This is a genomic window from Streptomyces sp. NPDC001714 (assembly GCF_042892755.1).
Lineage (GTDB): Bacteria > Actinomycetota > Actinomycetes > Streptomycetales > Streptomycetaceae > Streptomyces.
The window spans coordinates 385,028-497,824 of sequence record NZ_JBIAUL010000005.1; the positions used below are offsets into that span (position 1 = coordinate 385,028).

Annotated in this window: 104 protein-coding genes and 2 pseudogenes (1 of these 106 running past the window's edge); 64 read left to right on the top strand and 42 right to left on the bottom strand. The window is 72.2% G+C overall.

Annotation, left to right across the window (positions count from 1 at the left end; all coding sequences use genetic code 11):
- Positions 1-148: 148 nt before the first annotated feature.
- Positions 149-541, top strand: a complete 393-nt coding sequence (locus ACFY0P_RS15965; RefSeq protein ID WP_388912335.1) for a hypothetical protein — start codon at positions 149-151, stop codon at positions 539-541.
- A gap of 257 nt (positions 542-798) precedes the next feature.
- On the opposite strand, the gene ACFY0P_RS15970 is transcribed toward ACFY0P_RS15965, so the two are convergent.
- A complete protein-coding gene (locus ACFY0P_RS15970; protein ID WP_388912338.1) occupies positions 799-1,416 on the bottom strand; it encodes a hypothetical protein in 618 nt (205 codons plus the stop codon).
- Positions 1,417-1,518: 102 nt separating this feature from the next.
- Entirely contained in the window at positions 1,519-3,312 is a 1,794-nt protein-coding gene (locus ACFY0P_RS15975) for a glycoside hydrolase family 3 protein (protein ID WP_388912341.1), read from the bottom strand.
- 475 nt (positions 3,313-3,787) lie between these two features.
- Between ACFY0P_RS15975 and aroA the strand changes: the two genes are divergently transcribed.
- Positions 3,788-5,038, top strand: coding sequence for a 3-phosphoshikimate 1-carboxyvinyltransferase (gene aroA, locus ACFY0P_RS15980; RefSeq protein WP_388912344.1), 1,251 nt, complete (start codon positions 3,788-3,790; stop codon positions 5,036-5,038).
- 83 nt (positions 5,039-5,121) lie between these two features.
- Here aroA and ACFY0P_RS15985 read toward each other — a convergent pair whose 3' ends face one another.
- Both ACFY0P_RS15985 and ACFY0P_RS15990 read right to left on the bottom strand, forming a co-directional pair.
- The gene (locus ACFY0P_RS15985) at positions 5,122-5,922 is read right to left on the bottom strand and encodes a sugar phosphate isomerase/epimerase family protein (RefSeq protein ID WP_388912347.1); all 801 of its coding nucleotides are present in this window, start codon (positions 5,920-5,922) and stop codon (positions 5,122-5,124) included.
- Between the two features lie 17 nt (positions 5,923-5,939).
- Positions 5,940-6,875 carry a GNAT family N-acetyltransferase gene (locus tag ACFY0P_RS15990; protein ID WP_388912350.1) on the bottom strand — a complete coding sequence of 312 codons (936 nt, stop codon included), beginning with the start codon at positions 6,873-6,875 and terminating at the stop codon, positions 5,940-5,942.
- Between the two features lie 395 nt (positions 6,876-7,270).
- Here ACFY0P_RS15990 and ACFY0P_RS15995 point away from each other — a divergent pair, with 395 nt between their 5' ends.
- Positions 7,271-7,663 carry a hypothetical protein gene (locus tag ACFY0P_RS15995; RefSeq protein ID WP_388912353.1) on the top strand — a complete coding sequence of 131 codons (393 nt, stop codon included), beginning with the start codon at positions 7,271-7,273 and terminating at the stop codon, positions 7,661-7,663.
- A gap of 239 nt (positions 7,664-7,902) precedes the next feature.
- On the opposite strand, the gene ACFY0P_RS16000 is transcribed toward ACFY0P_RS15995, so the two are convergent.
- On the bottom strand, positions 7,903-8,949 hold the full coding sequence (locus ACFY0P_RS16000) for a LacI family DNA-binding transcriptional regulator (RefSeq protein ID WP_388912356.1): 1,047 nt from the start codon (positions 8,947-8,949) through the stop codon (positions 7,903-7,905).
- Positions 8,950-9,200: 251 nt separating this feature from the next.
- Between ACFY0P_RS16000 and ACFY0P_RS16005 the strand changes: the two genes are divergently transcribed.
- The 3 genes from ACFY0P_RS16005 (at position 9,201) to ACFY0P_RS16015 (ending at position 12,522) form a co-directional block, all read left to right on the top strand.
- On the top strand, positions 9,201-10,358 hold the full coding sequence (locus ACFY0P_RS16005) for a Gfo/Idh/MocA family protein (protein WP_388912359.1): 1,158 nt from the start codon (positions 9,201-9,203) through the stop codon (positions 10,356-10,358).
- Positions 10,359-10,597: 239 nt separating this feature from the next.
- Entirely contained in the window at positions 10,598-11,689 is a 1,092-nt protein-coding gene (locus tag ACFY0P_RS16010; RefSeq protein WP_388912821.1) for a dihydrodipicolinate synthase family protein, read from the top strand.
- Positions 11,690-11,721: 32 nt separating this feature from the next.
- Positions 11,722-12,522 (top strand): sugar phosphate isomerase/epimerase family protein, encoded by an 801-nt coding sequence (locus ACFY0P_RS16015; protein WP_388912823.1) that lies wholly within the window; start codon positions 11,722-11,724, stop codon positions 12,520-12,522.
- A 240-nt stretch (positions 12,523-12,762) separates the two neighbouring features.
- Here the strand turns inward: ACFY0P_RS16015 and ACFY0P_RS16020 are convergent, their stop codons facing one another.
- Complete coding sequence (locus ACFY0P_RS16020; RefSeq protein WP_388912362.1) at positions 12,763-13,023, bottom strand: DUF397 domain-containing protein; 261 nt, start codon at positions 13,021-13,023, stop codon at positions 12,763-12,765.
- A 212-nt stretch (positions 13,024-13,235) separates the two neighbouring features.
- Between ACFY0P_RS16020 and ACFY0P_RS16025 the strand changes: the two genes are divergently transcribed.
- The 4 genes from ACFY0P_RS16025 to ACFY0P_RS16040 all read left to right on the top strand — a co-directional run bounded on the left by ACFY0P_RS16025 (position 13,236) and on the right by ACFY0P_RS16040 (position 17,257).
- The gene (locus ACFY0P_RS16025) at positions 13,236-14,309 is read left to right on the top strand and encodes a MerR family transcriptional regulator (protein ID WP_388912365.1); all 1,074 of its coding nucleotides are present in this window, start codon (positions 13,236-13,238) and stop codon (positions 14,307-14,309) included.
- Positions 14,310-14,715: 406 nt separating this feature from the next.
- Positions 14,716-15,729: a helix-turn-helix domain-containing protein gene (locus tag ACFY0P_RS16030; RefSeq protein WP_388912368.1), complete on the top strand. Its 1,014-nt coding sequence runs from the start codon at positions 14,716-14,718 to the stop codon at positions 15,727-15,729.
- A 147-nt stretch (positions 15,730-15,876) separates the two neighbouring features.
- On the top strand, positions 15,877-16,293 hold the full coding sequence (locus ACFY0P_RS16035) for a hypothetical protein (protein ID WP_388912370.1): 417 nt from the start codon (positions 15,877-15,879) through the stop codon (positions 16,291-16,293).
- Positions 16,294-16,369: 76 nt separating this feature from the next.
- Entirely contained in the window at positions 16,370-17,257 is an 888-nt protein-coding gene (locus ACFY0P_RS16040; protein WP_388912373.1) for a hypothetical protein, read from the top strand.
- A gap of 13 nt (positions 17,258-17,270) precedes the next feature.
- Here ACFY0P_RS16040 and rbsD read toward each other — a convergent pair whose 3' ends face one another.
- The 5 genes from rbsD to ACFY0P_RS16065 form a co-directional block, all read right to left on the bottom strand.
- Positions 17,271-17,660 (bottom strand): D-ribose pyranase, encoded by a 390-nt coding sequence (gene rbsD, locus ACFY0P_RS16045; protein WP_388912376.1) that lies wholly within the window; start codon positions 17,658-17,660, stop codon positions 17,271-17,273.
- On the bottom strand, positions 17,657-18,559 hold the full coding sequence (locus tag ACFY0P_RS16050; RefSeq protein ID WP_388912379.1) for a ribokinase: 903 nt from the start codon (positions 18,557-18,559) through the stop codon (positions 17,657-17,659). The genes rbsD and ACFY0P_RS16050 overlap by 4 nt, the downstream gene beginning before the upstream one ends.
- A 73-nt stretch (positions 18,560-18,632) precedes the next feature.
- Positions 18,633-20,579 carry a substrate-binding domain-containing protein gene (locus ACFY0P_RS16055; protein WP_388912382.1) on the bottom strand — a complete coding sequence of 649 codons (1,947 nt, stop codon included), beginning with the start codon at positions 20,577-20,579 and terminating at the stop codon, positions 18,633-18,635.
- A complete protein-coding gene (locus tag ACFY0P_RS16060) occupies positions 20,569-22,092 on the bottom strand; it encodes a sugar ABC transporter ATP-binding protein (protein ID WP_388912385.1) in 1,524 nt (507 codons plus the stop codon). Before ACFY0P_RS16060 ends, ACFY0P_RS16055 begins: the two co-directional genes overlap by 11 nt.
- Positions 22,089-23,132, bottom strand: coding sequence for a LacI family DNA-binding transcriptional regulator (locus tag ACFY0P_RS16065; protein WP_388912388.1), 1,044 nt, complete (start codon positions 23,130-23,132; stop codon positions 22,089-22,091). The genes ACFY0P_RS16060 and ACFY0P_RS16065 overlap by 4 nt, the downstream gene beginning before the upstream one ends.
- A 169-nt stretch (positions 23,133-23,301) precedes the next feature.
- On the opposite strand from ACFY0P_RS16065, the gene ACFY0P_RS16070 reads away from it, so the two are divergent.
- Positions 23,302-23,496 carry a hypothetical protein gene (locus ACFY0P_RS16070; RefSeq protein ID WP_388912391.1) on the top strand — a complete coding sequence of 65 codons (195 nt, stop codon included), beginning with the start codon at positions 23,302-23,304 and terminating at the stop codon, positions 23,494-23,496.
- Here ACFY0P_RS16070 and ACFY0P_RS16075 read toward each other — a convergent pair whose 3' ends face one another.
- The 5 genes from ACFY0P_RS16075 to ACFY0P_RS16095 form a co-directional block, all read right to left on the bottom strand.
- A complete protein-coding gene (locus tag ACFY0P_RS16075) occupies positions 23,497-24,270 on the bottom strand; it encodes a DUF5995 family protein (protein ID WP_388912394.1) in 774 nt (257 codons plus the stop codon).
- Positions 24,271-24,407: 137 nt separating this feature from the next.
- A complete protein-coding gene (locus ACFY0P_RS16080) occupies positions 24,408-25,313 on the bottom strand; it encodes an MBL fold metallo-hydrolase (protein ID WP_388912397.1) in 906 nt (301 codons plus the stop codon).
- A gap of 130 nt (positions 25,314-25,443) precedes the next feature.
- Positions 25,444-26,226, bottom strand: a complete 783-nt coding sequence (locus ACFY0P_RS16085; RefSeq protein WP_388912400.1) for a VOC family protein — start codon at positions 26,224-26,226, stop codon at positions 25,444-25,446.
- An 86-nt stretch (positions 26,227-26,312) separates the two neighbouring features.
- Complete coding sequence (locus ACFY0P_RS16090) at positions 26,313-27,053, bottom strand: VOC family protein (RefSeq protein ID WP_388912403.1); 741 nt, start codon at positions 27,051-27,053, stop codon at positions 26,313-26,315.
- 139 nt (positions 27,054-27,192) lie between these two features.
- Positions 27,193-28,026, bottom strand: coding sequence for a helix-turn-helix transcriptional regulator (locus ACFY0P_RS16095; protein ID WP_388912405.1), 834 nt, complete (start codon positions 28,024-28,026; stop codon positions 27,193-27,195).
- Between the two features lie 102 nt (positions 28,027-28,128).
- On the opposite strand from ACFY0P_RS16095, the gene ACFY0P_RS16100 reads away from it, so the two are divergent.
- Positions 28,129-28,869 (top strand): SDR family oxidoreductase, encoded by a 741-nt coding sequence (locus ACFY0P_RS16100; RefSeq protein WP_388912407.1) that lies wholly within the window; start codon positions 28,129-28,131, stop codon positions 28,867-28,869.
- On the opposite strand, the gene ACFY0P_RS16105 is transcribed toward ACFY0P_RS16100, so the two are convergent.
- The 3 genes and pseudogenes from ACFY0P_RS16105 to ACFY0P_RS16115 form a co-directional block, all read right to left on the bottom strand.
- Entirely contained in the window at positions 28,863-29,186 is a 324-nt protein-coding gene (locus ACFY0P_RS16105; protein ID WP_388912826.1) for a hypothetical protein, read from the bottom strand. The genes ACFY0P_RS16100 and ACFY0P_RS16105 overlap by 7 nt on opposite strands.
- A gap of 52 nt (positions 29,187-29,238) precedes the next feature.
- Positions 29,239-29,661: pseudogene (locus tag ACFY0P_RS16110) on the bottom strand (ATP-binding protein).
- Positions 29,662-29,729: 68 nt separating this feature from the next.
- Positions 29,730-30,317 (bottom strand): DUF4328 domain-containing protein, encoded by a 588-nt coding sequence (locus ACFY0P_RS16115; RefSeq protein WP_388912409.1) that lies wholly within the window; start codon positions 30,315-30,317, stop codon positions 29,730-29,732.
- Positions 30,318-30,577: 260 nt separating this feature from the next.
- On the opposite strand from ACFY0P_RS16115, the gene ACFY0P_RS16120 reads away from it, so the two are divergent.
- A complete protein-coding gene (locus ACFY0P_RS16120) occupies positions 30,578-32,848 on the top strand; it encodes an ATP-dependent RecD-like DNA helicase (protein ID WP_388912411.1) in 2,271 nt (756 codons plus the stop codon).
- Positions 32,849-33,045: 197 nt separating this feature from the next.
- On the top strand, positions 33,046-34,335 hold the full coding sequence (locus tag ACFY0P_RS16125) for a citrate synthase (RefSeq protein ID WP_351690840.1): 1,290 nt from the start codon (positions 33,046-33,048) through the stop codon (positions 34,333-34,335).
- A gap of 555 nt (positions 34,336-34,890) precedes the next feature.
- Here the strand turns inward: ACFY0P_RS16125 and ACFY0P_RS16130 are convergent.
- The 4 genes from ACFY0P_RS16130 to ACFY0P_RS16145 all read right to left on the bottom strand — a co-directional run bounded on the left by ACFY0P_RS16130 (position 34,891) and on the right by ACFY0P_RS16145 (position 39,378).
- Positions 34,891-37,152 (bottom strand): heavy metal translocating P-type ATPase, encoded by a 2,262-nt coding sequence (locus tag ACFY0P_RS16130; RefSeq protein WP_388912415.1) that lies wholly within the window; start codon positions 37,150-37,152, stop codon positions 34,891-34,893.
- A 121-nt stretch (positions 37,153-37,273) separates the two neighbouring features.
- Positions 37,274-37,513, bottom strand: coding sequence for a heavy-metal-associated domain-containing protein (locus ACFY0P_RS16135; protein WP_388912418.1), 240 nt, complete (start codon positions 37,511-37,513; stop codon positions 37,274-37,276).
- Between the two features lie 73 nt (positions 37,514-37,586).
- The gene (locus ACFY0P_RS16140; RefSeq protein ID WP_388912421.1) at positions 37,587-38,537 is read right to left on the bottom strand and encodes a PrsW family intramembrane metalloprotease; all 951 of its coding nucleotides are present in this window, start codon (positions 38,535-38,537) and stop codon (positions 37,587-37,589) included.
- A gap of 178 nt (positions 38,538-38,715) precedes the next feature.
- Positions 38,716-39,378: a TetR/AcrR family transcriptional regulator gene (locus tag ACFY0P_RS16145; protein WP_388912424.1), complete on the bottom strand. Its 663-nt coding sequence runs from the start codon at positions 39,376-39,378 to the stop codon at positions 38,716-38,718.
- A 198-nt stretch (positions 39,379-39,576) separates the two neighbouring features.
- Between ACFY0P_RS16145 and ACFY0P_RS16150 the strand changes: the two genes are divergently transcribed.
- Both ACFY0P_RS16150 and ACFY0P_RS16155 read left to right on the top strand, forming a co-directional pair.
- Positions 39,577-41,820 carry an MMPL family transporter gene (locus tag ACFY0P_RS16150; protein WP_388912426.1) on the top strand — a complete coding sequence of 748 codons (2,244 nt, stop codon included), beginning with the start codon at positions 39,577-39,579 and terminating at the stop codon, positions 41,818-41,820.
- A 165-nt stretch (positions 41,821-41,985) separates the two neighbouring features.
- The gene (locus ACFY0P_RS16155) at positions 41,986-43,029 is read left to right on the top strand and encodes a zinc-dependent alcohol dehydrogenase family protein (protein WP_388912429.1); all 1,044 of its coding nucleotides are present in this window, start codon (positions 41,986-41,988) and stop codon (positions 43,027-43,029) included.
- Between the two features lie 51 nt (positions 43,030-43,080).
- On the opposite strand, the gene ACFY0P_RS16160 is transcribed toward ACFY0P_RS16155, so the two are convergent.
- Positions 43,081-43,281 carry an AlpA family transcriptional regulator gene (locus ACFY0P_RS16160; protein ID WP_089105276.1) on the bottom strand — a complete coding sequence of 67 codons (201 nt, stop codon included), beginning with the start codon at positions 43,279-43,281 and terminating at the stop codon, positions 43,081-43,083.
- A 447-nt stretch (positions 43,282-43,728) separates the two neighbouring features.
- Between ACFY0P_RS16160 and iolC the strand changes: the two genes are divergently transcribed.
- The 10 genes from iolC to ACFY0P_RS16210 all read left to right on the top strand — a co-directional run bounded on the left by iolC (position 43,729) and on the right by ACFY0P_RS16210 (position 58,955).
- Complete coding sequence (gene iolC, locus ACFY0P_RS16165; protein WP_388912433.1) at positions 43,729-44,703, top strand: 5-dehydro-2-deoxygluconokinase; 975 nt, start codon at positions 43,729-43,731, stop codon at positions 44,701-44,703.
- A 59-nt stretch (positions 44,704-44,762) separates the two neighbouring features.
- Positions 44,763-45,644, top strand: a complete 882-nt coding sequence (locus tag ACFY0P_RS16170) for a deoxyribose-phosphate aldolase (RefSeq protein WP_388912829.1) — start codon at positions 44,763-44,765, stop codon at positions 45,642-45,644.
- A 10-nt stretch (positions 45,645-45,654) separates the two neighbouring features.
- On the top strand, positions 45,655-46,470 hold the full coding sequence (gene iolB, locus ACFY0P_RS16175; RefSeq protein WP_388912436.1) for a 5-deoxy-glucuronate isomerase: 816 nt from the start codon (positions 45,655-45,657) through the stop codon (positions 46,468-46,470).
- Positions 46,467-48,338: a 3D-(3,5/4)-trihydroxycyclohexane-1,2-dione acylhydrolase (decyclizing) gene (gene iolD / locus ACFY0P_RS16180; RefSeq protein ID WP_388912439.1), complete on the top strand. Its 1,872-nt coding sequence runs from the start codon at positions 46,467-46,469 to the stop codon at positions 48,336-48,338. Before iolB ends, iolD begins: the two co-directional genes overlap by 4 nt.
- Before the next feature lie 14 nt (positions 48,339-48,352).
- Positions 48,353-49,855, top strand: a complete 1,503-nt coding sequence (gene mmsA, locus ACFY0P_RS16185; protein ID WP_388912442.1) for a CoA-acylating methylmalonate-semialdehyde dehydrogenase — start codon at positions 48,353-48,355, stop codon at positions 49,853-49,855.
- 330 nt (positions 49,856-50,185) lie between these two features.
- Positions 50,186-51,583 carry an APC family permease gene (locus tag ACFY0P_RS16190; protein ID WP_388912445.1) on the top strand — a complete coding sequence of 466 codons (1,398 nt, stop codon included), beginning with the start codon at positions 50,186-50,188 and terminating at the stop codon, positions 51,581-51,583.
- Positions 51,584-51,820: 237 nt separating this feature from the next.
- Positions 51,821-54,469 (top strand): CocE/NonD family hydrolase, encoded by a 2,649-nt coding sequence (locus ACFY0P_RS16195; RefSeq protein WP_388912448.1) that lies wholly within the window; start codon positions 51,821-51,823, stop codon positions 54,467-54,469.
- Positions 54,466-55,329 (top strand): ABC transporter permease, encoded by an 864-nt coding sequence (locus ACFY0P_RS16200; RefSeq protein ID WP_388912451.1) that lies wholly within the window; start codon positions 54,466-54,468, stop codon positions 55,327-55,329. Before ACFY0P_RS16195 ends, ACFY0P_RS16200 begins: the two co-directional genes overlap by 4 nt.
- 156 nt (positions 55,330-55,485) lie before the next feature.
- Entirely contained in the window at positions 55,486-56,985 is a 1,500-nt protein-coding gene (locus ACFY0P_RS16205; protein WP_388912454.1) for a von Willebrand factor type A domain-containing protein, read from the top strand.
- A 59-nt stretch (positions 56,986-57,044) separates the two neighbouring features.
- Positions 57,045-58,955: an AMP-dependent synthetase/ligase gene (locus ACFY0P_RS16210; protein ID WP_388912457.1), complete on the top strand. Its 1,911-nt coding sequence runs from the start codon at positions 57,045-57,047 to the stop codon at positions 58,953-58,955.
- Positions 58,956-59,013: 58 nt separating this feature from the next.
- On the opposite strand, the gene ACFY0P_RS16215 is transcribed toward ACFY0P_RS16210, so the two are convergent.
- Together ACFY0P_RS16215 and ACFY0P_RS16220 are read right to left on the bottom strand one after the other, a co-directional pair.
- Positions 59,014-59,424: a rodlin gene (locus tag ACFY0P_RS16215; RefSeq protein ID WP_388912460.1), complete on the bottom strand. Its 411-nt coding sequence runs from the start codon at positions 59,422-59,424 to the stop codon at positions 59,014-59,016.
- A gap of 167 nt (positions 59,425-59,591) precedes the next feature.
- Positions 59,592-60,005 carry a rodlin gene (locus tag ACFY0P_RS16220; protein ID WP_388912463.1) on the bottom strand — a complete coding sequence of 138 codons (414 nt, stop codon included), beginning with the start codon at positions 60,003-60,005 and terminating at the stop codon, positions 59,592-59,594.
- A gap of 267 nt (positions 60,006-60,272) precedes the next feature.
- Between ACFY0P_RS16220 and ACFY0P_RS16225 the strand changes: the two genes are divergently transcribed.
- The 3 genes from ACFY0P_RS16225 (at position 60,273) to ACFY0P_RS16235 (ending at position 62,053) form a co-directional block, all read left to right on the top strand.
- Complete coding sequence (locus tag ACFY0P_RS16225) at positions 60,273-60,689, top strand: rodlin (RefSeq protein ID WP_388912466.1); 417 nt, start codon at positions 60,273-60,275, stop codon at positions 60,687-60,689.
- Between the two features lie 268 nt (positions 60,690-60,957).
- Entirely contained in the window at positions 60,958-61,209 is a 252-nt protein-coding gene (locus ACFY0P_RS16230; protein WP_388912469.1) for a chaplin, read from the top strand.
- A 118-nt stretch (positions 61,210-61,327) separates the two neighbouring features.
- The gene (locus tag ACFY0P_RS16235; RefSeq protein WP_388912472.1) at positions 61,328-62,053 is read left to right on the top strand and encodes a chaplin; all 726 of its coding nucleotides are present in this window, start codon (positions 61,328-61,330) and stop codon (positions 62,051-62,053) included.
- Between the two features lie 44 nt (positions 62,054-62,097).
- On the opposite strand, the gene ACFY0P_RS16240 is transcribed toward ACFY0P_RS16235, so the two are convergent.
- A complete protein-coding gene (locus tag ACFY0P_RS16240) occupies positions 62,098-63,354 on the bottom strand; it encodes an NAD(P)-binding domain-containing protein (protein WP_388912475.1) in 1,257 nt (418 codons plus the stop codon).
- Positions 63,354-64,889 carry an ATP-grasp domain-containing protein gene (locus ACFY0P_RS16245; RefSeq protein WP_388912478.1) on the bottom strand — a complete coding sequence of 512 codons (1,536 nt, stop codon included), beginning with the start codon at positions 64,887-64,889 and terminating at the stop codon, positions 63,354-63,356. The genes ACFY0P_RS16240 and ACFY0P_RS16245 overlap by 1 nt, the downstream gene beginning before the upstream one ends.
- 161 nt (positions 64,890-65,050) lie before the next feature.
- Between ACFY0P_RS16245 and ACFY0P_RS16250 the strand changes: the two genes are divergently transcribed.
- On the top strand, positions 65,051-66,388 hold the full coding sequence (locus ACFY0P_RS16250; protein WP_388912481.1) for a glycoside hydrolase family 26 protein: 1,338 nt from the start codon (positions 65,051-65,053) through the stop codon (positions 66,386-66,388).
- A 23-nt stretch (positions 66,389-66,411) separates the two neighbouring features.
- Here ACFY0P_RS16250 and ACFY0P_RS16255 read toward each other — a convergent pair whose 3' ends face one another.
- From ACFY0P_RS16255 to ACFY0P_RS16295, 9 genes and pseudogenes are all read right to left on the bottom strand, one after another.
- Positions 66,412-67,530, bottom strand: a complete 1,119-nt coding sequence (locus tag ACFY0P_RS16255; protein ID WP_388912484.1) for a GNAT family N-acetyltransferase — start codon at positions 67,528-67,530, stop codon at positions 66,412-66,414.
- Entirely contained in the window at positions 67,527-68,168 is a 642-nt protein-coding gene (locus ACFY0P_RS16260) for a lipopolysaccharide biosynthesis protein (protein ID WP_388912487.1), read from the bottom strand. Before ACFY0P_RS16260 ends, ACFY0P_RS16255 begins: the two co-directional genes overlap by 4 nt.
- The gene (locus tag ACFY0P_RS16265; protein ID WP_388912490.1) at positions 68,165-69,304 is read right to left on the bottom strand and encodes a glycosyltransferase; all 1,140 of its coding nucleotides are present in this window, start codon (positions 69,302-69,304) and stop codon (positions 68,165-68,167) included. The genes ACFY0P_RS16260 and ACFY0P_RS16265 overlap by 4 nt, the downstream gene beginning before the upstream one ends.
- A 1-nt stretch (position 69,305) precedes the next feature.
- Positions 69,306-70,061, bottom strand: a complete 756-nt coding sequence (locus tag ACFY0P_RS16270; protein WP_388912492.1) for a polysaccharide deacetylase family protein — start codon at positions 70,059-70,061, stop codon at positions 69,306-69,308.
- Positions 70,045-71,757 carry a murein biosynthesis integral membrane protein MurJ gene (gene murJ / locus ACFY0P_RS16275; protein ID WP_388912495.1) on the bottom strand — a complete coding sequence of 571 codons (1,713 nt, stop codon included), beginning with the start codon at positions 71,755-71,757 and terminating at the stop codon, positions 70,045-70,047. The genes ACFY0P_RS16270 and murJ overlap by 17 nt, the downstream gene beginning before the upstream one ends.
- Positions 71,754-73,064: an O-antigen ligase family protein gene (locus ACFY0P_RS16280; RefSeq protein WP_388912498.1), complete on the bottom strand. Its 1,311-nt coding sequence runs from the start codon at positions 73,062-73,064 to the stop codon at positions 71,754-71,756. Before ACFY0P_RS16280 ends, murJ begins: the two co-directional genes overlap by 4 nt.
- Positions 73,065-73,067: 3 nt before the next feature.
- Positions 73,068-74,489 carry an exopolysaccharide biosynthesis polyprenyl glycosylphosphotransferase gene (locus ACFY0P_RS16285; RefSeq protein ID WP_388912501.1) on the bottom strand — a complete coding sequence of 474 codons (1,422 nt, stop codon included), beginning with the start codon at positions 74,487-74,489 and terminating at the stop codon, positions 73,068-73,070.
- Complete coding sequence (locus tag ACFY0P_RS16290; protein ID WP_388912504.1) at positions 74,486-75,664, bottom strand: glycosyltransferase; 1,179 nt, start codon at positions 75,662-75,664, stop codon at positions 74,486-74,488. Before ACFY0P_RS16290 ends, ACFY0P_RS16285 begins: the two co-directional genes overlap by 4 nt.
- A 58-nt stretch (positions 75,665-75,722) precedes the next feature.
- Positions 75,723-76,490, bottom strand: a pseudogene (locus tag ACFY0P_RS16295) (DUF3344 domain-containing protein); the annotation flags it as partial.
- 264 nt (positions 76,491-76,754) lie between these two features.
- Here ACFY0P_RS16295 and ACFY0P_RS16300 point away from each other — a divergent pair.
- The 7 genes from ACFY0P_RS16300 (at position 76,755) to ACFY0P_RS16330 (ending at position 80,926) form a co-directional block, all read left to right on the top strand.
- On the top strand, positions 76,755-76,994 hold the full coding sequence (locus ACFY0P_RS16300; protein ID WP_388912507.1) for a chaplin: 240 nt from the start codon (positions 76,755-76,757) through the stop codon (positions 76,992-76,994).
- A gap of 229 nt (positions 76,995-77,223) precedes the next feature.
- Positions 77,224-77,514 carry a hypothetical protein gene (locus tag ACFY0P_RS16305; RefSeq protein WP_388912832.1) on the top strand — a complete coding sequence of 97 codons (291 nt, stop codon included), beginning with the start codon at positions 77,224-77,226 and terminating at the stop codon, positions 77,512-77,514.
- A 156-nt stretch (positions 77,515-77,670) separates the two neighbouring features.
- Complete coding sequence (locus ACFY0P_RS16310) at positions 77,671-78,171, top strand: DUF5949 family protein (RefSeq protein ID WP_388912510.1); 501 nt, start codon at positions 77,671-77,673, stop codon at positions 78,169-78,171.
- Positions 78,171-78,755, top strand: coding sequence for a vitamin K epoxide reductase family protein (locus tag ACFY0P_RS16315; RefSeq protein ID WP_388912513.1), 585 nt, complete (start codon positions 78,171-78,173; stop codon positions 78,753-78,755). Before ACFY0P_RS16310 ends, ACFY0P_RS16315 begins: the two co-directional genes overlap by 1 nt.
- Positions 78,756-78,940: 185 nt before the next feature.
- Positions 78,941-79,456 (top strand): hypothetical protein, encoded by a 516-nt coding sequence (locus tag ACFY0P_RS16320; RefSeq protein WP_388912515.1) that lies wholly within the window; start codon positions 78,941-78,943, stop codon positions 79,454-79,456.
- A 125-nt stretch (positions 79,457-79,581) separates the two neighbouring features.
- The gene (locus ACFY0P_RS16325; RefSeq protein WP_388912518.1) at positions 79,582-80,076 is read left to right on the top strand and encodes a tyrosinase cofactor; all 495 of its coding nucleotides are present in this window, start codon (positions 79,582-79,584) and stop codon (positions 80,074-80,076) included.
- Positions 80,060-80,926: a tyrosinase family protein gene (locus ACFY0P_RS16330; protein ID WP_388912520.1), complete on the top strand. Its 867-nt coding sequence runs from the start codon at positions 80,060-80,062 to the stop codon at positions 80,924-80,926. Before ACFY0P_RS16325 ends, ACFY0P_RS16330 begins: the two co-directional genes overlap by 17 nt.
- A 63-nt stretch (positions 80,927-80,989) precedes the next feature.
- On the opposite strand, the gene ACFY0P_RS16335 is transcribed toward ACFY0P_RS16330, so the two are convergent.
- From ACFY0P_RS16335 to ACFY0P_RS16350, 4 genes are all read right to left on the bottom strand, one after another.
- Complete coding sequence (locus ACFY0P_RS16335; protein WP_388912523.1) at positions 80,990-81,274, bottom strand: chaplin; 285 nt, start codon at positions 81,272-81,274, stop codon at positions 80,990-80,992.
- 104 nt (positions 81,275-81,378) lie between these two features.
- On the bottom strand, positions 81,379-82,368 hold the full coding sequence (locus ACFY0P_RS16340; RefSeq protein ID WP_388912526.1) for a D-2-hydroxyacid dehydrogenase family protein: 990 nt from the start codon (positions 82,366-82,368) through the stop codon (positions 81,379-81,381).
- A 254-nt stretch (positions 82,369-82,622) separates the two neighbouring features.
- The gene (locus tag ACFY0P_RS16345; RefSeq protein WP_388912528.1) at positions 82,623-83,552 is read right to left on the bottom strand and encodes an NAD-dependent epimerase/dehydratase family protein; all 930 of its coding nucleotides are present in this window, start codon (positions 83,550-83,552) and stop codon (positions 82,623-82,625) included.
- A 27-nt stretch (positions 83,553-83,579) separates the two neighbouring features.
- Positions 83,580-84,536: a ScbA/BarX family gamma-butyrolactone biosynthesis protein gene (locus tag ACFY0P_RS16350; RefSeq protein WP_388912531.1), complete on the bottom strand. Its 957-nt coding sequence runs from the start codon at positions 84,534-84,536 to the stop codon at positions 83,580-83,582.
- Between the two features lie 465 nt (positions 84,537-85,001).
- On the opposite strand from ACFY0P_RS16350, the gene ACFY0P_RS16355 reads away from it, so the two are divergent.
- Together ACFY0P_RS16355 and ACFY0P_RS16360 are read left to right on the top strand one after the other, a co-directional pair.
- Positions 85,002-85,811, top strand: a complete 810-nt coding sequence (locus ACFY0P_RS16355; RefSeq protein WP_388912534.1) for a response regulator transcription factor — start codon at positions 85,002-85,004, stop codon at positions 85,809-85,811.
- 156 nt (positions 85,812-85,967) lie between these two features.
- Positions 85,968-86,576, top strand: coding sequence for a ScbR family autoregulator-binding transcription factor (locus ACFY0P_RS16360; protein ID WP_388912537.1), 609 nt, complete (start codon positions 85,968-85,970; stop codon positions 86,574-86,576).
- Positions 86,577-86,587: 11 nt separating this feature from the next.
- Here the strand turns inward: ACFY0P_RS16360 and ACFY0P_RS16365 are convergent, their stop codons facing one another.
- Positions 86,588-87,172: a TetR family transcriptional regulator gene (locus tag ACFY0P_RS16365; RefSeq protein ID WP_388912540.1), complete on the bottom strand. Its 585-nt coding sequence runs from the start codon at positions 87,170-87,172 to the stop codon at positions 86,588-86,590.
- Positions 87,173-87,571: 399 nt separating this feature from the next.
- On the opposite strand from ACFY0P_RS16365, the gene ACFY0P_RS16370 reads away from it, so the two are divergent.
- The 25 genes from ACFY0P_RS16370 to ACFY0P_RS16490 all read left to right on the top strand — a co-directional run.
- Entirely contained in the window at positions 87,572-88,201 is a 630-nt protein-coding gene (locus ACFY0P_RS16370; RefSeq protein WP_388912543.1) for an OvmZ protein, read from the top strand.
- Positions 88,198-88,413 carry a hypothetical protein gene (locus tag ACFY0P_RS16375; protein ID WP_388912546.1) on the top strand — a complete coding sequence of 72 codons (216 nt, stop codon included), beginning with the start codon at positions 88,198-88,200 and terminating at the stop codon, positions 88,411-88,413. The genes ACFY0P_RS16370 and ACFY0P_RS16375 overlap by 4 nt, the downstream gene beginning before the upstream one ends.
- 376 nt (positions 88,414-88,789) lie before the next feature.
- On the top strand, positions 88,790-89,161 hold the full coding sequence (locus ACFY0P_RS16380) for a dehydrogenase (RefSeq protein ID WP_256215980.1): 372 nt from the start codon (positions 88,790-88,792) through the stop codon (positions 89,159-89,161).
- Positions 89,158-90,171, top strand: coding sequence for an ester cyclase (locus ACFY0P_RS16385; RefSeq protein ID WP_388912549.1), 1,014 nt, complete (start codon positions 89,158-89,160; stop codon positions 90,169-90,171). The genes ACFY0P_RS16380 and ACFY0P_RS16385 overlap by 4 nt, the downstream gene beginning before the upstream one ends.
- A 101-nt stretch (positions 90,172-90,272) precedes the next feature.
- Positions 90,273-90,683: a nitroreductase family deazaflavin-dependent oxidoreductase gene (locus ACFY0P_RS16390; RefSeq protein ID WP_388912552.1), complete on the top strand. Its 411-nt coding sequence runs from the start codon at positions 90,273-90,275 to the stop codon at positions 90,681-90,683.
- On the top strand, positions 90,680-91,270 hold the full coding sequence (locus ACFY0P_RS16395; RefSeq protein WP_388912555.1) for an NADPH-dependent FMN reductase: 591 nt from the start codon (positions 90,680-90,682) through the stop codon (positions 91,268-91,270). The genes ACFY0P_RS16390 and ACFY0P_RS16395 overlap by 4 nt, the downstream gene beginning before the upstream one ends.
- A gap of 214 nt (positions 91,271-91,484) precedes the next feature.
- Entirely contained in the window at positions 91,485-92,789 is a 1,305-nt protein-coding gene (locus ACFY0P_RS16400; RefSeq protein ID WP_388912558.1) for a cation:proton antiporter, read from the top strand.
- Positions 92,790-92,945: 156 nt separating this feature from the next.
- Positions 92,946-93,605: a hemerythrin domain-containing protein gene (locus ACFY0P_RS16405; protein ID WP_388912561.1), complete on the top strand. Its 660-nt coding sequence runs from the start codon at positions 92,946-92,948 to the stop codon at positions 93,603-93,605.
- Positions 93,606-93,665: 60 nt separating this feature from the next.
- Positions 93,666-95,135, top strand: coding sequence for an MFS transporter (locus ACFY0P_RS16410; RefSeq protein ID WP_388912564.1), 1,470 nt, complete (start codon positions 93,666-93,668; stop codon positions 95,133-95,135).
- A gap of 144 nt (positions 95,136-95,279) precedes the next feature.
- The gene (locus tag ACFY0P_RS16415) at positions 95,280-96,200 is read left to right on the top strand and encodes a MarR family winged helix-turn-helix transcriptional regulator (RefSeq protein WP_388912567.1); all 921 of its coding nucleotides are present in this window, start codon (positions 95,280-95,282) and stop codon (positions 96,198-96,200) included.
- 160 nt (positions 96,201-96,360) lie between these two features.
- Positions 96,361-98,076 (top strand): NAD(P)/FAD-dependent oxidoreductase, encoded by a 1,716-nt coding sequence (locus ACFY0P_RS16420; RefSeq protein ID WP_388912570.1) that lies wholly within the window; start codon positions 96,361-96,363, stop codon positions 98,074-98,076.
- A gap of 31 nt (positions 98,077-98,107) precedes the next feature.
- Positions 98,108-98,677, top strand: a complete 570-nt coding sequence (locus ACFY0P_RS16425; RefSeq protein ID WP_351959125.1) for a flavin reductase family protein — start codon at positions 98,108-98,110, stop codon at positions 98,675-98,677.
- A gap of 1 nt (position 98,678) precedes the next feature.
- Positions 98,679-100,445, top strand: coding sequence for an acetyl/propionyl/methylcrotonyl-CoA carboxylase subunit alpha (locus tag ACFY0P_RS16430; RefSeq protein ID WP_388912572.1), 1,767 nt, complete (start codon positions 98,679-98,681; stop codon positions 100,443-100,445).
- 5 nt (positions 100,446-100,450) lie between these two features.
- Positions 100,451-101,389 carry a hypothetical protein gene (locus ACFY0P_RS16435; RefSeq protein ID WP_388912575.1) on the top strand — a complete coding sequence of 313 codons (939 nt, stop codon included), beginning with the start codon at positions 100,451-100,453 and terminating at the stop codon, positions 101,387-101,389.
- Positions 101,390-101,451: 62 nt separating this feature from the next.
- A complete protein-coding gene (locus tag ACFY0P_RS16440) occupies positions 101,452-102,918 on the top strand; it encodes an FAD-dependent monooxygenase (RefSeq protein WP_388912578.1) in 1,467 nt (488 codons plus the stop codon).
- Between the two features lie 171 nt (positions 102,919-103,089).
- Positions 103,090-103,419, top strand: coding sequence for a TcmI family type II polyketide cyclase (locus ACFY0P_RS16445; protein WP_388912581.1), 330 nt, complete (start codon positions 103,090-103,092; stop codon positions 103,417-103,419).
- Complete coding sequence (locus ACFY0P_RS16450; protein ID WP_388912584.1) at positions 103,416-104,690, top strand: beta-ketoacyl-[acyl-carrier-protein] synthase family protein; 1,275 nt, start codon at positions 103,416-103,418, stop codon at positions 104,688-104,690. The genes ACFY0P_RS16445 and ACFY0P_RS16450 overlap by 4 nt, the downstream gene beginning before the upstream one ends.
- Positions 104,687-105,895, top strand: coding sequence for a ketosynthase chain-length factor (locus ACFY0P_RS16455; RefSeq protein WP_388912587.1), 1,209 nt, complete (start codon positions 104,687-104,689; stop codon positions 105,893-105,895). The genes ACFY0P_RS16450 and ACFY0P_RS16455 overlap by 4 nt, the downstream gene beginning before the upstream one ends.
- A 431-nt stretch (positions 105,896-106,326) precedes the next feature.
- Positions 106,327-106,602 carry an acyl carrier protein gene (locus ACFY0P_RS16460; protein WP_388912590.1) on the top strand — a complete coding sequence of 92 codons (276 nt, stop codon included), beginning with the start codon at positions 106,327-106,329 and terminating at the stop codon, positions 106,600-106,602.
- A gap of 90 nt (positions 106,603-106,692) precedes the next feature.
- Positions 106,693-107,478 (top strand): 3-oxoacyl-ACP reductase FabG, encoded by a 786-nt coding sequence (fabG, locus tag ACFY0P_RS16465; RefSeq protein WP_388912593.1) that lies wholly within the window; start codon positions 106,693-106,695, stop codon positions 107,476-107,478.
- A gap of 29 nt (positions 107,479-107,507) precedes the next feature.
- The gene (locus ACFY0P_RS16470) at positions 107,508-108,446 is read left to right on the top strand and encodes an aromatase/cyclase (RefSeq protein ID WP_388912596.1); all 939 of its coding nucleotides are present in this window, start codon (positions 107,508-107,510) and stop codon (positions 108,444-108,446) included.
- A 3-nt stretch (positions 108,447-108,449) separates the two neighbouring features.
- The gene (locus tag ACFY0P_RS16475; protein ID WP_388912599.1) at positions 108,450-110,708 is read left to right on the top strand and encodes an SDR family oxidoreductase; all 2,259 of its coding nucleotides are present in this window, start codon (positions 108,450-108,452) and stop codon (positions 110,706-110,708) included.
- Between the two features lie 4 nt (positions 110,709-110,712).
- Positions 110,713-112,296, top strand: a complete 1,584-nt coding sequence (locus ACFY0P_RS16480; RefSeq protein WP_388912602.1) for an MFS transporter — start codon at positions 110,713-110,715, stop codon at positions 112,294-112,296.
- A gap of 2 nt (positions 112,297-112,298) precedes the next feature.
- Positions 112,299-112,754, top strand: a complete 456-nt coding sequence (locus ACFY0P_RS16485; protein ID WP_388912605.1) for an acyl carrier protein — start codon at positions 112,299-112,301, stop codon at positions 112,752-112,754.
- 8 nt (positions 112,755-112,762) lie between these two features.
- Positions 112,763-112,797, top strand: the 5' portion of a protein-coding gene (locus ACFY0P_RS16490) for a 4'-phosphopantetheinyl transferase family protein (RefSeq protein WP_388912608.1). 808 nt of this gene lie beyond the right edge of the window; the window shows 35 of its 843 coding nt (coding positions 1-35); its start codon is at positions 112,763-112,765; the stop codon falls past the right edge of the window.

Below are 112,797 nucleotides of genomic sequence, written 5' to 3' on the forward strand. Positions count from 1 at the left end.
CCCCGGGCCCCTGACGGCCCCCGCCCGGGGAACCCACCCCGCTGAGCTCGCCTCCCTGACGGCCGTGCAACCATCCGACATACGTCGGGCGTCCGTACATCAGTACGGTCATGGCTGGTGCACAGCTGCGGTACGGGAGGGGACGACTGTGGACAGTGGTGCGATACGCCGGCGGCTCGCGCTCGGTGTGGCCGTGCTGGCCGCCTCCGGGGCGCTCGCGCTGGTGGCACCGGCCGAGGCCCAGGCCGTGGCGGCCGCGAACTGTGCCGGACGCGAGGTGCGGACCCTGCCCTTCGCCACCGGCATCGTGCACGTCTACCGGCAGGGCGGCTACGTCTGCGCGATCACCCTGCCCAAGACCTCCGGCGGCAGGCGGATGATGTCCGTCAGCGTCCAGGCCCGCGGCAACCGCCCGGTCGTCGACAAGGGCAAGTACAGCCACCGCGCGGGCCCGGTCACGGTCCACGCGGGCCACCGCTGCGTGTGGGTGCGGGGCACGGTGGGGCGGAGCTCGGTGAGCTCCGGATGGATCCTCTGCTGAGGGTGCGGTCCCGGACCGCGCCTTCTGATGCAGACAGGCCGACAGGTACGGAGGGGGAGGATCCGCCGGTGCGGGTACGACGCGGGGTCCGCTGGGTTCTGTGGGGGCTGTGGGGTGCGTGTCTGGTGTTCTGCGTCTGGTTCTTCGCCGAGGTGATCGCGCTGTTCCGGCAGGCCGAGTCGTGGTGAGGGGAGCAGTGTCCCCGGGATGACCGCGACGCCCGCCGACTTCCTGGCACGTGCCCTGGACGCCCCGGTTCACAACCGCCGGGCACAGCCCACCGGGTGCTCCCCGCCCAGCTGGACGTACAGGGCGGTGGACGCCGGGCAGGCGTCCCGCGAGGTCACCGCGCGCACCACCCGGTACTGCGGCTTCCGTTTCCCCGAGCCGTCGCAGGCGGTCTCGCGGACCTGGCCGCGGCCCGAGCCGTAGACGCAGTCGCCGACGATGGTGCGCGGCCCGCCGCCTCCGCCCGGGTCGCCGGGGTGCGGCGGTTCCAGGTTGCGCATGCAGGCGTAGCCCTGCGGGATCGTTCCGTCGCCGTCCTCGTCGCCCCCCGTGCGCTGGGCGCCGATGTGCAGCACGAAGTCGGTGGTGGCCGGGCACGGCGGACCGTCGGCGACGGTGCCGTCGTACCGGGCGATCACCCGGGCGGCCGCCCGTTCACTGGTGCAGGGCACCTCGGTGAAGCCGGCGGTCCCGAACGAGCTGCACTCGTCGACCGCGAGGAACTGCGTGCCGTACCCCGACGGCGCCGGGCTCGCCGTCGACCGCGCGCTGCCCGCCGGCGCCTCGGACGACGACGTTCGGCAACCGGCCGGCAGCAGCACGACGGCCACCGCCACCAGAACCCCCGCACAACGTCTGCTCCGCATACCGACCCCCCTGCCAGCGTGGCCCGCGATCACGGTCCGCGTCAGCTGTACGGGAGGCTTTCCGCCCGTTGGGGGCGTTACGCCCGGTTCGATGGCGTACGTCTAGTACGTCAGCCCGTGGCCGATCGGATACAGCACCTGTGCCGGATCGTCCGCCCGCTGCACCGGCACCGGCAGAGCGCCCCGCGGTGCCACCGTGCCCGCGATCACCCGCGCTGCGGCCCGCAGTTCGACGTCGGTCCACGAGTAGGCCGCCAAGCAGGCCCGCACGGAGGGGAGTTGGGCGACATCGTACGGATTGCGCACCGCCACCGCCACCACCGGGCGGCCGGTCGCGACCAGCCGTTCCACCAGCTGCTGCTGCCCGCTGCCCGCCGTCACGTTGTACGTCCCCACGACCACCGCGTCCGCCTCCCGCGCCGCCGCGAGCGCCTTGTCGACGTCGGCGGCGGAGGGGTTGGTCCCCGTGGACAACGCGGTCGCCGTGAAGCCCAGTTCGGTGAGGGCGGCGGCGAGCACGCCGGTCGGCGGGCCCGTCGTACCGGACGGCGAGTCCGGGTCGGCGCCGACGACCAGCACCTTGCCGTGCGTGCGGCGGGACAGCGGGAGCAGGCCGCCCTCGTTGACCAGCAGGGTGGTGGTGCGTTCGGCGATGCGGTCGGCGGCGGCGAGGTGCTTCGCCGTGCCGACCACCCGGCCGGCGTCCTTCGCGTTGACGTACGGCCGGTCGAGCAGCCCCAGCCGGGACTTCAGCCGCAGGATCCGCAGGATCGACTGGTCCAGCCGGGACTCGGTCAGCTCGCCGTCCTGCACGGCCTTCAGGACGGCGTTCCAGGCGACGTCCAGGGTGGGCGGGTTGAGGAGCTGGTCGACTCCGGCCTTCAGGGCGAGCACCGGCACCCGGTCGTCGCCGTACTTCGTGCGGACCCCCTCCATGCCCAGGGAGTCGGTGACCACGACCCCGTCGTAGCCGAGTTCGTCGCGGAGGATGCCGGTGAGGACGGGGTGCGAGAGGGTGGCCGGGTCGCCGGAGCCGTCCAGGGCCGGGAACTGGATGTGCGCGGTCATGATCGAGTCGATGCCGGCCTCGATCGCCGCCCGGAACGGGACCGCGTCCAGCTTCTCCCACAGCTCCCGGCTGTGCGTGATCACCGGGAAGCCTGTGTGGCTGTCGACGGCGGTGTCGCCGTGCCCCGGGAAGTGCTTGGCGGTGGCCGCCACCCCCGCCTCCTGGTACCCCCGCACCTCGGCGGCGACCAGCGCCCCGACCGCGTCCGGGCCGGCCCCGAAGGACCGTACGCCGATGATCGGGTTGGCCGGGTTCACGTTCACGTCGGCGTCGGGGGAGTAGTCCTGCCGGACGCCCATCGCCCGCAGCTCCGCGCCGGAGATACGGCCGAGGGTGCGGGCGTCGGCCGTGGAACCGCCCGCCCCCATGGCCATGGCGCCCGGGAAGAGCGTGGCCGGCTTGCCGATCCGGCAGACGGCGCCGTGCTCCTGGTCGGTGGCGATGAGGACGGGGAGGCCGCGCGGCTGCTCCAGCGAGGCCCGCTGGATCCCGTTCGACAGCTCGGCGATCTGCCGCGGGTCCCGGGTGTTGTGCGTCCAGGTGAAGTAGATGATCCCGCCGACCCGGTACTTCCCGATCAGCTCGGCGGCGGTGCGGACGCCGATCTCCTTGAGATTGGCGTCGATGTCGGCCTGGTCGGGGTCGGTGGCCGAATGCCCGTAGACCCGCATCACGAACAGCTGCCCGACCTTCTCCTCGAGCGTCATCCGGGAGACGATCGCGGGGAGCCTCTTGTCGTCGGAGCCGAGGGCGTTCGCGCTGGTGCCGACGGCCAGTCCCGCGGTGACGCCCGCGGTCGCGGCGAGGACGGTGCGTCTGGAGGGCACGTGCGCTCCTTCCGGTGGAGAAACCGGTTGAAGGAAACTTCCGTGGGGTCACCACTATTCGGGAAGTTTCTTTCCGTCAAGGGAAAGCACGGTACCCGGAGAGGGGCCGCCATCGGCGCATTGGAGGGGGGCACGTCGATGGCGGCGGGCCGGCGGCCGTGGTGCGGCGGAGAGGGTAGGTCGGCGATCGTAGCCAGCAGCGAGGGCCGACACCGCACCACGGAGACTCTTCCGACAGCCTGCGCGTTGGACGGGCGGGGCGGGGGCCGGGTTCCCGAGTTCCCGAAGTCGGGAGCGGAGGGTCGCAAGCGACGTCAGTGAAGCGCCCCTGAAAGGGGCGCTGGGGGTACCCCCGGCCGAAGGCTGGGGGAGGAACTGCGCCAGCACCCCCCACCGGCCCGCGCGCATCGAACAACCTGTTCCACCTCATGGACAAACATCCCCGCACCCCCGGGAAACCAGAGATCATCGGCCCATGCCCCTCGTCGCGATCCCCGGTTCCAAGTCCGTCACCGCCCGCGCCCTCTTCCTCGCGGCCGCCGCCGACGGAGTCACCACCCTCGTGCGCCCCCTCCGCTCCGACGACACCGAGGGCTTCGCCGAGGGCCTGGCCCGGCTCGGCTACCGCGTCGGCCGTACCCCCGACACCTGGCAGGTGGACGGCCGCCCGCAGGGCCCCGCCCTGCCCGAGGCCGACGTCTACTGCCGGGACGGCGCCACCACCGCCCGCTTCCTGCCCACCCTCGCCGCCGCCGGCCACGGCAGCTACCGCTTCGACGCCTCCGAGCAGATGCGCCGCCGCCCCCTCGCCCCGCTCACCCGCGCCCTGCGCGACCTCGGTGTCGACCTGCGTCACGAGGCGGCCGAGGGCCACCACCCGCTGCGCATCGAGGCGGCCGGGGTCGAGGGCGGTGAGGTGACGCTCGACGCCGGGCAGTCCTCGCAGTACCTCACCGCCCTGCTCCTGCTCGGCCCGCTCACCCGCAAGGGCCTGCGGATCCGGGTGACGGACCTGGTGTCCGCGCCGTACGTGGAGATCACGATCGCGATGATGCGCTCGTTCGGGGTGGAGGTGGCGCGGGAGGGGGAGGTCTTCGTCGTCCCGTCCGGCGGCTACCGGGCCACCACATACGCGGTCGAGCCCGACGCCTCCACCGCGAGTTACTTCTTCGCCGCGGCGGCCGTGACGGGCCGTGAGGTCACCGTGCCGGGGCTCGGGCGGGGCGCCCTCCAGGGCGACCTGGGCTTCGTGGACGTACTGCGCCGGATGGGCGCGGACGTGGAGATCGGCGAGGACCGGACGACCGTGCGCGGCACCGGCACGCTCCACGGCCTCACCGTCGCCATGCGGGACATCTCCGACACCATGCCCACCCTCGCGGCCATCGCCCCCTTCGCGAGCGGTCCGGTCCGGATCGAGGACGTGGCCAACACCCGGGTGAAGGAGTGCGACCGGCTCGACGCCTGCGCGGAGAACCTGCGGCGGCTGGGCATCGACGTCGCCACGGGCGAGGACTGGATCGAGATCCGGCCCGGCACGCCCGCCCCGGCCGAGATCAAGACCTACGGCGACCACCGCGTCGTCATGTCCTTCGCGGTGACCGGCCTGCGCACGCCCGGGATCTCCTTCGACGACCCGGGGTGCGTGAAGAAGACGTTCCCCGGCTTCCACGAGGCGTTCGGGGAGCTGGCCGCGGGGTGGGGGATCCCGGTCGCCGGCGCGTGATCGCGGGGGTTGTGAACAACCGGTGACCGGCGTCGATTGAGTCCTGGCAACAGGACTCACTCCCGCTCGGTTTCCAGGAACGGTCAGGCCGACTCGTTGAGCAGCCGCGCCAGGTGGTCCCGGCCCGCCGCCAGCAGTCCGGGCAGCGGGGGCGCCGCCTCGTACCAGCGCTTCTCGTACTCCCAGCACAGCCAGCCGTCCCAGCCGTGCCGGGAGAGCACCTCCACGCACTCGGAGAGGGGGAGGATCCCGGCGCCGAGCGGGAGCGGGGTGGTGTCGTCGGCCGAGGCGATGTCCTTGACCTGGACGTAGCCGAGGTGCGGGGCGAGCGCCGCGTAGCTCTCGGCGGGCTGCTCGCCGCCCAGCCAGGTGTGCATGACGTCCCAGAGCGAGCCGACCATGCGGTGGCCGACCGGGCCGAGGACCCGGATCGCGGCGGCGCCGGTGCGGTGCGAGTCGTGGGTCTCCAGGAGGACCCGGACGCCGAGCGCGGAGGCGTCCTCGGCGACCGTGCCGAGCCGCCGGGCGGCGATCGCGTCGGACTCGGCGGCCGGCAGGTCCGGGTCGGCGCCCGGGAAGACGCGGACGTAGGAGGCGCCCAGGTCGTGGGCGAGCTGGAGGAGTCGGCGCGTCTCGTCGAGGACCGGGGCGTCATCGCCGGGGGCCGCGAGGCGCGCGTACCCGGCGACGCCCAGGACCTCCACGCCGGTCGCCTTGAACTCGGCGGCCACGTCGGACCGTGCGGCCGGGCCGAGGCCGGGATGTACGGGCTCCTCCGGGTGGGCGCGCAGTTCGACGCCGTGGTAGCCGTGGTCCGTGGCGAGCGCCAGCACGTCCGGCACCGGCAGACCGGGAACCCCGAGGGTGGAGAAGGCGAACTTCATGCTCACCAACCTACTTCTCACTCCCCGGTTCCGTGCAGGTCCAGTCGCCAGTCCTGGCCGACCAGGTCCTTGCCGAAGGAGCGGTGCGGTTTCTCGGCGGTGAGGACGAAGCCGTGCCGCTGGTAGATGCGGCGGGCGGCGGACAGCACGTCGTTGGTCCACAGGACCAGCTCCCGGTAGCCGACCCCGCGCGCGAAGTCGGTCACGGCGGTGACCAGCCGGTCGCCGATGCCGAGCCCGCGGGCCTCCGGTTCGACGAGCAGCAGCCGCAGCCGTGCGGTGCCGGGGGCGTCGTCCCGTACGCACATCACGCAGCCGACCGGCCGCCCGGCCCACTCGGCGATCCAGGTCCGCTCCAGGTGCGGGTCGTGGTCCTCGGCGTAGTCGGCGACGATCCGGGCGACGAGGCCCTCGTAGTCGGTGTTCCAGCCGTACTCGGCCGCGTACAGGGCGGCGTTGCGCTGCACGATCCAGCCCAGGTCGCCGGGGTGCGGCTCGCGCAGCACGACCTCGCCGGAGCCCTCGGGGGTGTGTCCGTCGCCGAGGATCGTGCGGATGGTGCGCATCGCCTCGGCGAGGCGGGCCCGCTCGCCCGGGTCGACGGCGCCCAGCAGCGAGCCGACCGATTCCCGGGCCCGTTCGTCCAGCAGTCCGGCGGCGGCCCGCCCGCCCGGGGTGAGGGACACGCGCCGCCGCCGCGGGTCCTTCTCCGAGGGCGCGCGCTCGATCAGCCCGGCCTCCTCGAACTTGTTGAGGATCCGGCTCAAGTACCCGGCGTCCAGCGCGAGATCGGACCGCAGGTCGGCCGCGTCGGTGTCGGCGGAGTGCGCGAGCTCGTACAGCACCCGGGCCTCGGTGAGGGTGTACGGGGCGTAGAGGTGGCGGCCGTAGTCGAGAGCGCCGATGAGGTTGGTGTAGAAGCGGTTGAAGGCACGGATGTCCTGGACGGTCATGGCTGGGACCCCGATGGTTGACTGAGTCAGAGATACCGTGCCTCCGAGGCTATCCCGCCACCCCGCCAGGCCGGAAGGCGTCGGCGTGAACGGCGGTTCCGCGGGCTTTACTTGTTCTTTTTGCCCGGCCCTGGTCCTGCTTTTGACTTCGCCGCGTCCGCGCCGTAGGTTTATACACGAACGTCACTAATGTCCGTTTCAACCAGGACGTGGCGTGGTCCGCCGGAGAGCCCGGACGGCCGCGGAGGAACCGGCATCGCGGGCGGCGGACGCGCCCAGGGCTGCGCGCAGGCCCTGGAGCGCACGCAGGGCGGCTCGCCTCCTGACACGGCGGCCGTCGTTACACAACCACACCCTCGGAGAGGGGCGAAACCATGCGCGCGCACACCACACGTATGAAGAGGGTCGCCATCGCTGCGATTTCGGCACCTGTCCTGGCGCTCGCCGCCGGAGCCGGGGTCGCCAGCGCGGCCACCCACGCGGCACCCGCCCACGTCGTCTCCTACCAGGACAACGGCGGTGGCGGCGGCGGTCACGGCGGCGGTGGCGGTGGCCACGGCGGCGGCGGTGGCGGCCATGGCGGCGGGGGTTACGGCGGCGGCGGTCACGGCGGCGGCGGCTACGGCGGCGGCGGCTACGGCGGCGGTGGCCACGGCGGCTACGGCGGCGGCTACGGCGGTCACGGCGGCTACGGCGGTGACTACGGCGGCTATGGCGGCTACGGCGGTCACGGTCACGGCGGCTACTGGGGCGATGACGACGACTACGGCTGGGGCGGCTGGGACTGAGCCAGTTCTCCGCGTCTGACGCTCCCCTGGCAACAAAGGACGGATCCGGGTGCCCGACTTTCGGGCACCCGGATCCGTGCGTCGGGGCGAGTGGTCTCCGGGGCATCTGAGCCGTGCCCCCGGGTGTCACACCCTGCGTGAAGCGCCCCAAAGGGGCGCGAGGAACTGCGCGACCAGCCACGACGGCGCCGCACCCGGCAGTCGCCGGACGCCACATCGCGGCCCTCCCGGCGGAGCGCTCAGCTGCGCGGCACCCCCGAGGACCCCCGCACCATCAGCTCCCCCCGGACCGTCGCGATCCCGCCCGGCGGCGGCTCCTCGCGGCCCATGGCGATGCGGCCGGCCCGCGCCCCCGCCTCCGCCAGCGGCAGCCGCACCGTGGTCAGCGACGGCACCGCGTCGATGCTGAACGGCAGGTCGTCGAAGCCGGCCACCGACACGTCCGCCGGGATCCGCAGCCCCGACTCCCGCAGCGCCGCGCACGCGCCCAGCGCCACGGAGTCGTTGGCCGCCACCACCGCGGTGAGCGTCGGGTCCCGGCGCAGCAGCTCCAGCGTCGCCTCGTACCCCGCCCGGCGGTCGTACCGCCCGTGCACGGTCCAGCGCGGGTCCTCCTCGATGCCCGCGTCGGCCAGCGCGGCCCGGTGGCCCTCCAGGCGGTGCCGGGTGGTCGTCCGCTCCTCGGGGCCCGCGATGTAGCCGAGGCGCCGGTGGCCGAGGCCGATGAGGTGCTCGGTCAGCTGCTTGCCGCCGCCGCGGTTGTCGAAGGTCAGCGCCACCGCGTCGGTGTCCGGCGCCGGCGGCCGCCCGCACAGCACCACCCGGGTCCCCGCGTCCGCCAGCTTGCGCAGCTTCGCCGCCACCGCCGCCGCGTGCGGCGCGTTCTCCATCGCCCCGCCGGTCAGGATCACCGCCGCCGCCCGCTGCCGCTGAAGCAGGGTCAGGTAGGTCAGCTCCCGCTCCGGCGACCCCCCGGTGTTGCAGGTCACCGCCAGCCGCTCGCCGCCCGCGCGCCCGCCCGGGCCGCCGATCTCGGCCTGGATCGCGCTCGCCATGATCCCGAAGAACGGGTCGGCGATGTCGTTGACCAGGATGCCGACCAGGTCGGAGGTGGCCGCCGCGAGCGCGCTCGCCGGTCCGTTGAGGACGTAGTCCAGCTCGTCCACCGCCCGCAGCACCCGCTCCCGCGTGGACGCCGCCACGGGGTAGTTGCCGTTCAGTACGCGCGACACCGTCGCGGGCGAGACCTGGGCGCGGGCCGCCACGTCCGCCAGGGTCACCGTCATCTCGTCGTCCTCCGGTCGCGCATCTCGTCGTACGTCGTCGTACGCAGCCTGATCGGCAGTCCGATCAACAGCTTGCTCATAGGAAGCCCCCTTGCCGTGCAGACCATAAGGCCATTCACTCCTGTCGTTCGCCCCCTCGAACAACTCGACCCCATCACGGTCTTGTACAGACCAGTGGTGAAAGGCTAGCTTCAGACCATATAGAAAGCGCTTGCTGCGTTGCTGAGACGCACGCGGACGAAGGGAAACACGTGAACCGCAAGACGGTGCGTATCGCCATGAACGGCGTCACCGGGCGCATGGGCTACCGCCAGCACCTCGTCCGCTCGATCCTCGCCCTGCGCGAGCAGGGCGGACTCGACCTCGGTGACGGCACGGCCCTGTGGCCGGAACCGGTCCTCGTCGGCCGCCGCGAGCACGCGCTCCGCGAGATCGCCGACCGCCACGGCCTGTCGGACGAGCACATCTCCACCGACCTGGAGGCCGTGCTCGCGGACCCCACCATCGACATCTACTTCGACTCCCAGGTCACCTCCGCCCGCGAGGAGGCCATCAAGCAGGCCATCGCGGCCGGGAAGCACATCTACACCGAGAAGCCGACGGCCACCGGCCTCGACGGTGCCCTGGAGCTGGCCCGGCTCGCGCACGCCAAGGGCGTCAAGTCCGGCGTCGTCCAGGACAAGATCTTCCTGCCCGGCCTGCTGAAGCTGAAGCGGCTCATCGACGGCGGCTTCTTCGGCCGGATCCTCTCGGTCCGCGGCGAGTTCGGCTACTGGGTCTTCGAGGGCGACTGGCAGGAGGCGCAGCGCCCGTCCTGGAACTACCGCGCGGAGGACGGCGGCGGCATCGTCGTCGACATGTTCCCGCACTGGGAGTACGTCCTGCACGAGCTGTTCGGCCGGGTGAAGTCCGTCCAGGCCCTCACCGCCACCCACATCCCGCAGCGCTGGGACGAGAACGGCAAGCCCTACGACGCGACGGCGGACGACGCCGCGTACGGCGTCTTCGAGCTCGACGGCGGCGCCGTCGCCCAGATCAACTCCTCCTGGACGGTGCGCGTCAACCGGGACGAACTGGTCGAGTTCCAGGTGGACGGCACCGAAGGCTCAGCGGTCGCCGGCCTGCGCAACTGCCGTGTCCAGCACCGCAGCGCGACCCCCAAGCCGGTCTGGAACCCGGACATCCCGGCCACCTACGCCTTCCGCGAGCAGTGGCAGGAGATCCCCGACAACACCGAGTTCGACAACGGCTTCAAGGCCCAGTGGGAGCTGTTCCTGCGGCACGTCTACGCCGACGCGCCCTACCACTGGGACCTGCTGGCCGGCGCGCGCGGTGTGCAGCTCGCCGAACTGGGCCTGAGGTCGTCGGCGGAGGGCCGCCGCATCGACGTACCGGAGATCGAGCTGTGACCATCCACCTCCCCTCCCCGGACGGGTCGTTGCGGGCCTACGAGCCCCGCACCGAGCCGCTCGCCGTCACCCCCGGCACCCACGAGACACCTGGTAACATTTCCGGCGTGCTGAGCGAGAGCCAAGCCAGCGCAGCAACTTCTTCACTTGCAGTTCCAAACCGGGCTGGTTCCAACCCGGCTGGTGCCGATCGTGTAAGACCTACTGGCCCGCAGGGCCACAGGCGACGTGAGCCAGGAATCTCCCTGCCTCCGGCTGGGAGAGGGTTCAACTCCCGTACGGTCTTCTCGGCCGCACACATTGTCGCCGACCCCTTTGCCGACACCAACCCCGACGCGCCCGCCGCCGTCGACTGGGGCGCCACCCTCGCCTTCCGCCGCCACCTGTGGTCGCACGGCCTGGGCGTCGCCGAGGCGATGGACACCGCCCAGCGCGGGATGGGCCTGGACTGGGCGGGCGCGGCCGAGCTGATCCGCCGCAGCGCCGCCGAGGCCCGTGCCGTCGGCGGCCGGATCGCCTGCGGTGTGGGCACGGACCAGATCACCGGCGGCACCCTCGCCGAGATCCGGGCCGCGTACGAGGAGCAGCTCGCGCTCGTCGAGGAGTCCGGCGCCCAGGCCATCCTGATGGCCTCCCGGGCGCTCGCGGCGACGGCGAAGGGCCCCGAGGACTACCTGGACGTCTACGGCCACCTGCTGCGCCAGGCCGCCGAGCCGGTGGTCCTGCACTGGCTCGGCCCGATGTTCGACCCGGCGCTGGAGGGCTACTGGGGCTCGTCCGACCTCGATGCGGCCACCGACACCTTCCTGGAGGTCATCGCCGCCCACCCCGACAAGGTCGACGGCATCAAGGTCTCCCTGCTGGACGCGCAGCGCGAGGTCGACCTGCGCCGCCGCCTGCCGCAGGGCGTCCGCTGCTACACCGGCGACGACTTCAACTACCCCGAGCTGATCGCGGGCGACGAGCAGGGCTTCAGCCACGCCCTGCTCGGCATCTTCGACCCGCTGGGGCCGCTGGCGGCCGAGGCGGTCCGAATCCTGGACACCGGGGACACGGCGGGCTTCCGCGGCCTCCTGGACCCCACCGTGGAGCTCTCCCGGCACCTCTTCCAGACCCCCACCCGGTTCTACAAGACGGGCGTGGTGTTCCTGGCCTGGCTGGCCGGCCACCAGTCCCACTTCACGATGGTCGGCGGCCTGCAGTCGGCCCGCTCGCTGCCGCACTTCGCGCGCGCCTACGAACTCGCCGACGGCCTGGGCCTGTTCCCGGACCCGAAGCTGGCCGAGGACCGTATGAAGACCCTCCTCGCCCTGTACGGAGTCAACCAGTGACCGGCGACCTGTCCCGCTTCTCCATCAACCAGATGACCGTCAGGCAGCTGTCGCTGCCCGAACTGGCCGACGCCTGCCTGGAACTGGGCGTGCCGGGCGTCGGCCTGTGGCGCGAGCCGGTGCAGTCGTACGGCGTCGACGCGGCCGCCAAGCTGGTCCGCGAGGCCGGTCTGACGGTCACCACCCTGTGCCGGGGCGGTTTCTTCACGGCGACCGACCCGGACGAGCGCGCGGCGGCCCTGGCCGACAACCGCCGCGCCGTCGAGGAGGCGGCGACCCTCGGCACCGAGGTGCTGGTCCTGGTCTCCGGCGGTCTCCCCGCGGGCTCCAAGGACCTGCACGGCGCCCGCGAACGCATCGCCGACGCCCTCGCCGAACTCGGCCCCTACGCCGAACAGCACGGCGTCCGCCTGGCGATCGAACCCCTCCACCCGATGTACGCCGCCGACCGCTGCGTGGTCTCCACCCTCACCCAGGCCCTGGACCTCGCGGAACGCTTCCCGGCCCACCAGGTCGGGGTCACGGTCGACACGTACCACATCTGGTGGGACGACCGGGCACCCGCGCAGATCGCCCGGGCCGGCGCGGGCGGACGCATCCACACCTTCCAGCTCGCCGACTGGACCACCCCGTTGCCGGAGGGCGTCCTCAACGGCCGCGGCCAGATCGGCGACGGCGCGATCGACATGCGCGAGTGGAAGGGCTACGTGGAGGCGGCCGGCTACACCGGACCCATCGAGGTCGAACTCTTCAACGACGCACTGTGGGCGAGGGACGGCCGCGAGGTGCTGGCGGAGACGGCCGGCCGGTTCCTGGAGCACACGGCGGACTGAGGGCCGGTGGCCTGCCTGCTTCCCGCGAGGACGGGCAGGCCACGCCCCTGAGAACTGCCGAGCAGTCCATCGAACTGTGGCGCCATGCGACTGACGAGGGTCGGCACGATCACGCGGCGCAGAGCACACGCGTTGCTTGGGACCGCCCTCTCGCCGACGTTCTGGTCGCCGTGTTCCACCAGTCCGGCCATCCGGCGGCCGATGCCGAACTGCGGACGGCGTTCCTGCACTTCCGGGGCGTCAGTCACCGATATGACCGTCCCGCACGGCCTCGACGAACGCGAACCAGCCGCCCGCCGAGAAGGCCAGCGCTGGGCCGCTGACGGCCTTGCTGTCGCGGACGGGCACGCCGACGTGGCCACGGGCTGCTTCGAGGCACTCGCCCTGGCTGCCGCCGCTGTAGCTGGACTTGTACCACCCGGTGAGGGTGGACGAGTCGGAGACGGTGTGCTCGCTACTGGACGTGTGCGTGTTCCTCCGCTGCCGCTCGGACGAGGGCAAGTGACTCCTGCTGCGACAACGCGTCGCTCAGCGCTAGAGCGCAGGCGGTCTGCGAGGCGCTCACCAGGGCCGGATCATCCATCAAGTTCCCAGTCAGGGACGTCAAGCGTGTCGCCGAGAGCAGGGGTGCGCGGTTGCCGCGCGGTGACTGACCTGGCCCGGTTGACCCTCGACCTTGTGGAGGGCCCAGAGTGCCGGATGTGGAGAACGACATGCGCAGCATCGGGGAGATGGCCCGCGACAGCGGCCTGGGCGTGAGCGCCCTGCGGTTCTACGACCGTGCCGGTGTGCTGGTCCCCGCCTGGGTGGATCCGGTGAGCGGCTACCGCTGGTACGAACCCGGGCAGCTGGAAGAGGCCCGGCTGCTGGCCCGCCTGCGCCGGGCCGGGATGCCGCTGGCGGACATCCGGCTGGTGCTGGCCGGCTGGTCCGGTCCGGACACCGACCTGGTCCGGAAGCTGCTCACGGCACACCTGCGTCGTCTGGAACAGGGGCTGTCCGATGCCCGCGCCGAGTTCTCCACGCTCCGAGCCCTACTCGATCACAGGGAGAACGTCATGACCTCGCTCCGTACCGCCTCCGTCCGCCTGTCCGTCGCCGCGCCGGAGCTGGCGGCCGCGCTGGACACGGTTCGCTTCGCGGCGAGCACCGACCCCGAGCTGCCGATGCTCGGCGGGGTTCTGTTCGACATCGAGGGCGGGAGCCTGCACGCCGTGGCCACCGACCGGTACCGGATGGCGGTCGCGCGGGCCGGTGTCGCCGGGCACGACGGGGGCCGGGCGCAGGTCATCGTGCCAACTCCGCTCGCCGATGCGATGCGGCCGCTGTTGGACGGCGAGGGAGCCGTGGGGCTCTCCGTCGACGGCGACCGGGTGACGCTGGAGGCCGGGGACCGGCAGGTGGCCGGCCGGCGCCTCGGCCACGACTTCCCCGACTACCGCCGTCTCCTGCCCCGGGCCGGCGGACGCCGGGCCGTCGTCGAGGTGGCGGCCTTCCGGCAGGCTCTGGAGACCGGTCCTGTCCGCTCGGGGGAGTCCGGGGCGCCCGATCTCAGCGTGCTCAAGGTGGAGGACGACGGCACGGTCACCCTCTGCGCCGATGCCGATGCCGACGGCGACCCGGACCGCGTCGCCGTCAACCGTGAGTTCCTGCTGGCCGCGTTGGCCGCCGGGGCCCGTGACCGACTGGTTCTGGAGCTCGGCGCGCCCACGGCGCCGATCGCGATCCGTCGGCCCGACGACGAGGGTGCCTTCTCGCTCCTGATGCCGGTCCGGCTGGAGAACTGACGGAACCCGTGTGAGGAGACTTCTTCACACAGCTCTTTTTTATGGGTCACCCGTCTTTGTGGCCGTCTTGGATTGTCATCAATTGACGCGTTCGGCTCGCGGCGGCTCCGAGCCCCCGGGCGCCGCCGGCCTCGGGCGGAAAAATCTTGGAACCCGCGTACAACCCTCCCCCCACCCCGCCGGTCCTACTCGGCATCAGGACTTTCGGAGGGGGATCCGGGGGGATCGCGGGGGTTCTGATACGGAGGGGGAAAGCCGAGGGGGTTCGGTCGACGGACCGGGCCCCCTCGAAACATGTCCGGGCATCTCCCGGCGACATCGCGGCCGGTTCCTGTGTTGCTCCCGGGTGCCGTGTGCTCCAGGCTGCTCCTGACCGGACTACTGTTCGACTCGGGGGGCGGTTCTCGTGCTGCGCATCCACTTCACGCCGCGGGATCTGACCCGCATCAAGGTCGCAAGCGCCCCCGACCCGCTCTGGGAGGTCGCCTGCAGTCTGCACCGGTTACAGACCTCGCGAGGCCGCTGGGCGTACGCCGACTGGTACCGCGAGACCCGGACCACGCTCGCCGGCACCCGCCTCGGCGCGGCCGTACGCCGGCTCCTGATCCCCGTGCTGCCCCGGGCCCGCTACCTGCCCGACTTCCTTACCCCGCAGGAGGCCGCCGACGGCCTGGACCGCGGGCTCGCGGCGGTCGTCGACACCCCGCCCGAGCGCGTCGCCCACGAGATCCGGCTGCTGGACCGGTCCAGCGGCGCCCCCGACTGGGCGTTCCGGCTGCTGGAACGCGAGGCCCGCGAGGACCTGACCGGACTTCTGCGGGCCTACCACGAAGCGGTCGTCGCGCCCCACGAGAGCCGCATCCTCGCCACCGTCGCCGCGGAGCGCGCCCTGCGCGGCCGGGACGCCCTCGCGGCCGGGGTGGACGGACTCCTCGCCGGCCTGTCACCCGCGATCCGCTGGCATCCTCCGGTCCTGCACGTCGACTACGTCGAGGACCGCGACCTGCACCTGGCCGGCCGCGGACTGCGCCTGGTCCCCTCCTACTTCTGCTGGCAGTCACCGGTCTCGATGGCCGACGACACCCTCCAGCCGCTGCTGGTCTACCCCGTGCACGCACTGCGCGCGCCCACCCCCGAACACCCGCCCGACGCCTCGCTCGCCGCACTGCTCGGCCGTACCCGGGCGGCCGCGCTGCGGTCCCTCGCACTCGGCGCGACCACCTCCGAACTGGCCAGGTTCCTGGGGGTGTCGGTGCCCACGGCCACCCACCACACCACCGTGCTGCGGGACGCCGGCCTGGTCGTCAGCCAGCGCCACCACAACACCGTGCTGCACACCCTCACCCCGCTGGGCGCCGCGATGCTCAGGGGCAATCCGCGTCACGCTCAGCAGTCCGGCCTCACCCCACGGGCCACGTGAGGGTTCGGAGCGTCGCCGGAGCGGCGAACTCCGCCGCCCGGCGAGGGACTTTAGAGCCCCGTCGAAAGACGTGGCCCGTGGGGCACGTGCTCTGCCAGCGTTTCGGGTGACCGAGCCACTCACACCCGATCACCACAAGGGGGACCCATGAGGAAGGCCATCGCCGCGGGCGCGTTCGCGCTCGTCTCCGCCGCCGGCTGTCTGGTGTTCGCGCCCGCCGCGTCCGCGGCCCCGGACGCCTGCGTGACCAACACGCTGACGACCGGAGCCTACGAAGGCGTCGGCGACACGGCGCGCAAGTCCTCGACCAGCAGCTGCAACGACCTCAACCTGACCTACTCCGACGACTCCACGTCCACGATCGGCGACTACTACGCCGGCCGCCTCTACCACACCTCCAGCAGCTCGTGGGTGACCTGCAACAAGGGTTACGTCTGGGCCCACGACGGCAGCCACAGCGTCACCGACTCCACCTACGCGCTGTGCACCGATGTGAACGACAACACGAAGTTCACGGTGGCGAGCAAGATCGACGGTGCCGACACCGTCCACATCACGCACTGACCCGGTTCAAGAGTTCCAGGGGCGCCGCGGACCCGACCGGTCCGCGGCACCCGTCTCCACCCGTAGGCAGGACCCCATGATCCGGATGCTCCGTTCGGCCCGCCCGGCCCTCGCCGCCGCCACCCTCGCCCTGCTCGCCACCACGGTCACCGCCTGCACGACCGGCCAGGCCGCGCAGCCCGACGCCGGCCCCCGTGCGGCCACCGTGACCCCGGCCCGGCTCGGCGACACCCTGCCGGCCGACCCGGTGCGCATGGTCCTGCCCGCGACCGGCGCGGAGACCCGCTGGACGCAGGGGCTGGACGTGTTCGTACAGCAGGTGCAGCGGGCCGCGGCCGCCTCCTGCGCCCGCGACCGCGGTTTCACCCTGCCCGCCCAGCCGCCGATCGCCTTCATCCGCTACTCCGAACTCCCCGACCTGGACTTCATCGCCCGCCACGGCACCAGCGAGAGCGCCACCGTGCCCGCCCCGTCGGCGAGCCCGGCCCCGGCCCGGACCGGAGCCGCGGCCGAGGTGCACACTTGCCTCGCCCAGGGGACAGCGGCCGCCGAGGCCCTGCGCGACCGCTACGCAGGGATCCAGGGGCAGTGGTTCGGCACGCTCACCTCGCTGCGCCGCGACCCCGCCACCCTCCGCGCCCTGCACACCCTGCCGGACTGCTTCGCCCGCTACGGCATCAAGGTCCAAGACGAGAACGCCTACTTCGCCCTCGCCGACCAGCTGATGCAGACCGCCGACGCGAGCGGACTTCGCGTGCAGGGACGCAGGCTGGGCCAGGCCTACGCCGCCTGCATGCGCCCCGTCGAGGCGGTGCGCGAACCCGACCGCGCCAAGCTGCGCGCCCGTTTCCTCGCGTCCCCCGGACACGCCGCTGCCGTCCGCGCGCTGCGTACCACACTCGTCCCGGCCCTGCGCGCCGCCGAGAAGCGGTACGGCGTGCCCCTGGTGTTCCCGGAGCCGTAGCGCCGTACCGGCCCTAGAAGAACACCCCGCACCGCAGCAGCACGTTCGCGTACGGCCGGGCCTCCCCGGTCCGTACGACCAGATGCGCCTGAGCCGACAGCTCCTTCAGCCGCTCGTGCGGGACCAGGGCCAGGTCGGGGAAGTGCCCGTCCAGCAGCGCGGCGGCGGCCGGATTGGCCGCGCGTATCTCGGCCGCCGCCGTCGCGCCCTCCACGACCAGTTCCGCCAGCAGCCCCTCCAGCACCTCCGCGAAGGACGGCACCCCGGCCCGGAAGGCCAGGTCCACCACCCGTGGCCCCTTCGGTATCGGCATCCCGGCGTCGCACACCAGCACCCCGTGCCCGTGCCCCAACTCAGCCAGCGCACCGGCGAGATGACGGTTGAGGATCCCCGCCCGCCTCACAGCGCGTCGACCTCCGCCGCCGTCGGGTACGACTCCTGCGCACCCCGCTTCGTCACCGCCGCCGCCCCGACCCGTGCCGCGTACGCCGCCGCCTCCGCGAGCGACGCGCCCGCCCCGAGCCGTACCGCGAGGGCCGCCGTGAACGCGTCCCCGGCACCCGTGGTGTCCACCGCGTCCACCTTCACGGACGGCACCGACCCGACGCCGTGCCCGTCGGCCACCAGCGCACCCTCCGCGCCGAGCGTCACGACCACCGACTTCGGGCCCTTGGCGAGCAGGAGCCGCGCCCAGTCGGCCGGTTCCTCGCTCACGCACGCCTCGCCGAGGATCACCCGCGCCTCGTGCTCGTTCACGATCAGCGGGTCGCAGGCCGCGAGGACCTCGCCCGGAAGGGGCCGCGGCGGGGACGGGTTGAGGACGAACCGGCTGCCGGGGGCGAGGTTCCGTACGACCTCCACGACCGTCTCCAGCGGGATCTCCAGCTGCGTGGAGACCGCCCGGGAGGCGTGGAAGAGGCTGACCGCGGCCCGCACGTCCGCCGGCGTGAGACGGCCGTTCGCGCCCGGCGACACCACGATGCTGTTGTCGCCGGAGGGATCCACGGTGATGAGGGCGACCCCGGTCGGCGCCCCGCCCACCAGCACGCCCACCGTGTCCACACCGGCCGCCCGCTGCGAGTCCAGCAGCAGCCTGCCGTGCGCGTCGTCGCCGACCCGGGCCAGCAGGGCGGTACGGGCACCGAGCCGGGCGGCCGCGACCGCCTGGTTGGCGCCCTTGCCGCCGGGGTGCGTGGCGAGATCGCCGCCGAGCACGGTCTCGCCCGCCTCCGGACGCCGCTCGACACCGATCACCAGGTCGGCGTTGGCCGATCCCACGACCAGGAGGTCGTAGTCGTACATCAGATGACTCCCTAAGCAAATGGGTCGAGGCGGCCGGGCCTCCATTCAAGCGCCCGGCCGCCTCCCTGGTGTCTCAGCCCGTGAAACCGGCCACGTTGTCCTTCGTGACCACCTTCACCGGGACCTTGATCGCCGCCGGGATCCTCTGGTCCTTGACGGCCTTGAGGGCGTTGTCCACGGCGATCTTCCCGAGCTGGCTGGGCTGCTGGGCCACCGACGCGTACAGCGTGCCGTTCCTGACCGCGGTCAGGCCGTCCGGGGTGCCGTCGAAGCCGACCACCGAGACCGACGAACCGGCCTTCGATCCCAGCGCCTTGATCGCGCCGAGGGCCATCTCGTCGTTGGCGGCGATGACGCCCTGGACGTCCGGGTGGGCCTGGAGCAGGTTCGACATCACGTCGAGGCCCTTGGTGCGGTCGAAGTCGGCGGGCTGCTGGGCCACCACCTGGATACCGGGGTAGGCCTTGAGGCCGTCGGCGAAGCCCTGCGCCCGTTCCCGGGCGGCGGAGGTACCGGCCTGGCCCTGCAGGATCACGATCTTGCCCTGGCCGCCGAGCTTCTCGGCGATCGTCTTCGCGGCCAGCTCGCCGCCGGCGACGTTGTCGGAGGCGACCAGCGTCGCCGTCGTGGCGTTGTTGACGCCGCGGTCGACGGCGATCACCGGGATGCCGGCCTTGCCGGCGGCCTTCACGGAGTTGCTCGCCGCGTCCGAGTCGACCGGGTTGACGATGATCGCGCCGAGCCCCGAACTGGTGAAGTTCTGCAGCTGGTTGGCCTGCTGCGAGGCGTCGTTCTGGGCGTCGGTGACGGTCAGGTCCACGCCCAGCTTCTTCGCCTCGGCCTGGGCACCGGCCCGGATCTGCACGAAGAAGGGGTTGTTGAGGGTGGACAGGGACAGGCCGATCTTCGTGCTGCCCGACGACGAGCCGGTGTGGAGCAGCGAGGTCGCCGCCACCAGGGCCACGGTGACGACCGCGGCCAGCGCGTACGTCCCGGCCTGCCTGCCCTTGTCGCCCCCGGTGCCGGCGGCGAGCGGGGTGGCCCCGGCCTTGCGGCGCACGGTGTCCAGGAGGACGGCCAGCGCGATGACGACGCCGATGACGACCTGCTGCCAGAACGCGGACACGTTGAGCAGGTTGAGGCCGTTGCGCAGCACCGCGAGGATCAGCGCGCCGATCAGCGTGCCGGACGCCTTGCCGGTGCCGCCGGCCAGCGAGGCGCCGCCGATCACGACGGCCGCGATGGCGTCCAGTTCGTAGCCGTTCGCGGCCTGCGGCTGCGCGGAGGAGAGCCGGGCGGCGAGCACGATGCCGGCGACGGCCGCGAACAGCCCCGAGAGCGCGTAGATGGCGAGCTTCTGCTTGTTCACCCGAAGTCCGGAGAGCCGGGCCGCCTCCTCGTTGCCGCCGATCGCGTACATCGAGCGCCCGATGTAGGTCCGGCCGAGGACGAAGGCCGCGATCAGCCCCATGAGGACCATGACCAGCACCGGCACCGGCAGCCAGCCGCCGAGGGTGTCGCCGAGGTGCGAGACCGAGTCGGGGAAGGCGATGGGGGAGCCCCCGGAGATCACCAGCGCCAGACCGCGTCCCACCGACAGCATCGCGAGCGTCGCGATGAACGGCGGCAGCTTGCCGTACGCGATGAGGAAGCCGTTGACGAGACCGGCCGCGACGCCGGTGGCGACGGCGAGGACGACGGCCAGGAACACCGGCACCCCGTGCGACGTGGCGCTCCACGCCAGCACGGTGGCCGACAGGGCCGCCACCGAGCCGACCGACAGGTCGATGCCCGCCGCGACGATCACGAACGTCGCGCCGAAGGCGAGGATGGCCGTCACGGCCGCCTGGACGCCGACGTTGAGCAGGTTGTCGGTGGTGAGGAAGTCCCCGGACAGCGCCGACATGGCGATGACGAGAACGATCAGCGCGGTGAGCGCGCCGTTGTCGAGGAGCAGCCGGCGCACGCCGGAGACGCCACCGGCGCCCGCGTTCCCGCTCTTGAGGGTGTCAGTGGCCACGTCCGGCCTCCTTGTCGGTTGTGGTGGGGGTGCTCACGGCGAGGGACATGACGGCGTCCTGGGTGGCCTCGCCGGCGGCCAGTTCGCCCGCGATCCGCCCCTGGGCCATCACCAGCACCCGGTCGCTCATCCCGAGGACCTCCGGCAGGTCGCTGGAGATCATCAGTACGGCGGCCCCGGCGGCCGTGAGTTCGTTGATCAGCTGGTAGATCTCGACCTTGGCGCCGACGTCGATGCCGCGCGTCGGCTCGTCGAGGATCAGCACCTTGGTGTCGGCGAGCAGCCACTTGCCGATGACGACCTTCTGCTGGTTGCCGCCGGAGAGCGTCCGCACGTGCTGACCGAGCCCGGCCATCCGCACGCCCAGCTGCCCGGCGATCCGCTCGGCGGCGACATGCTGCCCCTTGAGGTCGACGATCCCGGCCCGGGTCGCCTTCCGGAGTGTCACCAGCCCGAGGTTCTCCTCGACGGAGGCGTCGAGCACCAGCCCCTGCCCCTTGCGGTCCTCCGGCACGAGCCCGATCCCGGCGGCCATGGCGGCGTTGACGTCGTACCGCCGGAGCGCCGTACCGGAGACCTTCACGGCCCCCTTGTCGTACGGATCGGCCCCGAACACGGCCCGTACGACCTCCGTACGGCCGGCGCCCACCAGGCCCGCGATCCCCACGACCTCCCCGGCGCGCACCTCGAAGCTCACGTCGTGGAAGACCCCGTCCCGGGTCAGCCCCTGGACGGAGAGCAGGGCGGCCCCCGTCTCGGTGCGCTCGCGCGGGTACTGCTGCTCGATGGACCGCCCGACCATCAGCCGTACCAGGTCCTCCTGCGGGGTGGCGGCGGGCACCTGGCCCACGCTCTTCCCGTCGCGGATGACGGTGACCCGGTCCCCGAGAGCGGCGATCTCCTCCAGATGATGCGTGATGAAGACGATCCCGACCCCGTCGGCCCGCAACTGCCGCACGATCGCGAAGAGCTTCTCCACCTCCTCCGAGGTGAGCACGGCGGTCGGCTCGTCCATGATGAGGACGCGCGCGTCCAGGCTGAGCGCCTTGGCGATCTCGACCATCTGGAGGCGGGCGATCCCGAGTTCACGGACACGCGCGCGTGGCGACACGTTCACGCCGACCCGCTTCAGCAGGACCTCGGCGTCGGCCTCCATCCGCTTGCGGTCGATCATCCCGAAGCGGCGCGGCTGCCGGCCCAGGAAGATGTTCTCGGCGACCGTGAGGTCGGGTACGAGGTTGAACTCCTGGTAGATGGTGGCGATCCCGAGCCGCTCGGAGTCCTGCGCACCATGGATGCGCACCTCCTCGCCGCCGGCCAGGATCCGCCCCGCGTCGGGGGTGTAGGCGCCGGAGAGCATCTTGATGAGGGTGCTCTTGCCGGCGCCGTTCTCACCGAGGAGTACGTGCACCTCGCCCCGGCGCAGGTCGAAGTCGACGCCGTCGAGCGCGACCACGCCGGGGAAGGACTTCCGTATGCCCTCGATGCGCAGCAACTCGTCCGGGTTGCTCACGACGTGCTCCTTTGCACAGGGGTGGGGGACTTCGGGGGGTGGGGGTCGCCGCCCTCGCCGCACGAGCGGCGGACGACGAGCCGGGCGGGGAGGGTGACGGACTGCGGGGGCCGGCCCTCGATACGGTCGACCAGCGCGCGTACCGCGGCGCGGCCCAGTTCGCGGGTCGGCTGGGCGATGGCGGTGATGGGCGGGTCGGTGTGCACGAACCAGGGGATGTCGTCGAAGGCGGCCAGTGCTATGTCACATGGCACCCGCAGTCCCCGCGCCCGCACCGCGTCCAGCGCGCCCAGCGCCATCAGGTTGTCCGTGGCGAACACGACCTCGGGCGGCTCGGGCAGGTCGAGGAACCCCTCGGTGACCCGCCGCCCGCTCTCGGCCTGGAAGTCGCCCTGGCCCATGTAGGCGTCAGGGAGGGGGACGCCGTACTCGGCGAGGGCCTCCCGGAAGGCCCGCACACGTTCGCTGCCGGTGGTGGTGGCGGCAGGCCCCGCGATGATCGCGACCCGCCGGTGCCCCAGCCCGCACAGGTGCGCGACGAGGTCGCGGATCGCGCCCCGCCCGTCCGCCCGCACCACGGGCACGTCCACCCCCGGGATCCACCGGTCGACGAAGACCATGGGCGTCCCGGCCCGCGCCGCCTCCAGCATCAGCGGCGAGCCGCCGTCGGTGGGGGAGACGAGCAGCCCGTCGATCCGCCGGTCGAGCAGCGTCCGTACGTGGTGGTCCTGCAGCTCCGGCCGTTCGTCGGCGTTGCCGATGATGACGCTGTAGCCGAGGGCGCGGGCCGCCTCCTCGACCGAGCGGGCCAGCTCGGTGAAGTAGGGGTTCATCACGTCGCTGATGACCAGGCCGAGGGTGCGGGTCTGGTCGGTGCGCAGGGAGCGGGCGACGGCGTTCGGGCGGTAGCCCAGCGCGGCGACGGCCGCCAGCACCCGCGCACGGGCGTCGTCGCTGACCGACGGGTGGTCGTTCAGGACCCGCGACACCGTGGCGACGGAGACCCCCGCCTCGGCAGCGACGTCCTTGATGCTCGCCATCGTCGCTCCACCTCCTCGTGGAATCGATTACACGGTTTCGTGTACCGAGGATTGGAATCGATTACATGCCGGTCGGGCAAGGGCCCGGAGATGGCCGAAATCCAATCGTGACCGAGGGAGAAGCGGCCGGGCCTGGCTCACGCGCGGTCTGACCTGTGGAATTCCGGGTATGACCCGGACGGAGATACGCGACGGCGCGCTGTTGCTGTTCGTCGCCGTGCTGGAGGTGGCGATGATCGCGGGCGGCGGGCTCTCCACGGCCTGGGCGCTCGGCGTCGCCGTCCCCTACCTGGTGTTCCTGCTGGCCTGGGCCCACGGCCTCGTGCGCCGCCGGCGGCTCGGGGCCGCCGACGGCGAGGACTGATCACCGGGCGGCGGCTCCCTGCATGGCGCCGTCCAGGTGCGTGATCACGGCCGGTACGTCGTCGCTCTCGGTGTGCCGGATCAGCTCCAGGGCCGGTCGCACGATGCCGCCCGGTCGCGCTATCAGCCGGGCGAGCACGGTGGCCCGGGTGTCGAGCCGTTCGACGGTGGCGGCGCGCTCCTGTTCGTTCTGGCCGGCCAGCAGGACGGCGTTGTACCAGGCCTCCTCGCGGGACTGGCGGACGCTGAAGTCGAGGATCTGCTCGTCGGTGCGGCCGCCGACCTTGTCCAGCAGCGACAGGAGGGGCGACAGGGCGTCGACGGAGTCCTGCACCGCCAGCACCACCCGCGCGAGGATGTCGTTGATCAGCAGGAAGTCGCGCCGCAGGACGTGGATGTCCTCGCCCGGGACGGTCCGTGCGGCGGCGATCGCCAGGTCGAGGTTGATGTGCGCGTTCACGCCCAGGACCAGGTGCTGGACTATGACGGTGTCGGCGTCGTCCAGCAGCCCGAACGTCTCGCGCCAGCAGCGCGGCCCGCTCCGGTCCCGGCGCCAGGCGTCGTGCGCGTCGAAGTAGCGGTTGCCGAAGAGCGTGTCGAAACGGTCCATGCGGGGGCCGTCGTCGAACTGCCCGGCGTGGATGGCGGCGCGGATCTCGACGGTCACCTGCCGGTACAGCGCGGCGAAGTACCCGATCCGGTCACCGGTGCGCTCGGCCTCCCGCACGATCCCCGCAAGTCCGTCCACGACATCGTCGATGTTCTGTGCCGCCATGCCCAACTCCCCATCGCAGTGGCCTCGTTGCAGCCCTGTCCTACCATCGCGGGCCGCGGAACGGGACCGGAAGCGACGGGCGGGTGGTCGGGTCGTCGGGCCTTCGGGTCGTCGGGTCTTCGGGGCGAGCGGGAGACTCACCAGCGCACTGCGGCGAAGTCCACCGGGCGGGGCCGGAGTTCCCGGGTGCGGGCCGCCAAGTCGCGTAGCCGTGAGGTCATTTCCTCATGGGGGAGGTGACGGCGGTCGCCATGTCCCGGCAGCAGCCACTCGAAGCGCAGCCGGTCGGCGGTCCGGGTCAGGGAGGCGGCCAGTTCGCGGATGGAGTACCAGGTGACGCTGTCGGCCACCTCGATGTCCGCCGTCGTACGCGACCAGTAGAAGCTGTCGCCGCTGAAGCAGTACCGCTCGTCGGCCAGGTAGAGCACGCTGCCCCGGGTGTGCCCGGGGAAGGGGAGAGCGAGGACGCCGTCAGAGATCTCGGCCGGTTCGGTGCCGTGCAGCACCCGGTCGGCGTCCGGGGCGGCGTCGAGGTCGCCCTCGTGGATCCAGAGCCGGGCGCCGAAGCTGTCGGCGTAGCGGCGGCCGTGCGCGGCGTGGTCGCGGTGGGTGAGGAGTACGTCGGTGACGGGCCCCGGTGCCTCGTAGCGGGCGGCGAGGGCCGGGCTCCAGCGCGGGGTGTCGACCATCATCGACGTGCCGTCGGGGCGGCGCAGGAGGTAGGAGTTGGCGCCGGCGGTGTGGGGCGAGTTGTGCCCGCACAGCAGCACGGTGTCGGTGCCGGAACCGGTGTCGTCCAAGGGCATCGGGAACGGATCCCGGGCCGGGTCCAGTCGCCCGCCCGGTGGCCGGACGGACCGGGTGGGGCAGGCGTGCGCCGCTGCGTGCAACCGCGCCGCCTCCGCCGTGTCGCGCGGCTGGCGCAGGACGGCCGAGCGTCCCGCCACCTCCCCGACGAGCCCCGGGGCGAGCTGCCGCGCCACATCGCAGTTCGTGCAGCGCCCGTCCACCCGCCAGCCGTGCCCGACCTGTTCGGTTCCCATGCTCGGTCCCCTCCCGTTCCCGTACCGCCGGTCTCCTCAGGGGTATCCCGGGCGGTCCGGAAAGCGGAAGGGGGTCAGGGACTGGCGCCTGCGGCAGGGGGCTGCTCTGCCGGAGGTGTCTCGCGGTGGCTCACATCTCCTTCGGCTTGAACACCGCGAAGGTCGCGCCCTGCGGGTCGGCGACCACGGACATGCGGCCGGCCATCATCTCGAACGGCGGTGCGAACACCGTGCCGTTGCGCTTGACCAGGGCGTCCACGGTGGAGTCGACGTCGTCGACCGCGAAGTAGGTGAGCCAGTGCGGCGGGACGCCGGGGCGGTCGTCGCCGAGCTGGGCGGCGCCGCCGACGCCCCGGCCGCCGACGTTCAGCGACCAGTAGGTCCCGTCGGCGCCCTCCATCGGCTGGATCTCGATCCCGAAGGACTCGCCGTAGAAGCCGGTGGCGGCGGGTACGTCGCTGGTGTTCAGCTCGTTCCAGATCAGCGCGCCAGGCTCGTTGACGATCCCCGCGCCGTGGAAGTCGCCCGGCTGCCACACCCCGAACACCGCGCCCTGCGGGTCGGCGGCGATCAGCATCCGGCCGATGTCGCCGACGTCCATCACGGGGGCGATCAGCGTGCCGCCCGCGGAGACGATCGCGTCCTGGGTGGCCTGCGCGTCGGTGCTGGCCAGGTAGGTGGTCCAGACGGTCGGCGGCTCCGGCTGCCCCTCGGGTGCCATGGCCGAGCCGATGCCGGCCACCGGCTTGCCGTGCAGGGTGCAGACCGCGTACCCGCCGAAGTCGGCCCCGCCGACCTCGCCCTGCCAGCCGAACAGGTCACGGTAGAAGTCCAGCGCGGCCTGTTGGTCCTGCGCCATCAGATCAACCCAGCACGGGGTGCCGGTCGGGTACGGAGTGGTGATTTCGGGCATCTGCAGCTCTCCCTGCGCGCGAAAAAGTTCCCCGCCGCCCACCATCGCCGTATCGGCGATTTCCCGCCACCGGAACGGCCGGGGTTTTACGCTCGGCTCACCTGCGCACGGAGTCTCCGCACGCGGAACTCGTTGCCGTCGGGGTCGAGCATCAGGGCGTGGGCGCCGTCACCCTCGCCGCTGTCCGTGCGCATGGCGCCCAGCGAGACCAGGCGGCCGACCTCCGCCTCCCAGTCGGCACCGGCGGGAACCCTCAGCTCGAAGTACAGCCTGTTCGGACCCGCCTTCGGCGCCACCGGCGGACCACCCCACGTGATCTTCGTGCCGCCGTCGGGAGACTGGATCGCGGTCTCCTGGTCCTGGTCCCACACCAGCGGCCACCGCAGCGCCTCGCTCCAGAAGTAGCCGACCTCCTGCGTGCCGTCGCAGGCCAGCGCTCCGATGAAGCCGGTGCCGGCGAGGAACGCGTTGCCCGCCTCGATGACGCAGAACTCGTTGCCGTCCGGATCGGCGAGCACGACATGCCCCTCGTCCGGGAGCTGCCCCACGTCGATGTGTCTCCCGCCGAGCGCCAGCGCCCTCGCCACCGTCCGCCGTTGCTCCTCCGGGGAGGCGCTCGTCAGGTCGAAGTGCGCCCGGTTCTGCCCGGTCTTCGGCTCCTGGCCCGGCAGGAAGCGGATGCGGAATCCGGCGGCGTCAGGGGGCCGGATCGCCACGCCGTCGTCCGGACCGACGGCGGGCTCCCAGCCCAGGACCCCGGACCAGAACCGCGCCAGGTCCGACGGCCGGGTGGCGTTGAAGCAGATCGCGTACAGCTGACTGGTCATGCCCTGCGCATCTCCGATCCACCGAGTTCCACGCGGCCCCTCGCCTCACCCGCGGGCGCAGCCTAGGGCGGCCGCGCGTCGCCCGCATCCGGGTTTCTCGCCGAGTGGGCTCGGCGGTCGGCGGGGCGTGCCGGGGCTGCTACCCGGCGGTCTGGTTCGAGGTCGCGTGCAGCGAGCCCAGCAGGGCCAGGGCCTGGGCGCTGGGACTGCCCGGTTCGGCCTGGTAGACGACCAGTTGCTGGCCGGGAGCGTCGCGTACGTCGAAGGCCTGGTACGTGAGGGTCAGGGGGCCGACGTCGGGGTGGAGCAGGTGCTTGGTGTCCTGGGTCTTGCCGTGCACGGCGTGGGTGTCCCAGAGGTGGGCGAAGTCCGCGCTGTGCTCGGTGAGGGTGTGGACGAGAGCGCGCAGCCGCGGGTCGTCGGGGCCGAGACCGGCGGCCTGGCGCAGGTGGCCCACGGTGGTCCGCGCCGTGTCGCTCCACCGGGTGTAGAACTGCCGCCCCGCGGGGTCGAGGAAGACCATGCGAGCCAGGTTGTCCGCCTGCTCGAAGGGTGAGTGCAGGGCGTCGGCCAGGGCGTTGCCCGCCAGGACGTCCAGGGTCCGGTTGACGACGAACGCCGGGGCGCCGGGGTAGCCGTCCATCAGCCGGCGAAGGGCGGGGCTGACCCGGTCCGCGGGGTGGCTGAACCGATTGCCCGGCACCGTCCCGGCCAGCTGGTGCAGGTGCGTCCGGGCGTCGGGGGCCAGCCGCAGGGCGTGGCCGAGTGCGTCGACGACGGAGGCCGAGGGGTGGCGTTCGCGGCCCTGTTCCAGGCGGGTGTAGTAGTCCACGTTCACCCCGGCCAGCACCGCGACCTCCTCACGGCGCAGCCCAGCGACCCGGCGCACGCCGTGGCTCGCCATGCCGACGTCCTGCGGCCGCAGGGCCGCCCTGCGTGCGCGCAGGAACTCTCCCAGGTGGTTGTCGGTCATGCCGTCAGGCTAGGCCGCCGGTGCGGGGTGCTGCCTGGGTGTGCCGCACCCAGGCAGCACGCGCCCTGGCCGGCCGTCTTTGACCTGCGCAGACTCGGTGGCATGACAACGACAGACGCAGCCAAGGCCGTGGCGGTCACCGGAGCGAGCAGCGGGATCGGCGAGGCGACGGCCCGCCGGCTCGCCGCCGACGGCCACCGCCTGCTCCTCGGAGCGCGCCGCACCGACCGTCTCGAAACACTGGCCAAGGAGATCACCGCCGCGGGCGGCACCGCGGCCTTCCAGCGACTGGACGTCACGGACGCCGCCGACGTCCGGTCCTTCGTCTCCGCCGCCCGCGAGCGCTACGGCCGCCTGGACGTGGTCGTCAACAACGCCGGTGTCATGCCCCTCTCGCCGCTGGCGGCGCTGAGGACCGACGAGTGGGACCGGATGATCGACGTCAACCTGCGGGGCGTCCTGCACGGCATCGCCGCCGCCCTGCCCGTGATGCAGGCCCAGGGCGGCGGGCACTTCGTGAACGTCGCCTCCGTCGGGGCGTACGAGGTCTCACCCACCGCCGCGGTTTACTGCGCCACCAAGTTCGCAGTCCGCGCGATCTCCGAAGGCCTGCGACAGGAGTCCTCCGGTGACATCCGGGTCACCCTCGTCTCCCCGGGCGTGACCGAGTCCGAACTCGCCGACACGATCTCCGATCCCGCCGCCCGCGAGGCCATGAAGGCCTACCGTGCCGTGGCACTCCCGGCCTCCGCCATCGCGGACGCCATCGCCTACGCCGTCAACCAGCCCTCGCAGGTCGACGTCAACGAGATCGTGGTCCGTCCCGCCGCGAGCGCTCAGTAGTCCAGAGCGGTCCCGTCGACGAAGCGAAGCAGCACCGCGGCCTCCGCGCGGAGCCGCTCGGCCCGGTCGGCGTACGCGGGGGCGGTCAACTGCGCCGCCGCCTCCAGCCGTTCGGCAGCCTCCGCCCGTACGACACGCACCACATCGTGCTCGCTCAGCTCCCGCCGCGCCGCCTCGGTGGCACCGGCCCCGACGGGCGACGCCTCCAGGGCCAGGCCGCGCAGCTCCGTCTCGTCCACGGACACCGCCTCTGCGTTGTCCAGAGCCGCGAGCGTCGCGCGCAGGGCGCTCACCGCGGCCTTGTCACGGGCCCGCATCGCTTCGGGCAGTGCCTGACGCATACGGAGACGTATAGACATGCCGGTGACCCTATGCGGATCCGGGTGCCTGCGCCGCGGCCACCTCGCACCACACGTACTTCCCCCCGATTGCCGAACCTCGACAGCGGCTGCCGGCCCCACAGATCCGAACAGACCCGCACCAGCGCCGGCCCCCGCCCCTCCTCCACCACCCCGAGCCGCTCCAACGGCCCCGGCGGCTCGGGCGGTTCGGGGTCCGCATCCCCTGCCCCGATCCGCAGGGTGCCGGGCGGCGACCATCGGATACGGAGGGCGGCGGGGCCTTTCGTGTGCTGTACGGCGTTGGAGACCAGCTCGGTGGCGAGAGTTCGGCGACGTCGAGGAAGGGGGCCGGCCCGTGCGCCGTGAGAACCAGTCTCAGCGTGGGCCGCCCGACGGTGACGGCACGGAGGTCGTTGGGGATGGTGAGCGTGTACTCCCAGGCTTCGGGCATGCGTCATCAACTCCGGTGGTGGTGGCGTACCTTCCCGGCGGGAGCCTTCGCCGCGTTCGTTGCGGAGATCAAGTCTGCGGAGTCGCCGGGACGGTAGGCGCCGCGCCCTGCAGCGCCGTGACCCGCTCGATGACCAGCGCCGCCAGCACGGCCGCCGCGAGCATGAGGGCCTCCGTCAGCACGAGGCAGGGCAGCGAGCCGGGGGCCACCCGGCTTGCGGCCGTGAGCAGCAGCGCGTGTGCGACCCAGGCGCCCCACCACAGATTCACCAGCGTTGTCTCCCGCTGCCCCCAGGACGCGGAGCCGGCGCGCCCGATGTCGAGCACGACCCGGCGCGGGGCGAAGAGGTTGACCACCGGTATGAACCAGGCGCCGATCAGCCAGCCCCGGCTCGGGACCGCGGCCTCCGGGGACAGCGCCTGGGCGTTGCGCCGGGAGCGGGCGAGCCACACGAGGAACAGGACGGTCGCGAGCGTCATCAGATACACGAAGATCATGGAGATGAGGCCGGACCTGTTCAGGGACGCGGCCGTGTGGTGCAGGTTGTGGTCCCGGACGGCCACCCCGCGGAACATGTCCGCCACGGCCGCCGCAGCTATGAGTGCCTGCGCGGAGCGGGCGAGGAACCGGGGAGTCGTGCGGGCGGCGCTCGTCATCGTCTTCGGCCTGTCTCGGAGGGTCTGCGTCGCCGCGACGGACGCCGGGGCGGAGTGATCATAGGGCCCTGTCGAGTCCGGACGTCAGGAGGTCGGCGGCCGGAACGGAGCAGGCCGGTCGGGATCGGGGGGCGGAACCATGCCGGGGCACACCGCCCGGCATCATGACACGTGGCGCCGCCGGGGAGGTTGCACCCTCGCGACGCCCTGAAATCCACACCCCGTCCCCGGCTGTCAGTCCTCGCCAGTACCGTCGGACCATGGCTGACCAGGCGGGGACCCCCACAGGCGAACGACGGCTCGCCACCGTCGAAGGCGTGCTCGAACGCATCACGTACGCGAACGAGGAGAACGGGTACACGGTCGCCCGCGTCGACACGGGAAGAGGCGCCGGCGATCTGCTCACCGTCGTCGGCGCGCTGCTCGGCGCCCAGGTGGGGGAGTCGCTGCGGATGGAGGGCCGCTGGGGCTCGCACCCCCAGTACGGCAAGCAGTTCACCGTCGAGAACTACACGACCGTGCTGCCCGCCACCGTGCAGGGGATACGGCGTTATCTCGGCTCGGGGCTGGTCAAGGGCATCGGGCCGGTGTTCGCCGACCGGATCACCCAGCATTTCGGGGTGGACACCCTCCGGATCATCGAGGAGGAGCCGAAGCGGCTCGTCGAGGTGCCGGGACTGGGGCCGAAGCGGACGAAGAAGATCGCCGACGCCTGGGAGGAGCAGAAGGCGATCAAGGAGGTGATGCTCTTCCTCCAGACCGTCGAGGTGTCGACGTCTATCGCCGTACGGATCTACAAGAAGTACGGGGACGCGTCGATCTCCGTCGTGAAGAACCAGCCGTACCGGCTCGCCGCCGACGTCTGGGGCATCGGGTTCCTGACCGCCGACAAGATCGCCCAGTCGGTGGGGATTCCGCACGACAGCCCGGAGCGGGTCAAGGCCGGGCTGCAGTACGCGCTGTCCCAGTCCGCCGACCAGGGGCACTGCTACCTCCCCGAGGAGCGGCTCATCGCGGACGCCGTGAAACTCCTCCAGGTCGACACCGGCCTTGTCATCGAGTGCCTCGCCGAGCTGGCGGCGCCGGCCGAGGACGGGGAGGACCCGGGCGTCGTACGGGAGAAGCTCCCCGGCCCGGCCCCGGACGCCGAACCCGTCACCGCCGTCTACCTCGTCCCCTTCCACCGGGCCGAAGTCGCCCTCGCCTCCCAGCTGCTGCGCCTGCTGCGCACCGACGACGACCGGATGCCGTCGTTCCAGGACGTCGCGTGGGACAAGGCGCTCGCCTGGCTGAAGGACCGTACCGGCGTCGATCTCGCCCCCGAGCAGGAGGCCGCCGTCCGGCTGGCGCTGACGGAGAAGGTCGCGGTGCTGACCGGCGGGCCCGGCTGCGGCAAGTCGTTCACCGTCAGGTCGATCGTGGAGCTGGCGCGGGCGAAGAAGGCGAAGGTGGTGCTCGCCGCTCCCACCGGGCGGGCGGCCAAGCGGCTCGCCGAGCTGACCGGGGCCGAGGCGTCGACCGTGCACCGGCTCCTTGAGCTGAAGCCGGGTGGCGATGCGGCGTACGACCGGGACCGCCCGCTCGACGCCGACCTGGTGGTGGTGGACGAGGCCTCGATGCTCGATCTGCTCCTCGCCAACAAGCTGGTCAAAGCCGTGCCGCCCGGTGCGCATCTCCTCTTCGTCGGCGACGTCGACCAGCTGCCCAGTGTCGGGGCGGGGGAGGTGCTGCGGGACCTGCTCGCCGACGGCAGTCCGATCCCCGCCGTCCGGCTCACCCAGGTCTTCCGGCAGGCCCAGCAGTCGGGGGTGGTGACCAACGCGCACCGGATCAACGCGGGACAGCACCCCGTCACCGACGGCATGAAGGACTTCTTCCTCTTCGTGGAGGACGAGACGGAGGAGGCCGGCAAACTCGCCGTGGACGTCGCCGCCCGGCGTATTCCGGCCAAGTTCGGCCTCGATCCGCGGCGCGACGTACAGGTGCTTGCCCCCATGCACCGGGGACCGGCCGGCGCGGGCGTGCTCAACGGCCTGTTGCAGCAGGTGATCACCCCGGCCCGCCCCGAGCTGCCCGAAAAGCGGTTCGGCGGGCGGGTGTTCAGGGTCGGCGACAAGGTCACCCAGATCCGCAACAACTACGAGAAGGGCGAGAACGGCGTCTTCAACGGCACCGTGGGCGTGGTCACGTCGCTCGACCCGGTCGACCAGCGCCTCACGGTGCTGACGGACGAGGATGAAGAGGTGCCGTACGAATTCGACGAACTGGACGAACTGGCCCATGCCTATGCGGTGACCATTCACCGTTCACAGGGGAGTGAATATCCCGCGGTGGTGATCCCGGTCACCACCGGAGCCTGGATGATGCTCCAGCGGAACCTGCTCTACACGGCGGTCACCCGGGCCAGGAAGCTGGTCGTCCTCGTCGGTTCGCGCAAGGCGATCGGCCAGGCGGTGCGCACGGTCTCGGCAGGCCGGCGCTGTACGGCACTGGACTTCCGGCTCGCACGGAGCGACCTCCGGGAAAAATGATCGATCAAATGAGTCGTGAAGGTCACAGAGCTCTTCCAGATGGGGAAACAAGGGGGCAGGATGAGCAGGTTGGCGGCACTGAGTGCCGCCGATAGGCCCAACGGTCGACCCCGAGTGCACTCTCCTGAGCCAAATGGGGGATGGTAGAGACAGTCAGGGCACCTCGAAGATGAGGCACTACGTCGGTGAGGGAAGACGTGAGCGACAACTCTGTAGTACTGCGGTACGGCGACGGCGAGTACACCTACCCGGTGGTCGACAGCACCGTCGGCGACAAGGGCTTCGACATCGGGAAGCTCCGCGCCCAGACCGGTCTCGTGACCCTGGACAGCGGCTACGGCAACACCGCTGCCTATAAATCCGCCATCACCTACCTCGACGGTGAGGCGGGCATCCTCCGCTACCGCGGCTACCCGATCGAGCAGCTGGCGGAGCGCTCCACCTTCCTGGAGGTGGCCTACCTGCTGATCAACGGTGAGCTGCCGACCGTGGACGAGCTCACCACGTTCAAGAACGAGATCACGCGGCACACCCTGCTGCACGAGGACGTCAAGAACTTCTACCGGGGCTTCCCGCGTGACGCCCACCCGATGGCCATGCTGTCGTCGGTGGTCTCCGCGCTGTCCACCTTCTACCAGGACAGCCACAACCCGTTCGACGCGAAGCAGCGCGACCTCTCCACCATCCGCCTGCTCGCCAAGCTTCCGACGATCGCCGCGTACGCGTACAAGAAGTCGGTCGGCCACCCGTTCGTCTACCCGCGCAACGACCTCTCCTACGTGGAGAACTTCCTGCGCATGACGTTCTCGGTGCCGGCGCAGGACTACGAGCTGGACCCGGTCGTCGTCTCGGCCCTGGACAAGCTGCTGATCCTGCACGCGGACCACGAGCAGAACTGTTCGACGTCGACGGTCCGTCTGGTCGGCTCGTCGCAGGCGAACATGTTCGCGTCGATCTCCGCCGGTATCTCCGCGCTGTGGGGCCCGCTGCACGGTGGCGCCAACCAGTCCGTGCTGGAGATGCTGGAGGGCATCCAGGCCAACGGCGGCGACGTCGACTCCTTCATCCGCAAGGTGAAGAACAAGGAGGACGGCGTCCGCCTGATGGGCTTCGGCCACCGGGTCTACAAGTCCTTCGACCCGCGCGCCAAGATCATCAAGTCGGCCGCGCACGACGTCCTCTCCGCTCTCGGCAAGTCCGACGAGCTGCTGGACATCGCGCTGAAGCTGGAGGAGCACGCGCTCTCCGACGACTACTTCGTCTCGCGCAACCTCTACCCGAACGTGGACTTCTACACCGGCCTGATCTACCGCGCCATGGGCTTCCCGACCGAGATGTTCACGGTCCTGTTCGCCCTCGGCCGGCTGCCCGGCTGGATCGCCCAGTGGCAGGAAATGATCAAGGAGCCGGGCTCCCGCATCGGCCGCCCGCGCCAGATCTACACGGGCGTCGTCGAGCGTGACTTCGTGCCGGTCGAGGAGCGCTGAACGCGCTAGCGGCCATACGGGCATAGCAGAAGGCGCCCTGGAGCGCCGGTCCCCCCACGGGCCGGCGACCAGGGCGCCTTCCCGTGTCCCGGTGCGGATTCCCCCCACGGGATCCGGCCGGGCGCTCGGTACGGCAGCGCCTGAATCGCTGCTTTGAGCACAACGAGCAGAGCTCGCCGTACTGCATCCAGTGATGCGGTGCGATCTGCCGGGACCCGTACGACGCGGGAGGGCCGCTCAAAGCTTCCCGCCGTACGTGCCCCGGCAACGCATCTCTGAGGAAGTCCCCCAAGACATCCCCAGATGCCAGGTCAGCGCCCCCCAAGACGCTTCTCTGCCATCGCCAACTTAGACCTTCGAACCCCTTCGATGGTTACGTTCACATCACTGTGATCTGCGTCTCTTGCATCTGTCCGATAGATACGCAAGAGCCCCGATATGTTGATCGGAGCTCAAGCGTAAGGATGATGCGCGAGCCTTGTGAAGAGCTTATGTGAGGTGCGCGTTGGACTCTAGGGGGACTCTTACATCCACTGCCGCGAACCGCCGGTAACTTCAGCGGAAGGTGCGCAGCCGCAGGCTGTTGGTCACCACGAAGACCGACGAGAAGGCCATCGCGGCACCCGCGATCATCGGGTTGAGGAGTCCGGCGGCGGCCAGCGGGAGCGCGGCGACGTTGTAGCCGAAGGCCCACACGAGGTTGCCCTTGATGGTGGCGAGGGTCCGCCGGGACAGCCGGATCGCGTCCGCGGCCACCCGCAGATCCCCGCGCACCAGGGTCAGGTCGCCGGCCTCGATCGCCGCGTCCGTCCCGGTGCCCATCGCCAGACCGAGGTCCGCGGTGGCCAGCGCCGCCGCGTCGTTGACGCCGTCGCCGACCATGGCGACCGTCCGCCCCTCGCGCTGCAGCCGTCGTACGACCTCCACCTTGTCCTCGGGCAGCACCTCGGCGACGACCTCGGCGATCCCGACCGCCTGCGCGACCGACTCGGCCACCGCCCGGTTGTCCCCGGTCAGCAGCACCGGCGTCAGCCCGAGCGCGCGCAGCTCGCGGACCGCCTCGGCGCTGGTCTCCTTGACCGAATCGGCGACGGCGAGGACACCCCGGGCCTGCCCGTCCCATCCGGCGAGGACGGCCGTACGCCCCTCCTGCTCGGCCCGGGAACGGGCCAGGGCCAACTCCTCCGGCACCACGTCGAAGAGGCGCCCCACGGCCACCTCGCGGCCCTCCACGCGCCCTCGGACGCCCCGTCCGGGGACGTTCTCGAAGCGCTCGACCGCGGGCAGCGCCCCTGCTTGCTCGGCCGCCGCCGCGGCGATCGCCCTGGCGACCGGATGCTCGGAGGCGTGTTCGAGGGCACCCGCGAGCCGCAGCACCTCGTCCTTGTCGGCGCCCTCGGCGACGTCCACCCCCTGGAGACTCATCCGCCCGGTGGTCACCGTCCCGGTCTTGTCGAGGACGACCGTGTCGACCCGGCGCGTGGACTCCAGCACCTCAGGGCCCTTGATGAGGATGCCGAGCTGCGCACCGCGCCCGGTGCCGACCATCAGCGCGGTCGGCGTGGCCAGGCCCAGGGCGCACGGGCAGGCGATGATCAGGACCGCGACGGCGGCCGTGAACGCGGCGGCCGTGTCCCCGGTGACGCCCAGCCAGACCCCGAAGGTGCCGAGCGCGATCAGCATGACGACCGGGACGAAGACGGCGGAGATCCGGTCGGCGAGGCGCTGCACCTCGGCCTTGCCGTTCTGCGCGTCCTCCACCAGCCTCGCCATCCGCGCGAGCTGCGTGTCGGCGCCGACCCGGGTCGCCTCGACCACCAGCCGGCCGCCCGCGTTGACGGTCGCGCCCGTGACGGCGTCGCCGACGGTCACGTCCACCGGCACGGACTCGCCGGTCAGCATCGACGCGTCCACCGCGGACGCGCCTTCCACCACCGTCCCGTCGGTGGCGACCTTCTCCCCGGGCCGTACGACGAACCGGTCACCGACCGCCAGCGACGCCACCGGAACCCGTACCTCACGCCCGCCGCGCAGCACCGCCACGTCCCTGGCGCCCAGCTCCATCAGCGCCCGCAGGGCCGCTCCCGCGCGCCGCTTGGAGCGCGCCTCCAGGTACCGGCCGAGCAGGATCAGCGCGACGACCCCGGAGGCGACCTCCAGGTAGATCGTGGACGCGCTGTCCATCCGGGAGACGGTGAGCCGGAACTCGTCGTGCATGCCCGGCATGCCCGCGTCGCCGAAGAACAGTGCCCACAGCGACCAGCCGAACGCGGCCAGCGTGCCGACCGAGACCAGGGTGTCCATGGTGGCGGCGCCGTGCCGGGCGTTGGTCCAGGCGGCCCGGTGGAACTGCGCGCCGCCCCAGACGACCACCGGGGCGGCGAGCGTCAGCGACAGCCACTGCCAGTTGTCGAACTGCAGCGCCGGGACCATCGCGAGCAGCACGACCGGGGCGGCGAGCAGCGCGGAGACCAGGAGGCGGTGGCGCAGGGCGGCGAGTCCGGGATCCCGCTCGGCCTCGGCCTCCGGTTCCGGATCCGGCTCCGGGGGCGCGGGCTCCTCGGCGGTGTACCCGGTCTTCACCACCGTGGCGATCAGATCGGCGACCTGAACCCCCTGGGGGTATGTGACCTTCGCCTTCTCGGTCGCGTAGTTCACGGTGGCCGTGACGCCGTCCATGCGGTTGAGCTTCTTCTCGACCCGGGCGGCGCAGGAGGCGCAGGTCATGCCGCCGATGAGCAGCTCGACCTCGGCCGCGTCGGCGGGCGGCGGGGCTATGGGTGTCTGTGCGGTGCTGGTGGTGGTGCTGGTCGTCATGTCCGGACTCCAGACAACGGACCGGACCGTACGGAGCCAGTATCAGCTGGTCGGCACGGCCCGGCGGAGAGATACGTTTCCGTCGTACGTTTACTGCGCGTGGTGCCTGCCGTTCGGGCTCTCAGACGCGGCCGGCGAGCTCGAAGCCCGCCTCGTCGACGGCGGCGCGGACCGCCTCCTCGTCGAGCGGGGCGGCGGAGACGACCGTGACCTCGCCGCTGGCCGCGACGGCCGTCACCGAGCTGACACCGGCCAGCCCGGAGATCTCGGCGGAGACGGAACCCTCACAGTGTCCGCAGCTCATGCCGGTCACCTTGTAGACGGCGGTCACGGAGCCCGGGGTGTCGGTCTGGGCGGTCATGTCGTTCTCCTCGTCGAGGCGTGTGGGGCCGATGGGGCCCCCGAGGGAACCCCACTCTCATCACACTATACCCCTAGGGGGTATTTCTCCAAGAGGCGTCCCGGCGCGCCAGGGAGATCACCCAGACGACGCCGAGCAGCGACACGAGGACCAGCAGACCGACCGAGAACACCGCGAAAAGGTGCTCCTGTGCCGCGCTGGGGCCCGGGATGTACCCCTCGGCGAACAGCTGCCGGTCCACTCCGGTACCCGTCAGGCGCGCCACCAGCCAGATCGCGATGCCGTGCGTGGAGTCCCACAGGGCGTGCAGCAGGGCGACCCCGAGACAGGCGGCGACGACCGGGGCGGTGACGCGGAAGCGGCCGTTCGCGCGGCGGAAGGAGAGCAGGACGCCGCCGGCGATCGCCGTCCACAGGCCGTGCCCCAAGGGGACCGGTACCCCGCGCAGGATCTCCGTCTCGATCAGCGCGCGCAGATCGACGCCCTCGGTGGAGACGGCCGCGTCGAACGCGTACCCGGCGCTCTCCAGGGCCGCGAAGCCGAGGCCGACGGCGGCCCCGAGTACCAGTCCGGCCCGCATGCCCCGGATCCCGGGCAGCCGGCGCAGCACGAACACCAGCGCGCCGAGCTTCACCGCCTCCTCGATCAGGCCCACCCAGACGAACATCCCCCAGGAAGGGCGGACCAGATAGGACTCCATCAGGGAGGCGCCCAGCACCCCGAGCGTGCCGCCGGTCAGGAAGCAGCCGAGGATCGCGCTGACCCCGAGGTCACGGCCGTGCCGCTCGTACGCCCACAGCACGAAGACGACCGGGACGAGAAAGCTGCCGAGCAGGATCAGCGTCGGCAGCAGGGTGGTGTTCGTCGTCGCGTACGCGACCACCGCGGTCAGCACCCACAGGGCGAGCCCACCGCCGAGGTAGCGCTTCCACAGGCCGGCGCGGATGCGGGGGTACGGCGGTGGCGGCTGCTGTGGACCGGGGATACGGGCCTTCGGCCGGCCGGGCTGCGGAGAGTGGGTCACGGCGGGTCCCCCTTGTGCTCCTGCGGGTGCGGGTGGCGCTCGTCGGCTCGGGATTGCCGCGATTTACCCGCACTTTAGGCAGATGTGCCGTGTGTCGCAGTCTGGGGGGTTCGAGGGGGTGGTGGCGCGGTTCTGTGGTGCGCGATGTGTGGGGTGGTGTGCGGTGGTGCGGGGCGGGTCAAGGGGCGGGGCGGCCGAGACGGTCGCCGACCAGGGGTTCGAGGTAGCGGGTGAGTACGTCCTTGATCTCCTGGATGTACGCCTGGCGCTCGGCGCCCTGGTGGCCGAGCACCAGCTCCAGTCCCGCCTTGTAGATGCCGAGGCTGACATGTGCCGTGCGCGTGATGTGGGCCTGGTCGGCGTCCGGCGGGAGGAGCGAGGCGAGCAGGCCCTCGACGCGGCCGAGCAGGTTGGTGTGCAGGGCGTCGTGGGCCTCGGTGATCCCGCCGGGTACGTCGGGGCCGTGCATCAGCGCGAAGAACACCGGGTGCTCGGTGTTGAAGGCGGTGAGGCGGTCGACGGCGGCATCGACCGCGTCCGTCAGCGAGGTGGTGGGGTCGACCGGCGCGAGCGCCTCGCCGTAGGTGTCCCGCAGGTCGTGCATGAGCCGGTCGCCCAGCTCGATCGCGATCGCCTCCTTGTTCGGGAAGAACTGGTAGAGCGTGCCGGGGGAGACGCCGGCCTCGCGGGCGATGGCGTTGGTGCTGGCGGCCGTGTAGCCCGTGGTGCAGAAGACCGACGCGGCGGCTTCGAGCAGCTGCTGGATGCGCCGCTCGCCACGGGCCTGCCGGCGGCGCGGCTGCTCCTTGCCCGTGGTCGTGCCGTCGGGCTGCTCTGACATGTCGGGCTTGTCGGGCACGCGTTATCCCCAGCTCTTCGAACGCGATTGACAAACACGAGCGGTCGCTCGCATTCTGATGGAACGCGAGCGATGTCTCGTGTTTGCCAGTCTAGATGGCAATGGCCGACCCATGCTGCCGTGCGCACGAAGCGGACGCGTACCGGCAGGCAGTGGTCACGGTGAAGGGGACACCGCAGAATGACCGAAGTCAACAAGCCCTCGGAGGCCGGGAGCGGGGCCCGCCCAGGGGGCTGGACCCGGTTCGTGACCGCCCGCCCCCGGCTCTCCCTGCTGCTCGCCCTGGTGATCACCGCGCTCGCCGTGCTGGCCGGCAGCGGGGTCGCCGACCGTCTGGGCAGCGGCGGCTGGGAGGACCCGGCCGCCGAGTCGACATACGCGACGAAGGCGCTGGAGCGCGAGTTCCCGGACTCCCAGCCCAACCTGCTCCTGCTGGTGGACGCACGGGGCGGCTCGGTGGACACCCTGGCCGTGGCGGCGGAGGCGAAGGCCCTCACCGCACGCCTCTCCGGAGAGAAGGGAGTCATAGGTGTCGGCTCGTACTGGCAGACCAAGGCGCCGTCCCTGCGCGCCGAGGACGGCCACGAGGCCCTGATCGCGGCCCGCATCACCGGTGACGAGAAGGCGGCCGCCGACACCCTGGACCGCATCGCCCCGCACTACCGGGGCACGCACGGACCGGTGACGGTCGAGGTCGGCGGCATGGTGGCGGTCCGCAGCGACATGCAGACGATCATCAAGGAGGACCTGGCCCGCGCCGAGCTGATCGCCCTGCCCATCACCCTGGTCCTGCTGGTGATGGTCTTCGGCAGCGCGATCGCGGCCCTGCTCCCGCTGGGCATCGGCATCGTCGCCATCCTCGGCACCAACGCGGTCCTGCGCGGCATCACGTCCTTCACGGACGTCTCGGTCTTCGCGATGAACCTGACCACGGCCCTCGGCCTCGGCCTGGCCATCGACTACGCGCTCTTCATCGTCCGCCGCTTCCGCGAGGAACTGGCCACGGGCGCCGACCCGCTGACGGCGGTCGGCACCACACTGCGCACCGCGGGCCGCACCGTGCTGTTCTCGGCCCTGACGGTGGCCGTCTCCCTGGCGGCGATGCTCGTCTTCCCCCAGTACTTCCTCCGCTCGTTCGCCTACGCCGGCATAGCGGTGGTCCTGCTGGCCGCGGCGGCCGCCCTGATCCTGCTCCCGGCGGCGCTGATCCTGCTGGGCGACCGGGTCAACGCGCTGGACCTGCGGCGGCTGTTCCGCAGGGGCCGGGAAGCCCGGCCCTCCGGCGCCGAGGGCACGGCCTGGGCCCGCACCGCGACCCTGGTGATGCGCCGGGCCCCGCTCTTCGCCGTCGCCACCACGGCCTTCCTGATCGTCCTCGGACTGCCCTTCCTGGGCGTGAAGTTCGGCACCGCGGACGACCGCCAGCTCCCGGCCGGCGCCGAGTCCCACGTCGTCCAGCAGCACATCCGGGACGGCTTCCCGGGCAACCCCGGCGGTGACCTCGAGGTCCTGGCCGAGGGCGGGGCGACCCAGGCTCAGTACACGGCGTACAAGCAGCGGGTGGCGGCCCTGCCCGAGGTGGCCGGAGTGGCCGGACCCCTGGTCAAGGGCGACGCGGCGTACTTCACGGTGCAGCCGAAGGGCGAGTCGGTGGACGACGGAGCCCAGCGCCTGGTGGGCGAGCTGCGCGCGCTGCACACCCCCTTCGACACGAAGGTGACGGGCACGGCGGCGGTCCTGGTCGACTCCAAGCACGCCATCGCACAGCGCCTGCCCTGGGCGGCGGCGATCATCGCGATCGTCACCCTGCTGCTGGTCTTCCTCCTCACCGGCAGCGTCCTGATCCCCATACAGGCGGTCCTGCTCAACGCGCTCAGCCTCACGGCGATGTTCGGCGCGGTGGTCTGGGTCTTCCAGGACGGCCATCTCTCCGGCCTGCTGGGCTTCACCAGCCCCGGCTCGATCGAGACCACGCTCCCGGTCCTGATGTTCTGCGTGGCCTTCGGCCTCTCGATGGACTACGGGGTGTTCCTGCTCTCGCGCATCAAGGAGGAGTACGACAGGACCGGCGACCACGAGCGGGCGGTCCGCCTCGGCCTGCAGCGCACCGGAGGCCTGATCACCGCGGCGGCGATCATCCTGGCGGTGGTGATGGTGGCGATCGGCACGTCCCGGGTCACCAACACCAAGATGCTCGGCCTCGGCATCGCCCTGGCGGTCCTGATGGACGCGATGGTCGTCCGCAGCCTCCTGGTCCCGGCCATCATGCGCCTGACGGGAAAGGCCACCTGGTGGGCCCCGGCCCCCCTGCGCCGCTTCCACGACCGGTTCGGTCTGAGCGAGGGCGAGCAGCAGGCGCTCCCGCCGGACGCGCCCACATCGGACGCGCCCCGCTCGGAAGCGACCCCGGTCGGACGCGCCTGAGTCGGACGCGCCCCAAAGGGGCGCGGGGCTGTATCAATGTGCGGCTCCGCCGCGTGGGCGCGACCAGCCACGACGGCGCTGCAGACGGCAGACGGCAGGCGGCACATCGCGGCTCTTCCAGCGGAGCGTCTAGCCTTCGCGCAGCCCCCGAAAGGAGCACGCGCGATGCGAGCCGTCGTCTTCGACCACTACGCCACGCCCGCCGAGGTACGGGACGTCCCCGACCCCCACCCGGCCCCCCACGGAGTGGTCGTCCGCGTGGAGGCCACCGGCCTCTGCCGAAGCGACTGGCACGGCTGGACGGGCCACGACCCGGACATCACCCTCCCGCACGTCCCCGGCCACGAGCTGGCCGGGGTGGTCGAGGAGGTCGGCGCCGGGGTGACCGCCTGGCGCCCCGGCGACCGGGTCACCGTCCCCTTCGTCTGCGCCTGCGGGAGCTGCCCGTCCTGCGCGGCCGGCGACCAGCAGGTCTGCGAACGCCAGACGCAGCCCGGCTTCACGCACTGGGGCTCCTTCGCCCAGTACGTGGCCCTGGACCACGCCGACGTGAACCTGGTGGCGATCCCGGACGACATGTCGTACGCCACCGCCGCCTCCCTGGGCTGCCGCTTCGCCACCGCCTTCCGCGCGGTGGTGCAGCAGGGCAGGCTCGCGGCGGGGGAGTGGGTGTCGGTGTACGGCTGCGGGGGCGTGGGCCTGTCCGCGGTGATGATCGCGGCGGCGTCGGGGGCCCGGGTGGTGGCGGTCGACGTGGCGCCCCAAGCCCTGGACCTGGCAAGGAAGTTCGGCGCGGCCCACGGCGTGAACGCGACGGACGCCGAGGACCCGGCGGCGACGGTCCGCGCCCTGACCTCCGGCGGCGCCCACCTCTCCCTGGACGCCCTGGGGTCACCGGCCACCGCGGCCGCCTCGGTCAACTCCCTGCGCCGACGCGGCCGTCACGTCCAGGTGGGCCTGTTGCCGTCCCCGGACGGGAACACCCCCGTGCCGCTGGCCCGCGCGATCGCCCTGGAGCTGGAGCTCCTCGGCAGCCACGGCATGGCGGCCCACACCTACCCCGCCATGCTCGAACTGGTCCGCGCCGGCACCCTCCGCCCCGACCTCCTGGTCACCTCGACGATCACCCTGGACGCGGCCCCGGCAGCCCTGGCGGCGATGGACGGGGCACCGGCCGCGGGGGTGACCGTCATCGAGCCCTGGGCCTGACGCGTGCGCGCCCCGCCCGAGGGGGGCAGGCGGGGCATCCTGCGACCGGGCTCAGAAGTCTCTGCGCCCCCGGTTGCCTGGCCGGGAGGCGACCCAGGCGCGGACCGTGTCGGCGTACCAGTAGGGCTTGCCGCCCTCGACATGGTCGGGCGGGGGGAGCAGCCCGTGCTTGCGGTAGGAGCGGACGGTGTCCGGCTGCACCCGGATGTGCGCCGCGATCTCCTTGTAGGACCAGAGCCTTCGGTCGGTCATGAGATGCACCTCCCTGCGCGCACCGCGGGGGCGACCGGAGTCGGTCGTCGGGGGAGCCGGGCGCTGCGCTGGCGATCACAAAGCCTGTGCTCGGTGAACGACGGAGAGTGACCAAGGGCAAGCGGCTGTCGATCTGGTGTGACCGAGAACCCGCGTATGCGCGACATGTGTGACACGAGGGCGGAGTTTGTGACACAGCCGGGGCACAGAAGCACACCGGCTCATCGGCGGGGCGTGTTGACATACGTGAGGGCCGGCGCTTCTTCAGGGGCGCGGGGCACTGCGCGTCCAGCCGCACGCGGCGCGCGCCCGCCGCACTCGCCGATCCCGCCATCCCCGTAGGCGCCCTCACTCTCCATGCTCTCGTCAGAATGTCCGGACAAACCATTGACACGACCTGCTCTCCCGGACTACAAACCACGGGAGAGCCATGACGAAGGGAAGCCGATGGCGTACGACCTGATCACCATGGGGCGGATCGGGGTGGATCTCTATCCGCTCCAGACCGGAGTCCCGCTCGCCCAGGTGTCGTCCTTCGGCAAGTTCCTCGGCGGGTCGGCGACGAACGTGGCCGTGGCGGCCGCCCGCCTGGGCCGGAACACCGCCGTCATCACCCGCACCGGCGAGGACGCCTTCGGCGCCTACCTGCACGAGGCCCTCCAGGGTTTCGGCGTGGACGACCGCTGGGTCACCCCGGTGGCCGGCCTGAACACCCCGGTCACGTTCTGCGAGATCTTCCCGCCGGACGACTTCCCGCTGTACTTCTACCGCCAGCCCAAGGCCCCGGACCTGGAGATCGACGCCCACGAGCTGGACCTCGACGCCGTCCGTGCGGCCCGCATCTTCTGGATCACCGGCACCGGCCTGAGCGAGGAGCCCAGCCGCACGGCGACCCTCGCGGCCCTCGCCCACCGCGCCAAGGCGGGCACGACCGTCTTCGACCTCGACTGGCGCCCCATGTTCTGGAGCAGTGACATCAGCGGCAGCCGCCGCGGGCCGGAGGCGGCCCGCCCGTTCTACGCCGAGGCGCTCAAGCACGCCACCGTCGCCGTCGGCAACCTCGACGAGGTGGAGGTCGCGACCGGCGTGCGCGAGCCGAAGGCCGCCGCCCAGGCCCTCCTCGACGCCGGAGTCGAGATCGCCGTGGTCAAGCAGGGCCCCAAGGGCGTCCTCGCCGTCAGCCGCGACGGCGACTCCGCCGAGGTCCCGCCGCTGCCCGTCACCGTCCTGAACGGCCTCGGCGCCGGCGACGCCTTCGGCGGCTCCCTCTGCCACGGCCTCCTCGAAGGCTGGGACCTGGAGAAGATCATGCGGCACGCCAACGCGGCCGGTGCCATCGTGGCCTCCCGCCTGGAGTGTTCCTCCGCGATGCCGACCAGTGAAGAGATCGACGCCGCGCTCGCCGCCGGAGCGGTGCTGTGAGGGCCGGCCGCGTCACGGGCGCGCACCACGACGGCGGAGCCGGCGCCCCCGGCCGGCAGGTGAAGGTGGACATCTCCGCCCTCGTCCACACCCGCACCCACCACCCCGAGGCGATCGCCGAGGCGGCCGCGAGAAGGGCCCGCCGTCCGCTCCTCAACGAGGACGGCAAGCTGATGATCGTCGCCGCCGACCACCCGGCCCGCGGCGCCCTCGGCGTGGGCGGCGACAAGCTCGCCATGGCCAACCGGGCCGAACTGCTGGAGCGGCTCTGCCTGGCGCTGTCCCGGCCCGGCGTCGACGGTGTCCTCGCCACCGCCGACATCCTGGACGACCTGCTCCTGCTGGGCGCCCTCGACGGCAAGGTCGTCATGGGATCGATGAACCGGGGCGGGCTGCAGGGCGCCTCCTTCGAGCTCGACGACCGGTTCACCGGGCACCGCGCCGAGGACATACAGCGCCTCGGGTTCGACGCCGGCAAGCTGCTCCTGCGCATCGACTACGACGACCCGGGCTCGCTGACCACCCTGGAGTCCACCGCCCGCGCCATCGACGACATGGCCGCGCGCCGGCTGCCGGTCTTCGTCGAGCCGTTCATCAGCCGCCGCACCCCCGAGGGCAAGGTCAGGAACGACCTGTCGGCGGAGGCGGTCACCAGGTCCATCGCCATCGCCTCGGGCCTCGGCGGGAGTTCGGCCTACACCTGGCTGAAGGTCCCGGTCACGGACAACCCCGACGACATGGCCCAGGTCATGGAGACGTCCACCCTCCCCGCGGTGCTGCTGGGCGGCGAGGTCGGCGACGACCAGGACGGCGCGTACGAGAAGTGGCGCAGCGCCCTGCAACTCCCCACCGTGCGCGGCCTGGTGGTCGGCCGTTCGCTGCTGTACCCGGCGGACGGCGACGTGGCCGCCGCCGTGGACACCGCTGTCGGACTTCTGTGAGGGCGAGAAGATGACGACCAACGAGCTGCATCTCACCAAGGGTTCGACCGCGAACGCCCAGTACACGCTCGACATCGACCCCAAGCGGGCCGGTTGGGCGCACAGCAGCCTCCGGATCGTCGAACTGACCCCGGGGGGAACGCATTTGTTCACCACCGGGGACAGCGAGTGGATCGTGCTTCCGCTGCAGGGCGGTTGTACGGTGCAAACAGAGGGAAACGAGTTCCAGATCCTGGGCCGGGAGAGCGTGTTCAGCGGAGTCTCCGACTTCGTGTACGTGCCCCGGGACGCCCAGGTCCAGATCGCCTCCGGCGCGGGAGGCCGCTTCGCCCTGGCAGGAGCGAAGTGCGAGCGACGACTCCCCGCCCGCTACGGCCCCGCGCCGGAGGTCCCCGTCGAAGACCGCGGCAGCGGCACCAGCGCCCGCCAGGTGCGCAACTTCGCCTCCGCGGACTCGTTCGACTGCGACAAGCTCATCGCCGTGGAAGTCGTCACCCCCGGGGGCAACTGGTCCTCGTACCCGTCGCACAAGCACGACGAGTACCGGCCCGGCGAGGAGTCGGAGCTGGAGGAGATCTACTACTTCGAGATCGACGGCGCGAACGGATTCGGGTATCAGCGCGTATTCCCCTCCCGTGAGGGCGGTACGGACGTCCTCGCCGAGGTCCGCTCCGGCGACGTCGTGCTGGTCCCCGACGGATGGCACGGCCCGTCGATCGCGCAGCCCGGGCACGACATGTACTACCTGAACGTCATGGCGGGACCGGGTGCGACGCGGGAGTGGCGGATCTGCTTCCACCCGGACCATACGGAGGGTTACCGATGACGATTCGGTTGACCGTCGCGCAAGCGCTTGTCCGCTTCCTCGCCGTCCAGTACACGGAGCGGGACGGCGAGCGCCGCCGCCTGATCGGCGCCACCTGGGGCATCTTCGGCCACGGCAACGTGGCCGGCCTCGGCCAGGCACTCCTCCAGCACATGGACGAGATGCCGTACCACCAGGGCCGTAACGAACAGGCCATGGTGCACGCGGCGGTCGGCTACGCGCGTCAATCGAACCGTCTCTCCACCCACGCCGTGACGACGTCCATCGGCCCGGGCGCCACCAACCTGGTCACCGGCGCGGCCCTCGCCACCATCAACCACCTCCCGGTCCTGCTCCTCCCGGGCGACGTCTTCGCCACCCGCCCCGCCGACCCGGTCCTCCAGCAGCTCGAAGTCCCGCACGCGGCCGACGTGTCCGTCAACGACACCCTCCGCCCGGTCTCGAAGTTCTTCGACCGGATCAACCGCCCCGAACAGCTGATCCCCTCCGCCCTCGCGGCCCTGCGGGTCCTCACCGACCCCGTCGAGACCGGCGCCGTCACCCTCGCGCTCCCGCAGGACGTGCAGGCCGAGGCGTACGACTGGCCGGAGGAGTTCTTCGCCGAGCGGGTGTGGACCGTACGGCGGCCGGGCGCCGACCCCGCCGAGCTCGCCGCGGCCGTCACGGCGATCAGGAACGCGCGCAGGCCCCTCGTCATCGCCGGCGGAGGGGTCCACCACAGCCGCGCGGAAGCCGTACTCGCCGAGTTCGCCGAGGTCACCCGTATCCCGGTCGCCTCGACCCAGGCCGGCAAGGGTTCGCTCCGCTGGGACCACCCGCAGGACGTCGGCGGCGTCGGCCACACCGGCACCGCCACCGCCGACGAACTCGCCCGCACCGCCGACCTGGTGATCGGCGTCGGCACCCGCTACACCGACTTCACCACGGCCTCCGGCACCCTCTTCGAGAACCCGGACGTCCGCTTCCTCAACCTCAACATCGCCCCGTACGACGGCCACAAGCTGGCCGGCCTGCCGCTCGTCGCCGACGCCCGCAGCGCCCTCGCGGAACTGCGCAGGGCCCTGGACGGCCACCGCACCCCCGACTCCTACGTCACCGAGTACACGGAGGACAAGGAGCGCTGGGAGCAGCGCGTCGACGCCTGCTACGAGGCCGACGAGCCGGACATCCGGCCGACCCAGCCGCAGGTCCTCGGCGCCCTGGACGCGCTCGTCGACGAGACGGACGTCCTGATCAACGCGGCGGGCTCGCTCCCCGGCGACCTGCACCGGATGTGGCGGGCGCGGTCGCGGGACCAGTACCACCTGGAGTACGGGTACTCGTGCATGGGCTACGAGATACCGGCCGCCATCGGGGTGAAACTCGCGGCACCGGAGCGGAACGTGTGGGCGCTGGTCGGCGACGGCACGTATCTGATGATGCCGACCGAGATCGTCACCGCCGTGCAGGAGGGAGTAGCCATCAAGGTGCTGCTGGTGCAGAACCACGGCTACGCCTCGATCGGCGGACTCTCCGAGTCGGTGGGGGGCGAGCGGTTCGGCACCGCGTACCGCTTCACCTCGGACGACGGCACCTTCACCGGTGCCCCGCTCCCCGTCGACCTGGCCGCCAACGCGGCCAGCCTCGGCATGCGCGTCCTGCGCGCGAAGACTGTCCGGGACCTGCGCACGGCGCTCGCCGAGGCGCGGGCCGCCGACACTCCCACATGTGTCTACGTGGAGACCGAAACGGCCGACACTGTGTCGGGCCCGCCTCCCGCGCAGGCCTGGTGGGATGTACCTGTGGCCGAGACCGCGACCCGATCGTCCGCGGTCAAGGCACGTGAGCTGTACGAACGGCACGTCTCGACCCGACGCCGCCATCTGTGAAGGAGTAACCGGTCATGACGAAGATCGTCAACCACTGGATCGGCGGCAAGTCCGTCGACGGCACGTCGGGCAACTACGGGCCGGTCACCGACCCGGCCACCGGCGCGGTCACCACGAAGGTCGCGTTCGCGTCGGTCGACGAGGTCGACGCCGCGGTCGCCGCCGCCAAGGACGCCTTTGTGAGCTGGGGCCAGTCGTCGCTGGCCAAGCGCACGGAGATCCTGTTCCGCTTCCGCGCCCTGCTTGACGCGAACCGGGACGCGATCGCCGAGCTGATCACCGCCGAGCACGGCAAGGTGCACAGCGACGCCCTCGGCGAGGTGGCCCGCGGCCTGGAGATCGTCGACCTGGCCTGTGGCATCAACGTGCAGCTGAAGGGTGAGCTGTCCACGCAGGTCGCGTCCCGGGTGGACGTCTCCTCGATCCGCCAGCCGCTCGGCGTGGTCGCGGGCATCACGCCGTTCAACTTCCCGGCGATGGTCCCGATGTGGATGTTCCCGATCGCCATCGCGACCGGCAACACCTTCGTCCTCAAGCCGTCCGAGAAGGACCCGTCCGCCTCGATCAAGCTCGCCGAGCTGCTGGCCGAGGCAGGCCTGCCGGACGGTGTCTTCAACGTGGTCCACGGTGACAAGGTGGCCGTGGACCGGCTCCTGGAGCACCCGGACGTCAAGGCCGTCTCCTTCGTCGGCTCGACTCCGATCGCCCGCTACATCCACACCACCGCCTCCGCCAACCACAAGCGCGTCCAGGCGCTGGGCGGCGCCAAGAACCACATGCTGGTCCTGCCGGACGCGGACCTGGACGCGGCGGCCGACGCGGCCGTCTCCGCCGCCTACGGCTCGGCGGGCGAGCGCTGCATGGCCATCTCGGCCGTGGTCGCCGTCGGTGCGATCGGCGACGAGCTGGTGGAGAAGATCCGCGAGCGCGCCGAGAAGATCAAGATCGGCCCCGGCAACGACCCCACCTCCGAGATGGGTCCGCTGATCACGGCCGTCCACCGCGACAAGGTGGCCTCCTACGTCTCCGGCGCGGCCGCCGAGGGCGCCGAGGTCGTCCTGGACGGCACCGGTTACACGGTCGAGGGCTTCGAGGACGGCCACTGGATCGGCATCTCGCTGCTCGACAAGGTGCCCACCACCGCGAAGGCCTACCAGGACGAGATCTTCGGCCCGGTCCTGTGTGTCCTGCGCGTGGACACCTACGAGGAGGGCGTCGCCCTCATCAACAGCTCGCCGTTCGGCAACGGCACCGCGATCTTCACCCGGGACGGCGGCGCCGCCCGCCGCTTCCAGCTGGAGATCGAGGCCGGCATGGTCGGCGTGAACGTGCCGATCCCGGTCCCGGTCGGCTACCACTCGTTCGGTGGCTGGAAGGACTCGCTCTTCGGCGACCACCACATCTACGGCAACGACGGCACGCACTTCTACACCCGCGGCAAGGTCGTCACCACCCGCTGGCCCGACCCGGCGGACGCGCCCGCGGGCGTCGACCTGGGCTTCCCACGCAACCACTGAGCGTGACCGCCTGACCTTGTCGGGGCCGTCCGGATACCGGACGGCCCCGACTTTTTTTATCGGCGGCGCTGCGGTTCTCGTTTTCACGGGATGAAACGGGTGGCTTAAGTCCTTTGCGTTCATGACCTTCGAAAGCAAGGTCATGCGGAGGATGGTCTTGATGATTGTTCTATCAAGCCGCTCAATCCTACGAAAGCGATGTGACCGGTGCCGCTTTAAGGGTGCGGAATCCGAAGGTGAACAGCCATTGACGCAATGGTTTTCGTCGGGGTTCCATGCAGCGCAGCCCAACCGCCGGAGGCATCCGCACGACTCGATCGGAACCGCCGCATGACCGACACGCTCCGCCCTGTCGACAACGCCGTCACAGAGGCGTCCGACAGCCCCAAGACGCTCAAGCGCTCCATCGGAGTGGTCGGCGGCACCCTCCTCACCCTCTCCTGCGTCACACCGGCCTCCACGCTCTTCGTGGTCGTCCCCGACCTGTTCGGCTCGCTCGGGACCGCCACCGCCCTCACGATCGCCATCGGCTCCCTCCTCTGTATAGCCGTGGCCTTCTGCTACTCGGAGCTGGGCACCCTGATCCCCAGCGCGGGCGGCGAGTACGCGATGGTCTCGACGATGGCGGGCCGCCTCGCCGGCTGGCTGGTCTTCGTCCTCTCCCTCCTCGTCGTGATGATCGTGCCTCCCGTGATCGCGATGGGCACGGCCGACTACCTGGCCCCGATCGTCCATCTGGACCCGGCCATGACCGGCGCCGGCGTGATGCTCCTCGCGACCCTCGCCGGCCTCCTGGACCTGCGCGCGAACGCCTGGATCACCGGCATCTTCCTGGTCCTCGAGGTCATCGCGGCGGGCGTGGTGGCGGTGCTGGGCTTCTCCCACAGCCACCGCGGGGTCGGCAGCCTCACCTCCATGCAGGTGGCCGACACGGGCGGCCACACCACCACGGTCACCGCCATGCTGGTCGTCTCCGGCCTCGCCATCGCCCTCTTCGTCACCCAGGGCTTCTCGACGGCGGTCTACCTCTCCGAGGAACTGGAGGACCCGCGCCGCAACGTCGCCCGCACGGTCCTCGCCACCCTCGCGATCTCCACGGTGGTCATCCTGGTCCCGGTCGCCGCGATCACCATGGGCGCGACCGACCTCAAGGCCCTCACCGGCGGCGACATCAGCTCCATGGTCACCGCCTGGTCCAACTCCGCGGTCGGCACCTTCGTCAGCCTCTGCGTGGCCCTCGCGATCATCAACGCGGGCATCGTCATGGTCATCCAGAACTCCCGCGTCCTGTTCGCCTCGGCCCGCGACAAGGCCTGGCCGACGCCGGTCAACACCGCCCTCTCCCGCCTGGGCCGCTTCGGCTCCCCCTGGGTCGCCACCCTCGCGGTCGGCGTCCCCGGCGCCCTCCTCTGCTTCGTCAACCTCGACACCCTGTACGGCGTGACGGGCGTCTCGGTGACGGGCATGTACCTCCTCGTCGCCGTCGCCGCCCTCCTCTCCCGCCGCGGCCACCACAAGCACACCCCCGCGTGGCGCATGCCGCTCTGGCCCGCGATGCCGGTCCTCCTCATCGCCGTCCTCGGCTACATCCTCACCCAGCAGGAAGCGGCCTACCTCCTCTGGACCGGCGGCATCACCGCCGCAGCCACCCTCTACTGGGCCTTCTACCTCCGCCCCCGCAAGGAAACCCACTGGGTGGTCTCGATCCCGGAAGACGCCCAGGCCTGAGGCCCCGAGGGGCGCTGGGAGTACCCCCGGCCGAAGGCTGGGGGAGGAGCTGCGTGGCCGGCCGAGACGGTGCGCAAGCCTTTTGAGGGGCGCGAGCAGTCGCAGGAAGCGCCCCCGGCGTCAATGCGGTGTACCGCACTCGAAGTACTCGGCGACCCACCCCTACTCCTCGGGGATGGCCCGCTGTTCAGCCCACCGTCGGCATCGGATGTCGGTCCGGGCCCGTACCGTTGAAGCATGGATCTTCGACCCCCCGGCCTACGAGCGCTGCTCGGGCGGCCGCGTCGGCTACTGGCCGCCGCGGCCGCCGTCGTCGTGCTCGTCGGCGCCGGTACGTGGACGGCCGTCGCCTCCGACGACCCGTCCCCGGTGCACCGGACCGACAAGGTCATGGCAGTGGACGGGGTGCGTCTCGACACCTCGTTCTTCACCACCGCCGGCACCGGCCGACGCCCCGCGGTCCTCCTCGCCCACGGCTTCGGCGGCAGCAAGAACGACATGCGCGCCGAAGCGGAGGACCTCGCCCGCGACGGCTACGCGGTCCTCACCTGGTCCGCCCGCGGCTTCGGCAGGTCCACCGGGAAGATCGGCCTCAACGACCCGAAGAGCGAGGTCGCCGACGTCTCCAAGCTCATCGACTGGCTGGCCGAGCAGCCCCAGGTCCAGCTCGACAAGGCCGGCGACCCGCGCGTCGGCATGGCGGGCGGCTCGTACGGCGGCGCGATCTCCCTCCTCGCCGCCGGTTACGACCACCGCGTGGACGCGATCGCCCCGTCCATCACGTACTGGAACCTCGCGGACGCCCTGTTCCCCAACGGCGTCTTCAAGAAGCTGTGGGCCGGGATCTTCTTCAACACCGGGGGCGGCTGCGCCAACTTCCAGCCCGCCCTGTGCGCGATGTACGACCGGGTCGCCGAGTCGGGCAAGCCGGACGCGGCCGCGGTCAAGCTCCTTGAGGAACGTTCACCGTCGGCCGTCGGCAGCCGGATCAAGGTGCCGACCCTGCTCTTCCAGGGCCAGACCGACTCCCTCTTCACGCTCTCCCAGTCCGACGCGGCCGCGAAGGCCATCAAGGCCAACGGCGCCCCGGTCGACGTCGACTGGATCGCCGGCGGCCACGACGGCGGCGACCTGGAGACCAGCCGGGTCGAGGGACGGGTGACCTCCTGGTTCGACCGGTACCTGAAGGGCGACAAGGCCACCGACACCGGCCCGGCCTTCCGGATCACCCGCACCGGAGGCGTCGACTCCACCGACGGCGCCGCCCAGCTGCGCGGCGCGACCGCCGACAGCTACCCCGGTCTGGAGAGCGACCGGAAGAGCATCGCCCTCAAGGGCGGCACCCAGCGCGTCACCAACCCGGCCGGCGCCAGCCCGCCCGGCGTCTCCGCGCTGCCCGGCCTCGGCGGCTCCGGCGGCCTCGCCCAGCTGTCCTCCCTCGGCGTCGGCATCTCCCTCGACTTCCCGGGCCAGTACGCCCGCTTCGACTCGGCGCCCGTCACCGACATCCTGCAGATCACCGGCGCCCCCACGGCCACCGTCCACCTCACCTCGAGCAGTGACGACGCCGTGCTCTTCGGCAAGGTGTACGACGTCGGCCCGGACGGCACCCAGCAGGTGCTGCCCTCCCAGCTGGTCGCCCCGATCCGTGTCGAGGGCGCCAAGGCCGGCAAGGACGTCACCATCACCCTCCCGGCCATCGACCACGAGGTGCAGAAGGGCCACCGGCTGCGCCTGGTCCTCGCCTCCACCGACCTCGGCTACGCCTCCCCGACCGCCCCGGCCACCTACACCGTCTCCCTCAAGGGCGGCCTGAGTGTGCCGACGGCACCCCGGGTCGACACGGCCGCCGCGCCGCTGCCCGCCTGGGTGTGGTGGCTGCCGCTGGCCGGCGCGGTGGCCGCCCTGGCCCTGCTGCTCACCGGCCGCCGCCGCACCGCCGGCCCGGCCCCCGCCCCGGCGCTCGCCGAAGTCCCGCTCCAGATAACGGACCTGAGCAAGCGCTACGCGGGTTCGACCGACCGGTACGCGGTCCGCGAGCTGTCCTTCCGCGTGGAGAAGGGCCAGGTACTCGGCCTCCTCGGCCCCAACGGCGCGGGCAAGACCACCACCCTGCGCATGCTGATGGGCCTGATCAAGCCGGACGGCGGCGAGGTCCGGGTCTTCGGCCACGCCATCCGCCCCGGCGCACCCGTCCTGTCCCGGGTCGGCGCCTTCGTGGAGGGCGCTGGCTTCCTGCCGCACCTGTCCGGCCGGGAGAACCTGGAGCTGTACTGGCAGGCGACCGGCCGTCCGCCCGAGGACTCCCACATCGACGAGGCGCTGGAGATCGCCGGCCTCGGCGACGCGCTGGCCCGCGCGGTCCGCACCTACTCGCAGGGCATGCGGCAGCGGCTCGCCATCGCCCAGGCCATGCTCGGCCTGCCGGACCTGCTCATCCTCGACGAACCCACCAACGGCCTCGACCCGCCGCAGATCCGCGAGATGCGCGAGGTGATGATCCGCTACGCGGCCGCCGGCCGCACCGTGATCGTCTCCAGCCATCTCCTCGCCGAGGTCGAGCAGTCCTGCACCCACCTCGTGGTGATGGACCGCGGCCGGCTCGTCCAGGCCGGACCGGTCGCCGACATCGTCGGCTCCGGCGACACCCTCCTCGTCGGCACCGGCACCCCCGTCGAGGAGCCGGTCGTGGAGAAGGTGGCCGCGCTGCCCGGCGTGGCCTCCGTGACCGGTACGGCCGACGGCCTGCTCGTCCGCATGGAGCCCGGCGGCAGTGCCCCGCGCCTGGTCGCCGAACTCGTCCGGCTCGACGTGCCGGTGGCGTCGGTCGGCCCGCACCGCCGTCTGGAAGACGCCTTCCTGACCCTGATCGGAGGTTCCGCATGAGCACGCTCACCGAGAAGGCCGCGGTCGCCTCCGGCTACCGGGCGGGCCGCACCCTGCCGCTGCGCGTCGAACTGGTCCGCCAGCTCAAGCGCCGCCGCACCCTGGTGATGGGCGGGATCCTGGCCGTACTGCCCTTCGTGCTGCTGGTCGCGTTCGCGATCGGCGGCCAGCCGGGCCGGGAGAACGGCCAGGTCACCCTCCTGGACACGGCCACCGCGTCCGGCGCCAACTTCGCCGCCGTCAACCTGTTCGTGTCCGCGGGCTTCCTGCTGGTCATCCCGGTCGCCCTGTTCTGCGGGGACACGGTCGCCTCGGAGGCCGGCTGGTCCTCCCTGCGCTACCTGCTCGCGGCACCCGTGCCGAGGGCCCGCCTGCTCTGGTCCAAGCTGGTCGTCGCGCTCGGACTCAGCCTGGCCGCGATGATCCTGCTGCCGCTCGTCGCCCTCGCCGTCGGCACGGTCGCCTACGGCTGGGGGCCCCTCCAGATCCCGACCGGCGGCACACTCGACACCACCACCGCCACCCAGCGCCTCGCGGTCGTCGTCGCGTACATCTTCCTGTCCCAACTGGTCACCGCGGGCCTGGCGTTCTGGCTCTCCACGAAGACCGACGCGCCACTCGGCGCGGTCGGCGGCGCGGTCGGCCTGACCATCGTCGGCAACGTCCTGGACGCGGTCACCGCCCTCGGCCACTGGCGGGACTTCCTGCCCGCGCACTGGCAGTTCGCCTGGGCGGACGCCGTACAACCCCACCCGGAGTGGTCCGGCATGATCCAGGGCACGGCGGTCTCGATAACGTACGCCCTGGTGCTGTTCGCCCTGGCCTTCCGGGGTTTCGCCCGCAAGGACATCGTCTCCTAGGTCACCGGACGATCTCCCTCCGGCCTCGAAACCAATGGTCCGTGGCCGCTTCGAGATTCATCCGCAACGCATCGGGGCGCACGTTCCGGCCCCCTGCGCCGTCACAGTCGACGACAAGCCAGGAAGTCGACTCCGACCGGCACAGGGGGCACAGCGATGAACCGACACCGGACCCGACGGCAGACGTGCGCGGCACTGCTCGCCATCACCACCGCGGGCACCCTGCTGCTGACCGCCTGCAGCGCGGACGAGAACCACGCGAACGGCCCGCAGTACACGACCGCCACCCGGGCCCCCGCCCCCTCCCAGGCCGCGGGCAACGAGACCGCCCCGCCCTCCGACCACCTCTCCACCTTCGCCCTCGACGTCGACACCGCCTCCTACGGCTACGCCCGCCGCACCCTCGCCGACGGCGGCCGCCCCGACCCCTCGACCATCCGGCCCGAGGAATTCGTCAACAGCTTCCGCCAGGACTACCGCACCCCCGAGCACAACGGCTTCACGGTCACCGTCGACGGCGCCCGCACCAGCGAGCCGAACTGGTCCCTGGTCCGCGTAGGCCTCACCACCCGCCCCGCCGCCGACGACCCCGGCGAACGCCCCCCGGCCGCCCTCACGTTCGTCATCGACGTCTCCGGCTCCATGGGCGAACCCGGCCGCCTCGACCTCGCCAAGAAGTCCCTGGACACGATGGCCGACCGGCTGCGCGACGACGACTCGGTCGCGCTCGTCACCTTCAGCGAACACGCCGAGACAGTCCTCCCGATGACCCGCCTCGGCGGCCACCGCGCAGAGATCCACGACGCCGTCGACCGCCTCGCCCCCCTCTCCTCCACCAACCTCGGCGAGGGCGTCGAGACCGGCTACGCCACCGCCGTCGAGGGCCTGCGCGAGAACGCCACCAACCGCGTCGTCCTCATCTCCGACGCCCTGGCCAACGACGGCGAGACCGACCCGAACGCGATCCTCAGGCGCATCGACGGCGACCGCCGCGCGTACGGCATCACCCTGTTCGGCGTCGGCGTGGGCAGCGACTACGGCGACGCGCTCATGGAACGCCTGGCCGACAAGGGCGACGGCCACACCGTGTACGTCTCCGACACCGCGACCGCCGCCGACGTCTTCTGCCGGCAACTCCCGCAGAACATCGACCTGGTGGCCCGGGACGCCAAGGCCCAGGTGGCCTTCGACCCGCACACGGTCGCCGAGTTCCACCTGATCGGCTACCAGGACCGCAAGGTCGCCGACCAGGACTTCCGCAACGACAAGGTGGACGGCGGCGAGGTGGGCCCCGGCCACACGGTCACGGCCCTCTACGCCGTCCGCACCAACCCCGGCACGGACGGCCACCTCGCCACCGCCACCGTCCGCTGGCTGGACCCCGACACCCGCACCCCGCACGAGAACACGGGCGCGATGGAGACCGGCGCCCTGCACGACTCGGTGTGGACGGCGTCCCCCCGGTTCCAGGTGACGGCGGTGGCGGCCTACTTCGCGAACGCGCTGGCGGACGGGGAATACGACATGCCGGGAGCACCGAGCCTCACGAAACTCCAGTCCCGGGCAACGACGTTGGCAAGGACGACAGAGGACAAGGACGTGTCCGACTTGGCCACGGCCATTCGGGAGGCGGGCTTTTCCGGCGCCGCGAACTGAAGCGCCCAATCCCTCCGAACCCATTGACCTCCCCTTACTTCCGAGTAAGTTGACGCCCCATGAGCGTACGCAGCGACCTCAAACGAGCACGTCGGCGGACGGATCTGGCAGACCGAGGCAGGGTCGAGGTCATCAAGGACGCGAACGGTGTCGTACGGGAGGCGCGCCGGGAGCCGCTGGCCCCACCCCTCACCACCGGCTCCCTCGCCGACCTCCCGTACACCAACGCGGCGGAGGAACCCCACGCCACAGCCATCCGCCGCGGCGAGGGCGCCGTCACCGCAGAAGCCTTCGCCGCCCAGGTGACCTCCGCCGCAAAGGGCCTGATCGCCGCCGGCCTGGCCGCAGGCGACCGCGTCGCCGTGATGTCCCGCACCCGTTACGAGTGGACGGTCCTCGACTTCGCCGTCTGGGCGGCCGGCGGTGTGACCGTGCCGGTCTACCCCACCTCCTCCGCGGAGCAGGTGGAGTGGATCGTCCGGGACTCCGGCGCCCGCCACGTCGTCACCGAGACCGCGCAGAACACCGCCACCGTCACCACCGGCACGGCCTCCCACCCCCACCCCCCGCGCGTCTGGGAACTCGACGCGGGCGGCCTCGCGGACCTCACCCTCCTCGGCCAGGAGATCCCGGACGAGGAGGTGACCAAGCGCCGTGGCGGCCTCACCCCCGACACGGTCGCCACCGTCTGCTACACCTCCGGCACCACCGGCCGCCCCAAGGGCTGTGTCCTCACCCACGCCAACCTGCACGCCGAGGCCGCCAACACGGTCGAGCTGCTGCACCCCGTCTTCCAGGCGGTCACCGGCCAGACCGCCTCGACCCTGCTGTTCCTCCCGCTCGCCCACATCCTGGGCCGCACACTCCAGATCGCCTGCCTGCTGGGCCGGATCGAGATGGGCCACTTCCCGAGCGTGAAGCCGGACGAACTCCGGCCCGCGCTGCGGGAGTTCCGGCCCACGTTCCTGGTCGGGGTGCCGTACCTCTTCGAGAAGATCCACGACACCGGGCGGGCGACGGCGGAGAAGATCGGCCGCGCCGCCTCCTTCGACCGCGCCGAGCGGATCGGGGTGCGGTTCGCCGCGGCCTACCTGGAGAAGTTCCTCGGCACCGGGAAGGGCCCGGGGCCCGGTCTGTACGCCGCCTGGGCACTGTACGACCTGCTGGTCTACCGCCGGATCCGCAAGGAGCTCGGCGGCCGGATGCGGTACGCCATCAGCGGCGGCTCACCGCTCGACCGCGACCTCAACCTGTTCTTCCACGCGGCCGGCATCGTCGTCTACGAGGGCTACGGCCTGACCGAGACCAGCGCGGCCGCCACGATCGTGCCGCCGCTCGCGCCGCGCCCCGGCACGGTGGGGCAGCCGATCCCGGGGACGGCCGTCCGGATCGCCGACGACGGCGAGGTGCTGATCAAGGGCCCGGTGGTGTTCGGCTCGTACTGGAACAACCCGGCCGCGACCGCGGAAGTGCTGCCGGACGACGGCTGGCTCGAGACCGGCGACCTCGGCGCGCTCGACGCGGACGGCTATCTCACCATCACCGGCCGCAAGAAGGACATCCTGGTCACCTCCGGCGGCAAGAACGTCTCCCCGGCCGTCCTGGAGGACCGGCTGCGCAGCCGGGCGCCGGTCGGTCAGTGCCTGGTGGTCGGCGACAACCGGCCGTTCGTCGCCGCCCTGATCACCCTGGACCCCGAGGCGGTCGCCCACTGGCTGTCCGTACGGAAGCTGCCGCCGGACACCCCGCTCGCCGAGCTGGTGCGCGACGACCGGATGCGGGCCGAGGTGCAGAAGGCGGTCGACCACGCCAACCAGGCCGTCTCCCGCGCCGAGTCGATCCGCGCCTTCGTCCTGGTGGAGGGTGAGTTCAGTGAGGAGAACGGACTGCTCACGCCGTCCCTGAAGGTCAAACGCCACGCGGTGACCGGCCGCTACGCGGCCGAGATCGAGGCGCTGTACCGGAAGTGAGCAAAAGGCTGCGGGCCACCGGAGGAACCGGTGGCCCGCAGCCCGCGGCGTCTGCGGACTACTGGTTGCCGGTGCCGTTCGCGGACAGCGCGGAGATGTCGTCCAGGATGTGCGACAGCGGCTCGTCGCCCTTGGCCTGGGTGGAGTTCTCCACGCACTGCTGGTTCTGCGGCGCGGACAGGATCGGCACGTCCTGGGCGACGCCGACGGCGACCGCACCGATCAGACCCTGCAGGTTCGCCTTGACCGGAAGGCCGACGCACGGCTTGTTCAGCGAGCCCTGGACCGCCGAGAGCTGCGGGCTCTGGTCGCCGAACGTGGCCGAGTTGCCGAACTCCGACTTGGCGCCGTTGCCGCTGGCCGAGGTGGTGCCGTTGTCGTTGCCGGTGGCCAGGGCCTGGGGAGCGGCCGTGGCAGCGAAACCGGCGACGGTGACGGCGACAGCCGCGGTTGCCCACAGCTTCTTCATGTTCGTTCCCTTCGAAAGGCGGACTCCGGGGAGGAGCTGCGTGATCGTCAACTTACCCGGATTCGCCGAGGTTGCGTGGTATGCCCCGATCGGCGTAACGCAGTCCGATCAATCGACCGGAGCCCTGAGATCGGCGCCCTGGGACCGGGACCCGGAGGGCATCCGGACTACTTGTTGCCCTTGCCGTTCGCGGACAGCGCGGAGATGTCGTCCAGGATGTGCGACAGCGGCTCGTCGCCCTTGGCCTGGGTGGAGTTCTCGACGCACTGCTGGTTCTGCGGCGCGGACAGGATCGGCACGTCCTGGAGGACGCCGATGGCACCCAGACCGGCCAGGCCCTGGAGGTTCAGCTTCGCCGGGAGGCCGATGCAGGGCTTGTTGAAGGAGCCCTGGATGAGCGCCATCTGGGGGCTCATGTTGCCGTACGTGGCGGAGTTGCCGAACGCCTGCTCGGCGCCGTTGCCGCTCGCGGAGGTGGTGCCGTGGTCGTTGCCGGTGGCCAGGGCCGGCGAGGCCGCGACAGCGGAGGCGCCGACGACGGAGGCGGCGACAGCGGCGGCGGCCAGAACCTTCTTGATCACTTGTCAGTTCCCTTCTGAGGACACCCCGTCCACCGGAGCGCCCTGGTCAACTGCGCGCGCTCGGTTTGGTTGCTCCGCTTCACTCCAACGGCCCACGGTCCGGCAATCTCCGGAGTTCTGCGCCGGCCCGACTTTCCTAGGAATTCCAGGAGGCCTTCGGTCCGAACGGGTGACGTGCCGTCCGGGGCCGCAACCATTCCGTATGCCGGCGGTTGGTGCCGGGCAGGAACGTCCGTCTTGGCCTGGAGCCAGGAAAGGAATTGCGAAATGCTGAAGAAGGCAATGGCCGCGGCGGCGGTCGCCGTGTCCGTCGTAGGTGTGTCGGCGGCGGCAGCCCCCCAGGCGCTTGCCACCGGCAACGACCACGGCACCACCTCCGCCAGCGGCAACGGCGCCAAGGAGGCGTTCGGCAACTCGGTGACCAAGGGCAAGATGAGCCCGCAGGCCACCCTGGTCCAGGGCTCGCTCAACAAGCTCTGTGTCGGCCTCCCCGCGAAGGCGAACGCCCAGGCCGTCTTCGGCCTCATCGCCGCCGTAGGCGTGGCCCAGGACGTGCCGATCCTGTCCGCGCCGCAGAACCAGCAGTGCGCCGAGAACTCGACGCAGGCCAAGGGTGACGAGCCGGCCTCGCACATCCTGGACGACATCGCGGTCCTCGCGGCCAACGGCGTCGCCAACCAGTGACCCCGGCCCCGTGAAGCCCGCCCGGGCGGTGCGCGTTCCTGCGCCCCCCGGGCGGGCTTTCGTCGTGGCCGCGTAACTCCCGCCGTCGGAAGAAGCGCCGAAGAAGCGTTTCCTCGCTTTATGTCAATTCTGCGAGGGCGTTCGAGTGAATTAACCGATGGCAGGCGTTCCGTAGTTTCTTCGGCTGTCTATTCCTCGTTCTACAGCCTGCCGGTCATGGTGCGAGCCGTTCATGCTGTGCTCGCTCGGTTTCGGCCGACATACGGGCATGACCGCAGAGAAGGGAAAGTTCATGAAGAAGACCGCTGCTGTGATCGCCGGCGCCATCCTGGCGCTGGGCGGAGCCGTCCCCGCCTTCGCCGACGCCGGTGCGCAGGGCACGGCCACCAACTCCCCGGGGGCCATCTCCGGCGACGTGATCGAGGTTCCGGTTCACGTCCCGGTCAACGCCTGCGGCGACACCGTCGACGTCATCGCTCTGCTGGACCCGGCGCTCGGCAACCGCTGCACCACCGACTGACGGCGTCACACAGCGCACCAACCTCCCGGCTGTGTCATGGCCGGCCTCGGACCGCCGTGCCTTCGCATCCGCGGTCCGGGGCCGGCTTTCCACTTCGTCAACCAGGAAGACAACGAGATTGCGACAGACCCTCAGCAGGGGAATGCTCGCGGCCGCCGCCGCGACGAGCATTCTGTCCCTGTACGGCAGTCCCGCGCTCGCCGGCACGAACCCGACCGGGACCGCGGCCGGTTCGCCGGGTGCCGTGTCGGGCGGTGGCGTCCAGACCCCGGCGAGCGCTCCGGCCGACCACTGCGCCGACCCGGCCGGCACCGCCGCCGCGTCGCAGCCGGCAGCCGGCACCTCCTGTGCGAACGGCGGGGGTGCGGACGAGCACACCCGCGACCGCGCACGCGAGGGCTCGGGACACGGCTCCGAGGGGAACCGCGGCGGCGAGACCGGCACCACCCCGCCGCCCGACAACCGCGAGACGCCCAGGGCCTACGGCGACGACACACCCCCGGCCTACGGCGACGACGACGCACCCCCGGCGTACGGCGGCGACACTCCGCCTGCGTATGGCGAAGACACCCCGCCCGCGTACGGCGAAGACACCCCGCCCCCGCCGACGTCTCCGCCTGCGACCACAACACCGCCGACGTCCCCGCCTCCGACCACGCGGCCGCCGACGTCTCCGCCGCCGAGCCGGACGCCTCCGCACGGTGGGCAGCACCACGGGACGCCACCCACCCTGCCGCACACCGGCAGTACGGCGATGCTCGCGACCTCGGCGGCCAGCGCCGTGCTCGTCGCGGGTGGCGCGGTCCTGTACCGCCGGGGGCGAGCAGCCTCTCGCCGGCCGTAGCGGAAGCCGGGTGCCGGATGCCCCGGGCGCCCGGCACCCGCCCGTCAGCTGCCCACCGTGTCCGGCGCGGACTCCCGCCGTCCCGCCGGGACGCCCCAGCCGGCCGGCCCCGAGCGCAGCCGCCGCCGTACCCCGCGCACCAGCGTCTCGGCGGTGAAGCCGGCGCCGTGCACGAAGCGCATCGCCGGACCGAAGCCCGCCGCCGTGACCAGACCGGCCAGGAACAGGCCGGGATACGACGACTCGAAGTCCCGGCCCACCTCGGGCGCCCCGTCGGCCCCGGTCACCAGGGTCGTCCGCAGGTCGTCGGCCAGGAGTCCGAGCCGCCCCCGGGTCGCCCGGAACCCCGTGGCCGCGATGACGTGCTCGGTCTGCAGGGTGCCCATGCCGCCACCGCGCACCGTGGTGTCCAGCCGCACCCCGCCCGCCGTCGCGCGCGCCGCCGTGACCTCGCGGCCGAGCAGCACCTCCACCTTGGACTCCACCCGCTCCCGTACCCACCAGGCGCCGGCCGGGCCGAGGGCACGCGCCGCGATCCGGGTCCGGGTCGGCTCGGCGAGCCGCCGGTACAGGCCGGGCCGCTCGGAGTAGAACCAGTTGCGCCAGCCGGGGCCGAGCCCGCTGTGCGGGGCGCGGACCGACTGCCACCAGGAGCGCTGCCAGGGCGGCGGCACATCGTTCCAGGACAGCTCGTCCGCGCGCACCAGCACCCGTACCCGGCTGTCCAGTTCGGCGAGGAGCGCGGCCGTCTCCAGGGCCGCCTGACCGCCGCCGATCACCGTGACGTCCCGGCCCCGGAAGCGACCGAGGTCGGCATGGTGGCTGCTGTGCGTGACCAGGGCGGGGGAGAGGCCGCGCACGGCGGCGGGGATCTCCACGAACGGCAGTACGCCGATGGCGAGGGCGATGGTCCGGCCGCGCAGCACCTCGCCGTCCGCCGTCGTCGCGTCGAAGCCGCCGGTGCGCGGCGCGACCCGGGTGACCATGCGTTCGTCGACGGGCGGCGCGGCGTTGCGGGCGAACCACAGGCCGTACTCGGCGAACATCTCCAGTGGGATCGGCTGCCCGTGCCGGGCCGTCACGCCGCGGCCCGCGCAGTAGACGTCCAGCCGCCAACGCGCCTCGGGGTCCGACAGGTTGGAGGCCCAGGGTTCGGACTTGAGGAACATCCCGCGGGGCATGTGGTCGCGCCAGGACGCCATCGGGCGGCCGAAGACCCGCACGTTCAGGCCCGCCGCCGTGGCGTGGGACGCGATGGACAGGCCGTACGGGCCCGCTCCCACCACCAGCAGGTCGTACATCAGCAGCTGCTCGCTTTCTCGTCGTCGGACCGGTCGGGCTGACCGGAGAGGCCGGAGACGCCGGGCGCGGCGGAGGCACCCGCCACGCCGGTGAGTTCCTCGTCCCGGGCGGCGGGTACGTGGGGCTCGTCGTCTCGGGCGGCGGGTACGTGGGGCTCGTCGTCTCGGGCGGCGGGTACGTGGGGCTCGTCGTCTCGGGCGGCGGGTACGTGGGGCTCGTCGTCCCGGGCGGCGGGTACGAGGGGCTCCTCGTCCCGGGCGGCGGGTACGAGGGGCTCCCCGGCCTGGGCGGCGGGTACGAGGGGCTCCCCGGCCTGGCGGACCACGGGGGTGTGCGGGCGCGGTGGCTGGGCGGCGGTGCCGTCGTGCAGCCGGTCGAGGAGCCGGCCCGCCACGTGCCGGCTCCACAGCGCCCACATCGCGAGGCCCGGCCCCCGGTCGTCCGGCGCGGACCAGGCCAGCTCCCGCCCGCGCGGGGCCGGGCGCAGCGCGCTCAGCGGCGCGTAGTTCTCCACCACGAACGCCCGCCCGGCCAGCGGCACCCCGTCCGGCAGCGGACGGTGGGTCAGGTCCAGGTGCAGGGCGCGCACGACGTCCAGGCCGGTGCTGTCGGTGAAGAGCCGGAACTGGGCGCCCGGACGGGGGTTGAAGTCGAGGAGGTGGTAGCGGCCGGTGCTGCCGCAGCGCCGGAAGTCCAGGTCGAAGACGCCGCGGAAGCCCAGCTCGCCGGTGAGCCGCTCGGCCAGCGCCTGGACCTGCGGGTTCGGCGTCCACAGGCCGACCGCGGTCAGTCCGGCGCCGCGCGGCCAGGCCCGCTGCTTGCGGCCGGGGCCGCCCGCGCGCACCTGGCCGGTGCGGTCGGCGTAGCCGTGGAAGAACCAGTCGCGGTCCGGGCCCGGCGGCAGGAACTCCTGGAGGAGCAGTCTGCTGCCCGCCTCCTCGTTGCGCAGGTACAGCTCCACCGCCTCCCGCGCCGAGCGCAGCACGACCGTGCTGCGCAGCCCGGACCCGGCCGGCAGCAGCCAGGGCCGGCTCCACTTGGCGATCACCGGCAGCCCGAGCCGCCGGACCGCGGCGGCGGCCTCCTCGGGGCTGTCCGGGACCAGGGTCGGCGGGTGCGGGATCCCGGTCGCCGCGCAGACCTCGGCCAACTCGGCCTTGTCGGCGACGCGTTCGGGCAGGGTGCCGGGCTGCTGTGGGAGCAGGTACGCGGGCGCGAGTTCCGCGCGGAGCCGGCCGGCCGCGATGGCGCTCGCGTCGTCCATGGGGATCAGCACCGCCGGGCGGGCGATCCGCGCCGCCACCCGGCGCAGCACGGCCACGATCTCGGCGGGCGACGCGCCCGGCGCCGGCGGTGGATGCAGCTGCCGTACGAAGCGGGATTTGCGGACCGGACTCCCCGCGGAGTCGGCGACCACATGGACCTCCACCCCGGCCCTGCCGAGCGAGCGCACGGCCCCCAAGGTGCCGTGGTGAAAGGGATTCCGGTCGATCCGCAGCAGAACGGCGGGGACCCGGATGTCTAGCAGCGACACGGACCATTTCCTTTGCGTCGGTTCACCCGTGCGGGCGTTCGGGGCACTCGAAAGCCGCAACCGCACTGGCGGAATTCATATTGATATGACTGAGTGTCAGTAACTGGCGCTTCCTCAGGGGTGCTGCGAACGGACGAGTACTGGTGGAGGAAGGAGCAGGCATGGCCCCACAGCTGCGAAAGCGGGCACGGTTTTGTCGGTGTCGACCGGCCGTGGCCGCGGCGGCCGTCGTCGTGGTCGCCTCGGCGACCCTGGCGACCGGCCCGGGATTCGCCGCGGGTGCGGGGGCGGCCCGGGTCACCGACCCACCGGCTCCGGCACCCGCGACAGCCGTCCCGACGCCCACGACGTCCGTCCCGGCATCGGCGGCACCCCTGCCGACCCCGACCCCGGCCGTCCACCCGTCGGCCGTCGGCGGGTCGGCCAAGGCGATGCCCCCGGCCTTCGGGGCGTTCCTCGACTCCGGTCCGCTCGGCGTCGCCCGGATGGCCCAGCTGAGCAGCTGGCTCGGCGGCACCGAGCTCAAGGTCGCGCACACGTATCTGCCCGGAAACCGCTGGGCCGACATCGAGGGCGCCCCCGGCTTCCTGGACGTCTGGGCGCACTGGCGAAGAGCGAAGGCCGACCGGACGCTCGTCCTCAACGTGCCCATGCAGGAGCGCAACGAGGACGGCATCGGCGACGACGAGGTCCGCGAGCTGCTCCGGCAGGGCGCGGCCGGAGAGTTCGATCACCACTTCCGGGCCCTGGCCGAGCGGCTGGTGAAACTGCGGGTCCCGGACACGGTCGTGGTGCTCGGCTGGGAGATGAACGGCATTACCTACACCCATCGTTGCGGGCCGGACCCGGAGGCCTGGAAGAGATACTGGAGAAGGATCGTCACCACCATGCGTGCGGTGCCGGGCCAGAGATTCCGGTTCGATTTCACGTCGAGCCGGGGCCGCGACGCGGTTCCGTGGACGCAGTGCTATCCCGGGGACGACACGGTCGACATCATCGGCATGGATTCGTACGACCAGCCGACCGGACTTTCCTTCGACCAACAGGTGCGGGAGCCTTACGGACTCCAGCAGCACGTCGATTTCGCGAAGGCCCACGGGAAACCCGTCTCCTATCCGGAATGGGGCCTCTTCCGCAACGGTGACAACGCCGAGTACATGCGGCGGATGCTCGCCTGGATGGACGAGCACAAGCCGCTGTACAACACGCTGACCGACTACTGCCCGCACGGTGTCTGGCAGTGCTCGGTCAACCCGCGCTCCGCGCACGTCTACCGCGAGGCCCTCTTCGGCCGCGCCGACACCACGACGCCGACTCCGGCCTCGACCCCGACACCCAGCCCGACACCGTCCCCGTCGCCGGACATCCCGCCCCCGAGCCCGACCCCGAAGCCGACTGCCACACCCAGTGCCCTGCCTGCGTCCAACTGCACTTCGATGGAGCTGGGTGCCTGGATCGAGTACTGGCTCGGCGGGAAGCTCTGCTTCAGCCTCGACTGATGGACGGGTACGCCCGGCGCCCCCTACTCCTGCCGGCGCTCCTTCCACCGTTGCCGCACCTCCTTGATCCGCTGCCGGGCGGCGGCGTCGCACAGCGCCGCCGTCAGCAGCGGTGCGGTGCGCCGCCGGGCCAGCAGCAGCCGCTGGTTGACGACCGGCAGGGGCCGCCAGTGGTGCTTGTACGGCTCGTCGCCGCGCAGCAGGCTCAGCGCGCCCCGCTCACCGGCGCCGGTGTGCTGCGTACAGGCGTCCAGGAGCATCACCGCCACGTCCGCCTTGCGCTCCCGCAGCCGGGGATGCGCCCCGTACAGATAGCCGCCGGCGAGACTCGGCGACAGCAGGGTCAGGTCGACGGCCACCACCTCGTCGTCGAGCCGGAACTCGGTGACCACCGCGTCCCCGGACCGCACCATCGGCCCCACCGAGCGCACCAGATGCTCCTGGAACCGGGGCTGGAGGTGCTCGGTGGTCACCTTCCGCCCCTGCCACTGGAGCCGGTGCAGGTCGAGGAGGCGGCGCAGCGCCGCGTCCACCCCGTCGGGCGGCACGACGTCCCGGCGTACCCCGAGCGAGCCCAGCTTGCGCAGCTTGGCACGGACCCGCTGGGCCTTGTTCGAGGGCAGCCGGGCGACCAGCTCGTCCATCGAAACGGCCGGCAGTTCCAGGCACACCGAGTCGGGCACCTTCCGGCACGGCCCGCGCCAGCGGTCGTAGACCCGCTCCGCCGCGCCGCCGGGCCGCACCTCGCGGAAGTCGATCAGCGCCGTCCGGGCCGCGTCCGCCAGCTCCTGGGTGAGGGCGCCCGCCACCCGGCCGTCGTCGGCGTCGGCGAGCAGCACGTCCGCGTAGTCCGAGATCGCCCCGCCGAGCGGCACCAGCGTGGGCAGCGGCCGGTGCACCAGCGTCAGCGGGGCCGCGCCGACCAGCTCACCGCCGTAGCGCACCAGGACGAGGCGGAGCCGGCCCGGGACCCCGTACGAGCGCCACCAGGAGTGCAGCCAGGCGTGGCTCTGGAACGGGGTGGCCGTGCCGCACCGCCGGTGCAGGCGGCCCCAGGCCGGGGCCAGCTCGGCGAAGGCGCGCTCGTCGGTGACGAGTTCGGTGGTGTACGCGGCGAGCGTCGGGTGCGCCGTCGTCGTCACAGCTGTCCGTGTACGTCGGCGGCGACGGCCGGACCGGGCACCGAGGCCTGCACGGCCGACTCCTCCACCCGGCGCCGGGGCCGGACCAGGAGCACCAGACCGCCGAGCAGCCCGCCCGCGCTCGCGCCCACCAGACCGGTCACCTTGGAGGACGCGGAGGTCGGCGCGGTCGGCTTCGGCGCCCGGGAGAACGGGAGGAGTTCGACGTTCGTCTCGCTCTTGGTGTCGTTGGCGTGCTGGATGAGCGAGCGGGCCACCGCGTTCGCCATGTCGGTGGCCTGGAGGGCGTGCGACGAGGTGGCCGAGACGGCGACCATCGGCGCGTCCGGCGAGGTCTCCGTCTGCACACTGCTCTGCAGCGTCTTCAGCGGCACCCCGGCCCACATCTGGGCGTCCCCGAGCACCGCGAGCTGGGTGGCGACCCGGCCGTAGGCCTGCGCGAACCCCTGCGCGGACGCGGTGTCGGACTTGTCGGCGGTGACGGCGATGACGTAGGCGGTCGCCGTGTAGGTGGGCGGCGTCAGCACGCCGTAGGCGCCGCCCAGCAGCCCGCCGGCGAGGACCCCGGCCGCCAGCAGCGACCAGGGCGGGACCGCGCGCGGGAACGAGCGGGGTGTTCGGACGGTGTTCTCGGTCATGGCGTACTGGCTCCCTGAGGTGTGGTGGCGAGTGCGGCCGCGTAGACGTCCATGAGCTGGGCGGCGCTGCGGGTGATGCAGTAATGACGGGCGGCGTCCGGCGCGCTGCGCGGGCCGGGTCCGGCGGCGCGGGCGGCGGCCAGCGCCTCGGCGTAGGCGTCGGCGCCGCTCGCGACGCGGCGGGCGCCCGGGGCGGCGGCGGGCGGCAGGTCCTCGACGGCCGGGCAGGAGCTGTAGAGCACGGGCAGTCCGGCGGCCAGCGCCTCGACGACCGCGAGGCCGAAGGCCTCCTCGGCGGAGGGCGAGGCGAACACGTCCATGGCGGAGGTGAGGGCGGGCAGATCGGGGTCGCGCGCGCTGTCGGAGGCGTAGGGCCGCTCGCCCGCGAACAGCACCCGGCCGGCGACCCCGGCCTCCCGCGCGGTGCGGCGCAGGGCGTCCTCCTCCGGGCCGCCGCCCACCAGCAGCAGCCTGCAGTCGCCGGGGAGCCGGGCGAGGGCCTCGACCAGGACGCCGAACCGTTTGCCGGGCGCGAGCCGCCCCACGGCCCCGACGACCCAGGCGTCCTGCGGGATGCCGAGGCGGTCGCGGACGCGCCGGCGCCGGGCGGGGTCGAAGCCGAACCGGTCCAGGTCGATGCCGTTCGGGACGACCTCGATCCGCGGGCCCGGCACCCCCCACCGGCGCAGCCGCTCGGCGACGGTCGGCGAGACGGCCACCGTGGACCGCCCGAGCCGCTCACCCGCCAGGTACAGCGCCCGCACGCCGGACGTCAGTTCACGCCCCTCCATCTGCGAGTCGCCGAGCGAGTGCTCGGTGGCGACGACGGCCCGGACCCCCGCGAGGCGCGCGGCGATCCGGCCGTAGAGACAGGCCCGGTAGAGGTGGGTGTGGACGAGGTCGTAGCGGCCCCGGCGGATCAGCCGGACCAGGCGGGGCAGCGCGGCCAGGTCCCGGTTCCCGGCCATCCCCAGATGGACCACCCGCACCCCGTCCGCGGCCAGCCCGTGCGCGACCGGCCCCGGGTTGGTGAGCGTGACGACATCGCAGGAGACCGGCAGGTGCCGCAGCAGCAGCCGCAGTTGCTGCTCCGCGCCGCCGATCCCGAGGCCTGTGATGACGTGAAGGGCCTTCATCTCACAGCCCCTGGACGGGACGGCGGCGCAGCCGGTGCAGCCGGTACTTCAGGAACAGGCGGGCGGCGTGGTCGTTCTCCCCGATGTGCACGCGGGGCAGGGCGTGCGGGCTGCCCAGCGGGCCCGGGTCGATGGCGCAGGCGTAGCCGTATCCGGCGTCCCGCACGGCGTCGACGGCGCGCTGGTCGACGGTGCCGTAGGGGTAGCAGAAGCCCTCGACGGGGGCCTGGATCAGCTCCTCGATCAGCGCCCGGCTGCCGGCGGTCTCGGCCCGCAGGGTCTCCGCGTCGGCCTTCGTCAGGTCGACGTGGGTGAGCCCGTGCGAACCGATCTCCACCCCGCTGCCGGCCGCCCGCCGGATCCCGTCGGCGGTCAGCAGCGGCTTGCGCGGGCCCAGCGGGTCCCAGGCGTTGTCGCCGCCGAGCCGTCCGGGCAGTACGAAGAGGGTGGCGCCGCAGCCCCAGCGGTCGAGGAGGGGCAGGGCGTGGTCCAGGAAGTCGGCGTACCCGTCGTCGAAGGTCAGCGCCACCAGCCGGCGCCCCTCGCCGCGGGCCCGGGCGGCGAGCAGCCCGGCGACCGACACCCCGCGCAGCCGCCGCCGGCGCAGCCAGCTCAGCTGCTTCTCCAGACGCCCGGGGGAGACGGTGACGCGGTACGGGTCGTCGGAACAGTCGCCCACGGAGTGGTACATGGCGACCCAGGGGACCGGGCCGGTGACGCGTCCGGCCCTCTCGGCGGACTCAATGGAAGACGGCATGCGCGAGCCTTCGGGTGACGGTGGCTACGGAACGGAGTGCGGGTGCGAAGCCCTGGGCGTCCAGGGCCCAGCCGAGCAGGACGAAGAGGACGGTGACGGTCGTGGCGCCGGCGGCCAGACCGGTGAACGGGTTCGCCGGGTGCGCGGCGACGAAGACCCCGACCAGGGTCGCGACGGCCGCCGCCCGCACCGGCCGGCTCAGCTCGACGAGCACCCGCCGGGTACGGATCGGGACGCTGCGCGGGCCCGTGCCGGCCAGCAGGAGCACGGCGGTGGCGGTGATGCCGGCGGCGTTGGCGGCGGCGATGCCGGTGACGCCGTACGGGCCCACCGCCATGGCCCCGATCCAGGAGGTCACCACGATCCCGGCGGCCATGGCGCCCACCGGGTACCAGGTGGCGCGGCCCGCCGAGAAGTAGGAGCGGACCAGCACCCCGACCAGGGTCTGCCCGAGCAGCCCGAGCGCGTAGACGCGCATCACCCCGGCCGTGGCGGCGGTGTCCGCGGCGGTGAACGCCCCGCGCTGGAACAGCAGGTGGACGAGCTGCGGCGCACAGGCCACGACCACGGCGGTGCCGAGCAGCACCACGCTCGCGGCCACCGACAGATCCCGCTCGACCCGGCTCCGGGCCCGTTCGGTGTCGCCCTCGGCCAGGGCCCGGGCCACCACCGGGAAGGTGACCGTGCACAGCATCATCGACATCGTCATCGGGATCTGCGCGACCTTCTGCGCGTAGTTGAGGTGCGAGATGGCCCCGGAGTGCAGGTGCGAGGCGAGGAACCGCTCGATCAGCACCTGCGACTGCCGGCACAGCGCGAACAGCAGCACGGTGGCCATCAGCGCCACGTTCAGGGGCCGCTCCTCGGTGCCGGCCGTCCTCTCCCGCGCCTTCGGCTTGTGCCGCAACTGCCGCAGCAGCGAGGGAAGCTGTACGGCGACCATCAGGGCGCCCCCGGCCGCCACCCCGAACGCCGCCGACCGCACGCCCCAGTGGCCGCCGAGCGCGAACATCGCCGTGATGATGCCGGCGTTGTAGGCGACGTAGATCGCGGCCGGGGCGAGGAAGCGCCGGTGCGCGCGGAGGGCGGCACTGCAGTACCCGGCCAGCCCGAAGCTCAGCACACAGGTGGCGGTGAGCCGGGTGCAGCCGACGGCCAGCGCGGGGTCCCGGAGCCCGGGCGCGAGCACCTCGACGAGCTGCGGGGCACCGCCGATCAGCAGGGCGCCGACCCCGGCGAAGGCGAGGGCCAGCTTGGGCAGCGTCCCGGCGACGAGGGCCCGGACGGGATCGCCGGGCACCCCCTGCGTCCGCCGGGCGAGGGCCACGCTGAACGCGGGCACGAGGGCGAACGCCAGCCCGTCCTCGATCAGCAGCGTCGCCGCGAACTCGGGCACGGTCCACGCCACGAGAAATGCGTCGGTGTCCCGCCCGGCCCCGAACAGCCGCGCCAGCGACTGGTCGCGGATCAGCCCGAGCAGCGACCCGAGCACGGAGAAGACGGCGGTACCGAGAGCGGCCCTGGCGAGGAATCCACGAGTGGGGGGTGAGTTCTCGACGCCGGGCTCGGCAACTTCCCCAGGGGCGCGGGGCTGTGCCACTTGCGGCTCCGCCGCGGGGGCGCGACCAGTCCCCACCGGCCCGCAGCCGACTTCCGGCCCCTCCACCCCCGAAGCCTGAGAAGGCGTCACCGTCACCGCGCCGCAGCCTTCTCGTCCCGCTCCGTCCCCACCAACGCCCACCAGGCCACCGCCCCGAACACCACCGCCGTGAGAACCGTCGACGGCCCCCCGATATCGGCGTACGCGAAGTCCACGAGCTGCCAGATCAGCAACCCGCACCCCACCAGCGCACAGTCGAGACCGTCACCGGCACGCACCCGCCACAGCCCCCGCAACCCGCACACCAGCAGCGCCACCCAGGCGCCCGCCAGCGCCAGCAGCCCGAGCAGCCCCTGCTCGCTGAGCACCAGCAGGTACATGTTGTGCGGCGACAGCAGCGGCTGCTTCCGGTACGCCGTCCCCGCCCCCTCCGTGTCGCTCCCGGACGACAGCGCCAGCGAGGCGTGCGCGTCCCGGTTCGCCGGGAAGTTCTTCAGGCCGACGCCGGTCACCGGGTGCTCCCGCCACATCCCCGTCGCCGCCGCCCACAACGTGTACCGGTCGACCACCGACTGGTCCGGCGCGTCCGTGACCTGCCCGATGCTGCTGAGCCGCTCCTGGAGCATGGCCGTACCGACCCCGAAGCCCCCCACCAGCACCACGCCGGCCGCGACCGCGACCGCCGCCACCTTCAGCGCGCGCCGCAGCCCGGCCAGGGCGAGCTGCACACCGCAGGTGAGGACCGTCGCGATCCAGGCGCCCCGGCTGAAGGAGAGGGCCAGCGGCAGCAGCAGCCCGAGCGCGCACGCCCCCGCCGCCACCCGCTGCCGTACCGGAGAGCGCCCGAGCGCCAGCCCGAGCGCGCAGACCAAGCCGAACGACACCACCGTCGCCATGCCCATCACGTCCTGCGACCCGAACGTGCCGACCGCGCGGATCTCCTCGCCCTGGTACGACGCCCCGGTCCCGGTGACGTACTGGTGCACTCCGACCGCGCCCTGCCAGACCGCGAGCCCCACGAACGACCAGGCCAGCAACCGGAAGTCGGCGCGGTCCCGGACCAGCAGCACGACGGCGGCGGGGACCAGGACGAACACCTGGAGGTAGCGGCCGAGGCCGGTCAGCCCGGCGCCCGGCGAGGCCGCGCCCATCGCCGCGACGGCCAGTCCCACCACCGGCATGCCGAGCACCAGCACGGCCGTGGCGGACAGCGGGCGCCGCCGCTCCCGCAGCGTGCGCAGCGCGGCGTACAGCACCACGAGGGCGGACACCGCATCGGCGGGTCCGGCCCCGCCCTCCTCGCCGCCCGGGGCGAGCGGCAGCGCGAGGACCGCGAGTACGGCGACCGCGGCCAGCACCGGCGGCAGCCGCAGCGGCCTGGTGGGCGACAGTGCGAAGCTCATCCCTCAGCTCCCCGTCGAGCGCACGAGCGCGGCCGCGGTGCGCAGCAGGATGCAGACGTCCTGCCACAGCGACCAGTTGTCGATGTAGGCGTTGTCGAAGCGGGCCCGGTCCTCGATGGAGGTGTCGCCGCGCAGCCCGTTGATCTGGGCGAGTCCTGTGATGCCGGTCTGCATCCGGTGGCGGGCCGCGTAGCCCGGGTAGGTCTGGCTGAACTGGCCGACGAAGTAAGGCCGTTCGGGGCGCGGGCCGACCAGGCTCATGTCGCCCCAGAGCACGTTCCACAGCTGGAGCAGCTCGTCCAGGGACGTCTGGCGCAGGAAGCGGCAGAAGCGGCTCATCTTGATCTCTCCGGCCACGCTCCAGCGGGTGGCGGCCTCGTGCTCGTCGACCGGGCGGTGGGTGCGCAGCTTCAGCAGGGTGAAGGGGCGGCCGTCCTTGCCGATCCGCTCCTGCCGGAAGACGACTCCCGGCCCGTCGGTGATCCGCAGCACCGTCGCGCAGACCAGCAGCAGCGGTCCGGCCAGCACCAGCGCCGCTCCGGAGACGGCGATGTCCAGGATCCGTTTGCCGATGCTGCCGCGCCGCCGCGAGCCCATCTCCAGCCGGCGGCAGGAGAACCCGGCGAGCTGGTCGCGCATCTCGTACGCCGGTGAGTCCGCGTCGACCTCCCACACCACGCAGCCCGACTCGGCCAGCGCCCGCAGCAGCGGGCCCTGTTCGGTGCGGACGGCGGGGTGGACGGTGAGGACGGCCCGGACCCCGTTCTGGATCAGGGCCCGCTCGACCTCCTCGCCGGTGGTCAGCACGGGCAGGCCCTCGGGGCCCTCGGGGTGTTCGGCGACGACGCCGACCGGGCGCACTCCGCAGCCCGGGTGGCGCAGCACGGCGGCGGCGACCCGCTGGGCGGGGGCGGCCGGGCCGATGACCAGGGCGGCGCGCGGCCGGCGCAGCAGGGCCAGGCGGCGCCGCCAGTGCACCAGGCCGCGGCCCGCGCCGGCCGCCGCCGCGTGCAGGGCGAAGCCGAGCAGCAGGACGCGGACGGACAGCGCGCGGTCCGGGTGCCAGGCGGCGACGGCCGCCGCCAGGCCCAGCCAGACGACGGCGATCCGGCCGCAGACGGCCGGGAGTTCGTCCAGGATCCCGGTCATCCGCCGGATGGTCTGCGGACGCAGCAGTATCGCCCCGGCCAACAGCAGTCCGACCAGGACGGGCCGGTGGACGGCCTCGTCGAGGGCGGCCGCGCCGAGCAGCGCGGCGCACAGGTCGGCGGCGAGCAGCGGCACCGGGGAGGCGGGCCGCGCGGGCGGCCGCCGCAGCGGGAACCGGAAGCCGCCGGCGGTGCGTGGCGGCAGGACGGAGACGGGCGAGAGTCCGTGGTCCCGGGGCTGCGCGCCGGGGGAGGGGACGGTGCTTTCCGCGGTCACGAGTGGATGGACTCCCTGCGCTCGAAGGACACCAGCGGCCGCCCGCCGAGGAGTTCGCGGTACAGCTCCGCGACCGCCTCCGCCGTGCGCCGCACATCGTGCGTGGACAGGACGTGCCGGCGCCCCTGGTCGCCGAGCGAGGCGCGCAGCTCCGGGTCGAGGAGCAGCGCGGCGACGGCCCCGGCCAGCGCGCCCGGCCGCCCCGGCGGGACCAGGCAGTGCGCCGCGTGGCCGGGCGGCAGGCTCTCGCGGGCGCCGTCGACATCGGTGACCAGCACCGGCCGCCCGCAGGCCAGCGCCTCCAGCGGGGCGAGCGCCATGCCCTCCCAGCGTGAGGGCAGCACCACCAGGTCGGCGGCCCGGTACCAGGGGCGGACATCCGCGACGGGGCCCACGAACTCGACCGAGGCGGAAGCGGAGGCGGAGGCGGAGGCGGCGGCGGCGGCGAGCCGGCGCAGCGCGTCCCGGTCGGGTCCGTCGCCGACCAGCGCCAGCCGGGCGTCCGGCACCCGGCGCAGCACCTCGGGCCAGGCCCGCAGCAGCACGTCCTGGCCCTTCTGCCGGCACAGCCGCCCGACACAGACGACCAGGGGAGCCCCGGCGAGCCGCTCGCCCGGGGTGAACGGTCCCGGGGTGAAGTGCTCGGTGTCGATGCCGTTCGGGACGACCGTGTACCGGGCGCGGATCCCGGCGTGCACGCCGGTCGTGCGCTCGGCCTCGCTGACGCACACCACCCGGTGCGCCCAGCGCGCGCCCCACCGCTCCCACCTCAGCGCCAGCGCGGCGGTGGCGCCGCCGACCGCCTCGAAGGACCAGGCGTGCGGCTGGAACAGGGTCGGGACGCGCCCGCGCACGGCGAGCCGTCCGGCGAGGCCCGCCTTCGCGCTGTGCGCGTGCACCAGTGCGGGCCGTACCTCCTCCAGCAGCCGGCCGAGGCGTCGTACCTCGTCCGGGAGACCGGCGCCCGGGGAGCGGTCGGCGCGCCACCCGCGCACCTCGGCGCCCAGGGCCCGCGCGCGCTCGGCCAGTTCACCTCCGGGGCAGGCCACCGTGACCCGCAGACCGGCCGTGAGCTGGGCCTTCGCCAGGTCCAGGACGACCCCGGCCACTCCGCCCTCGACGGGTTGCGCCAGGTGGAGGACCCGTGGCCGAGGGTCGGTGGCTGATCGGTGCATACGCGGATTCCTCGCTCACGGGGGGCGCGCTCGGGACTGCGGGCGGGGACGCGGCGTACTACCGCGCGTCCACGGCGGCGAAGAGCGCGCCCGCCCACGCCGCGTCGCGCTGGGAAACGAGCCGAAAGGTCAGCTGGTCACCGCCCTCGGCGAGACCAGTACCTAGATCGAACACATCCGAGTCGTAGCCGAGCGTGTTGGCGTACGCGGGCTCACGCCGGGCGCGTACCGGGCCGGGTTCGTTGACCGTGGAGTTGAGTACGTCGTCGGCCGGGTCGGCGGAGCCCTGGAGCGGGACGGGTGCGTGGCCGGCGGTGGTGTAGGTGAGCGAGTCGCCGGTGCGGCCCCGGTCGCCGTTGTAGGCCACCGGACCCACGCGGCCGTCGGCGCCACGCGGGGCGTGTAGCCCGTTCAGCCGTATGTCGGCCGGTGCGTCGAGGGAGTCGAAGCCGTCCCGGAGGGAGAGCGTACGCAGCGGCTGCGCCGGGTCCTCGTACGCCACCACCAGCGTCCAGCCGCACCGGGCACCGGCCCCGGACCGTCCCGCGGCCGTGTTCACCTGGCCGACCGTGCACAGTCCTGATCCGCCGGAGCGGACCAGCTCGGTCACGTCCGCCGAGGCCTGGAAGGCGTCGGCGCCGCGGCCCGTGCGGTGGCCCACGACCGTGTCGGCGGGCAACTCCTTGTAGGCGCCACCGGGTTCGGTGATCAGCACCCGGCCGTCGTCCGCGGCCGGCTTCTGCTCGCCGGCCAGCAGACTGCCGCCCCGGTACAGCCGCGCGCAGGTCGACGCACGGCACAGCAGCGGGCCCAGGGGAATGCGCATGACCGGCTTCGCTCTTTCGGGGAGAGGAGGGGCGGACAGGGAGGCGGGAAGAGTGCGATGTGATGTCAATACGGGTAAGTCGGAGGTTCGCAACTCTAGTCGCTATCCGTATTAATCCGTCAAAACCGGGCATGTGTGTCGGAGTCGTGAAGGTGGCTCCCCGTAGATCACTCCATTGGCGGCACAACCCGGGACGGCGCCACGCGTTGACACAGCGCTGGGCATCCGCCCGAATGTTTGTTTCGACCCCAAGGAGACCTCTCCATGTCGCGTATCGCGAAGGGCCTGGTCCTGTCCACCGCCGCCGTCGCGGCCGTCGCCGGCGGTGCCGGTGCGGCTGCCGCCGACAGCGGCGCGAACAGCGCCGCCGCCCACTCCCCGGGCGTGCTGTCGGGCAACGTGATCGAGGTTCCGATCCACGTGCCGCTCAACGTCTGCGGCGACACCATCGACGTGATCGGCCTGCTGAACCCCGGCTTCGGCAACACCTGCGTCAGCGACTGACGCGGCGTCCGTTCCTTTCGGCCGGCCGTCCGCCCGCGCACCCCGCGGGCGGACGGCCGGTCCGTTTTTTCCGGCCTCTCCCCGAACCGCGCCCGGGCGGCCGGTGTTCACGGGATCTCATATGTCTTCCGAAACCGGGGTTTCCGGTCCGCCGGGGCATCGTTGGGCATGGCGTCGGAATTCCCCCGGGCGGCTTGCGTTGCCGAAAGTCGCCGAAGAAAGGAACATGATGAAGTCGCTGAAGGCCGTCGCCGTCGTCGCCGGTTCCGTGGCTCTCGTCGGCGTCGCCGCGCCCGCGTTCGCCTACAACACCGCCGACCTCACGCCCACCAGCCTCAACGGCGCTGTGAACACGCTCACCAAGGACGGCCTGGACCTGAACCAGGCGATGCCGCTGCGGCACCAGTCGAACGCGCTCGACACCGAGAACAAGCGCTCGCCGCTCAACACGGTCAAGACCGCGGCCGCCGCCCTCAACCAGCACAACCCGCTGCTGGGCGGTCTGCCGCTGCAGAGCTGAGCCGCGACGGGCCGGGAGTGCACAGGGGCCGTTCGAGGGGCGTTGTTCGAGGGACACCGAGGGGTGTCCCTCGTTCGTGTGGCCCGGTCCGCCGGCGTCCGCCGGTCGGGTGAGCGGGCACCCGGCCGTCCCACGGCCCGTCGATAGGGTCGCGCGGTGACCTCAACCCCAAGCGAAACCCGCCCGTTCCGCCTCGCCGACCTCGGCACGCTCGTCGTGCTGGCCTGGAGCGGCGAGGCCCCCGACGGCAGCGACATGCCCTATCTGCTGGCCTACTCCCTCGGTGACGCCGAGAGCGGCCCCGAGGCCACCGCGACGGCGATCGAGACGCTGCTGGAGAACAACGGACTGCCGGTCGGCGGCGACCTCGTCGACGGCACCGCCCGGCCCAGCCTGCCCGTCACCCTGCTCGTCGAGGCCGGCCAGGCCGTCCTCAGCCTGGCCCCGCTCAACGCCCAGTGCCCCGCGCCCGCGGAGTGGCTCGCCGCGGTCGGCGAACGCGGCTACGCCTACCTGGTGTTCACCACCCGCCCGTGGCCCGAGGGCGAGCCCGGCAAGCCCGTCACCCCCGAGGCGCTGAAGGACTTCGCCGGGGCCGAGGAGACCCTGACGGCCGCCGCGCACGTCGTGCTGCCGGCTCGCAGCCTGCGCGGCTGATGGTCAGGACCGCGGGCGCCCGGCGGGGGTTCGCGCTGCTGACGGTGGTCGCGGGGGCGGCCGGACTGCTGGCCTCCTGGGTCATCACCCTCGACAAGTTCAAGCTGCTGGAGAACCCGCGCTTCGTGCCCGGGTGCAGCCTCAACCCGGTGGTGTCCTGCGGCAGCGTGATGAAGAGCGCCCAGGCCTCGGCGTTCGGGTTCCCCAACCCGATGCTGGGCCTGGTGTCCTACCCCGTCGTGATCTGCGTCGGCGTGAGCCTGCTGGCCGGCGCCCGCTTCCCCGCCTGGTACTGGCTGGCCTTCGACGCCGGCTGTGCGTTCGGCATCGGGTTCGTGTCCTGGCTCCAGTTCGAGTCGCTGTACCGGATCAACGCGCTGTGCCTGTGGTGCTGCCTGGCATGGGTCGCCACCATCGTCCTGTTCTGGTACGTCACCTCCTTCGCCGTACGCCACCGGTTCCTGCCCGCGCCGCGGTGGCTGCGGGAGTTCCTCGGCGAGTTCACCTGGGTGCTGCCGCTGCTGCACACCGGGGTCGTCGGCATGCTGATCCTGACCCGCTGGTGGGATTTCTGGACCAGCTGAACAACCGAAGAAAGGGACAGCGGAATTCGGGAGAAGCGGATTACCGATGAGCTGATTGATGACCAGTGGATTGGTGAACAGCGGACTAATGCTGCACCCGGGCGAATTGTGAACTGATGCCGATTCCGGCTCGTTACCCGGTACGGACGTCGCTCCTCTCGCATCCCGAAAGGCCCGTACCTGACATGAAGCCGACCACCCGAGGAACCCTTGCCGTCGTCGTCGCGGGCGTCGCCGTCGCCCTGGGCGCCGCCGCCACGCCCGCCGTCGCGGCCGGCGGGGTCCCCGTCCCCGTACCCCTGGACGGCGTGGAGAAGTCCCTCGGCATCCAGATGCCCAAGCTCGGCATGGAGCTGCCGCTGCTGATCCCCGGCGTCCCCGAGGGACCGCGCTACGTCGAGGGCCGGCTCATCCCGGAGGGGGCGCTGCCGCAGGTGCCGATGAACGGCCAACTGCCCGGCGTCGGCCTCAGCGTGCCGCTCCCGCGCGTCCTCGGCGCCGGCTTCGACCGGGTCGGCGTCGACATCCCCGCCTCCGACCTGCGCACCCTCACCCCCGGCCTGGCGCTGGACGCCCCCCTCAGCGCGCCCGACCCGCAGCACTACGGCCTGCCGCACCTGAAGATGCCCGAGGTCGGGGTGCTCGCCCCGGTCCTGCAGACGGTCGTCGGCGGCGACCTGGGTGCCGGACCCGGCAAGTAACCTCCCTCGCGGTACCCCCCCTTCCGGCCCGTTCCCGCGCCGGACGGCAGCACGGTGGTGACCGGGCGGCCCCTCGGACGGTTACCGGTACCGACAGTGGTCGGTGAACCGTACGAGGAGTGAGCATGGTCGTCGGAGTCGGTGGTGTGGCGGTGGGCGCGGAGCCGGGAGCCGGGCAGCCGGGCAGAGCCGGGGCGGGCAGACGGACACGGCGCGAGGTGACGCGCGGGCTGTTCGCCTCCGTGGTCGCGCTGGTGTTCGCCCCCGTCGTCGCGGCCTCCCGCCCGGCGCCCCCGGCGGACGGGCCGGCGGGCACCTCCTTCGACGAGACCTACCGGGGCCGCCGGATCCGGGGCGCCCTCGTACCGGCGGCCGAGCGGGCCGTCGACGACGGCGAGTGGCAGGTCACCGTGGACGGCCGGCCGCTGCACCTGATGCGGCGGGCCGACGGCAGCTGGCTCAGCATGGTCGACCACTACAGCTCGTACCCGACCCCGCTGGCGGCGACCCGGGCGGCCGTCGACGAGATGGGGCCGGGGCAGCGGCTGCGCGATCCGGCGCCGGGCCCGGCGGGCGGGGGACACATGCACATGGGGGGAGACCATGGCGTACGTGCGTAAGGACGTCAGCAGGCTGACGGCCGCCGAGCGGGGGCGGCTCGTGAAGGCGTTCCTGGAGGTCAAACGGCGGGGCGAGTACGACGAGTTCGTGCGGACGCACATCGATTACTACACCCCCGACGGCGAGGACGGACTGCGCGCCGCCCATATGGCGCCCTCCTTCCTGCCCTGGCACCGCCGCTTCCTGCTCGACCTGGAACGGGCCCTGCGCCGGGTGGACGGATCGGTGACGGTGCCGTACTGGGACTGGACGAGGGACCGTTCGGCGTCCGGCGTGCCGTGGACGAAGGACCTGCTCGGCGGGAACGGCCGGGCCCGCGACCAGCAGGTGATGACCGGTCCTTTCGCCTATGCGGCGGGGCACTGGACGATCAGGGAGGGCATCACCGACGGCGAGTTCCTCGCCCGGGACCTGGGCCGGGCCCGCGACCCGATCGAGCTGCCCACCAGGGCCGAACTCGACCGGGCGGTGGCCGACCCCGCCTACGACGTCCCGCCCTGGGACTCGACGGCCACCCGGGGTTTCCGCAACCGGCTGGAGGGCTGGGGGACCGGCAGCGGCAAGGCCTCCTGGCACAACCACAACCGGGTGCATCGCTGGGTCGGCGGCGCGATGCTCGGCGGCGCCTCCGTCAACGACCCCGTCTTCTGGTTCCACCACGCCTTCCTCGACCTCCAGTGGCAGCGGTGGCAGGCCCGGCACCGCGGGCAGCGCTACCTGCCGGCACAGGCGCCGGGCCCCGGCGACCCGCAGCACGAACGGATCGTCGCCCGGGGCGAGAAGCTGCCGCCGTGGGACGTCACCCCCGAGTCGCTGGAGGACGTGAGCCGGATCTACCGGTACGCCTGAGGCGCCCCGGACACGGGAGGAGCCCCGGCGCCCAGGGCGCCGGGGCTCCTCCGCAGCGGTGGCTCAGGAGCCGTAGCCGCCGTTCTTGCTGTCGCCGCTCTTGAGGTGACCCTCGGTGACGCAGGTGCCGGCGAACGCGGGGTTCAGCAGACCGACGACGTCGACGGTGTCGCCGCACAGGTTCACCGGGATGTTGACCGGAACCTCGATGGCGTTGCCGGACAGCACGCCGGGCGAGCTGGCGGCCTCGGCGTTGGCACCCGCGTCGGCCAGGGCCAGGCCGGCCCCGCCGATCACCACAGCGCCGGTGCCGAGGGCTACCACGGCGGCCTTCGCGATGCGAGACATCACGTTCTCCTTCTTGTTGCTCGGGGAGTGCGGCGGCAGGACCAGCCGCCGCACTCCCCGTTCAACGCCCCGACCTGCGGCTGGTCACGCCGATCAGCGGACGATCACTCCAAGGGCCGGACTCGGGACACCCCCTGAGGCAGCCGCCGTACCGGGGCGCCCGCCAGGAAGGCCCGGATGTTCTCCACGGCCTGGCCGTAGTACGTCGTGTAGTTGGCGTAGGAGACGTATCCGAGGTGCGGGGTGGCCAGCAGCCGGGGCGCGGTGCGCATCGGGTGGCCGGCGGGCAGCGGTTCGATGTCGAAGACGTCGACACCGGCGCCCGCGATCCGGCCCTCGTGCAGCGCGGCGAGCAGCGCGTCCTGGTCCACGACGGCCGCGCGGGAGGTGTTGACGAGGTAGGCGGTGGGCTTGAGGAGGGCGAGTTCGGCGGCGCCGAGCAGCCCTCGGGTACGGTCGCCGAGCGCCAGGTGGACCGAGACGAAGTCGCTGGTCGCGAGCAGGTCCTCCTTGCTCGGCGCGAGGTCGGCGCCGACCTCCTCGGCACGCTCTTTCGTCAGGTTCTGACTCCAGGCGCTGACCCGCATCCCGAAGGCGAGCCCGACCCGCGCGACCCTGCTGCCGATCTTCCCGAGCCCGAGCAGCCCGAGCCGGCGCCCGTGCAGGTCGGCGCCGACGGTGGACTGCCAGGGCCCGCCGCCGCGCAGCGCCGTGCTCTCCTGGACCACTCCCCGGGCCAGCCCCAGCAGCAGCGCCCAGGTCAGCTCGACCGGCGGGGCCGGGGAACTCTCCGTACCGCACACCGTGATCCCGTGCGCCTCGGCGGCCGCGTAGTCGATGACGCTGTTGCGCATCCCGGAGGCGATCAGGAGACGGAGCCGGGGCAGCCGCCCGAGCAGCGACCCGGGAAAGGCGACGCGCTCGCGCAGGGTGACGACGATGTCGAAGTCGACGAGAGCCGCGACGAGTTCGTCCTCGTCCTCGAGATGCTCCCGCAGCGAGAACACCTCGACCCGACCGGAGAGGGAGGCCCAGTCCCCGAACTCCCCGCCCACCCCTTGAAAGTCGTCGAGTAGAGCACAGCGAAGAACCATTACTGCACAGTACCGGCCACTCGACGCGCCCCTTCAGGGGCGCGGGGCCCCGTCGATATGCGGCTACCGCCGCGTGGGCGCGACCAGCCACGGCCCACCCCCACCCGCCCGACAACCCGGCCAGGCACCCCGGTGGCGCACGGCACCCCGCCGCACAAAAAACGCCGCCCGCGATCAGGGCGGCGACGCCATAGGGGTCCGGTGGGTGGGGCCACCGGACCCGGTACCGGGCGCAGCGGGTGCCGGGCGGAACGTCAGTTCGTCGCGAGGATCGAGCGGTACCACTGTTCGGCCCGGCCGAACCACGTGGCGAACCCCCCGCCCGGACACTGACCGAGATCCGACCAGAGGGCGTCGGCCGCGAAGAAGTGGTCCGTCGTGAGGATGTCGAGCGTGCCCGGCGCGACCCCCTTGGCCGCGAGGATCGCCTTGGCTCCCCCGACGGTGAGATGGTCACGCGGCCAGTCGATCCCCGCGCAGTCGGCGACCGCACGCAGCGCGCTGCCCACGGTGACCGGCGCCGGATCCGCGGCGTGGTACACCCGCGAGGTCAGCACCCCGTCCGGGGCCAGTGCGGTCGCGACCAGCAGCCGGGCCAGGTCCGGCGCACCGATGACCGACGCCCGGGACAGCCAGCCGGCCACCACTCCCGGCAGGGCCCGCAGCAGCCGTGCCAGGTTCGGACCGACCCACATGTCCCCCACCCCGAAGACCAGATGGGGCCGGAGCACCACACCGCCGGCCGCGAGGACCGCGTCCTCCGCCGCCGCGCGGGTGCGGGAGGTGACGGAGCCCGGGTTGCGGGTGAGCTCCTCGGGCCGGTGCCCGCGGAAGGTGCCCCGGCCGTACACCGAGGCCGTGCTGAGCTGGACGATCCGGCGCACTCCGGCCCGTCGTGCCTCGGCGACCAGCGCCGCCGTGCCACGCGCGTTGACCGCTTCGTTGGCCGCCGCGCTGCCGCCGATCTGCGCCGCGCAGTGCAGGAGTACGTCGACTCCGTCGCACACCCCGCGCAGCGAGCCGGGGTCGGTGAGATCGGCGTGCACGGTCCGCGCCCCGGAACAGGACCGCGGCAGGGACCGGCGGTGGCTCATGAGCCTGAGGTCGGCCCGCCTGCGCTGTGCCTCGCGCGTCACGTGGGCCCCGACGAACCCGGACGCGCCGGTGATGAGAAGGATGGGCACGGGGACTCTCCCGGGGAGCGGTCGGGGTCAGCGGACACGGGGCCGCAGGACGAGTTCGGCGGTGAAGACCGTCTCCTGCCGCTGGCTGCCGCTCACCCGCACCAGCAGGTCGCCGGAGCCGCCGTACGGTTCGGGGTCGGCCGTGATCCAGCAGGGCGCGTCCAGTTCGGCGTACCGCAGGAACTCGCTGCGCATGCCGAGCAGCAGGGCGCAGGGTGCCGCGGTGCGGGCGTGCGCGGCCTGCCGGGCGGCCTCCAGGAGGAACATGCCGGGTATGTGGTCGACCGGGTGGTCGAAGTAGGTCGGGTGCGCGGTGTCGACCCGCAGTTCCCACCTGCCGTACGTGCCGGGCGTGGGTTCGCACAGGACGACGTGCCGGGCGGTGGCGTGACCCACGGCGGCCGGGTCGAGGGCCGGCGGCGGGGTGCGGTCGGTGGTGGTGGGGCGTTCTCCGCGCATGCGCCGGTACACCTCCGGGCTCATGCAGCGGAACGCGGCCGAGGCGGTGGCGCGGGCCCCGTTCGCCCGGACCACGGTGACGTCGTAGCGCATCTCCCGGAGCCGGCCCGCGCGGCGGACCACGTCCCGGCAGACCGCGTGCATCTCGACGTCGGTGGGGACCGCGTCCGTGACGAGCAGGTCGGGCTCGGCGGTCATGGTCATGTCAGACATGAGGAACTGGTGGCCGAACGGCACGTCGAACTCGGCGTGGGCGAGCAGGGATCCGATCTGGCGGATCGACTCGATCAGCAGCATCGGGTCCTGGTATCCGCCGTCGGGGGCGAACAGCGCGTGGCTGCGCGGCCATTGGGCCCGGACGACGAAGCCGTCGAAGCCTTCGGCGCCCGGGGACTCGTCGCGCTCCCAGCCGGTGAGCAGGACTTCGGAGACCGCCGCGCGGTGGACGTACTCACGCGGCACAGTGGTGGTCAGTCCGGGAAGCAGCGGCTTCGGGGCGATGGCCCGGTCGGTGAGGTGCGGCATGTGCAGCGCTCCTGTGTCGGTGTGACGGAAAGGAGGGGGCAACAGGCCGTACGTCGGCTGTCACCCCCCGTGGCCGACGTTCTGCACCACAAGATACAGACAGGTCGGTCCGGTTCTGCAAGGGGCGGAGCGATTTCTTGGGCGAGTCGGGGGGCTCTGAAGGCTTGCCATCGATGTCAGCCGACCGTTATGTCGGTATTGCAACCGTGAAACGTGCAAGGTTGTATGGTTCGCCGGAAGCGCATGGTCCTTGGCCAAGTCTTTCCGTGAGGTGACTTAACGGAGTCTTGCCTCCCACTTGTCCGGTATTCCGACGAAATTGCAGCTCACGGTGGGGGTGGCAAAGGGCGGTCGAGGCGCCGCGCCCTCCGACCTTGGCGGTTGACAATCAGACAAGTCTGTTTGGTACGGTCTGGTGGTGAACCCGCAGTCCGAGATGACGTGGATGTGCCTCAGGGGGAGCAGATGAACCGCCAGTACGCGGACCTCGTGGCGCCGTCGCCGCGGCGCCACCGCTCGCACGGCCCGCTCGTCCCGGCCGGTCACTCGGCCGGACATCCGGCCCGCCCGGCCCCCGGGTACGGCGTGCCCCGGGCGGGAGCGCTGAACGTCCTGGTCGTCGAGAACGACCCACGGGCCGCCGACCCCCTCCTGCAGGGGCTGGCCCGGCACGGCTACGCCACCCGCGGCGCGACCACCGGCGCCCAGGCGCTGCGCGGCCACCGCGAGGCCGACCTGGTCCTGCTCGACCTCGACCTGCCCGACCTCGACGGCCTCGAGGTGTGCCGGGGCATCCGGGCGGTCAGCGACCTGCCGATCATCGCCGTCACCGCGCGCGGCTCGGAGCTCGACTGCGTGCTCTGCCTGCAGGCGGGTTCGGACGACTACCTCGTCAAGCCGTACGGCTTCCGGGAGTTGCTGGCCCGGATGGAGGCCGTGCTGCGCCGGGTGCGGGTGCAGCCGGCCGACCAGCCGGCCACCGGCCGGGGCGTCACCCACGGGCCGCTGCGCATCGACCCGGGCGCCCGCACGGCCACCCTGGACGGCCAGCCGCTCGACCTGACCCGCAAGGAGTTCGACCTCCTGCACCTGCTGGCCTCGCAGCCCGGCACGGTGATCACGCGCCGCCAGATCATGGCCCAGGTGTGGGACGACGCGTGGTCGCCGCGCGGCCGCACGGTCGACACCCATGTGGGCACCCTGCGCGGCAAACTGGGCTCCAGTGCCTGGATCGTCACCGTCCGCGGGGTCGGTTTCCGGATCGGCAGCCCGTAGCCCCTCGCGTGTTCTCCGAGGTCATGCCCGGTTCCGGCGTACGTCCCGGGAACCGCTTCCTGACAACTCCCGCCGCGGTACTGACCGTGGGCCGTCTGTGCGGCTTACGATACAGACCAGTCTGTTGAATTCAGTGGGAGAGCGTAAGGATCTGGCATGGCTCAGCAGGAACGCGGCAAGCGGTCACGGCGGTCGATCCTGGAGGCGGCTGCCCAGGTCTTCGACGAGCGCGGCTACGACGCCGCCAGCACCAACGAGATCCTGGCCCGCACCGGCCTCACCCGGGGGTCCCTCTATCACCACTTCCCCTCCAAGGAAGCCATCGCGCTGGCCCTGGTGCAGGCCCACGCCGAGGCCCTGCAAGTGCCCGAACGGCCGGTCAGGCTGCAGTCGGTGATCGACCTGACCCTGGAGTTCGCCCGGCGCCTGCAGCACGACGCGGTACTGCGCGCGAGCGTGCGGCTGACGACGGAGCAGACGTCGTTCGACTGCCCGCCGCAGACCACCTACGAACAGTCCATGGACACCATTCTGGCGCTGCTCCAGGAGGCCGAGAAGCGGGACGAGATCCTGCCCGGGGTGGACGTGCGCGAGGTGGCCTCGCTGATCGTCGGCTCCTTCACCGGCCTGCAGATCATGTCCCAGGCCTACACCGGCCGCGCGGACCTGCCCGAACGAACCAGCGTCCTCTGGAAGTTCCTGCTGCCCGGACTCGCCACGCCGGGCCTGGTCGGGCGACTGCGCACGACGCCGCCCGAGGAGTGACCGGCCCGCTCTCAGATCCTGCGCTCGCCGCCCCGGCCCGGCGGCCGGTCCCGGTCGAACAGCGGGCGCAGCAGCCGCCACAGGCGCTGGGTGATGTCGCCGTCCCACCAGCTCGGGTCGGTGTGCCCGAGGGTCTCGATGCCCGCGGCCACCACCACCGCCAGGTCGGCGAGGTCCTCGGCCGGCTCCTCGGACTCCTTCTGCGCCTCCGTGACCCGCTCGTGGACGGCGGCGAGCAGGTCGTCGCGGAGCCGGGGCGGTCCGGCCGAGCCGTCCGCGGCCAGCTGCATGCCCGCCCGGACGACCTTCTCGGTGCGCATGGCCTCGCCGAGCGCGAACAGAAAGCGTTTGGGCGCGTCCGCCGCCGGGCCTGCGAAGGCCTCCTCGGTCAGCGCCTCCACCCGTGCTCTCGCCTCCTCGTACACGGCCGCGGTCAGCGCGGCGGTGGAGGAGAAGTGGTGGTAGAGCGCCCCCCGGCTGACCCCCGCCCGGCGGCAGATGTTGACCAGTCCCGCGTCGGACAGCCGACCGTCCGCGATGAGCTCGGCGGTGGCATGGACGAGAGCCTGACGCGTGTGCTCGGATCGCGCCTGCATCAGGTCGTACCTGCCTTCCCTGCCAACAGTGTGCCTGGTACATGCACTGCCTGCGGGCACCGGTGCCAATGGTGGTAAGAATCATACAACCATGCCTGTTTCGTGGGAGGGGCCCGGTGGGGGTCTACCTCCTCATGATCTGCACAGGACCTCAACTTGCCTGGCAGTAGGGGGTGTTGTCTGGAAACATGCGTGACAAGCGAAGGTTCGGATTGATCCTCAATCAGACAGGTCTGTTTGTAACAGAGCTCGGATCCGGCCACTTGACACAGGTTTGACACTCCGCTGACAGAGCTGCGGAGGATTGTGGGAAGCCTGAACCGCCGTGCGTTGAAGCGGCCGCCGGCCCCCGTGAGACTGGACGCAGTTCCACACGGACCGAGGATTCGGGGGATCCGAATGGAAGAGCCGGAGCGACTCACGGACGACCACGTCAGCCGCGACTGCCGCAGGCGCTGCGGCCGGATCTGCGTCCGCTGCCTGGACCGGATCGACGGCGGACTGCGCGCCCTGCTCGACCTGTACCGGGAGAGCGACCAGGCGCTGGTGCCCGGGGCGCCGGTGCTGCGCGAGCGGGTGAGCGGCAGCCGCGCCACCGTCGGCATCGTGCTCGACGAACGGGCGCTGGCGCTGCGGGCCCGGGCGACCGAGGTCATGGCGTTGTGGGCGCGGCTCGTCGTGGACGAGCGCGCCGGCGCCCGGCCCGCGGGCCGCGGGGTGGCCGCGCTGGTCGGGTTCCTGCGCGGGCAGCTGCCCTGGTTCGCCGGGCACCCGGCGGGCGCCGACCTCGACGAGGAACTCGCCGAACTCCTCACCGACTTCCGCCACCTGCTCGGCCCGGGCCCGGTACGCCGGTTCGCCCTCGGCGCGTGCACCCGGCCGGAGTGCGCCGGGACGCTCTACGGCGTCCTGCCGGCGGACGGCGGCGACCGGGTGCCGGACCAGGTCACCTGCGACGCCGGCCACGCGCTGCCGCCGCGCCAGTGGCTGCTGGTCGCGAGCCGGATACGGGAGGCGGTGACGACATGACGGACCCGAACCGTCCGGGCGGGCCGGCGAGCGGAGCGGCGAAGCCGCGTACGGTCCCGACGGAGCTGGCGGCCCTCGCGATGGGCGTCACCCAGGCGACCATCCGCAAATGGGCCAGCCGCGGCAAACTCACCCGGCACGGCGGCCCGCGACGAGCCGAGTACGACCTCGACGAACTCTTCGCACTGGCGCGCCGGGACGAGACCGAATAGGCGGCGCTTCCTGCAACCGCAGTGAATTCGAGTAACCCTGCACTGCCGTACGGAATTCACCGACCACCACCCCGCAAGAAAACCGGATCCGTGCGGGGATCCGGTACGAAGCAGCCCCCGCGGCCGTCCCCCTGCCGCGGGGGCTTCTTCGATTACCCGCCTGATCGTCAACTCGCTTCATTTAAAGGGAAGTTGACGCAACCGAACAGAGGTGTCACACTCTTTTCGGCGCCCCCATGTCCTGACGGCGGTGGCGCTTCTCCCGGGCTTCTGCTTTTCGCGCCCGCGGCATCCTTCTCGAAATCCGAATCCGTGTCCCCGCCGGGGGTGCGGATTTCTTGTTTTCCCTCCGCCCCGACTTGAGGAAGTGTGGTCGATGCCTGTTTCCACCTGGACACCCGTCGGTCAATGGACGGGTACGGTCACGCACGACGGCGAGGTGGACGAGTACACCGTCGCCTTCGCCCCGGACGGCTCGCTCTCGGTCACCACGCGCAAGAGCACCGGCACCGGCGCCTGGACCGTCACCGGCGACGACTCGCTGGAGTTCTCCCTGCGCGAGGACTTCAACCTCGACGTCACCCAGATCAGCCCCAACGGCCACCGGGCCGCGTACATCCAGATCGACATCACCGCGCGGCACGACGGCGACGCGCTCACCGGCGAGGGCAAGGCCGTCGTGCACGGCCCCGACGACGTCGTGATCTACGCGACGGACGCCCGGACCGAAGCGCGCCGGGTGTCATGACGGCCGAAGTCGCCCGGCTCACCGACGTGCTGAGCCTGCGGGACCTGGCCGGGCGCTATCTGGCCGGCCTCGACGAAGGCGGCTTCGACGAGACCTGGGCGAGGTCCCTGTTCACCGAGGACATCGAGATGACGTTCCCGGTCGGCAGCCACCAGGGCCTCGCCGGGGTGTCCGGCTTCACCACCGAGATCATGGCGCGCTGGGGCCGTACCCACCACCACGGCTCGGAGACCCAGGTCGACGTCGACGGCGACCGGGCCGAGCTGAGCTGGAGCCTGATCGCCTCCCACGTGCACCACGGCTCGCCGCTGCCGCCGGACCCCACCCAGTACTTCCAGCTCGGCGGCCGGTTCAGCGGCACGGCCCGGCGCACCCCCGGCGGCTGGCGCTTCGACCGGCTGCGGCTGCGGATCGTGTGGACCACCGGCGCCGTGCCCAGGGGAGTGACCCAGGTCGACCGACAGACCCTCGACATCCGGGGGAACACGCCCACTTCAGCAGAGGAGAACGCACCCATGCCGACCACGCTCACCGCGGACCAGCAGAAGGAACTGATCGAGAAGGTCTTCCACGAGGGCCTGGACCTCGGCGACCTGTCGGCCGCCGACCGCTACCTCACCGCCGACTTCCGCAACCACGGCAGCCACGACGACTCCATGCGCGGCCCGGAGGCGTTCAAGCACACCATCCGGATCCAGCAGTCCGCGTTCAGCGACATCAAGTACGAGATCCTCGACTTCATATCGATGGGCGACAAGGCCGCGATCCGCTGGGTCATGCACGGCCGGCACACCGGCCCGTTCATCGGCATCCAGCCGACCGGGCTGCAGGTGCAGCACCAGGCGATCATCTGGTTCCGCTTCGAGGGCGACCGGATCGCCGAGCGCTGGGGCATCGTCGACAACTTCGCGTTGGAGCGCTTCCTCAAGTCCGGCGGCAAGCCGGCCGGCCCGCTGACCCCGGCCGGCGGTCCGGCCGGCGGTCCGGGTGCGGGCAAGCCCGCGGCCTGATCCGCCGCCCCGGCCGCGCCCGGCCCCCGCTGACGGCGGCGGGGGCCGGGCGCCGCACTTCACCAGCACCCAAGGACCCGACGGAGCAAGGGACTTGAGACATGCCGATCGACAGGAAAGTCGCCCGCTTCAACCGGCGGTTCGCCAACCATCTCGTCGGGCCGCTGTTCAGCCGGCTGCCCGGTTTCGGGAAGGTGCACCACCGCGGCCGTAAGTCGGGGCGCGAGTTCGCCACGCCCGTCAAGCTGTTCCGGCGCGGCGCGGACATCGTCATCACTCTGCCGTACGGGCCCGGTTCCGACTGGGTCAAGAACGTACTGGCGGCGGGCGGTTGCGAGATCACCACGCGGGGCCGCCGGATCCAGGTCACCGGGCCGGTGGTCTTCACCGACGACGGTACGACGAAGATGCCCGCCCTGACCCGGCGGATCCTCTCCCGGGTCGAGGCCACCGAGTTCCTCGCGCTGACGCCGGTGCCGGAACCGGCGCGGGTGCGGGCGGGCCGGTCGTGACCGCCGCCGGCCTGGTCACCCGGCCGGTCCGGGTGGCGCTGCTGGTCGGCTCCGCCCGCGACGGGCGGCTCGCCCCGGACGTCGCGGGCTGGTTCGCGCGGGTCGCCGCCCGCCGCGACGACCTGGTCCTGGACGTCGTCGACGTCGCCGAGCACCTGTTGCCGGCGAGCCTCGACGAGGCCGACCCGCGGGCCGCGGCGCTGCGGCCCCGGCTGGGCGGGGCCGAGGCGTTCGTGGTCGTCGTACCGGAGTACAACCGCAGCGTTCCGGGGCCGCTGAAGACCCTCATCGACAGTTTCCAGACCGAGTGGGAGGCCAAGCCGGTCGGCTTCGTCGGCTACGGCCTCGGCATGGCCGGCGGGGTGCGCGCGATCGAGCATCTGCGGCAGATCTTCGCCGAGTTCCACTGCGTGGGGATGAAGGACGTCGTCACGTTCCCGCGGGTGCTGGAGCACTACGACGCGGAGGGCCGCTTCGCGGCCGATGCCGACGGGGCCGAGGCCGCGGCCAAGCTGATGCTGGACCAGCTCACATGGTGGGCGACGGCACTGCGCGACGCCAAGGCCGCGCGTCCCTACGGCGCTTGAAAGCGCCGCCCGCAACAGCGCCCCGTAAGGGGCGCGGGGAACGGCGCGACCAGCCACATCGGACCTGTGGCCGGTCCACCACGGATCGCGGCACTTCCTGCGCACCGCCGTGCCCCGCGTGGATGTCGAGCGACCGCGGCGCCGTCGTGGCTGATCGCGCAGTTCCCCGCGCCCCCAAAGAAAGACAAGGCCCCCTCTTTCACAGGAGAACGCGATGGCAGCCGCCGCCCCCGATCCGCTCACCCCTCTTCTCGTCGCCGTGCCCGTGGTGATCCTCGCCTGCAGGGCCGGCGCCCAGTTGCTCAAACGGCTGGGGCAACCCCCGGTCGTCGGCGAGATACTCGTCGGCATCCTGTTCGGCCCGTCCCTGCTGGGCTGGGTCTGGCCCGGCGGCCAGGCGTGGCTGTTCCCGCAGTCGGCACTGCCGTACATCGGCGTGCTCGGGAACATCGGCCTGCTCGTGTTCATGTTCCTCGTCGGACTCGAGCTCGACCTGAAGTCCCTGCGCGGCAACAGCAGAACGGCCGTCGCCGTGTCCCAGGCCGGGATCGCGCTGCCGCTCCTGCTGGGCACGCTGCTGGCCCTCGGCATGTACGGCGACTTCGCGCCGCCCGGCACCGGGAGGCTGCCGTTCGTGCTGTTCATCGCGGTGTCGATGAGCATCACCGCGTTCCCGGTGCTGGCCCGCATCCTCACCGACCGGGGCCTGTACCGGACCCGGGTCGGCGCGCTCGCCATGGCCAGCGCGGCCGTGGACGACGTCAGCGCCTGGTGCCTGCTGGCCGCGGTGGTGGCGGTGACGAAGAGCAGCTCGCCCCTGGAGGCCCTGACCACCGTCGGGTACGCGCTCGTCTTCACCGCCGTGATGTTCCTCGTCGTACGGCCGCTGCTGGCCAGGTGGGCCGGGCGGGCGGAACGGCGGTACGCCGACGGTGTCGTGCTGGTCGTGCTGTTCAGCGGGCTGAGCCTGGCCGCGTACACCACCGACCGGATCGGGGTGCACGCGCTGTTCGGGGCGTTCCTGTTCGGGGTGGTCACCCCGCGCGGCAGCCGGCGGATCGAGGTCACCGCGGCCCGGACGCGGGCCTTCGCCGTGCCGGTGCTGCTGCCGCTGTTCTTCGTCGGCACCGGGCTGAAGACGGACATCGGGCTGCTGGGCGGCAGCGGCACCCAGTGGCTGTGGGCGGTGGCCGTGCTCGCGGTCGCGGTGGTCGGCAAGTGGGGCGGCGGCACGCTCGCGGCCCGGCTCTCCGGCCGGGACTGGCGCGACTCCATGTCGCTGGGCGCGCTGATGAACTGCCGCGGCCTGACCGAGCTGATCGTGCTCAACATCGGGCTCGGACTCGGTGTCATCGGACCCGAGCTGTTCACGGTCCTGGTGCTGATGGCGCTGCTCACCACGGCCATGACCACCCCTGCGCTGACCCGGATCCGCAGGGGGATCGAGGAGGAGCCCGGGCGGGAACCGGCCGGAATCGGCCAGGACGAGCCCGCCCTGGAGATCGCGAGAACCCGCTGACCTGCGCCTACGGGCGCGGCAGTGGCGTCAGCCACCGACCGGCGAACAGTTCAGGCCCTGATGGTTGGCAGATTGCTAGTTGGAAGCTTGATAGATAAGTTGGTTGACGATACTCTCGCAGTACGACGACGCAGTGAGGCAGTGAGGGAGAGAACGATGAGCCAGGACTTCAAGAACCTCGACATGACGATGATGTTCGCGATCCACGACGCGCTCCGCCGCGAGCTGGAGCGGATCGCCCGGATCACCGCGCGGGTCGACGAGGACCCCCGGCACGTACTGAGCACCGCGGTCGGCTGGGAGCTGTTCAAGAAGTTCCTGACCATCCACCACACCTCCGAGGACGTGCGGATCTGGCCGGTCATGGAGGCGGCCCTGGCCGGCCAGGGCTCCGAACTGGCCCTGCTCGCCGACATGGAGGCCGAGCACGGCGTCATCGACCCGCTGCTCGCCGACATCGACGCCGCCCTCGCCGACCGCGACTCGGGCCTGGAGCGCCTGACCGGCCTGACCGACACCCTCTACACCAAGCTCAGTGCCCACCTCGACCACGAGGAGCGGGACGCCCTGGAGCTGATGGACATCACGCTCACCCAGCAGCAGTGGCAGGACTTCTCCGCCGAACAGCGCACCCGCGTCGGCGACGACTCCGCCCGCTACCTGCCCTGGATGCTCGACGACATCGACGCCGCGAAGGTCGCGAACATCCTCGGCAAGATGCCCGAACCGCTGCGCAACGCCTACGAGAACGACTGGCGCAAGGCCTACGACGACCTCGCCATCTGGACCCCGAAGACCGCCACCACCACCCACTGACCGGACCCCGAGGGTTCCGCTCGGCACCCCCCAACCCTGAGACAGACACGGAGACCTCCCATGTCGCTGCAAGACCGCACTCAGGCCGTCCCCAAGGCCGCGGCCCCGCCGCAGCAGGACGGCAAACTCGGACTGGCGTTACTCGTGATCGCCGCGGCCCAGCTCATGCTCGTCCTCGACAACACGATCGTCGCCGTCGCCCTGCCCAGCATGCAGAGCGCCCTCGGGCTCAGCGAGTCCGGCCTCGGCTGGATCGTCACCGCCTACGCCCTGGCCTTCGGCGGTCTGCTGCTGGCCGGCGGCCGCGCCGGTGACCTCTTCGGCCGCCGCCGGGTCTTCCGCACCGGACTGGTCCTGTTCACCGCCGCCTCGCTGCTCGGCGGCCTCGCCCAGAGCGGCGAACTGCTCATCGCCGCCCGCGTGATCCAGGGCGCGGGCGCCGCCATCGCCGCCCCCACCGCGCTGTCCCTGCTCGCCACCACCTTCCCGGCCGGTCCCGCCCGCAACAAGGCGCTCGGTGTCTACGGCGCGATGGGCGGCCTCGGTTCGGTCGTCGGCCTGCTGCTCGGCGGCGCGCTCACCGAGTACCTGAGCTGGCGCTGGGTGATGTTCGTGAACATCCCGATCGCCCTGGCCGTCCTGTTCGGCACCGGCGTCCTCGTCGAGGGCGAGCGCGAGCGCGGCAAGGTCGACGTGCCCGGCGCGCTCACCGCCACCCTGGGCTTCGGCTCGCTCGTCTACGCCATCAACCGCGCCGGCGACAAGGGCTTCGGCGACAGTGTCACCCTGATCGGGCTGGGCGCCGCGCTCGTCCTGATCCTCGCCTTCGTCCTGATCCAGCGCGCGAGCAAGGCGCCGATGATCCCGCGCGGGGTGCTCGCCGACAAGAGCCGCGTCGGCGCCAACCTGATCATGTTCCTGGTCGGCGCGGGCATGCTCGCCACCTTCTACTTCCTGACCCTCTACATGCAGCTCGTCAAGGGCTACGCCCCGATGGTCACCGGCGTCGCCTACCTGCCCTTCGCCCTCGGCATGGGCATCGCGGCCGGCGGCGTCGGCCCCCAGCTGCTCGCCAAGCTGCCCGAGCGCAACGTGATCGCCCTCGGTCTGCTGATCGGCACCGCCGGCATGGTCTGGTTCAGCCTCATCGAGCCCGGCCAGACCCCGTGGGCCGCGCTGCTGCCGGCCCAGCTGGTCGCCGGCCTCGGCCTCGGCATGGTCTTCGTGGCCGTCACCATCGTCAGCGTCCGCGGGGTCGCCCCGCAGGCCACCGGCGCCGCCTCCGGCCTGGTCAACACCGCCCAGCAGATCGGCGGCGCCATCGGCCTCGCCGCCCTCGCCGCGGCGGCCACCGCCATCACCAACCACGAGCTGCCGGGCAGCCTCCCGCACGCCCTCACCACCGGCTACTCGTACGGGTTCCTGCTCGGCGGCGGCTTCTACCTGCTGGCCCTGATCGTGGCCCTGGCCACCCTCCCGGGCACCCGCCCCCAGCAGCAGGACGCCGAGCACCCGCCCGTCGCCCTGTGACCGACCCCGGCGGCCCCGCCCTGTCCACTCCGGGCGGGGCCGCCGGTTCCCCGGTGCCGGTCCCGGCACCGGTCGGAGGGCCGTCGATATACTCGGGCAGGAGGTGCTGTCTTGCGGTACGAGAGCGATGAGGAGCGCGGCCCGGTGACCCGGACCGAGCAGACCGCGGAGGTCCCCGGAGTCCTGCCGGAGGCGCTCACGGGCTTCATCGGCTACCTCCTGCGCCGCGTCTACGCCCAGTTCTCCGCCACCGACGACGGCGACGGCGGCGACTCCCGCGACTTCCTGGTCCTCGACGCGCTCACCGGCCGCGACTGGGAGTCGCAGCTCGACCTCGCGGAGCGGCTCGGCATCAACCGCACCATCATGGTCGGCGTCATCGACCGGCTGGAGGCCCGCGACGAGGTCCGGCGCACCCGCAACCCCGACAACCGGCGCCAGTACGTGCTCTCCCTGACCGACAAGGGACGCGAGGCCGTCGAGGCCAGGCGGCGGGCGGTCGCCGAGCGGGACGCCCGGCTCACCGCCGTCCTCACGGACGAGGAGACCGCCCGGCTCGACGAGCTGCTGGCCCGGCTGCTGCCGGAGTCCGCGCAACCCCTCGTGCAGGGCACCGAGTACCTGGTCGCGCAGGCCCATCACCGGGTGCGCAGGCACGGCGACGACAAACTGGCCGGCACCGGCCTTCGGGTGCGTCACTACGGCCCGCTGTACGCCCTCGACGTCCTCGGACCCATCGCCCAACAGCGGCTCGCCGAACTGCTCGCCATCACCGGCCCCGCCGCCTCCCAGCTGGTCGACGAACTGGTCAAGCTGGGACTGGTGCGGCGGGGCCGCGACCCGCACGACCGACGTCGCTATGCCCTCGAACTGACCGAGTCGGGCCGTCAGCAGCTCGGTGTCGTGGCCCGCGCCGTCGCGGAGCTCGCCGCGGACGAGTCCGCCATGCTCGGCCCCGGCGGCGAGGACGAACTGCGCCGGCTGCTGCTGAAACTCCTGGCCCCGACGCATTCCGGCCCGGCATTCACGGAGTACGGCAACTCATCCGTCCCAGCCAGGGGTTGACCCTCTGGCCAAAGGATGTCACGCTTAATTCAGCGGATACTCCGCGCCCTTTTCCAGGCTCTTCGCACCGCCCTTCCGAATTCTCTCCGGAAGGGCCGCGAGGGGCCTTTTTTCATGCTGATTTCCCGTTGCGCACCGCCCCTCGACGAAGGAGACAGTCATGGTCGCCCAGAAGACCGACGGCGCGCCGGAACCGGCGCGCACACCCGAGGACATGACCTTCGACGTCATCATCCTCGGCTCGGGCCTCGCCGGCTCCGTCACCGGTGCCGTCCTGGCCAAGCACGGTGCCAAGGTGCTGCTGGTCGACGCGGCCGCGCACCCGCGCTTCGCGATCGGCGAGTCCATGACCCCGCAACTCGTGGAATGGATCCACATCCTCGCCGAACGCCACGACATTCCCGAGCTGAAAAGCCTGGCGAGTGTCGAGGCCTCCACCCGTGACATCGGTCCTACCTTTGGCACGAAGGCCCACTTCGGCTTCATGAAGCACGAGGTCGGAAAAGAGCCGAACCCGCGTGAGGCCACCCAGCTCGCCCTGCCGAAGATATTCCACCAGAACAGCCACATGTTCCGGCAGGACAGCGACTCCTTCATGTTCCACGTCGCCGTCAAGTACGGCTGCACCCCCCGGCAGAACTGGCGTGCGAACGAGGTCGAGTTCGACGACGACGGCGTCACCGTCCTCGGCCGCAGCGCCGCCCCCGGCGCCGAGCCCGAGCTGTACCGGGCGAAGTACCTGGTGGACGCCTCCGGCTTCCGCTCCCCGCTCGCCGACAAGTTCGACCTGCGCGACAAGCCCACCGCCCGCTTCAAGCACCACTCCCGCTCGATGTTCACGCACTACGTCGGCATCAAGCGGTTCGACGACGTCAGCGGCCACCCGCAGGACCTGCGCCCGCCGGCCGACTGGCACACCGGCACCATGCACCACCTCATCGAGCGCGGCTGGTTCTGGATCATCCCCTTCGACAACCACCCCAAGTCCCGCAACCCGCTGTGCAGCGTCGGCCTGACCATGGACGAGCGCACCTACCCCAAGCCCAAGGACCTCACCCCGGAGCAGGAGTTCCAGTCCTTCCTCGACAAGTACCCGGCGGTGAAACGCCAGTTCGACGGCGCCACCCGGGTCCGCGAGTGGATCTCCACCGACCGGCTGCAGTACTCCTCGAAGCAGACCATCGGCGACCGCTGGTGCCTGATGTCGCACGCGGCCGGCTTCCTCGACCCGCTGTTCTCCCGCGGCCTGTCCAACACCATGGAGGTCGTCGACGCCCTCACCTCCCGGCTGATCCCCGCCCTGAAGGACGGTGACTTCTCCGCGGAGCGCTTCGAGTACGTCGAGCGCGTGGAGCAGGGCCTGCTCCAGTACAACGACGACCTGGTCAACAGCTCCTTCATCGCCTTCTCCCACTTCCGGCTCTGGAACGCGGTCTTCCGGGTCTGGGGCTCCTTCATCACCCCCGGCACCATGCGGCTGACCCGCGCCCGCCTCAAGCACTTCAAGGACCACGACGTACGCCACTTCGACGAGCTGGAGAAGGTGCCGTACCCGGGCCTGTGGTGGCCGCAGAGCGACTCCTTCAAGCGGATCCTGGAGACCACCGCCGAGACCTGCGAGAAGTACGAGGCCGGCGCGCTCACCGGCGACGAGGCCGCCGACATCGTCTTCGGGCTGCTCAAGGAGTCCCCGGTCGTCAACCCGGTCTTCGGCTGGAAGGACGAGCAGCGGCGGTTCATCTACCCCTCCACGCTGACCATGGCCCGCTTCCTGTACTGGGCCTCCGTCGAGGCGCCCGCCGAGATGAACAGCGTCGGCCGCGAGTTCCTGCTCGGCATCCTCAAGGCCGGCGCGAAGGTCCGCAAGCTCCTCTGACCCCTCCCAGCCAAGCCAGAAAGGGATCCGCATGTCCGCAGCAGCGCGGTCGCTGACCCGCGCCGAAGAGACCCGGCCCGTCGAACCGCTGGATCTGCGCCGCGTGTGCGGCCTGTTCACGACCGGTGTCACGGTCATCACCACCGGCCCCGACGGCGACGCGGACGGCACCACCGTCAACTCGTTCACCTCGGTCTCGCTGGAACCCCCGCTGGTGCTGTTCTGTCTGCACCACCAGTCCCGGCTGCACACACTCCTGGAGCGGAGCGGCGGGTTCACCGTGAACTTCCTGTCCGGGCGGCAGCAGCCGCTGGCCCGGCACTTCGCCGGGCGCCGGGCCACCGCCGGCGCGGGCGCCTTCGAGGGCGTCCCGCACCACTTCACCGAGGACGGGCTGCCCGTGCTCAGCGAGGCCCTCGCCCACCTCACCTGCACCACCGTCGACGTGCACACGGCCGGCGACCACGACATCGTCATCGGCGAGGTGGTGGAGCTGGGCGTCCCCGAGCACGGCCTGGAACCGCTGATCTTCTTCGACGGCTCCCTGGGGCCGCTGGAGACCGGCGCGGACCGCTTCCAGCACGCCCGGCAGGCGTCCTGACATGCGACGGGTGCTCATCGCCAACCGTGGCGAGATCGCCGTACGCGTGGCCCGGGCCTGCCGGGACGCCGGGATCGCGAGCGTCGCCGTCTACGCGGACCCGGACCGCGACGCCCTGCACGTCCGGGTCGCCGACGCCGCCTTCGCCCTGGGCGGTGACACCCCCGCCACCAGCTACCTGGACTTCGCGAAGGTCCTGCGGGCCGCCCGGGAGACCGGGGCGGACGCCGTCCATCCGGGCTACGGCTTCCTCTCCGAGAACGCGGAGTTCGCGCAGGCGGTCCTGGACGCGGGCCTGACCTGGATCGGCCCGCCGCCGCAGGCCATCCGCGACCTGGGCGACAAGGTGGCGGCCCGGCACATCGCCCAGCGGGCCGGCGCCCCGCTGGTGGCCGGTACCCCGGAACCGGTGAGCGGTGCGGACGAGGTCGTGGCGTTCGCCGCGGAGCACGGCCTGCCGATCGCCATCAAGGCGGCCTTCGGCGGCGGCGGGCGCGGCCTGAAGGTCGCCCGCACCCTGGAGGAGGTGCCGGAGCTCTATGAGTCGGCGGTGCGGGAGGCGGTGGCCGCCTTCGGACGCGGGGAGTGCTTCGTGGAGCGCTACCTGGACCGGCCGCGGCATGTCGAGACGCAGTGCCTCGCGGACCGGTACGGCAACGTCGTGGTCGTATCGACCCGTGACTGCTCGCTGCAGCGCCGCCACCAGAAGCTGGTGGAGGAGGCTCCGGCACCGTTCCTGACGCCGGAGCAGACCGCCGAGCTGTACCGGGCGTCCAAGGCCATCCTGCGCGAGGCCGGCTATGTCGGCGCGGGTACCTGCGAGTTCCTGGTCGGGCAGGACGGCACCATCTCCTTCCTGGAGGTCAACACCCGGCTCCAGGTGGAGCACCCGGTGACCGAGGAGGTCGCCGGCATCGACCTGGTCCGCGAGATGTTCCGCATCGCCGACGGCGAGGAACTCGGTTACGGGGACCCCGAGTTGCGGGGCCATTCCGTCGAGTTCCGGATCAACGGCGAGGACCCGGGCCGGGGTTTCCTGCCCGCCCCGGGCACGGTGACGGTCTTCGAGCCGCCGTCGGGTCCGGGAGTACGGCTGGACGCGGGCGTGGCGTCGGGCAGTGTCATCGGCCCGGCCTGGGACTCGCTCCTCGCCAAGCTGATCGTCACCGGCCGCACCCGCGCGGAGGCCCTGCAGCGGGCCGCGCGGGCGCTCGACGAGTTCCGTGTGGAGGGGATGGCCACGGCGATCCCGTTCCACCGGGCGGTGGTGCGGGATCCGGCGTTCGCCCCGGCCGAGGGGCCGTTCACCGTCCACACCCGGTGGATCGAGACCGAGTTCGTCAACGCGATCGAGGCCTTCACGGCGGCCCCGGCCGACGGTTCCGAGACGGCGGAGGCCGGCCGGGAGACGGTGGTGGTCGAGGTCGGCGGGCACCGGCTGGAGGTCACGCTGCCTGCGGTGCTGGGGCGGGTCCCGGAGCGAACGCCCGTGGGGGCCGCAGCCCCCCGGTCCCGCCGCCGCAACGCCGGCGGTTCGGCGCCCGCCGCCTCCGGGGACACCCTCACCTCTCCCATGCAGGGCACCGTCGTCAAGGTCGCCGTCGCCGAGGGGCAGACGGTCGAGAAGGGCGACCTGGTCGTCGTACTCGAGGCCATGAAGATGGAACAGCCGCTCACCGCGCACCGCTCCGGCACCGTGACCGGGATCGCCGCCGAGGTGGGGCAGGCCCTCGCCGCCGGCGCCGCGGTCTGCGAGATCAAGGACTGATCGCTGTGGCAGCACTCACCTACACCGACGCCATGAACGGTGCCCTGGAGCGGCTGCGCTCCGTGGGGTACGAGCACGGGCGCAGCTTCGTCAACCACGCGCCGATGGCCGCCGAGGCCCTGGCCCACATGGGCTACGCCGACGAGGTGCCCGGCTGGGTGGAGGGCCACCTGCGCAGCCACACCTTCCACGACGTGCCCGAGCGGCGGTTCACCCTCGACCCGGCCGACGAGGCCGACTGGCGGCAGGCGCTCGGCCAGTTCGGCCGGGTCGCCGACTGGACCGCCCTGTTCGAGCGCGAGCTGGCCGAGGGGGAGTGGACCGAGGTCCTGGCCCGCTGGTGGCCCCGGCTGCTGCCCGGCATGTCCGGGGTGCTCACGCACGGGGTGATCCGCACCGCGCACGCGGTCCGGGCGGTGGTGACCGCCGGTCCCGACCACCGTATGCAACTGGCCGAGCTGGCGCAGGGGCTGGGGTACTGGGCGGCCCGGTACTCCGAGGGCGGGGTCGTGGTCCCGGAGCACCCGGGCGGCGGTGCCGACGTCGTACGGGCGCTGGACGAGCTCGTCGCCGAGTTCTCCGGGATCTACGCCACGCTCTCCCTCCCGCACCCGGTCCCGCTGATCCACTCGGTCACCGGGCCCGCCGCCGTACGGCTGGTGGTGGAGCACCTGCCGGCGGACCAGCGGTGGCCGTCGTACCGGGTGGCACGGGCCGTCAGCCGCACGATGCTCGACTGGTTCCACGCCGTGCCCCGGCCCGCGGCCCCGCTGCCGGACGCCCCCGACCCGGCCACCCTGTTCGCCGAGGCCGTCCAGATCGGCGACGAGCACGCCATCAAGCTCGCCGAAGTGGCCGTACGGCACGAGGCGCTGGCGCCCGACCCGCGGCACGCGGCGGCCGCGCACGTGGCCAACCGGGCGATCGGGCGCCTGTACCGCTGACAGTTCGTCTTCGCCGACGGTCTCCCCGACGGGACCGTACGGAACCGTTCCCGAGGAGTGTCATGGACGCACAAGTCATCGTCGTGGGCGCCGGTCCTGCCGGCATGATGCTCGCGGGCGAGCTACGGCTCGCGGGCGCCGACGTCATCGTCCTGGAGAAGCTGCCCGCGCGCACCGGAGAGTCGCGCGGGCTCGGCTTCACCGCCCGCACCATGGAGGTCTTCGACCAGCGCGGACTGCTGCCCCGCTTCGGGGACATCGAGGTCAGCAACGTGGGCCACTTCGGCGGCCTGCCGGTCGACTTCGGTGTCCTCGACGGCGCCCACCAGGCTGCCAAAACGATCCCGCAGTCGGTCACCGAGACCGTCCTGGAGGAGTGGGCCGGCCGGCTCGGCGCGGACATCCGGCGCCGGCACGAGGTGCTGTCCGTCAAGGAGAAGGAGGACAGCGTCGAGGTCGAGGTGCGCGGCCCCGAGGGCGTGCACCGGCTGCGCGCCGAGTATCTCGTGGGCTGCGACGGCGGCCGCTCGACCATCCGCAAGGCCGCCGGCTTCGACTTCCCGGGGACGCCGTCGACGCTGGAGATGTACCTCGCCGACGTGAAGGGCATCGAGCTGGAGCCCCGGATGATCGGGGAGACCCTGCCCGGCGGGATGGTCATGGTCGGACCGCTGCCCGGCGGCATCACCCGGCTGATCATCTGCGAGCGCGGCACCCCGCCGCAGCGCCGCGAGAAGCCGCCGACCTGGGCGGAGGCCGCGGCGGCCTGGCAGCGGCTGACCGGTGACGACATCTCGCACGCCGAGGCGGTGTGGGTGTCGTCCTTCGGCGACGGCACGCGCCTTGTCACCGAGTACCGGCGCGGCCGGATCCTGCTCGCCGGCGACTCCGCGCACATCCACCTCCCGGCCGGCGGCCAGGGCATGAACACCAGCATCCAGGACGCCGTGAACCTCGGCTGGAAGCTGGGCGCGGTGGTGCGGGGGCGGGCGCCGGAGGCGCTGCTCGACACCTACCACGACGAACGGCACCCCGTCGGGGAGCGGCTGATGATGAACACCCGGGCGCAGGGGCTGCTGTTCCTGTCCGGGCCCGAGGTGCAGCCGCTGCGCGACGTGCTCAACGAGCTGATCCGGTATCCGGAGGTCGGCAGGCACCTGGCGGCGATGGTGTCCGGGCTGGAGATCCACTACGACGTCGACGGGGGCGCTCACGCGCTGCTGGGCCGGCGGTTGCCGAACGTGCCGCTCGCCGGGCACAAGAGGGTGGCCTCCAGCACGGAGGCGCTGCGTGCCGGGCGGGGTGTGCTGCTCGACCTCGCCGACAACGAGAGGCTGCGGGAGCGCGCCTGGGCCTGGCGGGACCGGGTGGACGTGGTGACGGCGGTGGCGGAGGTGGCGGCCGGCGGGCCGCTGGCCGGGACCACGGCTGTGCTGGTGCGGCCCGACGGTTATGTGGCCTGGGCGGCGCCGGGGAGTCATGCGGATCTGCCGATGGCGCTAGAGCGGTGGTTCGGGCCTGCGCGCTGAGAGCGCCGGGTTGCGTCGTATCGCGGCTGTCCCGCCGTCGTGGCTGGTCGCGCAGTTCCTCCCCCAGCCTTCGGCCGGGGGTGCCCCCAGCGCCCCTTACGGGGCGCTGTCGCCGCCGTCCATCGATACGTTCGCGCGCCCTGACGGGGCGCTTGTCCTTAAGGAGTTTTCATGCACAGCACCCTGATCGTCGCCCGGATGGAACCGGGTAGCAGTGCGGAAGTCGCCCGGCTGTTCGGGGAGTTCGACCGGAGCGAGATGCCGCACCTGATGGGCACCAGGCGCCGTGAGCTCTTCGCCTACCGCGGGCTGTACTTCCACCTCCAGCACTTCGACACCGACAACGGCGGTGAGCTGATCGAGGAGGCCAAGAGCGACCCGCGGTTCGTGCGGATCAGTGAGGACCTCAAGCCGTTCATCCAGGCGTACGACCCCGCCACCTGGCGGTCTCCCGCCGACGCGGTCGCCACGCGCTTCTACGACTGGGAGGGCCGGGCGTGAACGCCAGGCGAGTGGTCATCACCGGGGTCGGTGTCATCGCCCCCGGCGGTGTCGGCACCAAGAACTTCTGGAACCTGCTCAGCGAGGGCCGCACCGCGACCCGCGGCATCACCTTCTTCGACCCGTCCTCCTTCCGGTCCCGGGTCGCCGCCGAGGTCGACTTCGACCCGGAGGAGCACGGGCTGAGCCCGCAGGAGATACGACGGATGGACCGGGCGGCGCAACTGGCCGTCGTCAGCGCCCGGGAGGCCCTCGCCGACAGCGGGCTCGACCTGTCCGGCGCCGACCCCTACCGGGTCGGGGTCACCATCGGCAGCGCGGTCGGCGCGACCATGGGGCTCGACCAGGAGTACCGGGTGGTCAGCGACGGCGGCCGGCTCGACCTCGTCGACCACACCTACGCCGTCCCGCACCTCTACAACTACCTGGTGCCCAGTTCGTTCGCGGCGGAGGTCGCCTGGGCGGTGGGCGCGGAGGGCGCGGCCACGGTCGTGTCGACCGGCTGCACGTCGGGGCTCGACTCCGTCGGGCACGCCGTGGAGCTGATCCGGGAGGGCTCGGCCTGCGCGATGATCGCCGGCGCCACCGACGCCCCGATCTCCCCGATCACCCTGGCCTGCTTCGACGCCATCAAGGCCACCACCCCGCGCAACGACGACCCCGAGCACGCCTCCCGCCCCTTCGACGGCACCCGCAACGGGTTCGTGCTGGGGGAGGGGTCGGCCGTCTTCGTCCTGGAGGAGCTGGAGGCCGCGAAGCGGCGCGGCGCGCACATCTACGCCGAGATCGCCGGGTACGCCTCCCGCTGCAACGCCTTCCACATGACCGGGCTGCGGCCCGACGGCGCGGAGATGGCCGAGGCCATCACGGTCGCCCTCGACGAGGCACGGCTCAACCCCGAGGCGATCGACTACATCAACGCGCACGGCTCCGGCACCAAGCAGAACGACCGGCACGAGACCGCCGCGTTCAAGAAGAGCCTCGGCGACCACGCCTACCGGACCCCGGTCTCCTCGATCAAGTCGATGGTCGGGCACTCGCTCGGCGCGATCGGCTCCATCGAGATCGCCGCGTCCGTCCTCGCCATGGAGCACAACGTCGTGCCCCCGACGGCGAACCTGCACACCCCCGACCCCGAGTGCGACCTGGACTACGTCCCGCTCACCGCCCGCGAGCACCGCACCGACGCGGTGCTCACCGTGGGCAGCGGGTTCGGCGGCTTCCAGAGCGCGATGGTGCTCGCCCGACCGGAGAGGAGCGCGGCCGCATGAGCGCGCGGACCGTGGTGACCGGGCTCGGCATCGCCGCGCCCAACGGCCTTGGCACGACCGACTACTGGGCGGCCGCCCGGGCCGGGAAGAGCGGGATCGGCCGCATCACGCGCTTCGACCCGTCCGGGTACCCGGCGAAGCTGGCCGGTGAGGTGCCCGGGTTCAGCGCCGGGGAACACCTGCCGAGCCGGCTGCTCGCCCAGACCGACCACATGACCCGGCTCGCGCTCGTCGCGACGGACTGGGCGCTGGCCGACGCGGAGGTCACTCCGGCCGACCTGCCCGCCTACGACATGGGCGTCGTCACCGCCAGCTCCTCCGGCGGCTTCGAGTTCGGGCAGGGCGAGCTGCAGAAGCTGTGGAGCCAGGGCAGTCAGTTCGTCTCGGCATACCAGTCGTTCGCCTGGTTCTACGCCGTCAACAGCGGCCAGATCTCCATCCGCAACGGGATGAAGGGCCCGAGCGGGGTCGTCGTCTCCGACCAGGCGGGCGGCCTCGAGGCCCTCGCGCACGCGCGCCGGCAGATCCGGAAGGGGACTCAGCTCATCGTCTCCGGGGCGATCGACGCGTCCATCTGCCCGTGGGGGTGGGTGGCGCAGCTCGCCAGCGACCGGCTGTCCACGTCGGAGGAACCGGACCGGTCCTACCTGCCGTTCGACTCCGCGGCGGCCGGGCACGTGGCCGGCGAGGGCGGGGCGATCCTGATCCTGGAGGCCGAGGAGACGGCCGTACGGCGCGGTGCCCGGGTGTACGGGGAGATCGCCGGGTACGGCGCGACGTTCGACCCGGCGCCGGGGAGCGGGCGGCCGCCGGGGCTGCGCAAGGCGATCGAGCTGGCCCTCGCCGACGCGGGCGCCGACGCGGCCGACGTGGACGTGGTGTTCGCCGACGCGGCGGCCGTGCCGGAGCTGGACCGGGTGGAGGCCGATGCGCTGAGCGAGGTGTTCGGGCCGCACGGGGTGCCGGTGACCGCGCCGAAGACGATGACCGGGCGGCTGTACTCGGGGGCTGCGCCGCTGGACGTGGCGACGGCGCTGCTCGCCGTCCGGGACGGGGTGGTGCCGGCGACGGTGAACGTCTCGCCGGAGGCGGGCTATGACCTCGACCTGGTGGTGGGTGAGCCGCGGCTGACCGAGGTGCGGACGGCGCTGGTGCTGGCCCGCGGGTACGCCGGGTTCAACTCCGCGATGGTCGTACGGGCGTAGGGCTCGCCCACGGCCGTAGGGGCTGGTGCCGTGGCGCGACTGCGGCCCGGCGGGGGCTGATCGCGCAGTTCCCCGCGCCCCTTACGGGGCGCTGCCCCGCCGCGTCCTCCATAGCCGCGGGCAGGGCACAGCCATTCAGCCGCGGGCAGTCGTGCCTCCCCCAGTGCCTTAAGGGCCTGGGAGGTGCCCCCAGGGCGGCACGGGTGGGCGCTGGGGGTCCCCCCCGGCCGAAGGCTGGGGGCGGCACCCTGCAAGCGCCGGTGAGCGTCCCCACCCCGACCCCAGCCCCCACCGGCCCAGCCCTCCCTTGGCCCCAGACCTGCTGACCTCAGCCCCCTCAAAGACCCGCCCGTCCTCCCGGCCCCCATCTCTCCCACGCCTGGGCCGGCAGGGCGGGCGTTCCCATTCGTAGTCGTGAAAGGAAGATCACCGTGGCCACCCAGTCCTTCACCCTCGACGACCTCAAGCGGATCCTGCTGGAGGCCGCCGGTGCCGATGAGAGCGTCGATCTCGACGGGGACATCCTCGACACCGACTTCGAGGAGCTCAGCTACGAGTCGCTCGCCATCCTGGAGACCTGCGGGCGCATCGAGCGGGAGTACGACATCACGCTCGACGACACCGTGGTGACCGAGGCCAAGACGCCCCGCGAGCTGCTCGCCGTCGTCAACACGCAGCTCGGTGACGTCGCCGCGACCGCGGCCTGACCGACCTCTCCTCCACCCCCCTCCGGCCGCCGGCGCCCGTCCTGACCGGGCGCCGGCGGCTCCCCCATGCCCTGAAAGGGAGCTGCAGACATGTCCGAACAGCAGCAGAGGGTCGCCCTGGTCTCCGGGGCCACCAGCGGAATCGGTCTCGCCTCGGCGCGGCTGCTGGCCCAGCAGGGCCACCGCGTCTTCATCGGCTCCCGCGACGCCGGGAACGTCGAGCGGACCGTGAAGGAACTGCGCGAGGAAGGGCTCGACGTCGACGGGACCAACCTCGACGTGCGGTCCGCGCTGTCCATCGAGAACTTCGTGCGGGCCGCCGTCGAGCGGTACGGCACCGTCGACGTGCTGGTCAACAACGCCGGGCGGTCCGGCGGCGGCGTGACCGCCGACATCGACGACGAGCTCTGGTACGACGTCGTCGAGACCAACCTCAACAGCGTCTTCCGCCTCACCCGCGCCGCCCTCACCACCGGCGGCATGCGGGACAAGAGCCGGGGGCGGATCATCAACATCGCGTCCACGGCCGGGAAGCAGGGCGTCGTGCTCGGGGCGCCGTACTCCGCCTCGAAGCACGGGGTCGTCGGGTTCACGAAGGCCCTCGGCAACGAGCTGGCCCCCACCGGCATCACCGTCAACGCCGTCTGCCCGGGGTACGTCGAGACGCCCATGGCGCAGCGCGTGCGCGCCGGTTACGCCGCCGCCTACGACACCAGCGAGGACGCCATCCTCGACAAGTTCACGGCGAAGATCCCGCTCGGCCGCTACTCCACCCCCGAGGAGGTCGCCGGTCTTGTCGGCTACCTCGCCTCCGACACCGCCGCCTCCATCACCGCGCAGGCCCTCAACGTCTGCGGCGGCCTCGGCAACTTCTGAAAACCCCGGCACCCTCTAGGAGTTCACCCATGTCCGAGCCGAAGGAAGTCGAGCACGAGGTCACGATCTCGGCGCCGGCCGCCGAGGTCTACCGGCTGATCGCCGACGTGGCCAACTGGCCGCGGATCTTCCCGCCGACCATCTACGTCGACCACCTGGAGCGCTCCGGGAACGAGGAGCTGATCGGGATCTGGGCCACCGCCAACGGCGAGGCCAAGAACTGGACCTCGCGCCGCGTGCTGGACCCCGAGGGCCTGCGGATCACCTTCCGCCAGACCGTCTCCACCCCGCCCGTCGCGAGCATGGGCGGCACCTGGATCATCGAGCCCCTCGACACGGCCACCTCCCGGGTGCGGCTGCTGCACGACTACACCGCCGTCGGCGACGACCCGGCCGGCCTGGCCTGGATCGACGAGGCCGTCGACCGCAACTCCCGCTCCGAGCTGGCCGCGCTGAAGACCAACGTCGAACTCGCGACCGCGTCCCAGGAGCTGACGTTCTCCTTCGAGGACACCGTGCAGGTCGACGGGGCCGCCAAGGACCTCTACGACTTCGTCAACGAGGCCGACCGCTGGTCCGAGCGGCTGCCGCACGTGGCGACCGTCCGGCTCACCGAGGACACCCCGGGTCTGCAGACCCTGGAGATGGACACCCGCGCCAGGGACGGCTCGACGCACACCACCAAGTCGTACCGGGTCTGCCTGGACGGCCGGAAGATCGCCTACAAGCAGACCACCCTGCCGGCCCTGATGAACCTGCACACCGGCTACTGGACCTTCCGCGAGACCGACGAGGGCACCTTCGCCTCCTCGCAGCACACCGTCGTGCTGCGGCCCGAGAACATCGCGAAGATCCTCGGTCCCGAGGCGGGCGTCGCCGAGGCCCGGGAGTACGTGCAGGGCGCGCTCAGCACCAACAGCCGCGCCACCCTGAACCACGCCAAGGCGTACGCCGAAGCGAGGCGCTGACCGATGGCCGGTGCCGACGCGCTCGACACGCACGTCCTGGTGGTCGGCGCCGGACCCGTCGGGCTGATGCTCGCCGGGGAACTGCGCCTCGGCGGCGCCGACGTGACCGTCCTGGAACGGCTGGCCGCCCCGACGACGGAGTCCCGGGCGTCCACCCTGCACGCCCGGACCATGGAACTGCTGCGGCAGCGCGGGCTGCTGGACGGCCCCGGCGGCTTCGCCGACCCCGAACCGCCGCCGAACGAGCCCGGCGGTCACTTCGGCGGCCTCCCCCTCGACCTCACCCTGCCCAGCAGCCACCCCGGGCAGTGGAAGGTCCCGCAGACCCGCACCGAGGAACTCCTCGGCGCGTGGGCCGAGCGGCTCGGGGCGCGGGTGCTGCGCGGACACGAGGTCATCTCCCTCACCCAGCACCCGGACCACGTCACCGTGGTGGCCGAACAGCAGGGCCACCGCCGGGAGTTCACGGCCCGCTACGTCGTCGGCTGCGACGGCGAGCAGTCGGCCGTACGACGCCTCGCGGGCATCGCCTTCCCCGGCGAAGCCGCCGGACGGGAGCTGATCCGCGCCGACGTCGACGGCATCGACATCCCGAACCGGCGCTTCCAGCGGCTGCCGAACGGGCTCGCCATCGCCGCCCGGCGCGGTGACGGAGTCACCCGGGTCATGGTCCACCGGTTCGGCACCCCGCCGCGCACCGCGCAGACCCGCTTCGGCGACATCGTCGCCGCCTGGCGGGACGTCACCGGCGAGGACATCGGCCACGGCACCCCGCTGTGGGTGAACTCCTTCGGCGACGCCTCCCGGCAGGCCGAGCGCTACCGCGCGGGCCGGGTGCTGCTCGCCGGCGACGCGGCCCACCAGCAGATGCCGATCGGCGGCCAGGCCCTCAACCTCGGCCTCCAGGACGCCGTGAACCTCGGCTGGAAGCTCGCGGCCACCGTCCTCGGCCGGGCCCCGGCGGGACTTCTCGACAGCTACCACGACGAACGGCACGCCGTCGGGCGCCGCGTCCTGTCCGCCATCCGCGCCCAGGCCCGGCTGCTGCTGGGCGGCCCCGAGGTGGAACCGCTGCGTTCGGTGGTCGGCGAACTCACGTCGTACGAGAAGGTCCGGGCGCACCTCGCCGGGACGATCAGCGGCCTCGACGTGCGGTACGGGGACGACGACCGGCAGGCGCTGGTCGGCGCCCGGCTGCCGGAGGTGCGGCTCGACTCGGGGGCGACCACGGCCGAACTGCTCCGCCCGGCCCGCGGGTTGCTGCTCGTGACGGACCCGGCGCTCGCCGGGGCGGCGGGGGACCGGTCGGCGTCCGTCGACACGGTCGTCACCCGCCCCGCCGGGCCCCTCGACGGCCTCGCCGCCGTGCTCGTACGGCCGGACGGCTACGTCGCCTGGGCCGGCCCCACGGCGGACGGCCTGCACGAGGCCCTCGGCCGCTGGTTCGCACCCGCCCCACACCCCTCCCACACACCACAACCAACCGTCAGGAGAAGGAAGATGGGCAACCTGACCGGCAAGACCGCGCTCGTCACCGGCGCCAGCCGGGGCATGGGCCGGGCCACCGCCGAACGGCTGGCCGCCGACGGCGCCCTGGTCGCCGTGCACTACGGCAGCAGCGCGGAGGCCGCCGCCGAGGTGGTCGCCGGGATCGAGCAGGACGGCGGGCGGGCGTTCGCCGTCGGGGCCGAACTGGGCACGCCCGGCGACGTCCACGAGCTGTTCCTCGCCCTGGAGGCGGGGCTCAAGGAGCGCACCGGCGAGACCGAGCTGAACATCCTGGTCAACAACGCGGGGGTGATGGGCGGGGTCAAGGCCGAGGACACCACCCCGGAGGAGTTCGACCGGATCTTCGCCGTCAACGCCAAGGCACCGTTCTTCGTCATCCAGCGGGCGCTGGCCGACATGCCCGACGGCGGCCGGATCGTGAACATCTCCTCCGGGCTCACCCGGTTCGCCAACCCGGACGAGATCGCCTACGCCATGAGCAAGGGCGCGGTGGAGCAACTGGCGCTCCACTACGCGAAGTTGCTGGGCCCACGCGGGATCACCGTGAACAGCGTCGCGCCGGGCATCACCCGCAACGGCAACCCGCTGTTCGACATCCCCGAGGCCGTCGAGGCCATGTCCGCGCTGTCCGCCTTCAACCGGGTCGGCGAGCCGCAGGACGTCGCCGACGTCATCGCCTTCCTCGTCTCCGACGACGCCCGCTGGGTCACCGGCTCCTTCGTCGACGCGAGCGGCGGCACGCTCCTCGGGTGACGCGGTGACCAGGACCCTTCCGGCACCGGCCGCCGCGGGCGCGGACGAGCGGTTCGGCCCCCGGCTCTGGGGGCTGCTGCTCGTCCTCGCCGGCAACATGCTCATCGACGCCCTGGAGGTGTCCGTGGCGGTGGTGGCACTGCCCGCCATCGGCACGGACCTGGGGCAGCCGCCGACCGTCACCCAGTGGGCGATGACCGGCTTCGCCGCCGGCTTCGGCGGCCTGCTCCTCTTCGGCGCCCGCGTGGTGACCCTCCTCGGCCGCCGCCGCGTCTACCTGACGGCCCTCCTCGCCTTCGCCGCCGCCTCCGCCCTCAGCGCCCTGGCCCACGACCCCTGGCTGCTCCTCGCCACCCGCCTGCTCAAGGGTTTCTGCGCGGCCCTCACCGCCCCCACCGGCCTGGCGATCATCACCTCCACCTTCCCGGAGGGCCGCCCCCGCTCCCGAGCAGTCTCCGTCTACACCCTCTTCGGCGCAGGCGGCTTCACAGCAGGCCTCCTCCTCTCCGGCTGGCTGACCGAAACCTCCTGGCGCTGGGCCTTCGCCTTCCCGGCTCCGGTGGTACTGCTGCTGTTCGCGTGCGGGCTGCGCCTGATCCCGAGGAGCGACGAGGGCACCGCCCCGAGCACTCCGAGAGGAGCCGCGGAAGGCCCACCAAAGGGCCTGAGCGTTCCAACGGGGGCCGCGGAAAGCGCCCTGAAGGGGCGCGGGGAACTGCGCGACCAGCCCCCACCGGGCCGCACCCGGACGACGACCCGGCACTTCGGCATCCCCAGCGCCCTCACCCTCCTGGGAGCCCTCCTGGCCCTCGTCCAAGGCATCACCCAGCTCCCGGCGCACGGCTGGAGCGACCCGAGAGCCGTCGGGCCGCTCTGCACCGCTGCCCTGTTGCTGCTGGCCTTCCGGCACATCGAGCGCCGCTCCCCCGCCCCCCTCCTGAACCTCGGCCCCCTGCGCAGCAACCCCGCCCTCATCCGCTCCGCCCTCGGCGCCGCCTGCCTCAACGGCTCCTACCTGGGCCTCCTGTTCGTCCTGACGTACCAGACGCAGACCCTCGCCGGCTGGTCCCCCCTCCACACCGCGCTCGCCCTGCTCCCGGCCGCCGCGCCCCCGGCGCTCACCGCGCTGGCCTCCGGCCGCCTGGTCGCCAAGTTCGGCGCCCCGCGCCTCATCGTGGCCGGCGCCGCCTGCGCCTTCGCGGGCGGCCTGCTCCAACTCCACCCGCACGCCTGGCCGTTGGACTACCCGGGCCGGATGCTCCCGACGCTCCTCCTCGTCGGCGCCGCCTTCGTGCTCTCCTTCGCCGCGCTCAACATGCAGGCCATGTCCCGCCTCGCCCCCGCCGACCGGCTCACCGGCAGCGGCCTGTACCAGACGGCCGTCCAGCTCGCCGCGGTCCTCGCGGTCGCGCTCGTCGCCACCCTGCTCGCCGCCCACGCGCCGGCGCCCGGCGCGGGACCGGCCGCCGCGGCCGCCGCCTGCCGGCCGGCGCTGACCCTGGTCGCCGCCCTCGGCTTCCTGGGCCTGCTCGTCGGCCTCACCGGCCTGATCCGCACCCCACCCTCCTCACTCCACCACGGGGAATGACCATGGACCAGACAACGCAGACCTGGGTCTTCGACGACCTTGACGACGAACTCGACGATCTGGACTACGAGTTCGAGCGCGACCAGATCGTCGAGGTGGTGCCTCCCAGCCTCGCGCACCTCGCCTCCGTCGGCCTCGCCGAGCGCACCCGGCTCATCGACGCGTACGTGCGCGGCGAACTCGCCCGGGTGCTCCGGGTGGCACCGGACAGCATCGACACCGTGGGCCGCCCGATGAACAGCCTGGGCATCGGCTCCATCAACGGCCTGGAACTCCAGCGCCGGATGGAGGCCGCGCTGCGCGTCGACGTCAACCTCAACCGGCTGCTGCGCGCCAACAGCGCCGCCGAGCTGGTCGACTGCCTCGCCGGCCAGCTCGGCCCGGAGGACAGCCCGCACAAGCACGCCGGCCGGGACCGGCACCACCTGGTCGCACACGACGTGCCGAGCCCGAGGTGATCGGGGAGATGCCGGTCCTGGAGTTCGGCACGGCCACCCTCGC

Coding starts and splice junctions, on each gene's coding strand:
- ACFY0P_RS16380 (WP_256215980.1), top strand. CDS start 88,790: ATGCCTGTTTCCACCTGGACACCCGTCGGTCAATGGACGGGTACGGTC.
- ACFY0P_RS16250 (WP_388912481.1), top strand. CDS start 65,051: ATGGCCCCACAGCTGCGAAAGCGGGCACGGTTTTGTCGGTGTCGACCG.
- ACFY0P_RS16000 (WP_388912356.1), bottom strand. CDS start 8,949: ATGACGGTGACCCTGGCGGACGTGGCGGCCCGCGCCCAGGTCTCGCCC.
- ACFY0P_RS16225 (WP_388912466.1), top strand. CDS start 60,273: ATGCTGAAGAAGGCAATGGCCGCGGCGGCGGTCGCCGTGTCCGTCGTA.
- ACFY0P_RS16440 (WP_388912578.1), top strand. CDS start 101,452: ATGGACGCACAAGTCATCGTCGTGGGCGCCGGTCCTGCCGGCATGATG.
- ACFY0P_RS15995 (WP_388912353.1), top strand. CDS start 7,271: ATGAAGAGGGTCGCCATCGCTGCGATTTCGGCACCTGTCCTGGCGCTC.
- ACFY0P_RS16075 (WP_388912394.1), bottom strand. CDS start 24,270: ATGGCGGCACAGAACATCGACGATGTCGTGGACGGACTTGCGGGGATC.
- ACFY0P_RS16155 (WP_388912429.1), top strand. CDS start 41,986: ATGCGAGCCGTCGTCTTCGACCACTACGCCACGCCCGCCGAGGTACGG.
- ACFY0P_RS16470 (WP_388912596.1), top strand. CDS start 107,508: ATGTCCGAGCCGAAGGAAGTCGAGCACGAGGTCACGATCTCGGCGCCG.
- ACFY0P_RS16405 (WP_388912561.1), top strand. CDS start 92,946: ATGAGCCAGGACTTCAAGAACCTCGACATGACGATGATGTTCGCGATC.
- ACFY0P_RS16195 (WP_388912448.1), top strand. CDS start 51,821: ATGGATCTTCGACCCCCCGGCCTACGAGCGCTGCTCGGGCGGCCGCGT.
- ACFY0P_RS16375 (WP_388912546.1), top strand. CDS start 88,198: ATGACGGACCCGAACCGTCCGGGCGGGCCGGCGAGCGGAGCGGCGAAG.
- iolB (WP_388912436.1), top strand. CDS start 45,655: ATGACGACCAACGAGCTGCATCTCACCAAGGGTTCGACCGCGAACGCC.
- ACFY0P_RS16335 (WP_388912523.1), bottom strand. CDS start 81,274: ATGTCTCGCATCGCGAAGGCCGCCGTGGTAGCCCTCGGCACCGGCGCT.
- ACFY0P_RS16050 (WP_388912379.1), bottom strand. CDS start 18,559: ATGTACGACTACGACCTCCTGGTCGTGGGATCGGCCAACGCCGACCTG.
- ACFY0P_RS16410 (WP_388912564.1), top strand. CDS start 93,666: ATGTCGCTGCAAGACCGCACTCAGGCCGTCCCCAAGGCCGCGGCCCCG.
- ACFY0P_RS16120 (WP_388912411.1), top strand. CDS start 30,578: ATGGCTGACCAGGCGGGGACCCCCACAGGCGAACGACGGCTCGCCACC.
- ACFY0P_RS16315 (WP_388912513.1), top strand. CDS start 78,171: ATGGTCAGGACCGCGGGCGCCCGGCGGGGGTTCGCGCTGCTGACGGTG.
- ACFY0P_RS15970 (WP_388912338.1), bottom strand. CDS start 1,416: ATGCGGAGCAGACGTTGTGCGGGGGTTCTGGTGGCGGTGGCCGTCGTG.
- ACFY0P_RS16065 (WP_388912388.1), bottom strand. CDS start 23,132: ATGGCGAGCATCAAGGACGTCGCTGCCGAGGCGGGGGTCTCCGTCGCC.
- ACFY0P_RS16445 (WP_388912581.1), top strand. CDS start 103,090: ATGCACAGCACCCTGATCGTCGCCCGGATGGAACCGGGTAGCAGTGCG.
- ACFY0P_RS16325 (WP_388912518.1), top strand. CDS start 79,582: ATGGTCGTCGGAGTCGGTGGTGTGGCGGTGGGCGCGGAGCCGGGAGCC.
- ACFY0P_RS16035 (WP_388912370.1), top strand. CDS start 15,877: ATGAGGAAGGCCATCGCCGCGGGCGCGTTCGCGCTCGTCTCCGCCGCC.
- ACFY0P_RS16290 (WP_388912504.1), bottom strand. CDS start 75,664: ATGCACCGATCAGCCACCGACCCTCGGCCACGGGTCCTCCACCTGGCG.
- ACFY0P_RS16215 (WP_388912460.1), bottom strand. CDS start 59,424: ATGAAGAAGCTGTGGGCAACCGCGGCTGTCGCCGTCACCGTCGCCGGT.
- ACFY0P_RS16365 (WP_388912540.1), bottom strand. CDS start 87,172: ATGCAGGCGCGATCCGAGCACACGCGTCAGGCTCTCGTCCATGCCACC.
- iolD (WP_388912439.1), top strand. CDS start 46,467: ATGACGATTCGGTTGACCGTCGCGCAAGCGCTTGTCCGCTTCCTCGCC.
- ACFY0P_RS16280 (WP_388912498.1), bottom strand. CDS start 73,064: ATGAGCTTCGCACTGTCGCCCACCAGGCCGCTGCGGCTGCCGCCGGTG.
- ACFY0P_RS16070 (WP_388912391.1), top strand. CDS start 23,302: ATGACCCGGACGGAGATACGCGACGGCGCGCTGTTGCTGTTCGTCGCC.
- ACFY0P_RS16090 (WP_388912403.1), bottom strand. CDS start 27,053: ATGACCAGTCAGCTGTACGCGATCTGCTTCAACGCCACCCGGCCGTCG.
- ACFY0P_RS16210 (WP_388912457.1), top strand. CDS start 57,045: ATGAGCGTACGCAGCGACCTCAAACGAGCACGTCGGCGGACGGATCTG.
- fabG (WP_388912593.1), top strand. CDS start 106,693: ATGTCCGAACAGCAGCAGAGGGTCGCCCTGGTCTCCGGGGCCACCAGC.
- mmsA (WP_388912442.1), top strand. CDS start 48,353: ATGACGAAGATCGTCAACCACTGGATCGGCGGCAAGTCCGTCGACGGC.
- ACFY0P_RS16115 (WP_388912409.1), bottom strand. CDS start 30,317: ATGACGAGCGCCGCCCGCACGACTCCCCGGTTCCTCGCCCGCTCCGCG.
- ACFY0P_RS16420 (WP_388912570.1), top strand. CDS start 96,361: ATGGTCGCCCAGAAGACCGACGGCGCGCCGGAACCGGCGCGCACACCC.
- ACFY0P_RS16305 (WP_388912832.1), top strand. CDS start 77,224: ATGAAGTCGCTGAAGGCCGTCGCCGTCGTCGCCGGTTCCGTGGCTCTC.
- ACFY0P_RS16270 (WP_388912492.1), bottom strand. CDS start 70,061: ATGCCGTCTTCCATTGAGTCCGCCGAGAGGGCCGGACGCGTCACCGGC.
- ACFY0P_RS16040 (WP_388912373.1), top strand. CDS start 16,370: ATGATCCGGATGCTCCGTTCGGCCCGCCCGGCCCTCGCCGCCGCCACC.
- aroA (WP_388912344.1), top strand. CDS start 3,788: ATGCCCCTCGTCGCGATCCCCGGTTCCAAGTCCGTCACCGCCCGCGCC.
- ACFY0P_RS15990 (WP_388912350.1), bottom strand. CDS start 6,875: ATGACCGTCCAGGACATCCGTGCCTTCAACCGCTTCTACACCAACCTC.
- ACFY0P_RS16025 (WP_388912365.1), top strand. CDS start 13,236: ATGCGCAGCATCGGGGAGATGGCCCGCGACAGCGGCCTGGGCGTGAGC.
- ACFY0P_RS16475 (WP_388912599.1), top strand. CDS start 108,450: ATGGCCGGTGCCGACGCGCTCGACACGCACGTCCTGGTGGTCGGCGCC.
- iolC (WP_388912433.1), top strand. CDS start 43,729: ATGGCGTACGACCTGATCACCATGGGGCGGATCGGGGTGGATCTCTAT.
- ACFY0P_RS16265 (WP_388912490.1), bottom strand. CDS start 69,304: ATGAAGGCCCTTCACGTCATCACAGGCCTCGGGATCGGCGGCGCGGAG.
- ACFY0P_RS16160 (WP_089105276.1), bottom strand. CDS start 43,281: ATGACCGACCGAAGGCTCTGGTCCTACAAGGAGATCGCGGCGCACATC.
- ACFY0P_RS16240 (WP_388912475.1), bottom strand. CDS start 63,354: ATGTACGACCTGCTGGTGGTGGGAGCGGGCCCGTACGGCCTGTCCATC.
- ACFY0P_RS16230 (WP_388912469.1), top strand. CDS start 60,958: ATGACCGCAGAGAAGGGAAAGTTCATGAAGAAGACCGCTGCTGTGATC.
- ACFY0P_RS16150 (WP_388912426.1), top strand. CDS start 39,577: ATGACCGAAGTCAACAAGCCCTCGGAGGCCGGGAGCGGGGCCCGCCCA.
- ACFY0P_RS16330 (WP_388912520.1), top strand. CDS start 80,060: ATGGCGTACGTGCGTAAGGACGTCAGCAGGCTGACGGCCGCCGAGCGG.
- ACFY0P_RS16430 (WP_388912572.1), top strand. CDS start 98,679: ATGCGACGGGTGCTCATCGCCAACCGTGGCGAGATCGCCGTACGCGTG.
- ACFY0P_RS16360 (WP_388912537.1), top strand. CDS start 85,968: ATGGCTCAGCAGGAACGCGGCAAGCGGTCACGGCGGTCGATCCTGGAG.
- ACFY0P_RS16200 (WP_388912451.1), top strand. CDS start 54,466: ATGAGCACGCTCACCGAGAAGGCCGCGGTCGCCTCCGGCTACCGGGCG.
- ACFY0P_RS16260 (WP_388912487.1), bottom strand. CDS start 68,168: ATGACCGAGAACACCGTCCGAACACCCCGCTCGTTCCCGCGCGCGGTC.
- ACFY0P_RS16350 (WP_388912531.1), bottom strand. CDS start 84,536: ATGCCGCACCTCACCGACCGGGCCATCGCCCCGAAGCCGCTGCTTCCC.
- ACFY0P_RS16135 (WP_388912418.1), bottom strand. CDS start 37,513: ATGACCGCCCAGACCGACACCCCGGGCTCCGTGACCGCCGTCTACAAG.
- ACFY0P_RS16300 (WP_388912507.1), top strand. CDS start 76,755: ATGTCGCGTATCGCGAAGGGCCTGGTCCTGTCCACCGCCGCCGTCGCG.
- ACFY0P_RS16145 (WP_388912424.1), bottom strand. CDS start 39,378: ATGTCAGAGCAGCCCGACGGCACGACCACGGGCAAGGAGCAGCCGCGC.
- ACFY0P_RS16095 (WP_388912405.1), bottom strand. CDS start 28,026: ATGACCGACAACCACCTGGGAGAGTTCCTGCGCGCACGCAGGGCGGCC.
- ACFY0P_RS15985 (WP_388912347.1), bottom strand. CDS start 5,922: ATGAAGTTCGCCTTCTCCACCCTCGGGGTTCCCGGTCTGCCGGTGCCG.
- ACFY0P_RS16105 (WP_388912826.1), bottom strand. CDS start 29,186: ATGCGGGCCCGTGACAAGGCCGCGGTGAGCGCCCTGCGCGCGACGCTC.
- ACFY0P_RS16400 (WP_388912558.1), top strand. CDS start 91,485: ATGGCAGCCGCCGCCCCCGATCCGCTCACCCCTCTTCTCGTCGCCGTG.
- ACFY0P_RS16385 (WP_388912549.1), top strand. CDS start 89,158: ATGACGGCCGAAGTCGCCCGGCTCACCGACGTGCTGAGCCTGCGGGAC.
- ACFY0P_RS16080 (WP_388912397.1), bottom strand. CDS start 25,313: ATGGGAACCGAACAGGTCGGGCACGGCTGGCGGGTGGACGGGCGCTGC.
- ACFY0P_RS16130 (WP_388912415.1), bottom strand. CDS start 37,152: ATGACGACCAGCACCACCACCAGCACCGCACAGACACCCATAGCCCCG.
- ACFY0P_RS16485 (WP_388912605.1), top strand. CDS start 112,299: ATGGACCAGACAACGCAGACCTGGGTCTTCGACGACCTTGACGACGAA.
- ACFY0P_RS16190 (WP_388912445.1), top strand. CDS start 50,186: ATGACCGACACGCTCCGCCCTGTCGACAACGCCGTCACAGAGGCGTCC.
- ACFY0P_RS16355 (WP_388912534.1), top strand. CDS start 85,002: ATGAACCGCCAGTACGCGGACCTCGTGGCGCCGTCGCCGCGGCGCCAC.
- ACFY0P_RS16340 (WP_388912526.1), bottom strand. CDS start 82,368: ATGGTTCTTCGCTGTGCTCTACTCGACGACTTTCAAGGGGTGGGCGGG.
- ACFY0P_RS16205 (WP_388912454.1), top strand. CDS start 55,486: ATGAACCGACACCGGACCCGACGGCAGACGTGCGCGGCACTGCTCGCC.
- ACFY0P_RS16100 (WP_388912407.1), top strand. CDS start 28,129: ATGACAACGACAGACGCAGCCAAGGCCGTGGCGGTCACCGGAGCGAGC.
- ACFY0P_RS16085 (WP_388912400.1), bottom strand. CDS start 26,226: ATGCCCGAAATCACCACTCCGTACCCGACCGGCACCCCGTGCTGGGTT.
- ACFY0P_RS16015 (WP_388912823.1), top strand. CDS start 11,722: ATGACCGTCAGGCAGCTGTCGCTGCCCGAACTGGCCGACGCCTGCCTG.
- ACFY0P_RS16390 (WP_388912552.1), top strand. CDS start 90,273: ATGCCGATCGACAGGAAAGTCGCCCGCTTCAACCGGCGGTTCGCCAAC.
- ACFY0P_RS16370 (WP_388912543.1), top strand. CDS start 87,572: ATGGAAGAGCCGGAGCGACTCACGGACGACCACGTCAGCCGCGACTGC.
- ACFY0P_RS16320 (WP_388912515.1), top strand. CDS start 78,941: ATGAAGCCGACCACCCGAGGAACCCTTGCCGTCGTCGTCGCGGGCGTC.
- ACFY0P_RS16455 (WP_388912587.1), top strand. CDS start 104,687: ATGAGCGCGCGGACCGTGGTGACCGGGCTCGGCATCGCCGCGCCCAAC.
- ACFY0P_RS16425 (WP_351959125.1), top strand. CDS start 98,108: ATGTCCGCAGCAGCGCGGTCGCTGACCCGCGCCGAAGAGACCCGGCCC.